The organism is Nocardioides luteus, from assembly GCF_000960475.2.
In the GTDB taxonomy this organism is placed as follows: domain Bacteria; phylum Actinomycetota; class Actinomycetes; order Propionibacteriales; family Nocardioidaceae; genus Nocardioides; species Nocardioides luteus_A.
On record NZ_JZDQ02000010.1, the window covers coordinates 1 to 112,757 of the forward strand.

The 112,757-nt window shown below is 70.7% G+C and carries 112 protein-coding genes, 1 tRNA gene, 1 pseudogene and 1 riboswitch (1 of these 115 running past the window's edge); of the genes and pseudogenes, 78 read left to right on the forward strand and 36 right to left on the reverse strand.

Features of this window, described 5'->3' with window-relative positions:
• The first annotated feature begins 406 nt into the window (after positions 1 to 406).
• Entirely contained in the window at positions 407 to 640 is a 234-nt protein-coding gene (locus UG56_RS28640; RefSeq protein WP_045548072.1) for a LapA family protein, read from the forward strand.
• Between the two features lie 647 nt (positions 641 to 1,287).
• Here UG56_RS28640 and UG56_RS28645 read toward each other — a convergent pair.
• From UG56_RS28645 to UG56_RS08490, 5 genes are all read right to left on the reverse strand, one after another.
• Entirely contained in the window at positions 1,288 to 1,668 is a 381-nt protein-coding gene (locus UG56_RS28645) for a carbonic anhydrase (protein ID WP_218145166.1), read from the reverse strand.
• Between the two features lies 1 nt (position 1,669).
• Entirely contained in the window at positions 1,670 to 1,876 is a 207-nt protein-coding gene (locus UG56_RS28650) for a carbonic anhydrase (RefSeq protein ID WP_218145167.1), read from the reverse strand.
• Between the two features lie 126 nt (positions 1,877 to 2,002).
• Positions 2,003 to 2,359, reverse strand: a complete 357-nt coding sequence (locus UG56_RS08480) for a hypothetical protein (RefSeq protein ID WP_045548071.1) — start codon at positions 2,357 to 2,359, stop codon at positions 2,003 to 2,005.
• 42 nt (positions 2,360 to 2,401) lie between these two features.
• Complete coding sequence (locus tag UG56_RS08485) at positions 2,402 to 2,653, reverse strand: hypothetical protein (protein WP_045548070.1); 252 nt, start codon at positions 2,651 to 2,653, stop codon at positions 2,402 to 2,404.
• Between the two features lie 3 nt (positions 2,654 to 2,656).
• Entirely contained in the window at positions 2,657 to 3,181 is a 525-nt protein-coding gene (locus tag UG56_RS08490) for a DUF5994 family protein (protein ID WP_052693381.1), read from the reverse strand.
• A gap of 519 nt (positions 3,182 to 3,700) precedes the next feature.
• Between UG56_RS08490 and UG56_RS28285 the strand changes: the two genes are divergently transcribed.
• Positions 3,701 to 3,841: a hypothetical protein gene (locus tag UG56_RS28285; RefSeq protein ID WP_177191441.1), complete on the forward strand. Its 141-nt coding sequence runs from the start codon at positions 3,701 to 3,703 to the stop codon at positions 3,839 to 3,841.
• A gap of 334 nt (positions 3,842 to 4,175) precedes the next feature.
• Here the strand turns inward: UG56_RS28285 and UG56_RS08495 are convergent.
• A tRNA-Leu gene (locus tag UG56_RS08495) sits at positions 4,176 to 4,261 on the reverse strand.
• Positions 4,262 to 4,333: 72 nt separating this feature from the next.
• Positions 4,334 to 5,101 carry a glycerophosphodiester phosphodiesterase gene (locus tag UG56_RS08500; RefSeq protein WP_045548069.1) on the reverse strand — a complete coding sequence of 256 codons (768 nt, stop codon included), beginning with the start codon at positions 5,099 to 5,101 and terminating at the stop codon, positions 4,334 to 4,336.
• Between the two features lie 103 nt (positions 5,102 to 5,204).
• On the opposite strand from UG56_RS08500, the gene UG56_RS08505 reads away from it, so the two are divergent.
• Positions 5,205 to 6,512, forward strand: a complete 1,308-nt coding sequence (locus tag UG56_RS08505) for a M20/M25/M40 family metallo-hydrolase (RefSeq protein WP_045548068.1) — start codon at positions 5,205 to 5,207, stop codon at positions 6,510 to 6,512.
• Positions 6,513 to 6,625: 113 nt separating this feature from the next.
• Here the strand turns inward: UG56_RS08505 and UG56_RS08510 are convergent, their stop codons facing one another.
• The 4 genes from UG56_RS08510 to UG56_RS08525 all read right to left on the reverse strand — a co-directional run bounded on the left by UG56_RS08510 (position 6,626) and on the right by UG56_RS08525 (position 9,410).
• A complete protein-coding gene (locus tag UG56_RS08510; protein WP_052693379.1) occupies positions 6,626 to 7,468 on the reverse strand; it encodes a phosphotransferase family protein in 843 nt (280 codons plus the stop codon).
• An 89-nt stretch (positions 7,469 to 7,557) separates the two neighbouring features.
• Positions 7,558 to 8,115, reverse strand: coding sequence for a histidine phosphatase family protein (locus tag UG56_RS08515; protein ID WP_045548067.1), 558 nt, complete (start codon positions 8,113 to 8,115; stop codon positions 7,558 to 7,560).
• Positions 8,116 to 8,171: 56 nt separating this feature from the next.
• The gene (locus UG56_RS08520) at positions 8,172 to 8,351 is read right to left on the reverse strand and encodes a DUF5703 family protein (RefSeq protein WP_040756208.1); all 180 of its coding nucleotides are present in this window, start codon (positions 8,349 to 8,351) and stop codon (positions 8,172 to 8,174) included.
• Positions 8,352 to 8,459: 108 nt separating this feature from the next.
• Entirely contained in the window at positions 8,460 to 9,410 is a 951-nt protein-coding gene (locus UG56_RS08525; protein ID WP_045548066.1) for an aldo/keto reductase, read from the reverse strand.
• 120 nt (positions 9,411 to 9,530) lie between these two features.
• On the opposite strand from UG56_RS08525, the gene UG56_RS08530 reads away from it, so the two are divergent.
• The 3 genes from UG56_RS08530 to UG56_RS08540 are packed head-to-tail and all read left to right on the forward strand — an operon-like array spanning position 9,531 to position 12,830.
• Positions 9,531 to 10,355 (forward strand): undecaprenyl-diphosphate phosphatase, encoded by an 825-nt coding sequence (locus UG56_RS08530; protein ID WP_045548065.1) that lies wholly within the window; start codon positions 9,531 to 9,533, stop codon positions 10,353 to 10,355.
• A 19-nt stretch (positions 10,356 to 10,374) separates the two neighbouring features.
• A complete protein-coding gene (gene ilvA / locus UG56_RS08535; protein WP_045548064.1) occupies positions 10,375 to 11,631 on the forward strand; it encodes a threonine ammonia-lyase IlvA in 1,257 nt (418 codons plus the stop codon).
• 5 nt (positions 11,632 to 11,636) lie between these two features.
• Entirely contained in the window at positions 11,637 to 12,830 is a 1,194-nt protein-coding gene (locus UG56_RS08540) for a hypothetical protein (RefSeq protein WP_177191442.1), read from the forward strand.
• Positions 12,831 to 12,833: 3 nt separating this feature from the next.
• Here UG56_RS08540 and corA read toward each other — a convergent pair whose 3' ends face one another.
• A complete protein-coding gene (corA, locus tag UG56_RS08545) occupies positions 12,834 to 13,814 on the reverse strand; it encodes a magnesium/cobalt transporter CorA (protein WP_045548062.1) in 981 nt (326 codons plus the stop codon).
• 78 nt (positions 13,815 to 13,892) lie between these two features.
• Here corA and UG56_RS08550 point away from each other — a divergent pair, with 78 nt between their 5' ends.
• From UG56_RS08550 to mshC, 4 genes are read left to right on the forward strand one after another with little or no spacing between them, the layout of a single operon-like run.
• The gene (locus UG56_RS08550; RefSeq protein WP_442756961.1) at positions 13,893 to 14,621 is read left to right on the forward strand and encodes a histidine phosphatase family protein; all 729 of its coding nucleotides are present in this window, start codon (positions 13,893 to 13,895) and stop codon (positions 14,619 to 14,621) included.
• A gap of 2 nt (positions 14,622 to 14,623) precedes the next feature.
• Positions 14,624 to 15,229, forward strand: coding sequence for a DUF3090 domain-containing protein (locus UG56_RS08555; RefSeq protein ID WP_045548060.1), 606 nt, complete (start codon positions 14,624 to 14,626; stop codon positions 15,227 to 15,229).
• Between the two features lie 3 nt (positions 15,230 to 15,232).
• On the forward strand, positions 15,233 to 16,006 hold the full coding sequence (locus UG56_RS08560; RefSeq protein WP_045548059.1) for an SCO1664 family protein: 774 nt from the start codon (positions 15,233 to 15,235) through the stop codon (positions 16,004 to 16,006).
• A gap of 32 nt (positions 16,007 to 16,038) precedes the next feature.
• Entirely contained in the window at positions 16,039 to 17,271 is a 1,233-nt protein-coding gene (mshC, locus tag UG56_RS08565) for a cysteine--1-D-myo-inosityl 2-amino-2-deoxy-alpha-D-glucopyranoside ligase (protein WP_071326962.1), read from the forward strand.
• Positions 17,272 to 17,390: 119 nt separating this feature from the next.
• Here mshC and UG56_RS08570 read toward each other — a convergent pair whose 3' ends face one another.
• The gene (locus UG56_RS08570; RefSeq protein WP_045551398.1) at positions 17,391 to 18,239 is read right to left on the reverse strand and encodes a PAC2 family protein; all 849 of its coding nucleotides are present in this window, start codon (positions 18,237 to 18,239) and stop codon (positions 17,391 to 17,393) included.
• A gap of 190 nt (positions 18,240 to 18,429) precedes the next feature.
• Here UG56_RS08570 and metH point away from each other — a divergent pair, with 190 nt between their 5' ends.
• On the forward strand, positions 18,430 to 22,143 hold the full coding sequence (gene metH / locus UG56_RS08575) for a methionine synthase (protein ID WP_084100740.1): 3,714 nt from the start codon (positions 18,430 to 18,432) through the stop codon (positions 22,141 to 22,143).
• A gap of 351 nt (positions 22,144 to 22,494) precedes the next feature.
• Here the strand turns inward: metH and UG56_RS08580 are convergent, their stop codons facing one another.
• On the reverse strand, positions 22,495 to 23,256 hold the full coding sequence (locus tag UG56_RS08580; protein WP_045551400.1) for a hypothetical protein: 762 nt from the start codon (positions 23,254 to 23,256) through the stop codon (positions 22,495 to 22,497).
• Between the two features lie 82 nt (positions 23,257 to 23,338).
• Between UG56_RS08580 and UG56_RS08585 the strand changes: the two genes are divergently transcribed.
• Positions 23,339 to 23,740 carry a TIGR03668 family PPOX class F420-dependent oxidoreductase gene (locus UG56_RS08585; protein ID WP_045551401.1) on the forward strand — a complete coding sequence of 134 codons (402 nt, stop codon included), beginning with the start codon at positions 23,339 to 23,341 and terminating at the stop codon, positions 23,738 to 23,740.
• 10 nt (positions 23,741 to 23,750) lie between these two features.
• Here UG56_RS08585 and UG56_RS08590 read toward each other — a convergent pair whose 3' ends face one another.
• Complete coding sequence (locus UG56_RS08590) at positions 23,751 to 24,692, reverse strand: hypothetical protein (protein WP_045551402.1); 942 nt, start codon at positions 24,690 to 24,692, stop codon at positions 23,751 to 23,753.
• Positions 24,693 to 24,821: 129 nt separating this feature from the next.
• Between UG56_RS08590 and UG56_RS08595 the strand changes: the two genes are divergently transcribed.
• The gene (locus tag UG56_RS08595) at positions 24,822 to 26,084 is read left to right on the forward strand and encodes a PucR family transcriptional regulator (protein ID WP_071326963.1); all 1,263 of its coding nucleotides are present in this window, start codon (positions 24,822 to 24,824) and stop codon (positions 26,082 to 26,084) included.
• Here UG56_RS08595 and UG56_RS08600 read toward each other — a convergent pair.
• Entirely contained in the window at positions 26,053 to 26,703 is a 651-nt protein-coding gene (locus UG56_RS08600; RefSeq protein WP_045551928.1) for a DUF1345 domain-containing protein, read from the reverse strand. The two genes, UG56_RS08595 and UG56_RS08600, sit on opposite strands and share 32 nt — an antisense overlap.
• Positions 26,704 to 26,845: 142 nt before the next feature.
• On the opposite strand from UG56_RS08600, the gene UG56_RS08605 reads away from it, so the two are divergent.
• The 6 genes and pseudogenes from UG56_RS08605 to fdhD all read left to right on the forward strand — a co-directional run bounded on the left by UG56_RS08605 (position 26,846) and on the right by fdhD (position 31,514).
• Entirely contained in the window at positions 26,846 to 27,346 is a 501-nt protein-coding gene (locus UG56_RS08605; protein ID WP_052694241.1) for a CBS domain-containing protein, read from the forward strand.
• An 86-nt stretch (positions 27,347 to 27,432) separates the two neighbouring features.
• Positions 27,433 to 27,483 (forward strand): annotated as a pseudogene (locus UG56_RS28815) (hypothetical protein); the annotation flags it as partial.
• Between the two features lie 115 nt (positions 27,484 to 27,598).
• Complete coding sequence (locus UG56_RS08610; RefSeq protein ID WP_256206515.1) at positions 27,599 to 28,393, forward strand: cation diffusion facilitator family transporter; 795 nt, start codon at positions 27,599 to 27,601, stop codon at positions 28,391 to 28,393.
• An 84-nt stretch (positions 28,394 to 28,477) separates the two neighbouring features.
• Entirely contained in the window at positions 28,478 to 29,455 is a 978-nt protein-coding gene (locus UG56_RS08615) for a Dyp-type peroxidase (RefSeq protein ID WP_045551927.1), read from the forward strand.
• Positions 29,452 to 30,690 (forward strand): MFS transporter, encoded by a 1,239-nt coding sequence (locus tag UG56_RS08620; protein WP_071326964.1) that lies wholly within the window; start codon positions 29,452 to 29,454, stop codon positions 30,688 to 30,690. Before UG56_RS08615 ends, UG56_RS08620 begins: the two co-directional genes overlap by 4 nt.
• Positions 30,678 to 31,514 (forward strand): formate dehydrogenase accessory sulfurtransferase FdhD, encoded by an 837-nt coding sequence (gene fdhD, locus UG56_RS08625; RefSeq protein WP_045551588.1) that lies wholly within the window; start codon positions 30,678 to 30,680, stop codon positions 31,512 to 31,514. Before UG56_RS08620 ends, fdhD begins: the two co-directional genes overlap by 13 nt.
• A gap of 26 nt (positions 31,515 to 31,540) precedes the next feature.
• Here the strand turns inward: fdhD and UG56_RS08630 are convergent, their stop codons facing one another.
• Positions 31,541 to 33,838 (reverse strand): FdhF/YdeP family oxidoreductase, encoded by a 2,298-nt coding sequence (locus UG56_RS08630; RefSeq protein ID WP_045551587.1) that lies wholly within the window; start codon positions 33,836 to 33,838, stop codon positions 31,541 to 31,543.
• Positions 33,839 to 34,065: 227 nt separating this feature from the next.
• Here UG56_RS08630 and UG56_RS08635 point away from each other — a divergent pair, with 227 nt between their 5' ends.
• Complete coding sequence (locus UG56_RS08635) at positions 34,066 to 35,178, forward strand: sterol desaturase family protein (protein ID WP_045551586.1); 1,113 nt, start codon at positions 34,066 to 34,068, stop codon at positions 35,176 to 35,178.
• Between the two features lie 74 nt (positions 35,179 to 35,252).
• Here the strand turns inward: UG56_RS08635 and UG56_RS08640 are convergent, their stop codons facing one another.
• A complete protein-coding gene (locus UG56_RS08640; RefSeq protein ID WP_045551590.1) occupies positions 35,253 to 36,830 on the reverse strand; it encodes a tannase/feruloyl esterase family alpha/beta hydrolase in 1,578 nt (525 codons plus the stop codon).
• Positions 36,831 to 36,957: 127 nt separating this feature from the next.
• The gene (locus tag UG56_RS08645; protein WP_071326984.1) at positions 36,958 to 39,663 is read right to left on the reverse strand and encodes a helix-turn-helix transcriptional regulator; all 2,706 of its coding nucleotides are present in this window, start codon (positions 39,661 to 39,663) and stop codon (positions 36,958 to 36,960) included.
• Positions 39,664 to 39,833: 170 nt separating this feature from the next.
• On the opposite strand from UG56_RS08645, the gene UG56_RS08650 reads away from it, so the two are divergent.
• The 11 genes from UG56_RS08650 (at position 39,834) to ribH (ending at position 47,864) form a co-directional block, all read left to right on the forward strand.
• Positions 39,834 to 40,268 carry an Ohr family peroxiredoxin gene (locus tag UG56_RS08650; RefSeq protein ID WP_045552206.1) on the forward strand — a complete coding sequence of 145 codons (435 nt, stop codon included), beginning with the start codon at positions 39,834 to 39,836 and terminating at the stop codon, positions 40,266 to 40,268.
• Positions 40,234 to 40,380 (forward strand): hypothetical protein, encoded by a 147-nt coding sequence (locus tag UG56_RS28290; RefSeq protein WP_177191443.1) that lies wholly within the window; start codon positions 40,234 to 40,236, stop codon positions 40,378 to 40,380. Before UG56_RS08650 ends, UG56_RS28290 begins: the two co-directional genes overlap by 35 nt.
• A gap of 54 nt (positions 40,381 to 40,434) precedes the next feature.
• Entirely contained in the window at positions 40,435 to 41,472 is a 1,038-nt protein-coding gene (locus UG56_RS08655; protein WP_218145168.1) for an alpha/beta fold hydrolase, read from the forward strand.
• A gap of 7 nt (positions 41,473 to 41,479) precedes the next feature.
• On the forward strand, positions 41,480 to 42,193 hold the full coding sequence (locus UG56_RS08660) for a molybdopterin-dependent oxidoreductase (RefSeq protein WP_084100748.1): 714 nt from the start codon (positions 41,480 to 41,482) through the stop codon (positions 42,191 to 42,193).
• Positions 42,186 to 42,791 carry a cytochrome b/b6 domain-containing protein gene (locus tag UG56_RS08665; protein ID WP_218145169.1) on the forward strand — a complete coding sequence of 202 codons (606 nt, stop codon included), beginning with the start codon at positions 42,186 to 42,188 and terminating at the stop codon, positions 42,789 to 42,791. Before UG56_RS08660 ends, UG56_RS08665 begins: the two co-directional genes overlap by 8 nt.
• A gap of 18 nt (positions 42,792 to 42,809) precedes the next feature.
• Entirely contained in the window at positions 42,810 to 43,466 is a 657-nt protein-coding gene (locus UG56_RS08670; protein ID WP_045551259.1) for an HAD family hydrolase, read from the forward strand.
• A 28-nt stretch (positions 43,467 to 43,494) separates the two neighbouring features.
• Complete coding sequence (gene rpe, locus UG56_RS08675; protein WP_177191444.1) at positions 43,495 to 44,163, forward strand: ribulose-phosphate 3-epimerase; 669 nt, start codon at positions 43,495 to 43,497, stop codon at positions 44,161 to 44,163.
• Positions 44,164 to 44,213: 50 nt separating this feature from the next.
• Positions 44,214 to 44,360, forward strand: a riboswitch (FMN riboswitch).
• 93 nt (positions 44,361 to 44,453) lie between these two features.
• A complete protein-coding gene (gene ribD, locus UG56_RS08680) occupies positions 44,454 to 45,521 on the forward strand; it encodes a bifunctional diaminohydroxyphosphoribosylaminopyrimidine deaminase/5-amino-6-(5-phosphoribosylamino)uracil reductase RibD (RefSeq protein WP_052694097.1) in 1,068 nt (355 codons plus the stop codon).
• On the forward strand, positions 45,521 to 46,117 hold the full coding sequence (locus UG56_RS08685) for a riboflavin synthase (RefSeq protein ID WP_045551258.1): 597 nt from the start codon (positions 45,521 to 45,523) through the stop codon (positions 46,115 to 46,117). Before ribD ends, UG56_RS08685 begins: the two co-directional genes overlap by 1 nt.
• Entirely contained in the window at positions 46,114 to 47,382 is a 1,269-nt protein-coding gene (locus tag UG56_RS08690; protein WP_045551257.1) for a bifunctional 3,4-dihydroxy-2-butanone-4-phosphate synthase/GTP cyclohydrolase II, read from the forward strand. Before UG56_RS08685 ends, UG56_RS08690 begins: the two co-directional genes overlap by 4 nt.
• On the forward strand, positions 47,382 to 47,864 hold the full coding sequence (gene ribH / locus UG56_RS08695; RefSeq protein ID WP_045551256.1) for a 6,7-dimethyl-8-ribityllumazine synthase: 483 nt from the start codon (positions 47,382 to 47,384) through the stop codon (positions 47,862 to 47,864). The genes UG56_RS08690 and ribH overlap by 1 nt, the downstream gene beginning before the upstream one ends.
• A gap of 75 nt (positions 47,865 to 47,939) precedes the next feature.
• Here the strand turns inward: ribH and UG56_RS08700 are convergent, their stop codons facing one another.
• On the reverse strand, positions 47,940 to 48,548 hold the full coding sequence (locus UG56_RS08700) for a class I SAM-dependent methyltransferase (RefSeq protein WP_045551255.1): 609 nt from the start codon (positions 48,546 to 48,548) through the stop codon (positions 47,940 to 47,942).
• Between the two features lie 467 nt (positions 48,549 to 49,015).
• On the opposite strand from UG56_RS08700, the gene UG56_RS08705 reads away from it, so the two are divergent.
• The 4 genes from UG56_RS08705 (at position 49,016) to UG56_RS08720 (ending at position 52,915) form a co-directional block, all read left to right on the forward strand.
• Positions 49,016 to 50,257, forward strand: coding sequence for an HNH endonuclease signature motif containing protein (locus UG56_RS08705; protein ID WP_045551254.1), 1,242 nt, complete (start codon positions 49,016 to 49,018; stop codon positions 50,255 to 50,257).
• A 689-nt stretch (positions 50,258 to 50,946) separates the two neighbouring features.
• Positions 50,947 to 51,303 (forward strand): ArsR/SmtB family transcription factor, encoded by a 357-nt coding sequence (locus tag UG56_RS08710; protein WP_045550253.1) that lies wholly within the window; start codon positions 50,947 to 50,949, stop codon positions 51,301 to 51,303.
• A complete protein-coding gene (locus UG56_RS08715) occupies positions 51,300 to 52,370 on the forward strand; it encodes a cation diffusion facilitator family transporter (RefSeq protein WP_045550252.1) in 1,071 nt (356 codons plus the stop codon). The genes UG56_RS08710 and UG56_RS08715 overlap by 4 nt, the downstream gene beginning before the upstream one ends.
• An 11-nt stretch (positions 52,371 to 52,381) precedes the next feature.
• Positions 52,382 to 52,915 carry a gamma carbonic anhydrase family protein gene (locus tag UG56_RS08720; RefSeq protein WP_045550251.1) on the forward strand — a complete coding sequence of 178 codons (534 nt, stop codon included), beginning with the start codon at positions 52,382 to 52,384 and terminating at the stop codon, positions 52,913 to 52,915.
• Positions 52,916 to 52,930: 15 nt separating this feature from the next.
• Here the strand turns inward: UG56_RS08720 and UG56_RS08725 are convergent, their stop codons facing one another.
• A complete protein-coding gene (locus UG56_RS08725; protein WP_045550250.1) occupies positions 52,931 to 53,551 on the reverse strand; it encodes a hypothetical protein in 621 nt (206 codons plus the stop codon).
• The gene (locus tag UG56_RS08730) at positions 53,548 to 53,802 is read right to left on the reverse strand and encodes a helix-turn-helix domain-containing protein (RefSeq protein WP_045550249.1); all 255 of its coding nucleotides are present in this window, start codon (positions 53,800 to 53,802) and stop codon (positions 53,548 to 53,550) included. Before UG56_RS08730 ends, UG56_RS08725 begins: the two co-directional genes overlap by 4 nt.
• Before the next feature lie 107 nt (positions 53,803 to 53,909).
• Between UG56_RS08730 and UG56_RS08735 the strand changes: the two genes are divergently transcribed.
• The 4 genes from UG56_RS08735 to UG56_RS08750 all read left to right on the forward strand — a co-directional run bounded on the left by UG56_RS08735 (position 53,910) and on the right by UG56_RS08750 (position 56,809).
• Entirely contained in the window at positions 53,910 to 54,173 is a 264-nt protein-coding gene (locus UG56_RS08735) for a phosphoribosyl-ATP diphosphatase (RefSeq protein ID WP_008359350.1), read from the forward strand.
• 33 nt (positions 54,174 to 54,206) lie between these two features.
• A complete protein-coding gene (hisG, locus tag UG56_RS08740; protein WP_045550248.1) occupies positions 54,207 to 55,052 on the forward strand; it encodes an ATP phosphoribosyltransferase in 846 nt (281 codons plus the stop codon).
• Positions 55,036 to 55,503 (forward strand): PH domain-containing protein, encoded by a 468-nt coding sequence (locus UG56_RS08745; protein ID WP_045550247.1) that lies wholly within the window; start codon positions 55,036 to 55,038, stop codon positions 55,501 to 55,503. The genes hisG and UG56_RS08745 overlap by 17 nt, the downstream gene beginning before the upstream one ends.
• A gap of 91 nt (positions 55,504 to 55,594) precedes the next feature.
• Positions 55,595 to 56,809 carry an SGNH/GDSL hydrolase family protein gene (locus UG56_RS08750; protein WP_045550246.1) on the forward strand — a complete coding sequence of 405 codons (1,215 nt, stop codon included), beginning with the start codon at positions 55,595 to 55,597 and terminating at the stop codon, positions 56,807 to 56,809.
• A gap of 24 nt (positions 56,810 to 56,833) precedes the next feature.
• Here the strand turns inward: UG56_RS08750 and UG56_RS08755 are convergent, their stop codons facing one another.
• A complete protein-coding gene (locus UG56_RS08755; protein WP_045550245.1) occupies positions 56,834 to 57,736 on the reverse strand; it encodes an aldose 1-epimerase family protein in 903 nt (300 codons plus the stop codon).
• A 61-nt stretch (positions 57,737 to 57,797) separates the two neighbouring features.
• Here UG56_RS08755 and UG56_RS08760 point away from each other — a divergent pair, with 61 nt between their 5' ends.
• The 5 genes from UG56_RS08760 to UG56_RS08780 all read left to right on the forward strand — a co-directional run bounded on the left by UG56_RS08760 (position 57,798) and on the right by UG56_RS08780 (position 62,873).
• Positions 57,798 to 58,673, forward strand: a complete 876-nt coding sequence (locus tag UG56_RS08760) for a LysR family transcriptional regulator (protein WP_052693881.1) — start codon at positions 57,798 to 57,800, stop codon at positions 58,671 to 58,673.
• 129 nt (positions 58,674 to 58,802) lie between these two features.
• Entirely contained in the window at positions 58,803 to 59,759 is a 957-nt protein-coding gene (locus UG56_RS08765) for an ABC transporter substrate-binding protein (RefSeq protein ID WP_177191445.1), read from the forward strand.
• A complete protein-coding gene (locus UG56_RS08770; RefSeq protein WP_045550244.1) occupies positions 59,759 to 61,000 on the forward strand; it encodes a quaternary amine ABC transporter ATP-binding protein in 1,242 nt (413 codons plus the stop codon). Before UG56_RS08765 ends, UG56_RS08770 begins: the two co-directional genes overlap by 1 nt.
• Entirely contained in the window at positions 60,993 to 61,895 is a 903-nt protein-coding gene (locus UG56_RS08775; protein ID WP_045550243.1) for an ABC transporter permease, read from the forward strand. The genes UG56_RS08770 and UG56_RS08775 overlap by 8 nt, the downstream gene beginning before the upstream one ends.
• A 30-nt stretch (positions 61,896 to 61,925) precedes the next feature.
• Positions 61,926 to 62,873 carry a TauD/TfdA dioxygenase family protein gene (locus tag UG56_RS08780; RefSeq protein WP_084100754.1) on the forward strand — a complete coding sequence of 316 codons (948 nt, stop codon included), beginning with the start codon at positions 61,926 to 61,928 and terminating at the stop codon, positions 62,871 to 62,873.
• Here the strand turns inward: UG56_RS08780 and UG56_RS08785 are convergent.
• Complete coding sequence (locus tag UG56_RS08785; RefSeq protein ID WP_045550242.1) at positions 62,870 to 63,370, reverse strand: uridine kinase family protein; 501 nt, start codon at positions 63,368 to 63,370, stop codon at positions 62,870 to 62,872. The genes UG56_RS08780 and UG56_RS08785 overlap by 4 nt on opposite strands.
• 44 nt (positions 63,371 to 63,414) lie before the next feature.
• Complete coding sequence (locus UG56_RS08790; protein ID WP_071326966.1) at positions 63,415 to 63,876, reverse strand: hypothetical protein; 462 nt, start codon at positions 63,874 to 63,876, stop codon at positions 63,415 to 63,417.
• 88 nt (positions 63,877 to 63,964) lie between these two features.
• Between UG56_RS08790 and UG56_RS08795 the strand changes: the two genes are divergently transcribed.
• From UG56_RS08795 to pheT, 12 genes are all read left to right on the forward strand, one after another.
• On the forward strand, positions 63,965 to 64,459 hold the full coding sequence (locus UG56_RS08795; RefSeq protein ID WP_045550255.1) for an SseB family protein: 495 nt from the start codon (positions 63,965 to 63,967) through the stop codon (positions 64,457 to 64,459).
• A gap of 295 nt (positions 64,460 to 64,754) precedes the next feature.
• Positions 64,755 to 65,498, forward strand: coding sequence for a translation initiation factor IF-3 (gene infC / locus UG56_RS08800; protein WP_084100757.1), 744 nt, complete (start codon positions 64,755 to 64,757; stop codon positions 65,496 to 65,498).
• Between the two features lie 67 nt (positions 65,499 to 65,565).
• A complete protein-coding gene (locus tag UG56_RS08805; protein WP_008359371.1) occupies positions 65,566 to 65,778 on the forward strand; it encodes a large ribosomal subunit protein bL35 in 213 nt (70 codons plus the stop codon).
• A 44-nt stretch (positions 65,779 to 65,822) separates the two neighbouring features.
• Positions 65,823 to 66,206 (forward strand): 50S ribosomal protein L20, encoded by a 384-nt coding sequence (gene rplT, locus UG56_RS08810; protein WP_045550240.1) that lies wholly within the window; start codon positions 65,823 to 65,825, stop codon positions 66,204 to 66,206.
• A gap of 85 nt (positions 66,207 to 66,291) precedes the next feature.
• A complete protein-coding gene (locus UG56_RS08815) occupies positions 66,292 to 67,065 on the forward strand; it encodes a TrmH family RNA methyltransferase (RefSeq protein WP_045550239.1) in 774 nt (257 codons plus the stop codon).
• Positions 67,066 to 67,084: 19 nt separating this feature from the next.
• Positions 67,085 to 67,426 carry an iron chaperone gene (locus UG56_RS08820; protein WP_052693876.1) on the forward strand — a complete coding sequence of 114 codons (342 nt, stop codon included), beginning with the start codon at positions 67,085 to 67,087 and terminating at the stop codon, positions 67,424 to 67,426.
• Positions 67,427 to 67,460: 34 nt separating this feature from the next.
• Positions 67,461 to 68,504, forward strand: coding sequence for a MerR family transcriptional regulator (locus UG56_RS08825; protein WP_071326967.1), 1,044 nt, complete (start codon positions 67,461 to 67,463; stop codon positions 68,502 to 68,504).
• A gap of 13 nt (positions 68,505 to 68,517) precedes the next feature.
• A complete protein-coding gene (locus UG56_RS08830) occupies positions 68,518 to 69,696 on the forward strand; it encodes an MFS transporter (protein ID WP_071326968.1) in 1,179 nt (392 codons plus the stop codon).
• A 33-nt stretch (positions 69,697 to 69,729) separates the two neighbouring features.
• Entirely contained in the window at positions 69,730 to 70,932 is a 1,203-nt protein-coding gene (locus tag UG56_RS08835; RefSeq protein WP_045551145.1) for an oxygenase MpaB family protein, read from the forward strand.
• 37 nt (positions 70,933 to 70,969) lie between these two features.
• The gene (locus tag UG56_RS08840; RefSeq protein ID WP_045551146.1) at positions 70,970 to 72,010 is read left to right on the forward strand and encodes a sensor histidine kinase; all 1,041 of its coding nucleotides are present in this window, start codon (positions 70,970 to 70,972) and stop codon (positions 72,008 to 72,010) included.
• A gap of 85 nt (positions 72,011 to 72,095) precedes the next feature.
• Entirely contained in the window at positions 72,096 to 73,217 is a 1,122-nt protein-coding gene (pheS, locus tag UG56_RS08845; protein WP_045551147.1) for a phenylalanine--tRNA ligase subunit alpha, read from the forward strand.
• The gene (pheT, locus tag UG56_RS08850; protein WP_071326969.1) at positions 73,214 to 75,709 is read left to right on the forward strand and encodes a phenylalanine--tRNA ligase subunit beta; all 2,496 of its coding nucleotides are present in this window, start codon (positions 73,214 to 73,216) and stop codon (positions 75,707 to 75,709) included. Before pheS ends, pheT begins: the two co-directional genes overlap by 4 nt.
• 65 nt (positions 75,710 to 75,774) lie before the next feature.
• On the opposite strand, the gene UG56_RS08855 is transcribed toward pheT, so the two are convergent.
• The 3 genes from UG56_RS08855 to UG56_RS08865 form a co-directional block, all read right to left on the reverse strand.
• Positions 75,775 to 77,958, reverse strand: a complete 2,184-nt coding sequence (locus tag UG56_RS08855) for an acyltransferase family protein (RefSeq protein WP_045551148.1) — start codon at positions 77,956 to 77,958, stop codon at positions 75,775 to 75,777.
• Positions 77,959 to 78,019: 61 nt separating this feature from the next.
• Positions 78,020 to 79,048 (reverse strand): threonine aldolase family protein, encoded by a 1,029-nt coding sequence (locus UG56_RS08860; protein WP_045551149.1) that lies wholly within the window; start codon positions 79,046 to 79,048, stop codon positions 78,020 to 78,022.
• Entirely contained in the window at positions 79,045 to 79,986 is a 942-nt protein-coding gene (locus UG56_RS08865; protein WP_071326970.1) for a GntR family transcriptional regulator, read from the reverse strand. The genes UG56_RS08860 and UG56_RS08865 overlap by 4 nt, the downstream gene beginning before the upstream one ends.
• Before the next feature lie 148 nt (positions 79,987 to 80,134).
• Between UG56_RS08865 and UG56_RS08870 the strand changes: the two genes are divergently transcribed.
• Together UG56_RS08870 and UG56_RS08875 are read left to right on the forward strand one after the other, a co-directional pair.
• Positions 80,135 to 81,253: an FAD-dependent monooxygenase gene (locus UG56_RS08870; RefSeq protein WP_045552118.1), complete on the forward strand. Its 1,119-nt coding sequence runs from the start codon at positions 80,135 to 80,137 to the stop codon at positions 81,251 to 81,253.
• Positions 81,254 to 81,404: 151 nt separating this feature from the next.
• Positions 81,405 to 84,398 carry an ATP-binding protein gene (locus UG56_RS08875; RefSeq protein WP_218145171.1) on the forward strand — a complete coding sequence of 998 codons (2,994 nt, stop codon included), beginning with the start codon at positions 81,405 to 81,407 and terminating at the stop codon, positions 84,396 to 84,398.
• On the opposite strand, the gene UG56_RS08880 is transcribed toward UG56_RS08875, so the two are convergent.
• From UG56_RS08880 to UG56_RS08895, 4 genes are all read right to left on the reverse strand, one after another.
• The gene (locus UG56_RS08880) at positions 84,395 to 85,213 is read right to left on the reverse strand and encodes an ABC transporter permease (RefSeq protein WP_045549928.1); all 819 of its coding nucleotides are present in this window, start codon (positions 85,211 to 85,213) and stop codon (positions 84,395 to 84,397) included. The two genes, UG56_RS08875 and UG56_RS08880, sit on opposite strands and share 4 nt — an antisense overlap.
• Position 85,214: 1 nt before the next feature.
• Positions 85,215 to 86,225, reverse strand: a complete 1,011-nt coding sequence (locus tag UG56_RS08885) for a daunorubicin resistance protein DrrA family ABC transporter ATP-binding protein (protein WP_045549929.1) — start codon at positions 86,223 to 86,225, stop codon at positions 85,215 to 85,217.
• Between the two features lie 67 nt (positions 86,226 to 86,292).
• Complete coding sequence (locus UG56_RS08890) at positions 86,293 to 86,847, reverse strand: TIGR00730 family Rossman fold protein (protein WP_045549930.1); 555 nt, start codon at positions 86,845 to 86,847, stop codon at positions 86,293 to 86,295.
• A gap of 19 nt (positions 86,848 to 86,866) precedes the next feature.
• Positions 86,867 to 87,697, reverse strand: a complete 831-nt coding sequence (locus UG56_RS08895; RefSeq protein ID WP_045549931.1) for a maleylpyruvate isomerase family mycothiol-dependent enzyme — start codon at positions 87,695 to 87,697, stop codon at positions 86,867 to 86,869.
• 114 nt (positions 87,698 to 87,811) lie between these two features.
• Here UG56_RS08895 and argC point away from each other — a divergent pair, with 114 nt between their 5' ends.
• Genes argC through UG56_RS08940 form a run of 9 tightly spaced genes read left to right on the forward strand, consistent with a single transcriptional unit; the run spans position 87,812 to position 96,355 of the window.
• Complete coding sequence (gene argC / locus UG56_RS08900; RefSeq protein WP_045549932.1) at positions 87,812 to 88,843, forward strand: N-acetyl-gamma-glutamyl-phosphate reductase; 1,032 nt, start codon at positions 87,812 to 87,814, stop codon at positions 88,841 to 88,843.
• Positions 88,840 to 89,784, forward strand: coding sequence for an acetylglutamate kinase (gene argB, locus UG56_RS08905; RefSeq protein ID WP_045549933.1), 945 nt, complete (start codon positions 88,840 to 88,842; stop codon positions 89,782 to 89,784). The genes argC and argB overlap by 4 nt, the downstream gene beginning before the upstream one ends.
• The gene (locus UG56_RS08910; protein ID WP_045549934.1) at positions 89,781 to 90,971 is read left to right on the forward strand and encodes an acetylornithine transaminase; all 1,191 of its coding nucleotides are present in this window, start codon (positions 89,781 to 89,783) and stop codon (positions 90,969 to 90,971) included. The genes argB and UG56_RS08910 overlap by 4 nt, the downstream gene beginning before the upstream one ends.
• Positions 90,968 to 91,891 carry an ornithine carbamoyltransferase gene (gene argF / locus UG56_RS08915; protein WP_045549935.1) on the forward strand — a complete coding sequence of 308 codons (924 nt, stop codon included), beginning with the start codon at positions 90,968 to 90,970 and terminating at the stop codon, positions 91,889 to 91,891. Before UG56_RS08910 ends, argF begins: the two co-directional genes overlap by 4 nt.
• Positions 91,888 to 92,415, forward strand: a complete 528-nt coding sequence (locus UG56_RS08920; protein ID WP_045549936.1) for an arginine repressor — start codon at positions 91,888 to 91,890, stop codon at positions 92,413 to 92,415. Before argF ends, UG56_RS08920 begins: the two co-directional genes overlap by 4 nt.
• Before the next feature lie 25 nt (positions 92,416 to 92,440).
• Complete coding sequence (gene argG / locus UG56_RS08925) at positions 92,441 to 93,898, forward strand: argininosuccinate synthase (protein ID WP_045549937.1); 1,458 nt, start codon at positions 92,441 to 92,443, stop codon at positions 93,896 to 93,898.
• Entirely contained in the window at positions 93,898 to 94,368 is a 471-nt protein-coding gene (locus UG56_RS08930; RefSeq protein ID WP_045549938.1) for an NUDIX hydrolase, read from the forward strand. The genes argG and UG56_RS08930 overlap by 1 nt, the downstream gene beginning before the upstream one ends.
• Positions 94,365 to 95,786: an argininosuccinate lyase gene (argH, locus tag UG56_RS08935; protein WP_045549939.1), complete on the forward strand. Its 1,422-nt coding sequence runs from the start codon at positions 94,365 to 94,367 to the stop codon at positions 95,784 to 95,786. The genes UG56_RS08930 and argH overlap by 4 nt, the downstream gene beginning before the upstream one ends.
• Positions 95,786 to 96,355 carry a DNA-3-methyladenine glycosylase gene (locus UG56_RS08940; RefSeq protein ID WP_045549940.1) on the forward strand — a complete coding sequence of 190 codons (570 nt, stop codon included), beginning with the start codon at positions 95,786 to 95,788 and terminating at the stop codon, positions 96,353 to 96,355. The genes argH and UG56_RS08940 overlap by 1 nt, the downstream gene beginning before the upstream one ends.
• A gap of 50 nt (positions 96,356 to 96,405) precedes the next feature.
• Here the strand turns inward: UG56_RS08940 and UG56_RS08945 are convergent, their stop codons facing one another.
• Positions 96,406 to 97,011: a TetR/AcrR family transcriptional regulator gene (locus tag UG56_RS08945; RefSeq protein ID WP_045549941.1), complete on the reverse strand. Its 606-nt coding sequence runs from the start codon at positions 97,009 to 97,011 to the stop codon at positions 96,406 to 96,408.
• 116 nt (positions 97,012 to 97,127) lie between these two features.
• Between UG56_RS08945 and UG56_RS08950 the strand changes: the two genes are divergently transcribed.
• Both UG56_RS08950 and UG56_RS08955 read left to right on the forward strand, forming a co-directional pair.
• Complete coding sequence (locus UG56_RS08950; RefSeq protein WP_045549942.1) at positions 97,128 to 98,306, forward strand: epoxide hydrolase family protein; 1,179 nt, start codon at positions 97,128 to 97,130, stop codon at positions 98,304 to 98,306.
• 102 nt (positions 98,307 to 98,408) lie between these two features.
• Positions 98,409 to 98,828 (forward strand): single-stranded DNA-binding protein, encoded by a 420-nt coding sequence (locus UG56_RS08955; RefSeq protein WP_052693796.1) that lies wholly within the window; start codon positions 98,409 to 98,411, stop codon positions 98,826 to 98,828.
• Here the strand turns inward: UG56_RS08955 and UG56_RS08960 are convergent.
• Positions 98,825 to 99,985: a DUF1015 family protein gene (locus UG56_RS08960; RefSeq protein WP_084100763.1), complete on the reverse strand. Its 1,161-nt coding sequence runs from the start codon at positions 99,983 to 99,985 to the stop codon at positions 98,825 to 98,827. The two genes, UG56_RS08955 and UG56_RS08960, sit on opposite strands and share 4 nt — an antisense overlap.
• Positions 99,986 to 100,050: 65 nt before the next feature.
• Here UG56_RS08960 and UG56_RS08965 point away from each other — a divergent pair, with 65 nt between their 5' ends.
• The 7 genes from UG56_RS08965 (at position 100,051) to UG56_RS08995 (ending at position 108,835) form a co-directional block, all read left to right on the forward strand.
• Positions 100,051 to 101,100 carry an HAD-IIA family hydrolase gene (locus UG56_RS08965; RefSeq protein WP_045549944.1) on the forward strand — a complete coding sequence of 350 codons (1,050 nt, stop codon included), beginning with the start codon at positions 100,051 to 100,053 and terminating at the stop codon, positions 101,098 to 101,100.
• Complete coding sequence (locus tag UG56_RS08970) at positions 101,097 to 101,363, forward strand: hypothetical protein (RefSeq protein ID WP_045549945.1); 267 nt, start codon at positions 101,097 to 101,099, stop codon at positions 101,361 to 101,363. Before UG56_RS08965 ends, UG56_RS08970 begins: the two co-directional genes overlap by 4 nt.
• 11 nt (positions 101,364 to 101,374) lie before the next feature.
• Complete coding sequence (locus tag UG56_RS08975) at positions 101,375 to 102,238, forward strand: TlyA family RNA methyltransferase (RefSeq protein WP_071326972.1); 864 nt, start codon at positions 101,375 to 101,377, stop codon at positions 102,236 to 102,238.
• Between the two features lie 68 nt (positions 102,239 to 102,306).
• Positions 102,307 to 103,248 (forward strand): NAD kinase, encoded by a 942-nt coding sequence (locus UG56_RS08980; RefSeq protein WP_371264381.1) that lies wholly within the window; start codon positions 102,307 to 102,309, stop codon positions 103,246 to 103,248.
• Positions 103,241 to 105,004 carry a DNA repair protein RecN gene (gene recN / locus UG56_RS08985; protein WP_045551461.1) on the forward strand — a complete coding sequence of 588 codons (1,764 nt, stop codon included), beginning with the start codon at positions 103,241 to 103,243 and terminating at the stop codon, positions 105,002 to 105,004. The genes UG56_RS08980 and recN overlap by 8 nt, the downstream gene beginning before the upstream one ends.
• A gap of 163 nt (positions 105,005 to 105,167) precedes the next feature.
• Positions 105,168 to 107,099, forward strand: coding sequence for a putative cytokinetic ring protein SteA (steA, locus tag UG56_RS08990; protein WP_084100766.1), 1,932 nt, complete (start codon positions 105,168 to 105,170; stop codon positions 107,097 to 107,099).
• Between the two features lie 14 nt (positions 107,100 to 107,113).
• On the forward strand, positions 107,114 to 108,835 hold the full coding sequence (locus UG56_RS08995; protein WP_045551462.1) for a CTP synthase: 1,722 nt from the start codon (positions 107,114 to 107,116) through the stop codon (positions 108,833 to 108,835).
• Between the two features lie 73 nt (positions 108,836 to 108,908).
• Here the strand turns inward: UG56_RS08995 and UG56_RS09000 are convergent, their stop codons facing one another.
• On the reverse strand, positions 108,909 to 109,382 hold the full coding sequence (locus UG56_RS09000; protein ID WP_045551463.1) for an SRPBCC family protein: 474 nt from the start codon (positions 109,380 to 109,382) through the stop codon (positions 108,909 to 108,911).
• Between the two features lie 105 nt (positions 109,383 to 109,487).
• Complete coding sequence (gene pepN / locus UG56_RS09005; protein WP_071326973.1) at positions 109,488 to 111,926, reverse strand: aminopeptidase N; 2,439 nt, start codon at positions 111,924 to 111,926, stop codon at positions 109,488 to 109,490.
• 22 nt (positions 111,927 to 111,948) lie between these two features.
• On the opposite strand from pepN, the gene UG56_RS09010 reads away from it, so the two are divergent.
• A complete protein-coding gene (locus UG56_RS09010) occupies positions 111,949 to 112,608 on the forward strand; it encodes an NUDIX domain-containing protein (protein ID WP_052694149.1) in 660 nt (219 codons plus the stop codon).
• Between the two features lie 48 nt (positions 112,609 to 112,656).
• Positions 112,657 to 112,757 carry the 5' portion of an alanine dehydrogenase gene (ald, locus tag UG56_RS09015; RefSeq protein WP_045551482.1) on the forward strand. Its footprint extends 1,015 nt past the window's final position, so only the first 101 of its 1,116 coding nucleotides appear in the window; the start codon lies at positions 112,657 to 112,659; its stop codon lies off the right edge, out of view.

The window sequence follows — 112,757 nt, forward strand, 5'->3', positions numbered from 1 at the left end:
GGACCGCGACCCCGAGCCGTTGCTCGGGGTCGCGGCACCCGACGACTCGGTCGTGGTGTCACTTCGCGGCCTCTTGGCCAGGAAAGTCACCCAGACTGATCCCATCAGGTGAACCCGTCGGTAACCACCCACGCACCCATGCATGCATGTCACGCGACCACTGTCGAAATGGCGGGTGTCTGAGAGATAGCAGCGCCACGACCGCTGATAGAGCGGCCTGAATTGGCCGAATCCAGGCGGATCAAATCCCTTTCGCTGTGGGATGATGGAGGTATCCCGATCCGGCCCTCCCGTGCGCAACGAGGAAGGCGATACGATGGCCACAGAACCTACCCCAGAGCACCACCGTGCAAACGACACTCCCCATCCCGGTGCTTCCCGCTTTACGCGAGCGAGCGCCGCTTGGGTGGCAGTTGCCGCCGCCCTCGTGCTGCTCATCCTGCTCGTCGTGTTCATGCTGCAGAACTCCTCGAAGGTCGAGGTTCAGTTTCTGGGTGCCGATGGCAATATCCCGCTGGGACTTGCTCTGCTGATCGCCGCTGTTGGCGGGGGTGTGCTGGTAGCAATTGCCGGGATCGCCCGCATCACCCAACTGCGGATCAGTGTCCGCCGCAGCAATCGAACAACGCCGAGCCCATGAGTCGAGAAGACCGGGCTGCGGTCGACTGAGTACCGTTGAGGGCGCGCGGCAGGCCAGGAAGAGAGAACCAGGATGGGGAAGTGGCCGAGCCAATCGAGCCGGGTCCAGGCTCTGACACGACGCGCCACCGGCCGGGGCGGGCGGCGCAGATCGGTCGCCGCCACCCTTACCGAGAAGGCGTGCGCACTCGCAGCCGGAGTCAGCCGCCAGGCGCACCTTCTCAGTGACCAGATTGTCCATGGGGCCGGCGAACAAGCAGACGCTCCCGCGGCCAGACGAGAACCTGGGCCAAGAACGCTCCGCAGACAGCGGCACCCGGTTCGGCGAGGGCTCCTCGTTTTCGGGCTGGGAGCGGCGGCCGCCTACTTCCTCGACAGAAAGAATGGGCGTGAACGTCGAGAGCGTGCGCGGGCGCGTACCACCGCGGGCGCGCTGCATCTCGGCAACGGGCTCGAGCATGCATCCCGGGTCGCCCGCAAGACCGCCGAACTTGCCCAGAAGAAGCCCGGCTCGATGACCGAGGAATGAGGAGTTGTCCCGGGCGGCTTGCTCACTGAGGACATGGTCGTAGCCGTGACTCCGTGATGACGCAATGTGCCGGCGCCCCGTCACCATCGCGGGCCGACCGACGAGGGGGCGTCAGACGATCAGTTCGCCGGCAGGCCAAGGCCACGATCGGCGACCCTGCGGGCGCTGCCTGCCGTCCGCGAGGGGGGTAGGACAAGCCCACCACGGCCGTCTGGCCGGAGGCGACCAGGTCGGCCAACACGCGAACGGTCCAGCAGCAGCTCTACGGTGTGCCCGATGTGCTCATCGATGATCTCCTCGGCCTGGGTGTGGCCGGCCATGCGGGCGGTCAGCACGCTCGGTGTCACCCGCTCGACGACGTCACGGACGAATCCGGACGGGGTCGTCCCGCCATCGAGTGCGGTGCATGCTGCCGCGACCGCGCCACCGGAGTCATGGCCCAGGACGACCACCAGCGGCGCCTCGAGCACGCCCGTGCCGTACTCGACGCTGCCCAGCACCTCAGGACCCCGTCACGTGCCCCGCGGTGTGGACGACGAACAGGTGGCTCAGCCCCCGGTCGAAGATGATCTCGGCGGACAGCCGGGAGTCCGAGCACCCGAACAGCACCGCGAACGGCTTCTGGCCCGGGACCACCTCGGCACGGCGGACCGCGTCCTGGTTCGGGTGGTCGGGTGAGTCGGCAACGAACCGCTCGTTGCCGACCATCTACATGGCGAAAGCCTCGTCTGGAGGTGTGCAGATCGCCGGTCCGCCCGCGGTTGAACCGAGGCTCGGGAGTGGCGGGCGACCCAAGACAGGCCGGACGCGCCGTCGAGTACGGAGCCCCTCTTATTAGATCAGGGGAGCGATCTGGTCGTGGGCACCATGGATCCGGCCGTGGAGGTCGACTGCCGTCGCCCGGCCTTGGGCGAGCAGGTCGCAGGCAGCGTCGACGAGTCGTGCCGGCTCCGAAGCATCTGTTTTGTCCTCGACCTGCAGGAACTGTTCGGTGAGGGCTTGCTCGAGGCTCCGGCTGAGCTGTTCGAGTATCTGGGGGAGAGTCGCGGCAAGGGTTGCGATGTTCGCCAGGACGGCTCCGATGGCAGCAGGGGTCAGGTTCTCCGGCGACCACAGGGTGTCCCGGGCAAGACTCTGGGAAGCCTGCTCAAGCACCCGTGAGGTCTCGATCAACTCAGCGGTCGTGGTCATCTGAGAACTCCTCTACGCTATTGGTCCAACGCGGACGTCAACTCAGGGGTACTGGCCGCCGGCTGCGGCCTCGGCCGATCCTGGCATTTCCTCATCGAGCATGACGGCCGCTGCGACCATTGCCCAGGCGACGACGAGGATCACCTCGACGTCGCTTGCCGCGTCACGCACGGGCAGTTGTCCGGTTCGGTCGCTGCCGACCGAGGACAGCATGCTCCGGACCCTGTCTTCTTTGTCGGCGGCCACTCGCCACCGCTGGGTCCAGCCGTTGCCGTAGAGCAGGAGGTAAGCCACGATTCAGTCCCCGGCTCGCGACGAAGAGGGCCAGTCATTTGGTGCGCTCCACGAGCCGCCGTCATCGCTCCAGTGCCCAGTAGCATCGCTCTCGGGCGACTCGGTCAAAGTCTCCAGCGGCGGGGCTTCGTACACGTACCCGGGTGTGGCTGCAGCCAGGACCGCTTCCTCACCCCGTTCTGGTGGGGTGTCGGGCGGCACGACGAGCACGTACAAGACCTTTCGGTCCGAGGTCTTGAGCTGGATGATGTGGGTGTCGTCGCGGGGAAACGACCCGACCTTCACGTACCCGCCGGCCACCGGAATCCGGCGCGCTGGAACCTCCCAGTCGGGCGGGGAGAACAAGGCGCGCACCACCCGACCCGATGCGGTCGGGAAATGATCGACCAGGTCAGCCAGTTCCACGGCCAAGTCGCGGCTCTGGGGCCACCACCCGCCATCGATCGGGCCCCTCCCCGGACGCGGAGACATGCGCAGCCGCAAGGGAACACGGCGGTGGGCCTCGAGGATAGAAACTTGAGTCGTCATGGTGTTGCGCCTCTCGACCGGTTCAGAGGGTCCACGTGGAGGCTCATTAACGATCCGTCAACCCCAAGTCTACACCTGTCCCACGCGGTGTGTGCGAAGGTCTCTACCCTCTCCTACGAAGGCCGCCTGGCCTCGGCGCCGCATGCTGGTGAACGATCGCTGGAAGGCGAAGACCCAGGTGTTGAGATCATCGAGGTGACACACACCGGCAACCGGGTCGACTCGCCGGAAGAGGCCACAAGAGTGGTGGACCTCGTACGCCGCCACGTCGGTCAGATCTGGACGACCGCACACGGCTCACGGTCACTCACAGCAAGTGATGTGCTGGTGGTCGCGCCGTACAACGCCCAGGTCGCCATGATCAAGGAGAGTCTCCAAGCCGTGGCCTGGACGAGGTTCCGGTCGGTACGGTCGACAAGTTCCAGGGCCAGGAGGCCCCTGTGACTATCTTGTCGATGACCCGCGTCCTCGCAGGGCGACGTTCCCCGCGGCATGGGCTACCTGCTTAGCCGAAATCGCATGAATGTTGCGACCTCGCGGGTCCAGTGGAAGGCCTACATCCTGCGATCACCTGCCCTGACGTCGTACATGCCGAGCAGCGCCAAGGAAGTGTTGGATCTCGGTGCGTTCATCGGGCTGGGCTGCGAGGTCAGCGGCTGAGATCGGATCGTGCGGTGGTGAGGTGGTCGCAGACAGCCTCTGTAGAGGGACGGCGGGATATCCGTCGATAGCGGACAACGTCAGTGAAACCGGCGTCATCAAGCACGCCGGCGGTGATCCCACTGTCGATGACTCCGGCACGGTCGGCCCAGAGGTGCCTGCCCGTGCCCGCGGTCGTCGCGGCCTCAAGGCTCCGGGGTCCGGGCGCGCTACGCTTCATAGGACAATTGGAGAGGGGTCGCGACCGTTGGGTGCCCCCATCCTGCCCCCATAGGGCCCGATGACTTCTCGTGAAAATGCGAGAAACCCCAGGTCTCCCTGGGGTTTCTCTCTGTGCGCGAGGGGGGACTTGAACCCCCACCCACTAATACGTGGACTAGCACCTCAAGCTAGCGCGTCTGCCTATTCCGCCACCCGCGCGCAACAAGAAGAACATTATCAGGACCCCGTCCCGGTGCCGAATCGGGATGGCCCTCTGCGCACACCCGCAGGTCAGGCCGGGAGGAGGGCGCGCGCGGGGTGGTTGCTGGTGACCATCCAGACCCGCTTGTCGTAGACGAAACGGCGCAGCCGGCCGGGGTTGTCGACGGTCCAGACGAGGACCTTGATGTTGCGACGGTGGGCCCAGCGCAGCAGCCAGACGTCGGCGAGGCGCTGCTCGACGACGACCAGGTTGGAGCGGCAGCGGCGGATGCGGCCCTCGGGGAAGAACTCCGAGAGCTTGAGGTGGACGAGCTTGAGCGGGTGGTGGCGCCAGTCGACGCCACCGAGCGAGAGACCGACCAGCGTCGAGGGGGAGCGCAGGTCGGCCCAGTCACGCAGGACGCGTACGGACTCGTCGACCATCGTGGTCACGATGAAGCTCTCGTTCATCACCTCGAGGGCGATCTCGGCGGCGTCGACCTCGTGCGGGAGCCCGAGGTGGCGCGACGGCGAGGCGAACTTGAGGTCGATGTGGGCGTGCTTGCCGTGGGCGGCGAGCAGCTCGAGGGCCTCCCGGTAGCGCACCAGCCGGAACGGCGCGAGCCGCGACAGCGCCGCGTACGTCCTGGCCGCGATCTTGACCTTGCGGCCGATCCGGTCACGGATGTGGCCGTCGTGATGGAGGATGAACTCGCCGTCACGGGTGCGGTGCACGTCGAACTCCACGTAGTCGACCTCCATCCGCACGGCTTCCAGAAGCGACTCCCAGGAGTTGTCCCGATGCCCCGACTGGCGCGCGGCGGCGCGGTGCGCGGAGAGGAGGGCACGCTTCTGCATGCACCCATCGAAACCCACGCATCCGACCACCACGAAATCCTTTGCCGTCGCATAGGTGGACGTCAGGCGGCTGTTTGTCGTCACCGGTCGATACGGTGGCGGTATGACCAGCGCCGAGACCGAGGTCGTCGACCTCTGCCGTGACCTGATCCGCATCGACACCAGCAACTACGGCAACGACCCGGGACCGGGGGAGCGGAAGGCGGCCGAGTACGTCGCGGCCCAGCTCGACGAGGTCGGGATCTCCTCCGAGATCTACGAGTCCGAGTCGGGCCGGGCCTCGGTCGTAGCCCAGTGGGGCGGCTCCGCCGGCGACGGCCTGCTGCTCCACGGCCACCTCGACGTCGTCCCGGCGGCTGCCGAGGACTGGCGGGTCGACCCCTTCTCCGGCGAGATCCAGGATGCCCCAGGAGAGGGGCTCAGCGTGTGGGGCCGGGGCGCCGTCGACATGAAGGACTTCGACGCGATGCTGCTCGCCGTCGTCCGCGAGCGCCAGCGCACCGGCCGGATCCCGGAGCGCCCGATCACGCTCGCCTTCACCGCCGACGAGGAGGCCGGCGGGATGAAGGGCGCCCACGTGCTCGTCGAGGACCACCCCGACCTGCTCGCCCACTGCACCGAGGCGGTCGGCGAGGTCGGCGGCTTCTCCACCACGGTGAAGGGCCGGCGTCTCTATCTCATCGAGGCGGCCGAGAAGGGCATGGCCTGGATGAAGCTGACCGCCCGAGGCACCGCCGGCCACGGCTCGATGATCAACCGCGACAACCCGATCACCCGTCTCTCCGGCGCGATCGCGCGCATCGGCGCCCACGAGTGGCCGGTGCAGCTGACCCCGACGATGCAGACGCTGCTCGCCGCGGTCGGCGAGATCGCGGGGGAGGAGCCCACCCCGGAGAACGCCGAGCGCCTGGTCGAGGAGTTCGGCCCGGCCGCCCGGATGATCGGAGCCACCCTGCGCAACGTCACCAACCCGACCATGACCAGCGCCGGCTACAAGGTCAACGTCATCCCGACCGAGGCCACCGCCCACGTCGACGGCCGCTTCCTGCCCGGCTTCGAGGACGACTTCTTCGAGACGCTGCGCAAGCTGTGCGGCGAGGGGATCGACATCGAGTTCGACCAGAACCAGATGCCGTGGGAGACGCCCTACGACGGCGCGCTCGTCGCCGCGATGGAGCGCTCGCTGGTCGCCGAGGACCCCGACGCGCTCGTCGCTCCGTATCTGATGAGTGCCGGCACCGACGCCAAGCACTTCAAGCGGCTCGGGATGAGGACGTACGGCTTCGCGCCCCTGCGCCTGCCCGAGGACCTCGACTTCACCGCGCTGTTCCACGGTGTCGACGAGCGGGTGCCGGTCGACGCGCTCCAGTTCGGGGCGCGTGTCATGGACCGCTTCCTCGACCAGGTCTGACCGCCGACGCCGAGTCGGCTCGTCCTGACCAGAACAAGCGCCGAGTCGGCCCGTCATGACGAGCCGACTCGGCGGGGTTTTCGGTCAGGACGAGCCGACTCGGCTCCGGTGCATCAGGGGACGAGGTCGGTGAGCGTCGCCTCGCTCAGAGCCGCCACCTCGGCGTGGCCGGTGCGGTGGGCCCAGGCGGCGACCGAGATGGCGTCGCGGACCTGGAGCCGGTGCCAGGCCTCGGGTTCGCGCGGGTCGGAGCCGTAGCCCTCGAGGAACGCCTTCTCGAAGGTGTCGTTGCGGGCGAAGTCCTGGGCGGAGAGGCGGGAGAGGTCGTAGAGGGCCGGGCGGAAGCCGAAGCGGCCGGAGTCGATCACGCCCAGGGTGCCGGCGTCGATGACCCAGCTGGTCGGCTGCCAGTCACCGTGCGTGGGGACGAGCACGGTCGTCGGCGTCGGCCACGATTCGATCTCGGCGCGGAGCCGGTCGGCGAGATCGGCACCCAGCCCAGCCTCGTCCAGCGACGCGAGCGCGCGCTCGTCGAGCTCCGGCTCGTAGTCCTCGTCCTCGACGCTCGCCTGGCCGTGGAAGGTCGCCAGCAGCTCGCCCGCCTGGCGGTAGATCTCGGGGTCGTGGATCGCGTCCGAGGTGCTCGCCGGCTCGCCGTCGAGGTGGGTCATCACGATGATGCGGGCATCCAGGTCGGCCTCGACGAGGCTCGGCGCGCGGCCGGCCTCGGTCCAGGGGGTCAGCCAGCTGCGGAAGGCCGCGAGCTCGCGGTCGATGTGGCGTACGCCTTCTGCTGTTGTCTTCACGAGGAAGCGGTCGTCGCCGGCAGCGAGCACGAGGGCGGTGGTGCCGGCGCGGTGCAGGTCGCTGCGGTCGGCGACCAGCTCGGCTCCGGGGAGCCATCGGTCGAGGAGGTCGCGCTGGGCGGGGGTCAGGGGGTCGGGTGCCGAGATCACGGGCGGATCCTGCCAGCGCGGTAGGGGCTCACGACACCGTGTCGCGGGCTGATATCCGTGTTGTTGGCGCCTTGTGGGCGCCGCTTGGCTCAGAGCGGAAGAACGACCTCGGCGTTGAACGTCTCGACCACGGGCTCACCTGCGAGGTTGGGCCCGATGCTGGTCAGGGTCGCGTTGCCGATAGGGCCGATCCGCATCCAGGTCGCGGGCGGGGCGTTGAGGACCTCGCGTACGAACCAGGCGACCACGAAGGCGTGGGTGACGAGCACGACCTCCTCGTCGTGGTGCTCGAACCAGAGCTTGTGCCAGGCGGCCGTGAGGTCGGCGCCGTCGAGGTCGCGCTCGGCCTCGGGTACGTCCTCGAACCACTCCCAGCGGTGCGTCGGGTAGTCACCGCGTCGCTCCACCGACGGCACCGGGGTCCGGTCGGCGAGGAGATCGGAGACCGCCGCGCCTGCGCCGAGGTTCTCGGTGAGGATGGTGGCCGTCTCCGACGAGCGCCGGCTCGGACCGTGCAGGATCCTACGGACCGGACGGAAGGCCAGTCGGTTGGCGAGGGCCCGGACCTGGCGGCGGCCGACGTCGGAGAGGCCGGGGTCGGCCTGGTCCTCACCGGCGGCTTCGCCATGGCGGATGAGATGAATCACGCCAAGGACCTTAGTTCGGTTGAGCGCCCAGGCCGGTCAGGACGCCCCGAGAGCCGTCAGACGGTGAGCCGCTGCCGGATGATCTTGCGCCGGAGCGTCACCCGGCGGGTGCCGTCGGCGGTGATCCGCACCCGGTCGAGCTCCCAGCCGCCGTGCTCGGCACGCTCGACGAGAAGCTTGGTGACGATGTTGCGGGAGAACTCACGCGAGAAGGTCACCTTGTCGTACTCCCACATCACTCCCGGGCGGGGCGGACGGCGTTCGGCTCGGGCCAAGGCAGCACTCCTTCTGATGGACTACTCAGGAGAACCAGTGTGCCGGAAGAGATGTTCCCGTGCGGGCAGTTAGACCGCCGACACGTCGTCGAGGGCGAGCGCGATCTCCGGAGGCAGGGTCAGGTCGGCGACCTGGAGGGCCTCCTTGAGCTGTGCGGCCGTACGCGCCCCCATGATCGGTGCGGTGACGCCCGGCCGGTCGCGCACCCAGGCCAGCGAGACCTGCAGCGGCGTCCACTCCAGGCCCTCGGCCGCCTTGGCGACGGCGGTGACGATGCCGCGCGAGCGCTCGTCGTCGTAGACGTCCACGCGGGACGAGAAGGTCGGGTCGGCGCCCCGGGAGTTCGACGGGATGCCGGTGCGGTACTTCCCGGTCAGCACGCCACCGGCCAGCGGTGACCAGGCCAGCACGCCCATCCCCATCGCCCCGGCGGCCGGCAGGACCTCGTACTCCACGTCGCGGGCCAGCAGGGAGTACTCCACCTGCGTCGAGGCCAGCGTCGCGCGACCCGGCACGGATCGCTGCCAGGTCGCGGCCTGGGCGGTCTGCCAGCCGGTGTAGTTGGAGACCCCGACGTAGGCCGCGCGGCCGCTGCTCAGCGCCATGTCGAGCGCGGTGAGGGTCTCCTCGAGCGGCACCTCGGGGGACCAGACGTGCACCTGCCACAGGTCGACGTGGTCCACGCCGAGCCGCTTCAGGGAGCCGTCGAGGCCGGTGAGCAGGCCCCCACGGGAGGTGTCGACGCCGCGGTTGCCGCCGCGCCAGGTGATCCCGGCCTTGGTTGCCAGGACGATGTCCTCGCGGGCCACCACGTTCTCGGCGAGAAGCGATCCGACGAGCTTCTCGGAGGCTCCGTCGCCGTAGCCGGCGGCGGTGTCGACGAGCGTGCCGCCGGCCTCGGTGAAACCGGCCAGCTGCTCGCGGGCCTCGTGCTCATCGGTCACGCTGCCCCAGGTCATGGTGCCCAGGGCGAGAGACGAGACTCGCAGCCCAGTGGCTCCGAGGAGTCGGCTCTGCATGAGGACAATCTATCGGTGCCCTCCGTGACGCCCCGGCCGGACACGCTGGCGTGACGGCGGACACACCGACAGGGAGGCAGCGGCGTGGTGCTGCGTACATGCCCCTTAGAGTGTGCGCCCGTGGATTATCTGCAGGCGATCGCACTGGGCATCATTCAGGCACTCACCGAGTTCCTGCCGATCTCGTCGAGCGCACATCTGCGCATCTTCCCGGAGCTGCTCGGCTGGGGTGACCCGGGCGCGGCGTTCACCGCCGTGATCCAGATCGGCACCGAGCTGGCGGTGGTCGCCTACATGGGCAGGCACATCGGGAGCATCATCTCCACCTGGGCCCGCAGCCTCTTCAAGCCGGAGCTTCGCAGCCACACCGACGCCCGGATGGGCTGGTTCATCATTGTCGGGTCGATCCCGATCGTGATCCTGGGGCTGCTGCTGCAGGACCTCATCGAGAAGGACCTTCGCAGCCTCTACATCGTCGGCAGCATGCTCGTGGTGATGGGCATCGTGCTCGGCGTCGCCGACAGGATCGGCGAGAACCGCAAGCGCTTCGACGACCTGTCCTGGCGCGACGCGATCCTGATGGGCTTCGCCCAGGCCGGCGCGCTGGTCCCCGGCGTCTCCCGCTCGGGGGCGACGATCTCGATGGGCCGCGCGCTCGGGTACGAGCGGGCGACGGCGACCGAGTACGCGTTCCTGCTGGCGCTCCCGGCGGTCTTCGGGGCCGGTCTGTTCGAGATGAAGGACATCGCCCACGAGGACAACCTCTACGGCTGGGGCCCCACGATCGTGGCCACGATCGTCTCGTTCGTCCTGGGCTACGCGGTGATCGCGTGGCTGCTGAAGTACCTCTCGCGCAACACCTACACGCCGTTCGTGATCTACCGCGTCGTCCTCGGTGTCGCGGTTCTCGTCCTCGTCGGCGTGGGTGTGCTCACCGAGTGGTGATCGTGACAAACTCGACCATGTGTCTGAGTCTGGCAAGAAGCCTGCCGTAACACCCGCTGCGATCGAGGAAGCCGCCGCGCGCACGATCGCCACGCGCACGGCCGTCGAGCGCTCGGTCAGACTCTCGGAGAGGTACGCCGCCGAGGTCCTGCTCAAGCGGGAGGACCTGCAGCTGGGGCGCTCCTACAAGGTCCGCGGCGCCTACAACCTGATGAGCTCGCTGACGCCCGAGGAGCTCGAGCGCGGCGTCGTGTGTGCGTCGGCCGGCAACCACGCGCAGGGCGTCGCGATCTCCTGTGCCCGTCTCGGGGTGCCCGGCCACATCGTGGTGCCGACCAACACGCCCAAGCAGAAGCGCGACCGGATCACCGCGCTCGGCGGGTCGCACGTCACTCTGACCCTGCACGGCTCGACCTACGACGAAGCCTCCGCCTACGCCTATGAGCTCGGCCGCGGGCTCGGCGCCACCTACGTCTCCGCGTTCGACGACCCGCGCACGATCGCCGGGCAGGGCACCGTCGGCTACGAGCTGACCTCGCAGATCTCCTCGCCGCTGGACGTGCTGCTGCTGCCGGTCGGTGGCGGTGGGCTGGCCTCCGGGGTGGCGACCTGGGTGCGCGAGGTCTGGCCGCAGACGCGGATCATCGGGGTCGAGCCGGCCGGTGCCGCCTCGATGGCCGCCGCGATCGAGGCCGGTGGGCCGGTGCGGCTGGACACGCTCGACACCTTCGTGGACGGGGCCGCGGTCGCGACCGCGGGGACGGTGACGTACCCGATCGTCAAGGAGTACGTCGACGAGCTGGTCGCCGTGCCGGTCGGTGCGGTCTGCGTGGAGATGCTTGAGCTCTACCAGACCGAGGGGATCATCGCCGAGCCCGCCGGTGCGCTCGCGGTGGCCGCCCTGGGGCAGATCGACCTGCGCGGCGCGACGCGCATCGGGGCCGTCCTCTCCGGTGGCAACAACGACGTCTCCCGCTACGCCGACGTGCTCGAGCGGGCGCTGATCCACCAGGGGCTGCGCCACTACTTCCTGGTCTCGTTCCCACAGGCGCCCGGCGCGCTGCGTGGCTTCCTCGACGACGTCCTGGCCGACGGTGAGGACATCGTCGTCTTCGAGTACGTCAAGAAGTCCAACCGCGAGCACGGCCCCGCGCTGATCGGCATCGACCTCGACTCGGCCGACGGGCTCGACGGGCTGCTGGAGCGGATGGGCGCCAGCGACCTGCTCATCGAGCGGATCGAGCCGGACTCTCCGCTCTTCACCTTCCTGCACTGATGCGGGTGTCCAAGGCCGCCCTGATCGGCGTCGTGGTCGGCGTCGTGGTGGGCGTCGGGCTCGTCTCGGGGTGCTCCGGCAAGGCGGTCGACGCCGGTGGAGACCCCGGCCGGATCACCCACCGCGCCGTCGCGGCGGTCGCGCTCGAGCACCTGCCGACCGACACCTCCAGCCGGGCCGCCTCCTACACCTCCGAGTCGACGCCTCCCGAGCAGGTCTCGGTCGACCTCCGCTACGGCGCCGACGGGGAGTCTGACGGCGACCTGGTGAGCGTCGTCGTCTCGGCCCGGCCGCCCGAGGGGGACGGCGCCTGCCGGCGCGAGCTCGGGCAGCACTGCGTGGACCTGCCGACCGAGGTGAAGGGCGCCGAGCTGCAGCTGCGCTGGACCGACGAGGAGCCCGAGGAGGACCCCGGCGGCGTCGGGGTGGTGCTGTTGCGCGACGACGGCGAGACGGCCACGATCGGCTACTCCGGGCCGGTGATCACCGGCGACCCGCGCGAGCTCGACCTGCCGATCGATGTCGAGAAGCTGGTCGCCGTCGTCGAGGACCCGCGTCTGCGCTACCAGGCGACCGCCTCGACCCTCGCCCTCGGTGAGGAGCTCGACGACTGGAAGGGCGGCGAGCCCGACCCCGACGCCTACCAGCTCGTGCACAACACCGACCACGGCATCGCCCAGGCCTACGTCGGCGGCCGAGGTGGCTACGGCTACTACCAGGGCGTCATCCGCTCGCCGCTGCGCGAGCGGTTCGGGCCCGACGCCATCGGCGGGCGGCTGCTGCAGCGCTCCTCGCCCGGCTTCACGGGCATGCCGGACGCCGACATCGACGTCCTCGCCGCGCCGTCCCCGCCCGCCTGGATGACCCGGGAGCCCTGCTCGGCGCCCGCGCTGCGTGCGCACTGTGTCACCACGAAGGGCGAACGCGGCTCGCTGGTCTTCTCGTGGAAGCCCGCCAAGGGCGATGACGTGGGCTGGGCGTGGATGATCTCGATGCGCCAGGACGAGGTCGTCGCGGTCCGCTACCGGGGCCCGCGGATGCCGGCCGGCTACGACGAGGCCGCCGCGCTCACCGAGTGGTATCAGGGCGAGCAGCTCGACGCCCAGGGCGGTGAGGCCGAGTCGGAGTTCGCCGACGACCTGTCGCTGTGGTGCGACCGCGAGCACCTCGACGCCCGGCCGGTCAAGCAGCTCGACTGAAGGTCAGAACCAGCCCGACTTCCGGAAGAAGATCCACAGCCCGGCCACGACGGCGACCATGAGCAGCAGCGCGAACGGGTAGCCGAAGGTCCACGACAGCTCGGGCATGTGGGTGAAGTTCATCCCGTAGATCCCGGCGATCAGGGTCGGCACCACGACCAGGGCGGCGCCGGCGGAGATGCGGCGCATGTCCTCGTTCTGCTGCAGCGAGAGCTGGGCCAGGTGGGCCTCGAAGGCGGAGGAGAGCAGCGTCTCGAGGTTCTCGATCGACTCCACGATGGAGGAGAGATGGTCGAGCACGTCGCGGAAGTAGGGGCGCAGGTCGGGGTCGATGTCACCCTCGCCGTTGGCGAAGCGGCGCACCGGCTCCCGCAGCGGCATCACCGCGCGGCGTACCTCTGCCAGCTCGCGACGAAGACGGTAGATCCTGGCCGAGTCCTGGGTGCGCTCGTCGGAGAAGACCGAGGTCTCGACCTCGTCGACGTCCTTGGTGAGCTCGTTGGCGACATCCACGTAGCCGTCGACGATGTAGTCGACGACGGCGTAGACCGCCGAGTAGGAGCCCTCGGTGAGAAGCTGCTCGTCACTGGTCTCCAGCAGCTCGCGGGCGGGCGCGAGCCGCGAGCCACGACCGTGGCGGACCGTGATCACGTAGTCGGTGCCGATGAAGAAGGCGACCTCGCCGGTCTCGACGGCGTCCTCGGCGTCGACGTACCAGAGCGTCTTGACGACCAGGAACATGCCGCCCTCGTAGCGCTCCAGCTTGGGCCGCTGGTGCGCGGTGAGCGCGTCCTCGACGGCGAGGGGGTGCAGTCCGAAGGCCTCGGCGACCTCGTCGAGCTCGTACTGGCTGGGCTGGTAGAGCCCGAGCCAGACGAAGTCGCCTTCGTCCTTCACGCCGCCGCGCAGCGTCGCGTAGTCGTGAGGCGCGCAGTCGGTCCTGTCGCGCTCACCGGCGCGGTAGAGAGCGCTGTCGACGATCACGTTGTCAGGTTAGGCCATGCCGCCCGGCATTGTGGGACGGCTTCGCCGGGATGGATAGGGTCGCCAACCGTGGCGACGATGATCCTGGTGAGACACGGCCGTACGACGGCGAACGCATCCGGCACCCTGGCCGGCCGGCTTCCCGGCGTGCGGCTGGACGAGCGCGGCCTGGAGCAGGCTGCCCGGGCGGCCGAGCGGATCGCTCCGGTGCCGCTCGCGCTGGCGGTCACCAGCCCGATGGAACGTTGCCAGCAGACGCTGTCGGTGATCCTCGAGGGGCGGGCCGACCTGCCGTCCGTGGTCGTCGAGGAGGGTGTCTCCGAGTGCGACTACGGCGAGTGGCAGGGGGAGAAGATCACCACGCTGGCGCGCCGCAAGCTGTGGAAGACCGTCCAGACCCAACCCTCGGCGGTCACCTTCCCCGGCGGCGAGTCGATGGCGGCGATGCAGGCGCGAGCGGTCGAGGCCGTACGCCGCCACGACGCCGCCGTCACCGCGGCGCACGGTGACGCGGCGGTCTGGCTGTGCGTGAGCCACGGCGACCTGATCAAGTCGGTCCTGGCCGACGCCCTCGGCATGCACCTGGACCTCTTCCAGCGGCTGCACGTCGACCCGGCCTCCGTCTCCGTAGTCCGCTACGGCGAGGGGCGTCCCTCGGTGCTGGCCACCAACACCCACGCCGGGGACCTCTCCTGGCTGGCTCCGAAGGCCCCTGCCAAGAAGGGACGCAAGTCGTCGCGGCGGCGCAACGACGACGCCGTCGTGGGCGGTGGCTCGGGTCCTGAGGACGGTCTGGATAAGGTTTGACCATGCCTGTGATGCACGCCTTCGACCCGCCCGAGCGATTCGTCGTCGGGACCGTCGGCGAGCCCGGTGCGCGTACGTTCTTCCTCCAGGCGCGTGAAGGAGCCCGGGTCGTCTCCGTGGCCCTGGAGAAGCAGCAGGTCACGGTGCTGGCCGAACGGCTCGACGAGCTCCTCGACGAGGTGATGAAGTCGGCTCCCGCCGTGGTGCCTGCGATGGCGCCCTACGAGCTCGACGACAACGGCCCGCTGGAGCAGCCGATCGAGGAGGAGTTCCGGGCGGGCACGATGACGCTGGCCTGGGATCCCGACGAGGACAAGGTCGTCCTCGAGGTCTTCCCGATCAGCGAGGCCGAGATCGTCGCCGAGGTCGACGAGACCGGCCAGCTGGTCGACGAGGACGCCGTCGCGGCCATCGAGCTGGAGGAGCCGGAGCCCGACGAGGTGCTCCTGGTGCGGATCGCCCCGCGCAACGCCCGTGCCTTCGTCAAACGGGCCGAGGCGGTGCTGGGCGCGGGACGCCCCAACTGTCCGTTCTGCGGCAACCCGATCGACCCCGAGGGGCACCTGTGCGTCCGGGCGAACGGGTTCAAGCGGCGCGACCCGGTCTGACCCATGTCGGTGACCGAGTCGCTCATCGGGTCCGATGATGAGCTGGTTCTCGTCGGGCGGCTGACCACGGCCTCGAACGCGACCTTCCTGGCGACCATCGGCGGGACCGAGGTCGTCTACAAGCCGATCGCGGGGGAGCGGCCGCTGTGGGACTTCCCCGACGGACGGCTGGCGCACCGCGAGGTCGCCGCCTACGTCGTCTCCGAGGCCCTGGGCTGGTCCGTCGTGCCCGAGACCTGGCTGCGCGAGGGCCCGCACGGCCTCGGGATGGTGCAGCGCTGGGTCACCACCGACGAGAGCGTCGAGCCGGTGACGATCGTGCCCGAGGGCTCGGTGCCGCCGGGCTACCGGCACGTCTTCGACGGCTACGACGCGCTCGACCGGGCCGTCTCGCTCGCCCACGAGGACACACCGGCGCTGCGCAGGATGGCGGTCTTCGACGCGATCACCAACAACGCCGACCGCAAGGGCGGTCACGTGCTGCCGGTGGCCTCCGGCCACCGCTACGGCTGTGACCACGGACTGACCTTCCACGACGAGCCGAAGCTGCGCACCATCCTGTGGGGATGGCAGGGGCTGGGCTTCACCGAGGAGGAGCTCGCCGGTGTCCGGACGGTGCTCGAGGGGCTCTCCGGTCCGCTGGGGCGGGGGCTGGCTGCGTACCTCTCCGGGCGGGATCTCGAGGCGCTCGGTCTGCGCTGCGAAGAGCTCCTCGCCGAGGGGGCCTTCCCCGAGCCCGAGTACGACCGACATGTCATCCCGTGGCCGCCCTTCTGAGACACGTGGGTCGCGCCAAGTAGGCTGCACCCATGCGCGCATGGTCTGCACCCGAAGTCCCAGAACTGTCCGTCAAAGGGCCCGAGGTGCGCCTCTATGACCATCAGCGGGACGCGGTCGTCTCGACGCAGGGTCAGGGACGCCGTTCGCTGTACGTGTGTGGCATCACGCCCTACGACGCGACCCACATGGGCCACGCCAACACCTACGTCGCCTTCGACCTGCTCCACCGGGCGTGGCTGAACGCCGGCTACGAGGTCGGCTACACCCAGAACGTCACCGACGTCGACGACCCGCTGCTCGAGCGGGCCGACAAGGTCGGGATCGAGTGGGAAGCGCTCGCCGAGCGCGAGACCGAGCTCTTCCGCCAGGACATGGAGGCGCTGCGGGTCGTACCTCCGCAGAACTACATCGGCGCGGTCGAGTCGATCCCGTTGGTGATCTCGCTGATCGGCGAGCTCGAGGAGGCGGGCGCGATCTACAAGGTCGACGAGGACGTCTACGCCTCGGTGGCCGTCGACGACGCCTTCGGCGAGGAGTCGCGGATGTCTCGCGAGGAGATGCTCGCGCTCTTCGGTGAGCGCGGTGGCGACCCCGAACGGGCCGGCAAGAAGGACCCGCTCGACCCGCTGCTGTGGCGCGCCGAGCGTCCCGGCGAGCCGTCCTGGCCCTCGCCCTACGGCCCCGGTCGTCCCGGCTGGCACATCGAGTGCACCGCGATCGCCCTGGAGCACCTCGGTGCCGGGTTCACCGTCCAGGCCGGCGGCTCCGACCTGGTCTTCCCGCACCACGAGATGTCCGGCTCGCACGCCCGCTCCGCGGGCCAGCGGTTCGCCGAGATCTACACCCACGGCGGGATGGTGGCCTACGACGGCCACAAGATGTCCAAGTCGCGCGGCAACCTCGTCTTCGTCTCCGCCCTGCGCAACTCCGAGATCGACCCGATGGCGATCCGCCTGGTCCTCCTGGGCCACCACTACCGCGACGACTGGGAGTGGACCGACGCCAAGCTCTTCGACGCGGTCGACAAGATCGCCGAGTGGCGCAAGGCCGTCGCCCTCGGTCGCGGCGCCCCCGCGGCCCCGGTCGTCGAGACCGTCCTGGGCGCCCTCGCCGACAACCTCGACGCCCCGCGCGCCGTCCAGGCCGTCGACGCCTGGGTCGCCGCCACGCTCGGCGAGGGCGGTCTCGCCGAGACCTCCGACGCGCTCGCCGGCGAGACCATCTCGAAGCTTGTCGACGCGGCGCTGGGCATCAAGCTTTAATCGCGGGCCCCAGGGGTCACATCCGTCACACCGCTCAGGGTGTTCCTGCACTTCTCGGGTGTTGCATTGCCTGAGAAGTGCAGGAATACCCGGTTAACCGGGTATTCCAACCCGACCGCCTATGACTCGTCGGTGCGGCGCTTGAGGTAGCGCTCGAACTCCCGGGCGATCGCGTCGCCGGAGGCCTCGGGGAGGTCGGCGGTGTCGCGGGCCTCCTCCAGGGAACGTACGTAGTCGGAGACGTCCTCGTCCTCCTCGGCGAGGTCGTTGACGCCGCGCTCCCAGGCGCGGGCGTCCTCGGGGAGGTCGCCGAGCGGGATGGAGCACTGCAGCAGGTCCTCGAGCTTGTTGATGATCGCGAGGGTGGCCTTGGGGCAGGGCGGGGCGGCGACGTAGTGGGGGACCGCGGCCCAGTAGGAGACCGCGGGGATGTCGGACTGGACGCAGGCCTCCTGGATCACGCCGACGATGCCGGTTGGGCCCTCGTAGGACGGCGAGTCCAGCTTGAGCCGGTCGACGATGTCGGGCTCGGTCGCGGTGCCGGAGACGGGGATGGGGCGGGTGTGGGGTGCGTCGGCGAGGAGCGCGCCGAGGGTCACCACGAGCTGGCCGCCGAGGTCGTCGACGCACTCCAGGATCTCGCTGACGAACTGCTTCCAGCGCATGTTGGGCTCGATGCCGCGCACCAGGATGACGTCGCGGTCCAGGTCCGGCGGGGAGCAGACCGCGACCTGGGTGGTGGGCCAGGTGATCGTACGGAAGCCGTTCTCGTCCGTGCCGGTGACCGGCCGGTTGACCTGGTAGTCGTAGAAGTCCTCGGGGTCGATCTCGGCCACGACCCGCGCGCCCCAGACGTCCATCAGATGGTCAACGGTGCCGGAGGCGGCATCGGCCGCGTCGTTCCATCCCTCGAACGCGGCGATCACCACAGGATCGACCAGGTCGCGGGTCTCTTCGATCTCGATCACGTCTCCACCCTAGTCATGTGGACCAGCCCGACGGTGTCGTTCACCCGGCGTACACCTTATGAATTCCCACCTGGTGGACTGCCGGTGTCAGGATTCGGAATGAAATGGCATTGCCCACACACCTACGCCGTAGCGTGTTTCAGGCAAAGCCGAGCACACCAGTCTGACCCTGCCGGGAGAGGAAACAAGAGTGAGTCTGCGCCCTGATGTCACCGAGACCCTGACCGCCACCCTCAAGGAGCGGATCATGGTGCTCGACGGTGCGATGGGCACTGCGATCCAGCGTGACCGTCCCGACGAGGCGGGTTATCGCGGTGAGCGGTTCAAGGACTGGCACACCGACCTGATCGGCAACAACGATCTGCTCAACCTGACCCAGCCGCAGATCATCGAGGGGATCCACCGCGAATACCTCGAGGCCGGTGCCGACATCATCGAGACCAACACGTTCAACGCCAACGCGGTCTCGCTGATCGACTATGACATGGTCGACCTCGCCTACGAGATCAACTTCGAGGCCGCCCGCCTGGCCCGCGCGGCCGCGGACATCTACTCGACGCCCGAGAAGCCGCGCTACGTCGCCGGCGCGCTCGGCCCCACGTCGCGTACGGCCTCCATCAGCCCGGACGTGAACGACCCCGGTGCGCGCAACATCACCTACGAGCAGCTCCGCGACGCCTACGCCGAGGCGACCCGCGCGCTCCTCGAGGGCGGCTCGGACCTGATCTTCATCGAGACCATCTTCGACACGCTCAACGCCAAGGCGGCGATCTTCGGCGTCCAGCAGGTCTTCGAGGAGTACGGCCGCCGCTGGCCCGTCGTCATCTCCGGGACGATCACCGACGCCAGCGGCCGGACGCTGTCCGGGCAGGTCACGGAGGCGTTCTGGGATTCCGTACGCCACGCCGACCCGCTCCTCGTCGGCCTCAACTGCGCGCTCGGCGCGCAGGAGATGCGCCCCTACATCGCCGAGCTCTCCCGGGTCTCGGACGCATTCGTGTCCTGCTACCCCAACGCGGGGCTGCCGAACGCCTTCGGCGAGTACGACGAGGGTCCCTCCGACACGGCCGGCCACATCCACGAGTTCGCCACCGCCGGGTTCGTGAACCTGGTCGGCGGCTGCTGCGGCACCACGCCGGCCCACATCGCCGAGATCGCCAAGCAGGTCGAGGGGGTCGAGCCGCGCAACGTCCCGACCGTCGAGCCCGCGCTGCGGCTCTCCGGCCTGGAGCCGTTCACCGTGACCGAGGAGAGCCTCTTCGTCAACGTGGGGGAGCGGACCAACATCACCGGGTCCGCGAAGTTCCGCAACCTGATCAAGGCCGGCGACTACGACACCGCTCTCTCGGTGGCCGCGCAGCAGGTCGAGAACGGCGCCCAGGTCATCGATGTCAACATGGACGAGGGCATGATCGACGGGGTCGCCGCGATGACCCGGTTCCTGACCCTGATCGCCTCCGAGCCCGACATCAGCCGGGTCCCGATCATGATCGACTCCTCCAAGTGGGAGGTCATCGAGGCCGGTCTGAAGCTGGTCCAGGGCAAGCCGATCGTCAACTCGATCTCGCTCAAGGAGGGGGTCGAGTCCTTCGTCGAGCACGCCGAGCTGTGCAAACGATACGGTGCCGCCGCGGTCGTGATGGCCTTCGACGAGGACGGCCAGGCCGACTCCTACGAGCGCCGGATCGCGGTCTGCGAGCGGGCCTATCGCATCCTCGTCGACGAGGTCGGCTTCGACCCCGAGGACATCATCTTCGACCCCAACGTGTTCGCGGTGGCGACCGGGATCGAGGAGCACGCGACCTACGGCGTGGACTTCATCGAGGCCGTCCGCTGGATCAAGCAGAACCTCCCGGGGGCCAAGGTCTCCGGCGGCATCTCGAACGTGAGCTTCTCCTTCCGCGGCAACAACCCCGTGCGCGAGGCGATCCATGCGGTCTTCCTCTACCACGCGATCGAGGCGGGCCTGGACATGGGCATCGTCAACGCCGGCGCGCTGGTGCCCTACTCCGAGGTCGACCCCGAGCTGCGCGAACGGATCGAGGACGTTGTGCTCAACCGGCGAGCCGACGCCGCCGAGCGGCTGCTGGAGATCGCCTCGAAGTACAACAAGGACTCACCCGAGGCGGAGGCCAAGGCCGAGGCCTGGCGCGAGCTGCCGGTCGGCGAGCGGATCACGCACGCGCTGGTCAAGGGCCTGGACGCCTACGTCGAGGCCGACACCGAGGAGCTGCGCGCCGAGATCTCGGCTCGCGGCGGCCGCCCGATCGAGGTCATCGAGGGACCGCTGATGGACGGCATGAACGTCGTCGGTGACCTGTTCGGCGCCGGCAAGATGTTCCTGCCGCAGGTGGTCAAGAGCGCCCGGGTGATGAAGAAGGCGGTCGCCTACCTGATCCCGTTCATCGAGGCCGAGAAGCAGCCCGGCGACGCCGAGACCAAGAACGGCACCATCGTGATGGCCACGGTCAAGGGCGACGTCCACGACATCGGCAAGAACATCGTCGGCGTGGTGCTGCAGTGCAACAACTACGAGGTGATCGACCTCGGCGTGATGGTGCCGGCGCAGAAGATCCTCGACGCCGCCAAGGAGCACGACGCCGACATCATCGGCCTCTCCGGGCTGATCACGCCGTCGCTGGACGAGATGGTCGGCTTCGCCACCGAGATGCAGCGCGTCGGGCTCGACCTGCCGCTCCTCATCGGCGGTGCCACCACCTCGCGGGCCCACACCGCGGTCAAGATCGACAAGGCCTACGACGGCCCCGTCGTCTGGGTCAAGGACGCCTCCCGGTCGGTACCGACCGCGGCCGCCCTCCTCGACGCCGGCCGGCGCGAGAAGCTGATGGCCGAGGTCAAGGTCGACTACGACTCGCTGCGCGCGCGGCATGCCGAGCGGAGCGAGCGGGCGTCCCTGACGTACGCCCAGGCCAGGGCCAACAAGCCCGAGATCGACTTCGCGACCCTGCCGGCGACTCCGGCCCAGCCCGGCGTGCACACGCTCGCCGACTACTCCATCGCCGAGCTGCGCGACTACATCGACTGGCAGCCGTTCTTCAACGCCTGGGAGATGAAGGGGCGCTTCCCCGACATCCTCAACAACCCGGCCACCGGCGAGGCCGCGCGCAAGCTCTTCGAGGACGCGCAGCAGATGCTCGACACGATCATCGAGGAGAACTGGCTCGAGGCGCGTGGCGTCTACGGTCTCTTCCCGGCCAACTCGACCGGGGAGGACGTGGTCGTCTACACCGACGACTCCCGCACCGAGGAGCGGGCCACGCTGTTCCAGCTGCGCCAGCAGGGTCAGCACCGTGAGGGCGTCGCCAACAAGTCGATGGCCGACTTCGTCGCCCCGGTGGGTGCGGGCGCGGATCACGTCGGGGCCTTCGCGGTGACCGCCGGTATCGGGCTTCCCGAGCGGGTCAAGGCGTTCAAGGACGACCTCGACGACTACTCCGCGATCATGCTGGAGGCCCTCGCCGACCGCCTCGCCGAGGCGTTCGCGGAGCGGCTCCACCAGCGTGTACGCACCGAGTTCTGGGGCTACGCCGCCGACGAGGGCGGCGACGGCAATCTGCCCAACGAGGACCTGATCGCGGAGAAGTACTCCGGCATCCGCCCCGCTCCGGGTTACCCGGCCTGTCCCGACCACACCGAGAAGAAGACCATCTGGTCGCTCCTCGACGTCGAGAAGAACACCGGCATCGAGCTCACCGAGTCGATGGCGATGTGGCCCGGCGCGTCGGTCTCCGGCCTCTACTACGCCCACCCCGACTCGCAGTACTTCGTCGTCGGCCGTCTCGGCCAGGACCAGGTCGCCGACTACGCCCGCCGCAAGGGCTGGACGATGGCCGAGGCCGAGCGCTGGCTCTCGCCGAACCTGGGCTACGACCCGGAGGACTGACCGTCGGAGCCAGGCGAACGAAAATTCATTCGGCGATATGGAGGCGAATGAACTTTCATTCGGGCGCTACGGGTGAATGAACTTTCATTCGGGCTCCGCGAGTGAACGAACTTTCACTCGGCCCAGATGTGTGAACGAACTTTCATTCGCCCCTGTGTGACGAATGAAAGTTCGTTCGCCCTGGTGAGCGCACTGTTCGATCGGGTCCCATGGGAGCGAATGAAACTTCCTTCGACCTCGTCGGGTGAATGAAGTTCACTCGGCCGCGACGCGCGAACGAAGATTCATTCGCTCCCATGGGACGAACGAAGATTCGTTCACCCGAGGGATGGCACCGCTCGATCTGTGGCATCATGGAGCGGTCGGCGGGCTGTCGACAGGGCTGTCGACAGGGCTGTCGACAGGGCTGCCGTCGAGCCAGGACGGGGGAACCCGGCCGACGCTGGCGACGTTCCAGAAGGCCGTACGCCGCGTCAGGATGGTGACCAGGTGGTAGCCGTCCGGGTGGCGGATGAGCACGCCCGCCACCGGGCCGCGGTCGGGATCCAGCGCGAGCGGGATCACGTAGGCCCAGGTCTCGGTGGCGGGATACCAGTAGACGCCCACGGTCGAGTCGTCCCAGGAGCCGAGCGCGGCGTTGGCCCGCGCGACGGCGGGCCGGAGCCGGGCCAGGAGCTCCTGAGGCTCCATGCCGGCACGGTCGGCGTGGTCGTAGGCGATGTGGAGCCCGCCGACCGACGTGATCCGAGCGCCACGGTCGAAGGCCGGCGGCACCCAGCTCTCCAGCGCCGTGCGGCAGCGCTGACAGTCGTCGTCGCGGCTCCAGTCCTCGAACTCGACGTCGTCGACCGCCAGATCCTCGCCGCGGCTGGTGACGAGGACCAGCCGCAGCCCGTCGTGGTCGCGCAGGGGCAGCGGGTTGTGCTCGAGCCCGTCACGGAAGTGCAGCAGCGCCGAAGCCTCGTTGACCCCGACCCGGTGGACGACCGCGCTGCGCAGTCCCTGCAGCTGCGCCTTCGGCGACTCCTGGCGGAGCAGTGCCGGATCGACCAGGTCGGCGAGCCACTCGACCAGGTCGGCGGTGAGCAGCCGCTCGGCCTCAGCCGGCAGCACGAGCGAGGAGGTCGATGCGCATGCGGGACACCGTAGCCGCCTGACACCGGCTCGCCCGCCTCGACGCGGCTAGGCTCGAGCCGTGCGACACGACGAGCGGTGGGCCAAGGAGCGGTTCGCGGACGCCCGGGTGGCGCGGCTGGCGACGGTCTCGGCCGACGGCGCACCGCGGATCGTGCCGATCGTGTTCGCCCTGGCAGGTGCGGAGATCCTCACCGCCGTCGACCACAAGCCCAAGTCGACCACCCGGCTGAGTCGGCTGGAGGACATCGGCGCGAACCCGGCGGTGTCGCTCCTGGTCGACGCCTACGACGACGACTGGTCGCAGCTGTGGTGGGCCCGTGCCGACGGCGTCGCGCGGGTGCACGCGACGTACGACCTCGATCCGCTGGTCGCGAAATACGACGACTACCGCGAGCGACCTCCGGGCGGGCCGGTGATCGTCATCGAGGTGACGCGGTGGTCGGGCTGGTCGGCGACCTGAGCCCGAAGAGTCAGCGGGACTGGCGCCGGAAGGGGCGCAGAATCTCCCCGCTGGGGGACGCACCGCGAGACCGCATCGCCGGGGGCAGCGGCGGGGGCATCTGGGGAGGCATCCCCGGCGCGGCCCCGGCCCACGGCGTGCGTACGTCCAGGACGGTGGCCCACTGCGACGCGGTCGGGCGGAGCCCGGGAGGACCGGCCGCCTGGTCCATCAACCGGGTGAGCGGGCCGACCAGGATGCCGGCCTGGCCGGCGAAGGTCAGGTCGGGGCGTATCCCCGGGGCGGCGTTGCGGTCGCCGGTGAGGACGCGGGCGATGGTCAGGGCCAGCTTGAAGCGGTCGCTGTCGGCGGTCGGCGGGCAGCCGACGTTGCTGGGGTCCTCCCAGCCGCGCGTGTCGGCGGGCGGCAGCACGCCGTCCTCGCCGGCCGGCCGGATCCCGTCGCAGTCGAGCAGCATCACCCGGGGTACGGGGGAGACCGACCAGGCGATGTTGCGCGGCGAGAGGTCACCGAGGACGAGGCCCTGACGGTGCAGCGCGTCCATCACCGCGGCCAGGGCTCGCATCAGCAGCACCCGCTCGTAGACACCGGGACTCGCGACGTCGCCGGCGTCCACCAGCAACCCGAGCTCCGCCAGCGACGTCGTCGGACCGAACCCGGCCAGGAACGGCTCGTGCACGCGCTGCATCAGGAAGCCCGCCGTGCGCAGGCCGTCGAGCACGACGGTGTGCGGCCAGGCCGCGAAGTGGTCCACCAGCAGACCTTCGCTCTCGATGAACCCGCGAATGCGCACCAGCTCCGCGAGGGCACGGCCGTCGACGAGGCCCAGCTCGCGGGTGCGGTAGAGCTTCGCGACCGTCCCGGGGTGGTCGGCCAGCTCGATGATGCGGCCCTGTGAGCCCTCGGCGATATGGCGTCCAAGACTCAGGTCGCTGAGCTGGATTTCGTTCACGGAACCTCCGGCACCAGTCGTGGGTAGGCAGATCGTACGTGGCTGAGCGATCCGGTGCCGAGTCGACGGCTCAACTGGTGGCACCGTTCTGATGACAAGATGGGCGCCGGAACTCACCAAGGAGAGCGTGTGACACGACCGGACGGGCGGCTTCAGCTCGCGGCCTGGGCGGAGAAGAACATCGCCCGGCTCGCCGACGACGCGTGCGCGCAGGTCGCCGACCGGATCGCGACCTACTACCGCGACCGGGAGAGCGGGCTGGTCTCGCTCGACGAGCTGCGGCAGTCCTTCGCCCACAACCTCCGCTCCGTGGTCGCCGCGATCGGTGACCCGCACGCCGAGCTCGACCTGGACGCCTCGGACCGCACCGGCAGACGCCGGGCGAAGCAGGGGGTGCCGCTGCCGGAGGTGCTGCGGGCGTACCGGATCTGCTTCGCCGCGCTCTGGGAGGCACTGGTCGAGCATGTTCAGCAGACCCGGCAGCCGGCGCTGACCGATGCCCTGATCGCCACCGCGGGTGTCATCTGGCGCTTCACCGACGAGCACGCCGTCGTGCTGACCGAGGCCTACCGGGCGGCCACGGCCGAGCTCATGCTGGCCGAGCAGCGACGGCGATCCGCGGTCGTCGAGGCCGTACTGACCGGGCGGCCGGGCCCCGAGTCGGGCCCCTGGGAGGCCGCGGCCCTGCTCGGCTTCCCTGCCGACGCGCTGCTGATCGTGGTCGCCGCCGAGACCCACGGGCTCGCCAAGGAGAGCCTGGCCAACGTCGAGCAGCGGCTCGCCGAGAAGGGGTTCGTCTCCGGGTGGCGGCTGACCCCGGCCCAGCAGCTCGGCATCGTCTCCTTCCCCGCCGAGCGCGAGGAGGAGGTCCTGGAGACCCTGCGCGGCTTCGCCGACGCCCGCACCGGGGTGAGCCCGCCCTACGCCTCGCTGCCCGAGACCCCACGCGCGCTCCGGCTGGCCCGGGCCGCGCTGGCCGGGCTGGAGCCGGGCACGGCCGGGCTGCGTACGTTCGACCACAGCCCGCTCGCGGCCCTTGTCGTCTACGAGCCCGCCGAGCGACGCCGGCTCGCCGAGAACGTGCTCGGCGAGGTGCTGCGCCAGCCGGCCGAGGATCGCGACCTGCTGCTGGAGACGCTCGACATGTACCTGGAGCAGTCCGGGTCCGCCGAGCGCGCAGCCACGCTGCTCTACTGCCACCCCAACACCGTGCGCAACCGGCTGCGCCGGATCCAGGAGCTGACCGGGCGGTCCCTGACCGAGCCGATGGACGTCGCCGAGCTGGCCGCTGCCGCCTACGCGCTCCGGGTGGCCTCGGCCACCGAGCTGTGGGCGCCCAACGCGCGGAAGCGGCCAGGCGTCAGCCCACAGCGATCCCGGCCACCAGGTTGATCGTGCTCGCCAGCACCACCGCACCGAAGACGTACGAGAGCAGAGTGTGCCTCAGCACGACGGCACGGATCACGGAGCTGGTCACCGCGGTGTCGGAGACCTGGTAGGTCATCCCGAGGTTGTAGCTGAAGTAGAAGAAGTCGCGGTAGGCCGGTGCCTCGTCGGCGTTGAAGTCGATGCCGCCGGCGGTGCCGGAGTAGTAGAGGTGCGCGTAGCGCGCGGCGTACATCAGGTGCAGGCTCGCCCAGGCCAGGAAGACGCCGACCAGGGCGATCGCGGCGGCGACGCGGCCCTGGGCCGAGTCGCCGACGACCAGGAGCATCACGATCCCGAGCAGCCCGCACAGCGAGATGGCGACCACGACGAGCTCCTCGGCCGCCGGCCGGAAGTCCTCGCGCTGGGTGTTGGCGCGGGTCGCGTCCGCATCCAGCGACCACAGCGAGACCCAGCCGGAGGCGACGAACACCCCATGGGTGACGGCGACACCGAGGAGGGTGCCGATCTGCGCGTCGAGGAGGAGTACGCCGACCGCGGCTGCCACCGCCCCGGCCAGCAGCGAGCCGGCCAGCCGCACCCCGGCGGCCGAGGGAAGACGCGTCTGGGAGCTCGTCCGACTCACGCCTGCAGGCTACCTGTCGTCGTCGCCCGCCACAGTGACCGGTGTGGAGGCTGACACGGAGTGGCGCGAGCCGCGACGTGGACGGCGGGTGCGGCGTACCGTGGTGTCCACCAGGACGGCAGCGAGAACGAGAAGAGGACAGGTGCCCCTCACCCACATCGAGGAGTCGGCCACCCGCCAGGAGGGCGGGGTCGAGTTCGGCGGCGGGCGGTTGGCCCACGCGCCGGGCGAGGCGACCGTGGCCGACGCCATGGTCCACCGGCCCAAGCTGCTCCCGCCGACCGCGACCGCTCGCGATGCACGCACACTCCTCCTCGACGACCACGTCCACGCCGTGCTGGTCTGCGACGGGGAGCGGCTGCTGACCGTCATCGAACGGCAGGATCTCGCCGAGGCAGGCGACGACGAGCCGGCGACGGCGCTCGGGACGCTGTCGGGAAGGACCGTCGGCCCGGGCGCGGACCTGTGGTCGACCTGGACCTGGATGAGGGGTGCCGATGTCCGTCGGCTGGCGGTGGTCGAGGACGGTCGCTGTGTCGGCCTGCTCTGCCTGAAGCGCAGCGGCCGAGGATTCTGCTGCGACGCCGGCGTCTGGGCGCGGGCGCAGGAGCTGTCCGGCAGAGGCTGCGTCCCCCGGTCGTGACGGAGCCCGCCGCGAGCCGCAATGAGAGCGCGCTGACGCTGATCATCGCGTTCAGCGCGAATCTCCTCATCGCCGTCGCCAAGACCGTGGCGGCCGCGCTGACCGGCTCGGCCTCGATGGCCGCCGAGGCGGCGCACTCCTGGGCAGACACCGGCAACGAGGTCTTCCTCCTCGTCGGCGCGCACCGCGCCGAGGTCGAGCCGGACGAGCAGCATCCGCTGGGGTACGGGCGGGTTGGCGTACGTCTGGTCGATGTTCGCCGCGTTCGGGCTCTTCACCGTCGGGGCCGCGGTCTCGGTCTGGCACGGCATCCAGTCGCTCGGCGAGACGGGGGAGGAGGCCGTCGACTACCGCTGGGCCTACGCCGTGCTGGCGATCTCGCTGGTCCTGGAAGGCACCTCGTTCCTGCAGGCCTGGCGCGAGACCCGCGCCGGCGCCCGGGCCCGGCGGGTGCACCCGCTGCGCTACGTACGCCTGACGTCGAACCCCATGCTGCGCGCCGTCTTCGCCGAGGACCTCGCCGCGATCATCGGCATCCTCATCGCCACAGCCGGCGTTGGCCTGCACCAGCTCACCGGCGACCCGGTCTGGGACGCGCTCGGCTCGATCCTCGTCGGCATCCTGCTGGGCGTGGTCGCGCTCTTCCTGATCAGCCGCAACATGGACTTCCTCACCGGCGAGGAGATCACCCCGCTGGCGCGCAACCGGGTGCTGCGGGGGCTGCGGGACCATCCGGACGTGCAGAGCGTGAGCTATCTGCGCACCGAGTGGGTCGGCGCCGACCTGATCTACCTGGTCGCCGCGATCGATCTGGTCGGAGACGCTCCCGAGTCGCAGGTCGCGACGCGCCTGTCCGCCATCGCCGACGCGCTCGAGGAACGTCCCGAGATCCAGCGGGCGGTGCTGACGCTGAGCCGCCCGGGGGACTCCACCGACCTGCGACCCGACGAGCTGCCGGACTGGTATCGCCAGGAGACGGAGGACGGTTCCTTGGGTGGCCGGACAACCGGCGCTATCGCCCCGAACACGGAACGCCCGCAGGGCTGACCCGGCGGCCGTCGTTCTGGATATCGTCGGCTCATCGCCGCTGCTGAAGCCGCGACCCGTGACCCGAGAAGGCAGGAGACCCAGGTGACGCCGCAGGACCGGGCACAGGACGTGCTGGCACCACCCGCGAAGGCGGCCATCTTCCTCACCGTGACCATCCGTCCCGGGAAGGAGCGAGAGGCCCGCGACGCGCTCGCCGACGTCGCCGGGATCACCCGGGCGATCGGCTTCCGCATCCCGGAGGCGGCACTCAGCTGTGTGGTCGGCATCGGCGCGGAGGCCTGGGACCGGCTCTACGCCGCACCGCGTCCCGACGGACTGCACCCGTTCCGCCCGCTCGCGGGCGAGAAGCATGTCGCCGTCTCCACGCCGGGAGACCTGCTGTTCCACCTGCGCGCCGGCAGGCCCGACCTGTGCTTCGAGCTCGGCCGCCAGCTGATGGTGCGCCTCGAGGGGCTGGTCGACGCCGTCGACGAGGTCCACGGCTTCCGCTACTGGGACGAGCGCGACCTGCTGGGCTTCGTCGACGGCACCGAGAGCCCGACCCTGGCCGCCGAGTCCGGCCTGGCCGCGCTGGTCGGCTTCGACGGAGCCGACCCCGACGAGACGTACGTCGGGGCCAGCTATGTCATCGTCCAGAAATACCTCCACGACCTCGATGCCTGGGAGAGGCTCTCGGTCGAGGAACAGGAGCTGGTCGTCGGCCGCAGGAAGCTGAGCGACATCGAGCTGCCGGACTCGGTCAAACCCGACGACTCCCACGTCGCGCTCAACACCATCACCGACCCGGACGGCACCGAGCGCGCGATCGTGCGCGACAACATGCCGTTCGGTGCTGTCGGGACCGGCGAGTTCGGGACGTACTTCATCGGCTACGCCGCCGACCCCGGCGTGACCGAGGAGATGCTGCGCAACATGTTCCTGGGGCGTACGCCCGGCCGGCACGACCGGATCCTCGACTTCTCCACGGCCGTCACCGGATGTCTCTTCTTCGTCCCGCCGGCTGCCTTCCTCGAGGACCCGGACCCGTTCCTCGCCCGCACCCCGGGCCTGAGTGGATGACGACCTCGGCTTCGCCGGCGGCGGGCAGCGACCGCGTCCTCGTCGCGGCGGCCCTGGTGGCGGCGGGCTGGGGCGCCAACCAGTTCACGCCGCTGTCGGTGGTCTACCGGCTCGAGGCGGGCTGGTCGACGATGGCCGTGGTCCTGGTGTTCACCACCTACCTGGCTGGCCTGGTCCCGGCGCTGCTCCTCGGCTGCCGGGCCGCCGACCGGTTCGGCCATCGCCGGGTCATACGTCTCGCCCTGGCCGTCACCACCGCTGGCAGCCTCCTCCTCGTACTGGCCGAGACGTCCCACGCAGCGGTCTTCGTGAGCCGCCTGGTGACCGGGATCGCGGCCGGGCTGATCGTCTCCGCCGGTGCCGCCTGGCTGCGCGCGCTCTCGCCCGGCGACGACCGCGGCGCCCGCTTCGCGGTGTACGCGACCGGCGCCGGCTTCGCCTGCGGCCCGCTGGTCGCCGGCACCCTGGCCGCGTGGCTCCCGGCGCCCTCGGTGGTGCCGTGCCTGGTCCACGGCGGCTTCGCGCTGCTCGTGCTCGCGCTCACCGCGCGCATCCCGGAGATGTGCGCGATCCCCGGGCCGCCGCCCGCGGCGCCGCCCCGCGACCGCTGGTCGGCCATCACCCATCCGCGCTTCGTCGGGATCGTGCTGCCGGCCAGCCCGGCGATCTTCGCGGCGGTGACGGTCTCCTACGTCGTCCTGCCGCCGTTCGTGCTCGACCGCGTCCGTGGCCACGCCCCGCTGTTCAGTGGCCTGGTCGCGGCGGTCACGCTGCTGGTCGGGCTGGCGGTTCAGCCGCTGGCGGCCCGGATCGACCGGCCCGGAAGCGCCCGCGCGACCCTGGTCGCGATGGCCACCGTCGTCGTCGGGCTGCTGCTCGGTGCCCTCGCGATCGAGGAGGTCTCGCCGCTCCTGGTGCTGGCCGCGGCGGTCTTCCTCGGTGCCGGCTACGGCCTGACCCTGGAGTCCGGGCTGGCCGAGATCGGCCGGCTGGCCCCTCCCGGCGCGCTGCCGACGGTGTCGGCGCTGTTCCAGGGGGTGGCCCACAGCGGCTTCCTGGCCCCGCTGCTGCTGGCGGTCATGGCCAGGTCCGCGTCCTATCCTGAACTCCTGGGCGGCCTTGCCCTGATCGGCTCCGTCCTGCTCATCTGGGCAGCCGTGCACGCGGCCCGGCACGCCCACCACGAACCCTTCCGACCCGACCCCACACCACAGGAGCTGACATGGGACGAGTGACAGTTGGACGACCCGTGCTGCGGGTCCGCGACGGCGTCATCTCGCGGCGGCCGGACAAGCTGGCCGCCGAGGAGCCGATGGAGATCAGGGTCAACGGCCGGCCCCTGACCGTCACGATGCGCACTCCGGGTGGCGACTTCGACCTGGCCGTCGGGTTCCTGGTCAGCGAGGGCGTCGTGCACTCCGCCGACGACATCGCCGGCGTCCGCTACTGCGCCGGCGCCACCGCCGACGGCGGCAACACCTACAACGTGGTCGACGTCGGCCTGGCCGCGCACGTCCCACCGCCCGACGCCTCGCTGGAGCGCAGCTTCTACACGACCTCCTCGTGCGGACTGTGTGGCAAGGCGTCCCTCGAGGCGGTGCGTACGTCCTCGGCCTGGTCGGTCGCCGAGGACACCCTGCGGGTCACCCCCGAGCTCCTCGCCCTCCTGCCGGAGCGGCTGCGGGAGGCGCAGCGCGTCTTCGACAGCACCGGCGGCCTGCACGCCGCCGGGCTCTTCGGCGCCGAGGGCACCCTGCTCTGCGTACGCGAGGACGTCGGCCGCCACAACGCCGTCGACAAGGTCATCGGGCACGCGCTGCGCGAGGGGCTGGTGCCGCTGCGCAACAGCATGCTGATGGTCAGCGGCCGGGCCTCCTTCGAGCTCGTCCAGAAGGCCGTGATGGCCGGCATCCCGCTGCTCGCCGCGGTCTCGGCCCCCTCCTCGCTCGCCGTCGACCTGGCCGACGACAACGGCCTCACCCTGGTCGGCTTCCTGCGCGGTGCCTCGATGAACATCTACTCCGGCACCGACCGCATCGAGCCCGTCCCCGTCGGCTGAGCGACGGGAACGGGCTTGCGAGGGGGTCAGCTGCTCGGGATGACCCGGACCTTGACGTTCTTCATCAGCGGCTGGTCGCTCTGGACGCTGTAGTCGGCGGCCCCGATCAGCACGTTCATCTCCGGCATGTAGCCCGCGGCGCTGCCGCGCGGCAGGTCGTAGCGCAGCGCGCGGTAGCCACGGAGCTCGCGGACGCTGCCGTCCTTGGAGGTGGCGACGATGTCGACCAACGAGCCCTCGGCGATCCCGCGCGAGCGCATGTCGTCCTCGTGCATCAGGATCAACGTACGCAGGTTCTTGATGCCCCGGTAGCGGTCGTCGTCGGAGTAGATCGTGGTGTTCCACTGGTCGTGGGAGCGCATCGTCTGGAGCACGAGCACGTCGTCGTCGGCCGGGATCACGTCGGGCAGCGGTGTCGCGGCGAACTCCGCGAGGCCCGTCGGCGTGTTGAAGACCAGCTCACGGGCAGGCTGCTTGAGCCGGAAGCCCAGCGGGAGCCGGACCCGGCGGTTGAAGTCCTCGAAGCCGATCAGGGCCTTGGCCATCACGTCGCGGATCCGGTCGTAGTCCTCGACCCATGACTCCCACGGGGTGGCGCTGTCGGGAAGCGTCGCCCGCGCCATCCCGGCGATGATCGCGGGCTCGGAGAGCAGGTGGGGCGAGGCGGGCCGCTTCATCCCGCGGGAGAGGTGGACCATGCTCATCGAGTCCTCGACCGAGGTCTCCTGCAGGCCGCCGGCCTGGTGGTCCTTCTCGGTGCGGCCCAGGCAGGGGAGGATCAGGGCCGTGCGGCCGTGGACCAGGTGGCTGCGGTTGAGCTTGGTGCTGACCTGGACGGTGAGGTCGCAGTTGCGCAGGCCGCTGGCGGTGTAGGGCGTGTCGGGGGCGGCCATGACGAAGTTGCCGCCCATGCCGACGAACACCTTGACCCGGCCCTCGTTCATGGCCCTGATGACGCCGACCGTGTCCAGCCCGTGCTCGCGCGGGGGAGTGATGCCGCAGACCTCGCCGAGCCGGTCGAGGAACTCGTCGGTCGGCTTGTGGTCGATGCCGCAGGTGCGGTTGCCCTGGACGTTGCTGTGGCCGCGTACGGGCGAAGGACCGGCGCCCTCGCGGCCGAGGTTGCCGCGCAGGAGGAGGACGTTGACGATCTCGCGCACGGTGTCGACGCCGTGCTCGTGCTGGGTGACGCCGAGGCACCAGCTGATCAACGTACGGTCGGAGGCGGAGTAGACCGCCGCGGCCTTGCGGATGTCGGCCTCGCTGAGCCCGGCTTGGCGGGTGAGGTCGTCCCAGGAGGTCGACTCGACCAGATCTCGGTATGCCGAGAAGCCCGAGGTGTAGCGCTCGATGAACTCGACGTCGAGGGCCTTCGGATCCGTGCGGTGCTCCTCGAGCAGCGCCTTGGCCATCCCGCGCAGCAGCGCGAGGTCCCCGCCCGGGCGGACCTGCAGGTTGAGGGTGCTGGTGCGGGTCGCCTTGAAGAGCGCCATGTCGACGAACTCGTGCGGGATGATCGCCTTGCGGGCGCCCGCCTCGACCAGCGGGTTGATGTGCACGATCTGGGCGCCGCGGTCGTACGCCTCGGTCAGCGCGGTGAGCATCCGGGGCGCGTTGGAGGCCGCGTTGACGCCGAGGATGAAGAGCGCCTCGGCGGTCTCCCAGTCCTTGAGGTCCGCGGTGCCCTTGCCGGTGCCGAGGGATGCCTTGAGCGCTCGGCCTGAGGCCTCGTGACACATGTTGGAGCAGTCGGGCAGGTTGTTGGTGCCGAACTCGCGGGCCCACAGCTGGTAGAGGAACGTCGCCTCGTTGCCGAGCCGGCCGGAGGTGTAGAACGCCGCCTCGTCGGGGGAGTCAAGAGCCTGCAGCGCCGAGCCGACCAGCGCGAACGCGTCGCTCCACGAGATCGGCACATAGCGGTCGCTCGCCTCGTCGTAGACCATCGGCTCGGTGAGCCGGCCCTGGTCCTCGAGCTCGTAGTCGGACCAGCTCTCCAGCTCGGTGACCGTGTGGGCGGCGAAGAAGTCGCGGTCCACACGCTTGCCCGTCATCTCCCAGACGACGTGCTTCATCCCGTTCTCGCACAGGTCGAGCTTGAGACCCTTCAGGTCGTCGGGCCAGGCGCAGCCCGGACAGTCGAAGCCGTCGTTCTCGTGGTTCATCTTGAACATCGCCCGGGTCCCCGAGGCGATCGCGTGCTCGCGGGAGAGCACCTTCATGACGGAGGTCGCCGCGCCCCAGCCGGCTGCTGGATGGTGGTAGTCGCGCTGCTCCCACTCACCTGTGGGGGCAGGGCCTTGGCCGGAGGTCTCCTGGTCGACCATCTCGCGCTCCTGTGCATGTCGTGACCGCGGGCGCGCCGGGCGGCCTCGCCTCGTTGTCGACGTTAACCCCGCCGGGCCGCCGTCGCGAGCGGCGACAGGCCCGGCGACGGGATCGTGTCGGCGCCGACAGCCCGGGTGGTGGTCGGCGACAATCCACGCCTCCCCGGGGCTCGAATTGAGTACGCCGGCTCAGGCGTCGCCCCTCGGCCCGCGGCCAGACTGCTGTCATGTCCCTGCTGCGCCACCACCTGCTCGCTCCCGCCACCTCGTGCTTCCTGGGTGTGCTGAGCCTGGCCACGGTCCTCTGCTTCCACTTTCCCGAGCTGCTGACCAGCCGCGAGTTCCGCGCGATCTACACCGAGGACTTCGCCCGTACGCTCCTGCTGATCGGCCTGGCCACCGCCTTCTTCGCCGGGACGGTCGCGGTGCTGCGCGACCAGCACAAGCGGCTGGCGTTCACCGGTGTCGGCACCGCGACCGTCGCCGTGCTCCTCGGCGGCACCGAGGTCCCGTTCGACGGGCCCGTGAAGGACACGCCCTTCTCGCTCGGCCTGGACTGGTTCGTGCTCGCGCTGTTCTTCTCCGCGCTGGTCTTCATCCCGCTCGAGCACGCCTTCGCCCGCCGCCCGGTGCCGGTCTTCCGGCCGGGCTGGCGCACCGACGCGTGCTACTTCTTCATGAGCCACGTCCTCGTCCAGCTCATCCTCATCCTGGTCACCACCTCGACCTCGCTGGTGGTTTCGACGGTGAAGGTCCCCGGCGTCCAAGGATGGATCCAGGAGCTGCCGTTCGTGGTGGCCTTCCTGCTCGCGGTCTTCCTCGCCGACCTCGCCCAGGCGGTGCTGCACCGCTGCTACCACCGGATCATGGTGCTGTGGCGCTTCCACGCGGTCCACCATTCCAGCCCCGAGCTCGACTGGCTGGCCGGCTCGCGCGTCCACTTCGTCGAGACCGTGCTGACCCGCAGCATCGTCCTGCTGCCGCTGCTGTTCCTCGGCTTCTCGACCTCGGTCGTCAACGCGTACGCCGTGCTGGTCGGCATCCAGGCGGTCGTCGCCCACGCCAACATCGGCGTCCGGTTCGGCGTCCTCGAGTATCTGGTGGTGCTGCCGCGCTACCACCACTGGCACCACGCCCGGCACCTCGACTACTGGGACCGCAACTACGCGATCCACCTGCCGGTGATCGACATGCTGATGGGCTCCTTCAAGCTGCCCCGTGACGGCAGCTGGCCCGAGGAGTACGGCGTCCTCAAGCGCGAGACCGTCCCGGTCGGGATCCTCGCCCAGCACGTCGCCCCGTTCCGCGGCCACCGGACCTACGACGAGTACGTCCACTGAGGCTGACGCGCGCGAACCGCCCGCAGACCGCCCGCGGACGGAGCAGAGCGCTCCGTCCGCGGGCGGACTCGGGTTCAGCGGCAGCTGACGGTGCCACCGCTGAGGTGAGCGGTCCTCGGGTAGAGGCAGATGTCACGCTCGACCCTCGTCCCGTCGGCGGCCACCGAGGTCGCGGCCAGGGTCTCCGGGGCGTCGTCCTTCTCGACCCACCTGACCAGAGCGCCCAGCGGGTCCGTCGGCGCCGGGCCGGTCCCGGCCTGGCAGTGCGAGGCGCCGGGAGCGACGAAGACGCGGTAGAAGTCGTCGATGTCGCCGAAGCGGTGTGCGACCTTCTCGCGGTAGCTCAGGGTGCCCCGCAGCGGGACGAGCTGGTCGTCGCCACCGTGCCAGGTCAGCAGCTTGGCGCCGGCGCGGCGAAGGCCCGACAGATCGGGGTCGTCGCTGCCGATGACCTGGTGGTACTCGTCGACCGACTGCGCGAACAGCCTCTCGTAGTCGGCGTAGGTGATGGTCGAGACGTCGAAGGAGGGGTCCTTCTCGAGCAGGTTCTGCACCCAGGACGACGCCACCGGGAACGGTGCCGGGCCGGCGAGGTAGCCGAGATCGGCGGTGGGGGTCAGCCCGAACCACAGCCGCTTGCCGTCGGAGGTCCGAGGACCGTCCCAGATCTTCTCGATCACGGCCGCGTCCCGCGCCGAGATGGTCAGCTCCTCGCCGTCGCACAGCACCTTCTCGCCGATCAGCGACGCCGGGTCGAAGTCGCAGGCGATGGGGTTGCCGACGATCCCGTCGACGGCCCCATCGTCGCCGTCGCAGGCGGCCCTGGCAGCGGTGGTGAACGCATTGAGCTCACAGGGCGCGAGGTGGTCGTCCTCCGCGTTCATCACGACGTACGGCCACAGGTCACCGATCGCGAAGCGGTCCCAGGAGATCGCCGGAGCGTCGGCGAGGATGCCGTCGAAGTCGCCCGGGTGCCGCTGGGCCTCCATGTAGCCCTGGCGCCCGCCGGTCGAGCAGCCGTTCCAGTACGCGTGGTGCGCCGCGCGGCCGTAGTGGTCCTTCGTGATCGCCTTGCCGAGGACGGCCAGCTCGTGCGGCCCGCGCTCGGCGAAGTTCTTCAGCACCGTCGTGTTGACCTGGCCGTCCTCGGTGAGGGCCCAGTCGGCGGTGAAGCCGGTGGTCGGGGTCGCGCCGGCGTCGGTCGTGCCCACGGCGTACCCGGCCTTGACGGCGTTCGGCAGGCTCGGACCGAAGTCGCCGCCGAGGTAGCCGCTGCCGCCGAGCGCCTGGAACCGGCCGTTCCAGCCGGTCGCGGGGAGCCAGACCTGGATCAGCTCCCGGTCGCCGGCCGACCCGTGGGTGAGGGTCACGTCCACCTGACAGTAGGCCGGGACGTCGGTGACGGGCGGGGGCGGCTCGGAGGCTCCGGGCTGGGCCGGGTAGGTCAGGGTGCCGCCCGGTTTCGCGGTGGCGCTGACCGACACGATCCGTGCATCCGCCGGGGGCATCAGGCTCGGTCTCTCACAGCCGTCGGTGCTCCGGGACATCGCGCTGTCGGACACGGCCGGGGATGTCTGGGCAGCGGCGGGGTGCACGGCCGTCAGGGCGGCGGCCAGGGGCAGCCCGGCGGCTACCAGCAGCAGTCTCTTCATCATCTCTCCTCGTGATGGGCCCGCTCGGTTCGGGCACATGAGGAGACTCGCGGAACAGGCGCCCGGCCGGCGCCAGGGTGATGCCCTGGGGTGCACCCTGGCCCGGGCCACCCTGGCCCGGGCCAGCTCACTGGTCGCGCAGCGCCGTGGCCAGCGCCCGCCTCGAGGTGATGCCGAGCTTGGTGAAGATCTTGCGCAGGTGCCACTCGACCGTACGCGGGCTGAGGAACAGCACCGCGCCGATCTCCGGATTCGTACGTCCCGCGGCGGCCAGCCGCGCGATCTGGGCCTCCTGCGCGGTGAGGTCGACCTCGGCCCCACGCGTACGTGTCCGGGCCACACCGCCCGTCGCGGCGAGCTCCCGGGCCGCTCGTTCGGCGAACGCCTCGGCGCCGATGCCCGCGAAGAGCTCGTGTGCCGCCTGGAGCTGCTGACGCCCCTCGTTGCGACGGTTCTGCCGCCGCAGCCACTCGCCCAGGAGGAGCTGTGCCCGAGCCGCGTGCAGCGTCATGCCGGCCGCGGTGAGCTCGTCGATCGCCGTACGGTAGTGCTTCTCGGCCTCGCCGGAGGTGTCGGTCAGCGCGTCGGCGTAGGCCGAGGTGCCGCGTGCCCAGGGGGTGTCGACGACGGAGGTGCGCGCGACGAGCCGGTCGCGCGCCGCCGACGCGACGTCATCGGCACCGCTGCGCGCCGCCGCCTCGACGAGCTCCGCCAGCGCCCACTGCGTCACCGCGAGGTCCTCGAACGCGACGGCTTCCTGCGCCGCCGTGAGCGCTTCGGCGTAGCGACCGAGGCCGTTGCACAGCACCGCCCGGCAGTACGCCGCCACCCCGAGGTTCCAGCCGACCCCCGACGCTCGCGCGTAGCCGACGCAGGCGTCGATGGCGGCCGTCGCCTCCTCCTCGCGACCGCGGTAGGCAGCCAGGATCACCGCACTGGCAGGGTGAGGAGAGACGCCCACGGTGGCGCCGAGAGCGTCGGCCTCGGCGAGGATCGTGGCGGCCTCCGCGAAGCGGCCGGCGTGGACGAGGGCCGTGGCGCGGAAGCTCAACGTGGCTCCGAGCAACGAGAGCCGGCCGCTGGCACGGGCATAGCCCAGCAGGTCCGCGGAGCGATCGAAGTAGGCCCCGGCGTCCCAGATCTCGTGGGTCACCGCGCTGGACAGCCAGGCCAGCTCGAGATCGTTCTCGGTGCCGATGTCCTCGACGACGCCGGTGAGCAACGACACGGCGGCGGCGTGACCGTCGAGCACCCAGGTGCTCAGCCCGGTCAGGAGGCGCCCGGTCACGTCCTCGCCGCGCGGGGCCTCCCGGCCCGCGAGGGCGGTCCGGCGCAGGTCGTCGCCTCCCAGCCGGCCCGCGTTGATCGCGGCGGCGATCGCCGCGACGTACGTCTCGCGGGAGAGTCCGGCGTCGAGCTGCTCGAGCCGACCCGCCGCCTCGAGCAGCGGTGGCACCACGGACCGCCCGGTGTTGAGCGCGAACGCCAGCCGGGCGCGCAGACGCTGCACCTGGGCGAGCTGAGCGAGGTCGAGAGGGCCGATCTCGGCGGTGTCGAGCAGCTGCGCGGCCTCGGCGATCGCACCGGCCGCGAACCGTGCCTCGGCCGCGGCCAGGGCTCGCCCGGCCCGTCTCGCCGGGTCGGTGGTGAGCTCGACCGCCCGCTCCAGGAACGCCGCTGCGGCGGCTCGTCCGCCACGGGCCAGCGCCCGGTCGGCGGACTCCTCCAGCTCGGCGGCCACGGTCTCGTCGGGGCCGATCGCCGCGTGCGCGCGGTGCCAGGCTCGGCGGTCGGGGTCCTGGGCGGGATCGGTCACCTCCGCGAGCGCGTGGTGGACCGCCCGGAGGGCGGCGGGCCCGGCCGAGCGCCGGCTGGCGGAGCGGACCAGCGGGTGGCGGAACCGGACGCGGGTGCCGATCGAGATCAGGTCGGCGGCCTCGGCGGGCGCGGCGGCGTCCAGGTCGAGCCCGAGCCGCTCGGCCGCACGCCACAGCAGGGTGACGTCGCCGACCGGCTCGACCGCCGCGGTGAGCAGCAGCCTCCGGGTCGGCTCGGGAAGCTCGGCGATGCGCCGCTGGAAGCCCTGCTCGACGCGGCTGGCCAGCGGCTTGGCGCTCTGGCCGTCGAAGCCGAACGCCAGCTCCGCGGGGGTGAGCCCGCGGGGCAGCTCGAGCAGCGCGAGCGGGTTGCCGCGGGTCTCCGCGACGATCTGGTCACGGACCCGGGCGTCGACCGGTCCAGGCAGCGCGGACTCGAGCAGGAGCCGGGCATCGGCGTCGGCCAGGCCCCCGATCCGCAGCTCCGGAAGGTCGGGCAGCAGCTGTTCGTCGTCAGGACTGCGGACGCCGAAGACGAGTGCGACCGACTCCGCATCGAGTCGGCGAGCGACGAAGGTGAGGATCACCTCGGACATCCGGTCGAGCCACTGGGCGTCGTCCACGACGCACACCAGCGGCTGGTCGGTCGCGGCCTCGGCGAGCAGCCCGAGCACCGCGAGCCCGACCACGAGCGCTTCCGGCGGGTCGCCGGCGCTGAGCCCGAACGCGGTGGAGAGCGCCTGGCGCTGGGGCTCGGCGAGCCGGTCGAGATGGTCCAGCAGGGGAGCGCAGACCTGCTGCAGGCCGGCGTAGGCGATCTCCGACTCGGGCTCGACGCCCGCCGCGCGGATCACCCGGCCCGCGCCGGGCCGCTCGGCGAGATAGTCCAGCAGCGCCGTCTTGCCGGTGCCTGCCTCACCCCGCAGGACGAGCACGCGGCTCTCTCCGGCCCGCACCCCGCGGATCAGCCGATCCAGGGTCTCCTGCTCGGCCTGCCGCCCCGTGAGGGCGGGCATCCCCATCTTCAATCGACACCTCGAGTCGGTCATCACCAGTGGAGCGCCTTCATTCTCCCGGGTCGCCCAGGGAGTCGACCAGTGGGTCTCCCTGGCGCCAGGCCCGTGAGTCCCGGGCGAAAGTCGTCATCACCGAGCAACACCCACCCAGAACCACAAGGAGAACTGACATGGCGAGCTACACCGGCACCGTGACCGCGACCGGCGAGGGACGCAACGGCGGCCACCTCGCGTCCCCCGACGGCCTCATCGACCTGGGCCTGGCCATCCCGAAGGAGCTCGGCGGCGCCGGCGGCGCCACCAACCCCGAGCAGCTCTTCGCCGCCGGCTGGTCGGCCTGCTTCATGGGCGCGTTCCGCCGGGCGGCCGCCGAGGAGCGGATCCGGTTCGACAGCATCGAGGTGACCGCGAACGTCACCCTCAACCACGCCGAGACGACCGACCCCACCGAGGAGTTCTTCCTCAGCGCCGAGCTCGAGATCGTCGTCGGCGGCCTCGACGAGGAGACCATCGGCACGCTGGCCAAGCGCGCCCACCAGATCTGCCCCTACTCCAAGGCGATCACCGGCAATGTCGACGTGGACTTCTTCGCCCGCGCCGCGTGAGGCCGAGCGGCGGCCCGAGGCGAGCGACGTGCTCGCCCGGGCCGCCGAGGCACTCATGCGCGATGCGTACGCGGCCCTGGGCTGGTTCGAGGGCCCGAACCCCTTCCACTGACCACATCCCCGACCTGAGCGACCCGGACCTGAGACGAAAGACGAGATGACCATGATGGACCGCAGGACCTTTGCCAAGGCGGTGGGCCTGGCCGCGACGACGACAGCCGGGCTGGCGGCGACGACAGCCGGCCCCGCGGCGGCGGAGGGAGCGTACGCCCGGGCCGCTCGCCCCGGACGAGCGAGCGCGTCGTTCGACGACGTCCTCCAGATCGACGCCGGCGAGCTCGACGTGGGGTACGTCGACCTCGGGCCGCGCGACGGCCGGCCGGTGATCCTGCTGCACGGCTGGCCCTACGACATCCACAGCTACGCCGAGGTCGCGCCGATCCTGGCTCGCCAGGGCTATCGAGCCTTGGTGCCGTACTTCCGCGGCTTCGGCTCGACGACCTTCCGCTCGCCCGACACCTTCCGTAACGCGCAGCAGTCCCGGATCGCCCTCGACGTCACGGAGTTCATGGACGCGCTGGGGATCGACCGGGCGGTGATCGCGGGCTACGACTGGGGCTCGCGGACCGGCGACATCATCGCCGCGATCTGGCCCCACCGGGTCAAGGCGCTGGTGTCGGTGACCGGCTACCTGATCACCAACCGCGAGGCCCAGCGCACCCCGATCGCGGCGGCATCGGAGTGGGCCTGGTGGTACCAGTACTACTTCTCCACCGAGCGCGGCGCGAAGGGCCTCGCCGACCCGAAGATCGGCACCGACCTCGCCAGGCTCGTGTGGCGGTTCAACTCCCCGACCTGGTCGTTCGACGAGGCCACCTTCGCCCGCACGGCCGCGGCGTTCAGCAACCCCGACTACGTGGACATCGTGCTCCACAACTACCGCTGGCGCCTCGGCCTGGCCGACGGCGCGCGCCGCTACGACGCCCTGGAGCGCAAGCTCGCCGCGGCGCCACCGATCGCGGTCCCGACGATCACCATCGACCCGGCTGCCGATCCCTTCACACCGGCCGGCGACGGAGCGGGCTACCGCGCTCACTTCACCGGCCCGTACGAGCACCGCACCTTCGCCGGCATCGGGCACAACGTGCCCCAGGAGGCCCCGGCCGACTTCGCCCGCGCGGTCCTCGACGCGGACAGGCTGTGAGGTCGACATGACCGATGGTCTCGACCGCGGCGCCGGGAAACCGGTCGGCCGACGGGTGTTCCTGGCGACGATCGGGCTGGGTGCGGCGGCGGTCGCGGCCGCACCGGCCCTGCGCCGGGGATGGGACGCCGGCCTGAGCGCGGTCGCCGAGCACGACCCGACCAGCCTCTCCGGCCTGGTCCCCAGCTCCGGCGGGTTCCGCTACTTCAGCGTCGTCGGGTCGGTGCCCCACAAGGACGCCGTCAGCTATCGGCTCGACATCGGCGGGCTGGTGGACCGCCCCGCCACGTACACGCTGGACATGCTCGCCGCGCTCCCGCAGACGACCGTGACCCACGACGTCGTCTGCACCGACGGATGGCAGGTCGAGCAGGTGCCGTTCGAGGGAGTCCTGCTCTCCGACCTGCTCGACGCCGCCGGCGTCCAGGAGAAAGGCACGGCCGTACGGTTCACCTGCTTCGACGGGGCCTACTCGGAGAGTCTGACCCTCGAGCAGGCCCGGCGCCGGGACGTTCTCGTCGCCACCCGGATGCAGGGCGAGCCGATCGCTCATGTCAGCGGCGGCCCGGTCCGGCTGTACGTGGCACCGATGTACTTCTACAAGTCCGCCAAGTGGCTCTCCGGCATCGAGGTCACCAGCACCGTACGGCCGGGCTACTGGGAGGAGTACGGCTATCCCGTCGACGGCTGGCTGCCGGGGGAGGAGCCGGTCGATGGATGAGCGCATGGACCGGTTCGCGCTCTCCGTACGCGTGGTCCACCAGGTGACCGCGGCGCTGTTCGTGGTGTGCATCGTCGCGGCAGCATGCCTCTACGTCGGGCCGCTGGCCGAGGCCGTCGGGCGCCGCCCGCTGGTGGCGGCGGTGCACGAGTGGGCGGGCGTCCTGCTCCCGGTGCCGCTTCTCGTGGGGCTGTTCTCGCGCGCGCTGCGCGCGGACCTGCGCCGCATCGACCGCTTCACCGACGCCGACCGCCGGTGGTTCCGAGGCGCTCCGCGGCGCGGCCGTCAGGCCGGCAAGTTCAACGCGGGACAGAAGCTGTACGCCGCCTGGATCGCTGGTGCCGTGGTCGTCATGGTCGGCACCGGGCTGCTGCTCTGGTTCAGGTTCGCGCTGCCGTGGATCCCGCGTGCGAGCGTGCTCTTCGTCCACGATCTCGGCGCCTTCTCCATCGTCCTGGCTGTCGCCGGACATGTGCGCCACGCCTATGCCGATCCCGAGGCGTGGCGGGGCATGCGTACGGGAAAGGTGTCGCCGGCCTGGGCACGTGAGGAGCACGGCGCGTGGTTCTCCGAGGTCGCCCGGGGACCGCGGCCGTGACCATGGAATAGTCGACGTATGAACTCGAGTCAGAGCCTGCCGAAGGCCGTCCTGATGGACATGGACGGCACCCTGGTCGACACCGAGCCCTACTGGGTCGCGGCCGAGTACGCGATCGCGGAGCGCTTCGGGGCGACCTGGTCCGAGGAGCAGGCGATGGAGCTGGTCGGCAACGCGCTGATCGAGTCGGCGCGGCTGGTCAAGGAGGGGATGGGCCTTCCGCACGAGCCGGAGGAGATCGTCGAGATGCTTCTCGACGGCGTGGTCGAGCAGGTCGAGCAGGAGGTCCCGTGGCGCCCGGGAGCGCGCGAGCTGCTCACCGACCTGGTCGAGCACGGTGTGCCCTGTGCGCTGGTGACGATGTCGTACGCCCGCTTCGTCGGCCCCATCCTCAAAGAGCTCCCCGAGGGCACCTTCAAGGTGATCGTGACCGGTGACATGGTCGCCAACGGCAAGCCCCACCCCGAGCCCTACCTGACCGCGGCCGCCGCCCTCGGTGTCGCGGCGGAGGACACCATCGCGGTGGAGGACTCCAACACCGGCGCCCGCTCCGCCGAGGCCGCCGGCTGCACCGTCCTGGTCATCGAGAACCACGTCCCCGTCGCTCCTGGTGAGCGCCGGGTCTTCCGCGACACGCTCGAGGGAATGACGTACGCCGACCTGGCTGCCCTCTGAGCCCTCGGGGTCATCTAGGGTGCCTGTCGTGGGCCACATCCAGATCACTCCGTCCATCCTCAACGCCGACTTCGCCGCCCTCGGGGCCGAGGTCGCCCGGATCCCCAGCGCCGACTGGATCCATGTCGACGTGATGGACAACCACTTCGTGCCCAACCTGACCTTCGGGCCGACGATGGTGGAGGCGATCTCGCGGTCAACGTCGGTGCCCCTCGACGCGCACCTGATGATCGAGAACGCCGACCGCGAGGCGCCCGCCTACGTCGAGGCCGGCTGCGGCTCGGTGACGTTCCACGTCGAGGCGACCAAGGCTCCGGTGCGGCTGGCCCGCGAGATCCGTGCCAAGGGCGCCCGCGCCTCGATGGCGCTCAAGCCGGCGACCCCGATCGAGCCCTACGAGGACATGCTGGCCGAGCTCGACATGGTGCTGCTGATGACCGTCGAGCCCGGGTTCGGCGGACAGAAGTTCCTCGACCTGGTGCTGCCGAAGATCCGCCGTGCGCGTTCGATGATGGACAAGCATGGTGTCGAGACATGGCTGCAGGTCGACGGCGGGGTCTCCCTGGAGACGATCGAGCGCTGCGCCGAGGCGGGCGCGGACGTCTTCGTCGCCGGCTCCGCGGTCTACTCGGCCGACGACCCCGACGCGATGGTCAACGCACTGCGCGACAAGGCCGTCTCAGCCTCTGACGCCTGATCGGGCCTCGTGCCACCCGTGTGGCACACTGGTCTCCGACGAGCTTGTGCTCGCGTGCTCTGGGGTCGGTGAAATTCCGAGCCGGCGGTGACTGGATCAACGTCCAGAAGTCCGCGACCCGATGGCAGCCAGTCATCGGTTGACCAGGTGAGAATCCTGGACCGACGGTTAAAGTCCGGATGGGAAGACGCACGCAGCCCGATTCGTCGTGACCGCCCTGGATCCACAGCGCGCGCCGCGATGTCTCGGCCTGAACCCCGGAGTCCGTGAGACGGACCAGAGGGGATCAGATGAAGTGCTTGGACCAGCGTGACCCGGAGCCGGGGGCGATGCGTCGCGCCCTGGACCTGGCCGCTGCGATCGGTGCCCCGGGCCCTGCCACCTACCCGAACCCACGGGTGGGCTGCGTACTCCTGGGGGCGGACGGGTCGATGATCGCCGAGGGGTTCCACCGTGGGCCCGGCACCCCGCACGCCGAGGTCGACGCGCTGTCGAAGGCCGGCGAGGCCGCCCGCGGAGCGACTGCCGTGGTCACCCTCGAGCCGTGCAACCACACCGGCCGCACCGGGCCCTGCTCGCAGGCGCTGATCGAGGCAGGGGTGGCCCGCGTCGTCTACGCCCAGGCCGATCCCAACCCGGTCGCCGCCGGGGGAGCCGAGCGGCTGAAGGACGCGGGGATCGAGGTCGAGCAGGGCCTGTACGCCGCGGAGTCCCGCGAGCTCAACCGCGTGTGGACCCGGGCGGCCGAGCTCCAGCGCCCCTACGTCACCTGGAAGTTCGCCACCACCCTCGACGGGCGCAGCGCCGCCGCCGACGGCACCTCGCGCTGGGTCTCCTCGCGCGCCGCGCGGCTCGACACCCACAAGCTGCGGGCGCTGAGCGACACCATGCTCGTCGGGACCAACACGGTCGCCGTCGACGACCCCGCGCTGACGGTCCGTGACCTGGAGGACCGGCCGGTCGGGGTACAGCCGCTGCGGGTCGTCATGGGGTCGCGCGACCTCTCTGACGACCGCCGGATCTTCGACGACCAGGCGCCGTCCCTGCACCTGCGCACCCGCGACCCGCGCTCCGCTCTGGCAGAGCTGTGGGAGCGCGAGCGTCGCCATGTCTTCCTCGAGGGCGGGCCGACGCTGGCCGCGGCCTTCCTGGAGGTGGGACTCGTGGACGAGATCGTCGTCTACGTCGCCCCGTTCCTGCTCGGCGCCGGCCGCTCGGCCGTCGCCGACCTCGGGATCACCACCATCTCCGAAGCCTTCCGGCCGCGCGTACGTTCCGTCGACGTGCTCGAACCGGCCGCGCCCGGCGAGGAGCCGAACGTGCGCTTCATCTTGGAACCACAGAAAGGGGAGCAGTGATGTTCACCGGGATTGTTGAGGAGCTCGGCACCGTCGCCGGGATCGAGGACCAGGGCGACGCCGTACGCCTGACCATCTCCGCGGCGACCGTGCTGTCGGACGCCGAGCTCGGCGCCTCGATCGCGGTCAACGGCTGCTGCCTGACAGTCGCCACGCTGGGGGAGAACGAGTGGACGGCCGACGTGATGCTGGAGACGCTCAAGCGGACCAGCCTGCACGCGGTCTCGGTCGGCGACCAGGTCAACCTCGAGCGCGCGGTCACCCCGGCCACCCGCCTCGGCGGCCACATCGTCCAGGGGCACGTCGACGGCGTCGGACGCATCGTCTCCCGCGAGCCCAGCGAGCACTGGGAGGTCGTCACGATCTCGCTGCCCGAGGAGCTCGTCCGCTACGTCGTGGAGAAGGGCTCGATCGCGGTGGACGGGATCAGCCTCACCGTCGTCTCGGTGACCGACGACTCGTTCACGGTGAGCCTCATCCCCGAGACCCTGGCGCGTACGTCGCTGGGGTTCCGGGCCGTCGGCGACGAGGTCAACCTCGAGACCGACATCATCGCCAAGCACGTCGAGAAGCTTCTGGGAGGGGTTCGGTCATGACGGAGCAGTATGTGGGGGTCCGGCTCGATCCGGTCGAGAACGCGATCGCCGACCTCGCGGCCGGGAAGCCGGTCGTGGTCGTCGACGACGAGGACCGGGAGAACGAGGGCGACCTGATCTTCTCCGCCGAGCTGGCGACCCCGGAGGTGATGGCGTTCGCGATCCGCTGGTCCTCCGGCGTGATCTGCGTGGCGCTGCCCGGCGACCGGCTCGACGAGCTCGACCTGCCCCCGATGACTCGTGTCAACGAGGACCGCAAGCAGACCGCGTACGCGGTCTCGGTCGACGCCCGCGAGGGCGTCTCGACCGGCATCTCGGCCGCCGACCGGGCGCTCACGACCCGGCTCCTCGCCGGCCCGTCGTCGGTGGCCGGCGATCTGACCCGTCCCGGCCACGTCTTCCCGCTGCGTGCCCGCGACGGGGGAGTGCTGGTGCGGGTCGGCCACACCGAGGCCGCCGTCGACCTCACCCGGCTGGCCGGGCTGGAGCCCGCCGGTGCGCTGGTCGAGCTGGTCAACGACGACGGCACCATGCAGCGCGCCCCGCAGTTGCGGGAGTTCGCCGACGAGCACGGTCTCGCGATGATCTCGATCGCCGACCTGGTCACCTACCGGCGGCGTACGGAGGTGCTGGTCGAACGACGCGCCGTGACGCGGTTGCCCACCGAGTTCGGTGACTTCACCGCCTACGGCTACCGCACCATCGACGACGGGGTCGAGCACGTCGCGCTCGTCCACGGCGACGTCTCCGGGTGCGACCCGGTCCTCGCCCGGGTGCACTCGGAGTGCCTGACCGGTGACGTGTTCGGGTCCCAGCGCTGCGACTGCGGACCGCAGCTTCGTGAGGCGCTCGACAGGATCGCGAAGGCCGGCTGCGGCGTGGTGGTCTACCTGCGCGGGCACGAGGGCCGCGGGATCGGGCTGCTCGCCAAGCTGCAGGCCTACCAGCTGCAGGACGGCGGCCGCGACACGGTCGACGCCAACCTCGACCTCGGCCTGCCGGCCGACGCCCGCCACTACGGCGCCGCCTCGCAGATCCTGCGCGACCTCAAGATCGACTCGGTACGCCTGCTGACCAACAACCCCGAGAAGGTCAGCCACCTGGAGGCGTACGGCGTCGAGGTCGCCGAGCGGGTCCCGCTCACCCCGCGGCCCAACGAGCACAATCTCGCCTACCTGCTGACCAAGCGTGACCGCATGGGTCACGCGCTGCCCGATCTGTCCGAGCCGAACAAGTCCGAGTCCAACGGAGCCGAGGAGAACTGATGAGTGGCAAGGGAGCCCCGACCCCCGAGGTCGTCGACGCGAGCGACCTGCGGGTCGCCGTGGTGGCCGCGCGCTGGCACGACGAGGTCATGAACGGCCTGCTGAACGGTGCGGAGCGGGCCCTGAAGGACGCCTCCGTCGGCGGCCTGACCGTCGTCCGGGTGCCGGGCGCCTTCGAGCTCCCGGTCGCCGCGGCCGCGCTGGCCAAGTCGGGCTACGACGCCATCGTCGCGCTCGGTGTCGTCATCCGTGGCGGCACCCCGCACTTCGACTACGTCTGCTCGGCCGCCACCGACGGCCTCAACCGGGTAGCGATCGACCACGTGGTGCCGGTCGGTTTCGGCCTGCTGACCTGCGACAACGAGGAGCAGGCGCTCGACCGTGCCGGCCTCGAGGGGTCCCACGAGGACAAGGGCTACGAGGCCGCCGCGGCGGCCATGGAGACCGCGCTCACCCTGCGCGACTGCGTACGTCACTACTGATCACCCACCGCCGAGTCGGCTCGTCATGACGAGCCGACTCGGTGGGCTTTTCGGTCAGGATGCGCCGACTCGGGCTCAGCTGATCAAGGTCGCGACCAGGTCACCCTGGCGGCGACGCGCGCCCGGGTCCTGTCGGGCTGATGCCTGTCCGACCGTGAACCCGTGCGGCGCGAGCTGCTCTGCGAGTGCCTCGGCGGACCAGTAGTAGGCGGTGTGCACGGCGTGATCGAACGCCTCGCCGGGCTCGCCGTCGAAGAAGCCGATCAGCGCCGAGCCGCCGGGCGCGAGCACCCGCGCGAACTCGCTCAGGATCGCGGGGAGTTGGGTGGGTGGGGTGTGGATGATCGAGTACCACGCCAGGATGCCGCCGATCGACCGGTCGGCCAGGGGGAGTGCGGCGAGGTCCGCTCGTTGGAAGCTGGGTCCTGGATACTGCGCTCGTGCGGCGGCGACGAACTCGGCCGAGGCGTCGATCCCGACGACCTCGCGTACGCCGCCTGCGGTGAGCTCCTGGCTCCAGAGGCCGGGGCCGCAGCCGGCGTCCAGGAGAGGGCCGGTCGTGCTGTCACGCCACCTGGTGATCGTGTCGCGGTCCTGCTCGGCGAGCTTGTCGATCGTGCCGAAGAGGTCGATGTACTCGCTGGCGCGGCCGTCGTAGGCGGCGCCGATCTCGGTCATGGTCATCGGGGGTCGAGGGTAGTGGGTTCGGCTGCTCGCTGGCCGCGGATCGGGCGGGGATCTGGATGTGTGTCCGTTGGTCTCGGGTCTGGGTTCCAGCGCGGGTGGGGCCAATACGTTGTCTGGGTTGGGAGATTTACAGGCCAGGGTGTCTGGGTTGGGTGCCATTCGGGTGTCTTGTCTGGGTTCCAGCAGCGGTCTGGGTTTTGGTGGGGATACCTGTCCCTGATTGGGTTGGGTTCATTTTGCTTGGTGTGGTAGGCTCGGCGCAGGCGTGAACGTGATGGCCGACCACCTCGAAAGAGGCGTGCCCACCATTCGAAAGGTGTGGGTATTCCAGGGGAACCAGGGGCGTGAACGCTGAGCTGCGAGGGTAAGTAATAGCCCGTATTGCCGGGCCTCCGAGACCAGCGAACCAGACGGATCTGCGTGGGCAGATCCTTGAGTTCGTACGTCGGGAGGTGACCGTTTCGATGACCACGCTGCACCAGCCCCAACACCCCGTGCTGGGGGCCGTGGTCGCGGTCACCGGCGCGCTGGATCGGGTTGCGGAGGCGAACCCGGCGTTCATGGGCACCGACCAGAAGGCCACCACCCTGCTCGAGATCGCCCGCGCGAAGGCCCAGCTGGCCGAGCTCGAACTGCGCGTGCTCGCCGTTGCTGACGACGTCGCAGCGGAGAGCGCCGCCCGGGATGTGGCGGCCTGGCTGCACCACCACACCCACCAGCGCCCCGAGACCCTGCGGGCCGACCTCCGGTTGGCTACCGCACTGGACCGGTCCTATGGCCTGGTCGCCGCGGCGATGCGGACGGGTGCCTGCAACCCGGCACAGGCTCAGGTGATCACCCAGGCTCTCGACGAACTCCCCGCCGACCTCGATGTCGAGGTCAAGACCAAGGCCGAAGAGACCCTCCTCGCCTACGCCACCCAGTTCGACCCCACCCAGCTGCGCCGCCTCGGCCGCCGCATCCTCGATGTGATCGCCCCCGAGATCGCCGAGGCCGAAGAAGCGAAACGCCTCGCCGCCGAAGAGGCCCACGCCCGGAAGAAGACCCGACTGAGCATGCGGCGCCTCGGGGACGGCACCACCCGCATCACGGCCGTGGTCCCGGACGCATGCGCGGACCGGCTCGCGACCAACCTGGAGGCCTTCGCCTCACCCCGGCGCGAGGACGGCACCCGCACCGAGACCGGCGACTACCTGCCCTACGACCGCCGCATGGGATCGGCCTTCTGTCAGCTGCTGGAGACCCTCGACCCGGCCCGGCTGCCGATCCATGGCGGGGACGCCACCACCGTGATCGTGACCATCGCCCTCGATCAGCTCCGTACCGAGGCCGGCATCGCCCAGGTGCTGGGTGGGACCCCGATCACCGCCGCCGAGGCGCGGCGGCTGGCCTGCACCGCTGGCATCATCCCCGCCGTCCTCGGTGGTGACTCCGAGGTCCTCGACCTTGGCCGCAAGGAACGCCTCTTCACCGCCGCCCAACGCCGCGCGCTCCTCCTCAGATCCGCCACCTGCGAGGCCGAGGGCTGCGACATCCCCGGCACCTGGGCCGAGGCCCACCACTGGATCGAATGGGCCAACGGAGGTGCGACCGACCTGGCCAACGCGGCACTCCTCTGCAGCCATCACCACCACCGCGCCCACGACCCCACCTACCTCCACGAACGCCTCCCCAACGGCCAGATCCGCTTCACCAGACGCACCTAGGCCGACCGGTCAGAGCAATTACCCCTCACCGTCGACCGCGCACGCCGGCCAGGCGATGCCGGGTCGGCGCGTCTCCCGCGCCACGGTGCCGGGTCGGCGCGTCTCCCGCGCCACGGTGCCGGGTCGGCGTGTGTGTTCCGTGCGGTGGTGCCGGGTCGGCGTGTGTGTTCCGTGCGGTGGTGCCGGGCCGGCGTGTGTGTCCCGGGCGGTGGCGCCGAGCCGATGCATGTCTCTGTCCGGTGATGCTGGGCTGGTGCGTCCGGTGGCGCGGGATGCGGGCAAGGCGCTTGATGGACGATCGCCGGTGCGGCGAGGGTCGTTGAAAGATTGACGTCTACGCGGCCGGCGCCCGCGTCCAGGCGCCGCTGACACGCGGTCTACTAGCGGCATGCTGGGGGGTAGCTCATGCTGGCCTGGCCGACGGATCACCAGCTCGACCCCGGTCTCGGCACCGCCTCTGCTGCAGTCACTGCCGCGCATTCCGGCTTCAGGCGTTCGGCCTTATGAACGGCTTTTGTTCGGCTGCGAATCCTCGCGATCCACTCCCCGTACGCGGAGCAGGCATGCCGACTCGGCGGTGTGGGGCGAGGCAGATGCGCCGACTCGGGCGTGTGGTCTGGGGCAGATGCGCCGGCTCGGCGTTGTTGGGGCGGGGTGCTTTAGGGGAGTCGTGGCGCTATAATTTGCGCATGCATGCAAATACGCAACCTCCGGTGTGGGGCGACGACGTCGTGACCCTTGCCGTCGAGGTGCTGCGGATGTTGGCCGATCCCACACGTCTGCAGCTCGCGGGGCTGTTGCTGGACGAGGAACGGTCCGTCTCTGAGCTGGCCGGGATGCTCGAGAAGCCGGTGCCGGGGGTCTCGCAGCATCTGGCGAAGATGCGGATGGCGCGGCTGGTGACGACGCGGAAGGAGGGGACCTCGGTGCTCTACCGCGTCGAGAACGGGCATGTACGCCAGCTGGTCCTCGACACGATCGGTCACGTCGAGCATCTCCTCGACCAGGTCCCGGCTCACCACCGAACGGGGGAGGAGTCGGCATGACTCACGCGCTGCACCACCGCCACGACCACCACGCGGGCGCGCACGACCACGCCGATGAGCATGGCCACGGCCATGGCCATGGCCACGGGCACGGCCACGGACATGCCCACGACGGCCGGTGGGCCCGGGTCCGGCATGCGGTCTCCGACGTCTTCGGGGCGCACTCCCACGATGCCGCAGACCAGGTCGACGAGGCGCTGGAGGCAGACGTACGCGGCCGCCGGGCGTTGTGGATCAGCCTCGGTGTCCTGGCGCTGACGGCGGCACTCCAGGCGGTCGTCGTCACCCTGACCGGGTCGGTGGCGCTGCTGGGGGACACGCTCCACAACGTCGCGGACGCGCTGACGGCGGTGCCGCTGCTCGTCGCGTTCTGGCTGGCCCGGCGTCCGGCCAACGACCGGTTCACCTACGGGTACGGGCGGGCCGAGGATCTCGCCGGGCTCTTCGTGGTCGCCATGATCGCCCTGTCCAGCATCCTGGCCGGCTGGGAGGCGCTCGACCGGCTCTTCCATCCGCGCGAGGTCGAGTACGTCTGGGCGGTCGCGGCCGCGGGCGTGGTCGGGTTCCTCGGCAACGAGATCGTCGCGCGCTACCGGATCCGGGTCGGTCGTCAGATCGGCTCGGCGGCGCTGGTCGCCGACGGTCTGCACGCGCGTACGGACGGCTTCACCTCGCTGGCGGTGGTCCTCGGCGCCGGCGGGGTCGCGGTCGGGATGCCGTGGGCCGACCCGCTGATCGGACTGCTGATCGCGGTCGCGATCCTCGGTGTGCTGCGCTCGGCGCTCGAGCAGGTGGGCGCGCGGCTGATGGACGCGGTCACCCCCGAGGACGTACGCCGGGCGCGGGAGGCCGTCGGCACCGTGGACGGCGTGCTCGAGGTCCGCAGCCTGCGGCTGCGGTGGATCGGGCACACGCTCCACGCCGACGGTGACATCACCGTCTCGGCCGACCTTCCCGTCTCCGCCGGCCACGACATCGCCCACCACGCCGAGGAGCACCTCCTGGAGGCGCTGCCGCGCCTGGCCAGTGTGGTCCTCCACATCAGCCCCGACGGAGCGCACCCCTAGGCTCTGCTCCGATGAACATCTTCGAATTCGACGGCAAGAGTCCGCAGATCCATCCCGACGCCTGGGTGGCGCCGACGGCGACGCTGATCGGTGATGTACGCCTCGGCCCGAACGCCAGCGTCTGGTACGGCGCCGTGCTCCGCGCCGACGTCGGGCCGATCGTCATCGGCGAAGGCTCCAACGTTCAGGACAACTCGGTGCTGCACGTACGTCCCGGCTCCTCCCTCGAGATGGGTCCGCACAGCACCATCGCCCACGGCTGCGTGGTGCACGGGGACCGGATCGGGACCGGTTCGCTGATCGGCAACGGCGCCGTGGTCTCCGACTCGGTCGTCATCGGCGACGGCTGCCTGATCGCTGCCGGCGCGATGGTGGTCGAGGGGACCGAGGTGCCCGACCACAGCCTGGTGATGGGCGTGCCCGCGAAGATCCGCGGCACCATCGAGCCCGGCACCAACCCGGCGGCGATCCTGGAGCTCAACGCGCCTGGCTATGTCGAGTTCATGAAGCTGCACCGCGCGACCGTACGCCCGGTTCAACCCTGACCCTGAACCTGAGGGTTACTCCGCTCCGCAGGCGACGCAGTACAACGAGCCGACCCGGCGGTCGGCCCCGCAGGTGGTGCACGGGGCGATGGTCTCGCGGCCGCAGCCCTCGCAGTGCTTGCCGCGGACCGGGTAGCCGCAGTAGGGGCAGTCGCCCTTGCGTACGCGCATGGCCGGGATCCGCTTGGCCAGCAGCCGCTGGACCGCGACGAACACGCCGACGGTCGCCGCCGCGCCGATCAGGGACAGGATGAGCGGCCCGAAGTCGGCGTACTCGAAGGTGTAGTGCAGCGCGAAGACCAGCGCCATGATCACCCCGGTCGCGGCGAGCGCGAAGCCGAGCGGGAGGAAGCGCGAGCCGCCGCGGCGCAGCCGGTAGAGCGCCCAGAAGCCGACCAGGCAGAGGATCGCGATGAAGCCGAGTCGTACGCCGATCTGGATCGCCTCGTGGCCGGGGATCTCGCACGGCGTCTCGCCGTTGTTGCACTGGTCCCAGTCGAGGTAGCGCGGCCACCAGTCCTCGACCTTGACGTAGAACCAGACGGTGCCGACGAGCAGGAAGGCGGTCAGTGCGACGGCCAGGAACCGCTCGGTGCGGGTCGACTCGACCTCATCGGCCGCGATCGGTGTCTTCATGGCGTTCTCCCAGGGAGGCTGGTGCGCGCGTGGAAGGCGACCTCGAGCCGGCAGTCGAGGGCGGCTGCCACGCGCAGCAGGGTGTCGATCTTGGGTGGGCGGGACCCGGACTCCAGCCGTGCGATCGCCGACTGGGTCGTGCCGCAGAGCTCGGCGAGCTCGCGCTGGGACAGCCCTCGCGCGACCCGGTGCTCGGTGACCTGCGCGGCGATCCCGGCGTAGAACGTGGCGTCCTCGTCGTCGGTGCTCACGAGATCGACGCTATCGCAGTCCTGCTATGCCTGTCGATAGCAGGACTGCTATCGCCCAGGTGAGACGATTCGGGCGCGAGGTCGCGTACGGCCTAGGCTTGACGCTCGTGAAGACGTTCGACGAGCTCTGGGCCGAGCTGAGTGAGAAGGCCCGGACCCGACCTGAAGGATCCGGCACCGTGGCACAGCTCGACGCCGGGGTCCATGCGATCGGGAAGAAGCTGGTCGAGGAGGCCGCCGAGTCCTGGATGGCGGCCGAGTACGAGGGCAAGGAAGCCACTGCGGAGGAGATCTCCCAGCTGCTCTACCACGCCCAGGTGCTCATGCTCGCCAGCGGCATCTCGATCGACGACGTCTACTCACACCTGTAGGGATCACCCATGACTGAAACATCTGCCGAGGGCATGCTCCGGATCGCCGTTCCCAACAAGGGGTCGCTGTCCGTCGCGGCCTCCGAGCTGCTGCGCGAGGCGGGCTACCGCCAGCGTGACGACTCCAAGCGCCTGACCCTCATCGACGAGGAGAACGGCGTCGAGTTCTTCTACCTGCGCCCGCGCGACATCGCGCTCTACGTCGGCGAGGGCACCCTCGACATCGGCATCACCGGCCGCGACCTGCTCCTCGACTCCGGCGCCAAGGCCGACGAGGTCATCGGGCTCGGCTTCGGCCGCTCGCGGTTCCACTTCGCCGGCCGCGCCGGCGCGTTCACCTCGGTCGAGGAGCTGCGCGGCAAGCGGATCGCGACCTCCTACGTCGGGGTCGTCTCCGCCTTCCTGGAGCGCGAGGGGATCGACGCGAGCGTGACCCGCCTCGACGGCGCCGTGGAGACCTCGATCCAGCTCGGTGTCGCCGATGCGATCGCCGACGTGGTCGAGACCGGCTCCACGATGCGGCAGGCCGGGCTGGAGATCTTCGGCGAGCCGATCATGCACTCCGAGGCCGTGGTGATCACCCGCTCCGGCGCGCAGCTGCCGTCGGCCTACGAGACCTTCCGGCGCCGTCTCGACGGCGTCCTGATCGCGCGCAGTTACGTGATGATGGACTACGACATCCGCGCCGAGGACCTCGCCCAGGCCTCCGCGATGACGCCCGGGCTCGAGGGTCCGACGGTCAGCCCGCTGCACCGTGAGGGCTGGGTGGCCGTCCGCGCGATGGTGCCGCGCAAGGGCTCGCAGAAGCTGATGGACGACCTCTACGCCGTGGGCGCCCGGGCCATCCTGCTGACGGAGATCAATGCCTGCCGGATCTGAGCCTTCCGGAACCGAGCTGCCGGTGAAGCTTCCGCACACCTGGCGCCCGCTCGGGGCTCGCGTGATGGGCTGGTTCCTGGTGGCCGCGCTGGCAGTGATGTGCACGATGGTCTGGGTCGGGTTCACGCCCGAGATCAAGGCCCAGGTCACGCTCTTCGAGCGGCTCACCTTCGGAGCCCTGGGCCTCGGCATCGTGGCCTGCGTGCACGCGCTGACCCGGTCCCGGGTCGTCGCCCGCGAGGACGGCCTGACCGTGGTCAACGGCTACAAGCGCCGCGATCTGGAGTGGGCCGAGGTGCTCGCGATCAACTTCCCGCGCGGTGCTCCCTGGCCCAACATCGATCTGTCCTCGGGCCACAACATCTCCGCGCTCGGCATCCAGGCCGCCGACGGGCTCTCGTCGCGCAAGGCCGTGCGCACGCTGCGTACGCTGGTCGAGGAGCTGTCCTAGCAGCGACCGTCCGGCCACCCGATTACTACGCTTCGGGGAATCCTTTCGTAAACCGCTGATCGTGGCGGCCATCGCGACTTAGCGTGTCGGCGTGATCTTCTGGACTCGTGGCTTCGCCGTGCTGGCCACCGTGCTCGCCGTGGTCGCGACCGTCCCGGCCCAGGCCGCGCCGGTGCACCCGGTCGGCACCTGGGGTGCCTCGGCCGACGAGGTGGGTGGTGCCACCGGCGCCGCCGGGCTCACCGACCGGTCGGTGCGCAACCTGGTGCACACCTCGCTGGGTGGCTCCGGCGTACGGATCACGCTGTCCAACGTCTTCGGCGACCGTCCGGTCACCTTCACCTCGGCGCACCTCGGCCTGGCCGGGGACGGAGCCGCGGTCGTGCGCGGCACGAACCGGCCGATGACCTTCGCCGGTGCCGACCAGGTCACCGTCGCCCCCGGCACCGAGGTGCTCAGCGATCCCGTCGACGCGACGGTGCCGGCCGACACCACCCTCGCGGTCAGCTTCCACGTCGTCGGCGAGAGCGGCCCGATCACCGGGCACGACGTGGCCGTGCAGACCTCCTACGTCTCCGGGACACCCGGCGCGGACGTCGCCGGCCAGGAGTCCGGCGCGGCGTTCACGACGCAGATCTCCAGCTGGTACTGGGTCGAGAGCGTCGTCATCGAGAAGCCGCGCCGAGTGCGGACCGCGGTGCTCTTCGGCGACTCGATCACCGACGGGAGCGGCTCCACCGTCGGCGCGAACCGGCGCTGGCCGGACGTACTGGCCGACCGGATCGCGGGCAGCCGGTTCGCCGGCCGGTTCGGCGTCATGAACGAGGGCATCTCCGCCAACCGCCTCCTCGCCGACGGGACCGGCGGCCAGCGCGGTCTGGACCGCTTCCGGCGTGACGCCCTCGACCAGCCCGGCGTCTCCACGGTCGTGCTGCTGGAGGGGATCAACGACATCCGCTGGGATCTCGCCGACGAGGCCGCCGACCTGATCGCCGCCTACCGCGAGCTGATCGCGCAGGCGCACGCCGAGGACGTGTGCGTCGTCGGCGCCACCCTGACGCCGTACGAGGGCGGCAGCCGCTACACCCCCGAGCGCGACCGGGTGCGGACCGCGGTCAACGAGTGGATCCGCACGTCGGGCGAGTTCGACGGCACCGTCGACTTCGACGCCGCCACCCGCGACCCCGACCGGCCGGCGCGGTTCCTGCCTGCGTACGACTCCGGGGACCACCTCCACCCCGGCGACGCCGGCTATGCGGCGATGGCCGAGGCGTTCGACCTCTCGCTGCTGGAGTGCGACCGCTAGGCCGCGGCGCTCAGATCTGCACGGTCAGAGCGCCGTGATGCCCCAGGTGACCTCGAGCCGCTCGCCGGGCGCGAGCGAGACCAGGTCGGTGCCGGAGTTGAAGGCGTCCGGGGGAGCGGTCATCGGCTCGACGGCGAGACCGCCGCGCGTGGGCGTCTGGTCGTCGGCGCTGTAGACCATCAGCCACGGGTGGCGCTCGTCGACCCAGAGCGCGACCCCGCCGTCCGGCCCCTGGATGGTGACCGTCGCCCGGCCGTCCTCGGCACGGTCGAGATCGGTGAAGGCATGGTCGAGGACGACGTCGCCGATGAGCTTGGCCGAGGTGAAGTCGTGGGCGGTCCCGGCGGTCGGCTCGCTCCCGGTCGGCAGCTTGCGCTCCGGGTCGGAGAGCAGGCGGGTCCGCGCGGGAAGGGTGAGGGTCCAGCCGTCGACGGGTCCCTCGCCCGCGGTGAGATAGGGGTGGGCGCCGGCCGCGTAGGGCGCGGGGGAGTCGGCGTGGTTGGTCGCCGACTGGGTCACGGTGAGCCCGTCGGGCCCGATCGCGTACGTCACCTCGAGGTCGAGCGTCCAGGGGTAGCCGCTCTGCGCCATCAGCCGGGTGGCCAGGGTGATCGAGTCCTTGGCCTCGTCGATGGGCAGCCACTGTGCCCACCGCACCAGCCCGTGGGAGGCGTTGTTGCGGGAAACCTCGGTGAGCCCGAGCTGGTAGCTCTTCCCACCGAACTCGTAGCGGCCGTCGCGGATCCGGTTGGGCCACGGCGCCAGCAGCTGACCCTTGCCGCCTTTGGACTGCTCGTCGTCGCCGAACCCGGCGATGAGGTCGCGCCCCTGGTAGGACAGCAGCCGCAGCGACCCACCACTCTCCGTCACCGTGGCGGAGTAGCCGCCGCCGTCGATCGTGAACTGCTCTCCACTCGGTCTCAGCACGCGCCCAAGGCTATCCAGGTGCCCGGAGGGACGCGGTGACCGGTCGGGTTAGCCTCGGGCCATGGAGCGACGACAGCTGGAGTTCTTCCTCGCGATCGCCGAGGCCGGCAGCTTCACCAGCGCCGCGGCACGGCTCCACGTGGCCCAGCCGTCGCTGTCGTACGCCGTGCGCGGGCTCGAGCGCGAGCTCGGCGGCCCGCTCTTCGAACGCCACGGCAGGGGAGTGCGGCTCACCCCGGCGGGCTCGGCGCTGCTCGGCCCGGCCCGTCGGGTCGTACGCGGCTTCGAGCTCGCCGCGGGCGCGGTCCGCTCGGTCTCCGACGAGGGGTTCGGCCGGCTCACGATCACCTCCAGCACGGTGTGGGCGGTCGAGCCGCTGGTGCCGGTGCTCGCCGAGTTCCGGCGGATCCAGCCCGCCGCGCAGGTGGTCGTCACCGACCCGCAGCACCGCTCCGACGTGCTCGACCAGGTGCGCAAGGGGGAGGCGGACGTGGGGCTGATCGACGGCGCGCCTCCGCACGGCCCGTTCGGCTCGCACCGGCTCGCCGAGCACGAGCTGGTGGCGGTCCTGCCACCCTCCGCCGAGGCGCCGGAGGAGGTCGGGATCGAGGAGCTCGCCGAGATCGGGCTGATCGCGACGCCGGCGGGCACGGCGCTGCGTACGTTCCTGGACGCCCGCCTCGAGGCCGCGGGCCTGCCCACGGAGGTCGCCATCGAGACGGCTCACGTCGCCTCGATCATCCCGCTGGTGCTGGCCCGTGCCGGGGTGGCCGTGCTCACCGAGGGCATGGCCGGCGCGGCGTCGCGGGCCGGGGCACAGGTCGTCGCGCTGACCCCGGCGACGCGGGTGAGCGTGTCGCTCGTATGGCTGGAGGAGCGCGGTGGTGCGCTGGTCGAGCAGTTCGTCGCGCTGGCACAGGAGCTGACCGACGCGTGACCGAGGTATAGAGAGGATTTATCGCAGCATCTCGATCCTGGTCTTGCTCGCTGCCCGGACGTGCTGGAACACCCACAAGGTCAATGTCTAGTGTGTTAGACATATATGAACCGATTGGATGGAGCACGCATGCGCCGCCCCCCACGCCTTGCCGTGGCCGTACTCGCCCTTGCGGCGACGGCAGGCACCCTGACCGCCTGCACGACCGCGAGCGAGCGTGACGGCTTCGCCCAGAGCGACTCCGGTGGAGCCGCGGACTCCGTCGTCCTCGCCGAGCAGCCCTGGGTCGACCTCCAGGTCGAGAACGAGATCGCGGTCCAGATCCTCCAGGAGCTCGGCTACGACGCGAGCATCAAGAAGAACCTCTCCGTCGAGAACGCGGCGACCGCGGTCTCCTCGGGTCAGATCGACGCCTACCTCGGCAACTGGTGGCCCTCCCAGGAGCCCAGCTTCGGCGACCCGATCGACTCCGGCGACGTCGAGGTGCTCTCCACGATCGTGAAGGGCACCGAGTACGCCCCGGCCGTCCCCGGCGACGTCGCCGAGAAGCTCGGGATCGAGTCGCTCGCCGACCTCGACGCCAACGCCGCGAAGTTCGGCAGGAAGATCTACGGCATCGAGGCCGGCTCCCCGGGCAACGAGACGATCCAGAAGGCGATCGACGAGGACGCGTACGGCCTGGGCGACTGGAAGCTCGTCGCCAGCGGCACCCCGGCGATGCTCGCCCAGGTCGAGAAGTCGCAGAAGGCGGGGCAGCCGATCGTGTTCCTCGGCTGGAGCCCGCACTGGATGACGGTGCAGTTCGACGCCGTCTTCCTCGAGGACCCCGACAAGGTCTGGGGCGGCGCCGGCGAGATCCGCACCGTCACCCGCAAGGGGTTCGAGGACGACAACCCCGAGATCGCCGAGTTCCTCTCCAACCTGAGCTTCAGCACCGACGAGGCCGGGCAGTTCTACTACGACCACGACAAGTCCGGGAAGGAGCTCGCCGACATCGCCTCGGCGTGGATCGACGACAACCCCGAGAAGGTCGCGCGGTTCCTCGACGGGGTCGAGGACGCCGACGGCGAGAAGGCGGAGATCTGATGAGCCAGACCGACACAGAGACGAACGAGACCCGGCCCGCGATCGTCGGGCGAGGCCTGAGCAAGGTCTACGGCCTCGGCCGTAGACAGACCGAGAAGGCACTGGCCGCCGACGACCCGCGCGCGGCGGCAGCGGCCGCGGGCGGCTACCTCGGCGCCCACGACATCGACTTCGAGATCGCCAAGGGCGAGATGTTCGTCGTCATGGGGCTCTCCGGGTCGGGCAAGTCGACCGTGCTACGGATGATCAACCGCCTCAACGAGCCCAGTGCCGGCGAGCTGCTCATCGACGGCGAGGACATCACCCAGGTCTCCGACCAGCGACTGCGCCAGCTGCGCAACAACGGCATCGGGATGGTCTTCCAGCACTTCTCGCTGTTCCCCCACCGGACGGTGCGGGAGAACGCGGCGTACGGCCTGAAGGTACGCGGCACCACGAGGTCCGAGCGTCTGGAGAAGGCCGACGCCGCCCTCGAGCGGGTCGGCCTGGGCGGGCGCGGCGACAAGCTGCCGCACGAGCTCTCGGGCGGCATGCGGCAGCGGGTCGGCCTGGCCCGCGCGCTGGCCGTGGACCCGCCGATCCTGCTGATGGACGAGCCGTTCTCGGCGCTGGACCCGCTGATCCGCCGGGACATGCAGGACCTGCTCGTCGAGCTCCAGGCCCAGGACCAGCGCACCACCGTCTTCGTCACCCACGACCTCAACGAGGCGATGCGGATCGGCGACCGGGTGATGGTGATGCGCGACGGCCGGTCCGTCCAGGTCGCCCCGGGACCCGAGATCGTGGCCCACCCGGCCGACGAGTACGTCAGCGAGTTCGTCGCCGACGTCGACCGGGCCCGGGTGCTCAGCGCCGGCGACCTGGTGCGGCCGCCGCGCCTCGTCCTCGACGAGGAGACCAGTCGCGCGGACGCGCTCACCAGGCTCGGCGAGAACGAGGTCACCGGTGCCTTCGTGACCGACGCCGAGGACCGGCTGCTCGGTGTCGTGACCGCCGACAGGGTCGCCGACCTCAGCAGCGGCGAGAGCCTGCGCGAGGCGCTCGGCGAGCCCTATGAGCAGGTGGGGCCCGACGACGTCGTCGGTGACTTCATGCAGCTCGCCGGACGCCAGGTGGTGCCGGTGACCGTGCTCGACGACGACGGCCGGATCGTCGGGGTCGTGCCGCGGGCCGCGATCCTCTCCGCCCTGTCCACCGCCAACGGCGCGAGCGCCGAGACCAAGGAGGTGGCCCATGCCTGATCTTCACATAGGCGACCTCGGTGAGGACGTCATCACCTTCCTCACCGACAACCTCGGTCCGCTCTTCGACGGCATCAAGGAGGCGCTCAACTTCCTGCTCCGGATGGTCTACAACGTGCTCGGCGGCCTGCCGCCGATCGCGATGATCATCGTGCTCGCCGTGATCGCGCTCCTGGTGACCCGCCAGGTCGTCCTCACCCTGGTGCTGACCGTCGGGCTGCTCCTGATCGAGTCGATGGACCTGTGGTACGAGACGATGCAGACCACCACCTCGGTGCTCGTCGCGACGCTCGTGGCGCTGGTGATCGGCATCCCGCTCGGCATCTGGTCGGCCTTCTCGCCACCCCTCCGGGCGGCCCTGCGGCCGGTGCTGGACCTGATGCAGACGCTGCCCGTCTTCGTCTACCTGCTGCCGACGATCCTCTTCTTCGGCGTCGGGGACGCGCCAGGCCTGGTCGCGACGATCGTCTTCGCGCTGCCACCCGCGGTCCGGCTCACCCAGCTGGGGATCAACCAGGTCGACGCCGAGACCGTCGAGGCCGCCGCCGCCTTCGGCGCGGGCCGCTGGGAGATCCTGCGCGAGGTGCAGCTCCCGCTGGCCAGGGAGTCGATCATGACCGGCGTCAACCAGGTCATCATGCTGGCGCTCTCGATGGTCGTGGTGGCCGGCCTGGTCGGCGGCTCCGGCCTCGGCGGCGTCGTCGTCAACGCCGTCCAGGGGCTGCAGATCGGAGCCTCGATCGAAGGCGGTCTCGCGGTCGTCGTGATCGCGATCTACCTCGACCGGGTCTCGGCCGCGCTCGGTGGCCAGCGTGGCCTGGTGCCGTCCTGGTGGCCGAAGCGGGGCCGCGGCGCCCACGTCGCGACCCCCGAGCCCGAGCTCACCCCCGCCTGACCCCGCACCCCTGATCGGAGGAGAACGAACGTGACCATCACCGAGCTGCACCGCCCCGCGGACGTCGTCGAGACGCCCTCGGGTCTCCGGATCCGCCGCGCCGGCGCCCGGATCGGCGCCGTCATCGAGGGCCTGCGCCTGGCCGAGGCCGACGACACCCAGATCCAGGACGTACGCACCGCCCTGCTGCGCCACAAGGTGCTCTTTTTCCGGGCCCAGGACGGGCTCACCGACGAGGAGCAGAGCGCCTTCGCGGCCCGGTTCGGTGAGCTGACGACCGCGCACCCGACGGTCGACACCGGCTCGGGCCGCGTGCTGCGGGTCACCGCCAACGCCGGCATGGCGGCCAACGCCTGGCACACCGACGTCACCTTCGTCGACCGGGTGCCGGCGATCTCGGTGCTGCGCGCGGTGACCCTGCCGCCCTACGGCGGCACCACGATCTGGGCCAACACCGCGGCCGCCTACGACCGGCTCCCGGCGCCGCTGAAGGCGCTGGCCGACGCGCTGTGGGCGGTCCACACCAACTCCTACGACTACGCCCAGCGGGACGAGGAGCACGAGCAGCCCGACGCCAACTACACCCGCGACGACTTCGCCTCGATCCACTTCGAGACCCGGCACCCGGTCGTCCGCGTCCACCCCGAGACGGGGGAGCGGTCGCTGGTCCTCGGGTCGTTCGTGAAGGAGTTCGACGGGCTCACCTCGACCGAGTCGATCCAGCTCTTCAACCTGCTCCAGGACCGGGTCACCAAGCTCGAGAACACCATCCGCTGGGCCTGGCAGCCGGGCGACGTGGCGATGTGGGACAACCGCGCCACCCAGCACTACGCGGTCGCCGACTTCGACCACCACCCCCGCGAGATGCGCCGGGTCACGGTCGCGGGTGACGTACCGGTCTCGGTCGACGGGCGGCGTTCGGAGGTCCTCCAGGGCGACGCGCGCGCCTACAGCCGGCTGGACGAGCTGATCTCCTAGGTCGCCACCACGATGTCGGCGCGGGCCGCGGTGAGGTTCGCGGCGAAGTGCTCGGCCTCGGCGGCCGCCCACGCGTCCCAGTGGGGCGCGAAGGTGTCGCCGTCGCGGTCGAGGCCGCGCTGCTTGCGCAGCTCCTCCGGGGCATCGACCCAGGCCAGCGCGGTGCGGAAGCCGTCGTACGCCGCAGCCCCGCTGCCCACGCCCTCGATCACCAGCAGCGGGCTCGGCGGGACCAGGACGGTCTCGGCGAACGTACGCAGGTGCCAGTCGTAGCGGCGGTAGGAGCCCGCGGCGCCTTCGACGAGCGGGAGCAGGACCGTCTCGAGCTGGGCGATGCCGGCGGCGAGGCCGTCCCAGCCGGCGTACAGGTCGTCCATGTGGATCACCGGTGCCTGGGTCATCTCGGCCAGGGCGGTGGCCAGCGTCGTCTTCCCGGAGCCGGCGGGGCCGTCGATGCAGATCAGCCGCCCGGGGCCGAGGGTGGCCGGGCGGCTCATCGCGATCGTGAGGAGATCGGCGGCAGCGGGAGAGTCGGTCGAGGTCAGGAGATGCCGTACTTCTTCAAGATGTCGTTGACGTCGGCCATGTCGTCGTCATCGTCGTCGATCACCGGGCCCTTGGCCGTCCTCGGAGCCGCGACCGAGGCCGGTCCGGCAGCGCCTGCAGGTGCGGCGCCGGCCGCCTTCCGCGCGGCGCGGCGCGGCCGCTCCTTGGTGGGCAGGACCCGGGCCAGGAAGATCAGCACGATCGCGAGCGCGGCGATGCCGAAACCGACCCATACGGTCGGGCTGAAGACGAGGCGCGCGGCCCAGTCGGCGATGGCGTCGACGATCCGCCCGCCGGCCCGCAGCAGCCCGGTGAGATAGGCCGCCGGGGCGAGCAGCGTCCATCCGAGCGCCTTCACACCGGCGCCGAGACCGCGCCGTCGGAACGCGACCCAGGTCCAGATCGCGCCCAGCACGGTGAGCGCGGCGGCAAGTGCGAGGTAGGCGCCTTGGTCCATGCCTCCAGACTCCCACAGCGGCGGTGACTCGGCACCCGGACTGTCCCCGATATCGGCCCTGATCTTCGGCTGGGGTTCAATGGTGTCGATGAACGACAAGCGACTCCTCGGCTCGGCCTTTCCCGGCGACACCGGCGAGACCAGCCCCGAGGTCGCGTCCGTGATGAGGTCGTACGCCACCGGCCAGGCCACCCACGCCGACGTGCTCAGCACGCTCGCCTCCGCCCGGGTGCTCGTCCCGGTCGTCGCGGTGCTGGGAGAGGTCGAGGTCGACGAGGCCGGCCTGGCCCACGACAAGACCTCCGACATGGCCACCGTGCTGCTCACCGGTGCCGACGGCCGGCAGGCGCTGCTCGGGTTCACCGGCACCGCGCCGCTGCAGGCGTGGCAGGCCGACGCCCGCCCGGTGCCGGTCTCGCTGCGCGACGCCGCCCAGGCCGCGGTCCATGACGGCGCCGACGCGCTGGTGCTCGATCTGGCCGGCCCGGTGCCGTTCGCCATCGAGGGCGACGACCTGCACAAGGTCGCCGAGGGCTGGCAGCTGGCGACCGTCGGGCCGCGTACGGCCTGGGTGCGCCCCTGAGGCTGTGCGCGACCGGGATTGGGCACACCGGGGAATGTTGCAGTAGTGTTCCGTGTTGACCGATCAGCCGACGTACGCCGTCGGTTCGATCCAACAAGCGGAGTTCACGACAGCGTTCTCCCACCCGCATCGACCGCGAGCATCAAAGGTCGTCGGGTCCGGTCCCGAAGACAGTGTTCCAGGAATTCTCTGGGGCAGTGGACTCGGTGGTGCGAGCCCCTGTGGGGGTGAGCGTTATGACTGGCTTCCGCTTGTGACATTGCAGCGGAAGCCTTTTTCGATTTCCGGACCGCCCGTGCACGCGGCCCGGACAACGAGATCTGAGCCTCCGCAAGCCACAACAACTGGAGGACACATCAGCACTGAGCTTCGTATCAACGACCGGATCCGGGTTCCCGAGGTCCGCCTCGTTGGTCCCAACGGAGAGACGGTCGGCATCGTGCCGACCCCTGACGCGCTGCGCCTGGCCCAGGAGGCCGACCTCGACCTCGTCGAGATCGCCCCGCAGGGCAAGCCGCCGGTCTGCAAGCTCATGGACTACGGGAAGTTCAAGTACGAGAACGCCCAGAAGGCCCGTGAAGCCCGTCGAAACCAGACGAACGTGATCATCAAGGAGATGAAGCTTCGTCCGAAGATCGACAAGCACGACTACGAGACCAAGAAGGGTCACGTCGTGCGGTTCCTCAACGCTGGGGACAAGGTCAAGATCACGATCATGTTCCGTGGTCGTGAGCAGCACCGTCCCGAGCTCGGCTTCCGCCTGCTGCAGCAGCTGGCCGACGACGTCGCGGAGCTGGGCTTCGTCGAGTCCTCGCCGAAGCAGGACGGCCGCAACATGATCATGGTGCTCGGCCCTCACAAGAAGAAGGCCGACGCCAAGGTGGAGGCGAAGACGGCCAAGGAGGAGAAGGCCGCCGAGCGTGCCGCCGACGAGGCCGCCGAGAAGGCGGAGCGTACGGCCGCGAACGCCGCCCGTCCGACCTCGACCCCCAAGGTCAAGCGTCGCTCGGAGAACCTCGACCCCGACATCGACCTCTGAGTCGATCCACTGACTTCCGCCGCCGCGGCGCCCCGTGACCGGCCGGACGACGAGAGAAGGAAGAACTATGCCGAAGAACAAGACCCACTCCGGTTCCAAGAAGCGCTTCAAGGTGACCGGTTCCGGGAAGATCCAGCGCCTGCAGGCCGGCCGCAAGTCCGGCGCTGCGTTCGCCTCTGCGCCGACCACCGGCTCGCGCAAGAAGCACCGTCGCAACGCTGGTCTGGTGGAGCTCGCCCCCGCCGACGTCAAGCGCGCGAAGAAGCTGCTCGGTCGCTGAGCGATCAACCCGAAACTTTCCCCTAGCATTCAAGGAGCACTGAAATGGCACGCGTCAAGCGCGCAGTGAACGCTGCGAAGAAGCGTCGCACCACCCTCGAGCGGGCCTCCGGTTACCGGGGCCAGCGCTCGCGCCTCTACCGCAAGGCGAAGGAGCAGGTCACCCACTCGCTGGTCTACTCCTACAACGACCGCCGCAAGAACAAGGGCAACTTCCGTCGTCTGTGGATCCAGCGGATCAACGCCGCGGCGCGCGCCGAGGGCATGACCTACAACCGCTTCATCCAGGGTCTCAACCTGGCCGGCATCGAGGTCGACCGCAAGATCCTCGCCGAGCTCGCCGTCAACGACGTGGCCGCGTTCAACGCGCTCGTCGCCCAGGCCAAGGCTGCGCTGCCGGAGGACGTCAACGCCCCGGCGAACGCCTGAGTCCGACTCCGATCGTGGGAGTCTTGGTGTCACCTGGTGACACTGGGACTCCCACGTTCTGTTTGTCCACCTACTTGATCACGGGGTGAGTGTGATTCTCTCTGCTGCCAACGCCCGCCTCAAGGAGATCCGGAAGCTCGCCCGCCGAGCCGTCCGGGCCGAGCGCCGGCAGTTCCTCGCCGACGGGCCCAAGGCCGTCGAGGGTGCCCTCGGCGTCGAGGGCTGCGTGCAGGAGATCTTCGCGACGGAGGCCGGGGCCGAGACGTACGCCTCGCTGCTGGCCGATCAGCAGGTGACGCTCGTCGACGACCGGGCCATGGCAGGCCTGTCCGACTCCGTGACTCCCGCCGGCGTGGTGGCGCTGTGCCGGTTCCTCGACGTCCCGCTCGCCGACATCGCCGGCCCGCTCGTGGTGATCTGTGCGGACGTACGCGATCCCGGCAACGCCGGCACGGTCATCCGCTGCGCCGACGCCGCCGGTGCGTCCGGGGTGATCCTGGCCGGCGACTCGGTCGACCTCTACAACCCCAAGACCGTCCGCGCCTCGGTCGGCTCCGCCTTCCACCTCCCGGTCGCCATCGAGCGCGACCCGCTGGTCGCGGTGAAGGCCGCGAAGGCAGCCGGGCTGACCGTCCTCGCCGCCGACATGCACGGCACCGCGGACCTGTTCGCCGCCGACGCGCTCCTGGCCCGGCCGACGGCCTGGCTGATGGGCAACGAGGCCTGGGGACTTCCGCCGCAGCTGGCCGCCGAGGCCGACGAGATCGTGAGCATCCCGATCTTCGGCAGGGCCGAGTCGCTCAACCTCTCCACCGCCGCGGCGCTCTGCCTCTACGCGAGCGCCCGCGCCCAGCGCTGAACCCGCCTAGAGTGGGATCGTGAGTGACCCCGTGATGGACTATCTCGCCGGCGTCGAGCCGGCGAAGCGGGCCTTGATCGAGCACTACTACGACCTCGTGCTCGAGCTGTTCCCGGAGGCCGTCCCCGGCAGGAAGTACGCGATGGCGTGCTACACGCTGCGTGGCAAGGGGCTGGTCTCGGTGATGGCGACCAGGGCCGGCCTGTCGGTGATCCCGTTCAGCGGCAGCCTGAACGCCCAGGTCGCCGGCGACTTCGAGGTCTCCGAGGGCGGTGGCTCGCTCTACTGCACCGTCGAGCGTCCGCTGCCCGACGACGCCTTCCTCGAGCTCGTCCGCCTGCGTGCGGCTCAGATCGCTTGACCTTCATCTCACCTGAAGGCCGATGGTTGCGGGCATGGACGAGCCACTGCTGACGATCGGCGCGTTCGCGCGTGCCGTGGGCCTGACCGCGAGCGCCCTGCGCCACTACGACGAGTGCGGGCTGCTGGTGCCGGCCGAGGTCGACGCCGGGACTGGATACCGCTACTACACGCCCGAGCTCGCCGAGCGGGCCCGGCTGATCGTCGGGATGCGCGAGGCCGGGGTGCCGATCGAGACCATGCGCGTGGTGCTCGACTCGCCGGCCGGAGAGGCACGGACGGCGCTGGCCGGGTTCCTCGAGGACCAGAGCGCCCGCACGGCGCGGGCCTCCGAGGCCGTACGCGGCGTGCTGGCCGCCGTCGACGCGGGCCCGGCCGCGAGGCCGGCGGTCGCCGAGCTCCCCGGTCCCGTGCTGGCCGCGGCGATCCGGCAGGTGCGGCACGCGGCCGAGTCCGATCCCGCCTCCGAGCTCGCCTCCGTCCTGGTCGACGTCGATGGCGCCGGGGTGGACGTGGTCGCCACCAACCGCTACTGGATGGCGGTGCGGGAGCTGCCCGCTGCCGCCGAGGGCGACGGCGGGCGGGCTGTGCTGTCCCTGCCCGATGCGGCCGCGCTGGCCGACCGTCTCGACGCGATCAGGACCGCCGAGCTGCGCATCTCCGACGGCACCCTGACCCTCGCGGGCCAGTCGCTGGGTCGCGATGCCACCTACCCGGCTCATCGCCTCGTGCTGGCCGGGCTGGAGCCGGCCGGCACCCACGCGGTGCTCGCCAAGGCAGACCTGCTCGCCGGCCTCGACGCGGCCGGCTACGCCGAGGTCGACCTCTTCCTCGGCGACCAGGCGCGGCTCCGCTCGCCGCACACCGCCGAGCAGAGCGACGTACGCGGCGTGGTGACCGGCCCGCCGGTCCGGCTCCGGCTGGGCACGGCCCTCTTCGGCCGCGCCCTGGCAGCGTGCCTGGGCGAGGAGGTGCAGCTGGGCGTGACCGCGCCGGACCGGCCGGTGGTGATCACCTCGCCCTACCAGCCCGGGTTCACCGCGCTGGTCATGCCCGTGCGCCAGCACCCCGAGGGCTGAGCGCGTGGCAGCGATGACAGGCCGGGGGTTCCGCCCCTGGCTGGCAGCGTCGACCGCCTCGGTCTTCGGCGACTCGGTGACCTTCTTCGCGCTCGGCTGGGCGGCAGCGGGCTTCGGCGCCGACGCGGCGAGTCTGGTGCTGACCATCGAGGGCATCCCGCTCGCGGTGCTGGTGCTCGCCGGGGGAGTGCTGGCCGACCGGGTCGGGATCCGCCGGACGATGGCCGCGTGCGACGCCGCGATGGTGCTGGTCATGGCCGCCTTCGCGCTCGGCGCGATCGGCGGTGCCGATCTGTGGATGCTGGTCGCCGTCGGTGCCCTCTCGGGCACCATCCAGGCGCTGCGCCGACCGGCAGAGGGGGTCTTCCCGCGGCTGTTCGGAGCCGAGGACCTCGACCGGCGGATGGCGCTGGTCGGCTCGGCCCATCAGATCGCCCGCACCGCCGGCCCCGCGGCCGGCGGCTTCCTGCTCGGCCACGGCGGCCTGCCGCTGACCGCCGGTCTGGACGCGGCCACCTACGCCGCGGTGCTGGGTGCGCTGCTACTGGTCCGCCCACCGCACGAGCCGGTCCCGGAGCCCGGCCAGGGCTCGGTCTGGCGCAGCCTGGTCGATGGCGCGAAGGCAGCCCGGCGCACCCCCGGGGTCGTCCCGGTCCTGGTCGCCATCACCGGCCTCGCCGCGTCGGTCCTGCCGCTGGTCATGCTCGCCCTGCCGCTCGCCGGCCGCGAGCGCGGCTGGAGCGCGGCCGAGACCGGCCTGGTCTCCGGCGCCTGGGTGGCCGGGGGACTGGTGATGACCCTCCTCGTCGCCCGCCGGGGCGCGCCGCGTGCGCCGGTCGCGGTCGCCGGGCCGGTGCTGGCGGTCGCCGGCGTGGTGCTGCTGGCGCTGCGTACGGAGGTCTGGGTGGGGGTCGTCGCGATCGGCCTGGTCGGCGTGGGCACCACCATGCTGACCAGCTACCTCATCCCGGCCTACGTCGCCCGTACGCCGCCGGAGATGCTCGCCCGGTTCTCGAGCCTGACCCAGCTGGCCCAGACCGGCCCGGTCCTGGTCGCGACACCGCTGCTGGGTGCGGCTGCCGGGGTCGACGTACGGCTGGCTCTTGCCGCGGTCGGTGCGCTCCTGCTGACCACCGTGCCGGCGGCCGCCCGGGTCGCCCGGCTGCCGGAGTCGATACCCCAGAGGGTCTGATACAGAGAAGGTAAATCTGTTTCACTCGTGGGTATGACCAACGTGAGCAGACGACGGCTGCTGGCCTCGGGCGGCGCGGCGGCGGCCGCGGGCGCGACCTTCCCGCTGTGGACGTGGGCGCCGAGCGCGTCGATCGCGGGCACCGGCGACGGGCTCGATCCCGAGTACGTCTGGGACGTGCGGGCCGACCCGGTGATCGAGCGCCTCTACGGCGAGGGCCTCGACAGGGTCGCCGAGGTGAACGAGATCCTGAAGGGCTGGACCACCAACGACCAGCCGGTGCCAGCGGGCCTGCCCGGCTACCTCGAGGACTTCATCGAGGAGGCGAGGCGCCTCCCGGCCTGGGCCGACCAGGGGAAGCTGAAGCTGGCCGGAACGTTCAACGAGGAGGAGTACGGCTTCTTCCTCGCGCTCCTCTACACCCTCGGCAGCGGCCTGATCAGCTGCGCGATCAAGCGTGAGGCGTGGGCGGTCTACTACTCCTACGGCGGCGCGAACATGCGCGAGCGGATCGCCAAGACGACGGTGCTCGGCTACGACGTGATGGACGCCCAGGGCTGGACCGCGACCGGCCGCCTGATGGTCGACTCGGTCAAGACCCGGATGGTCCACGCCGCCGTGCGCCACCTGCTGCCGCAGTCGCCCCACTGGTCGAGCGTCGGCGCCGGCCAGAAGGTCCCGATCAGCCAGGCCGACATCCTGGTCACCTTCCACAGTCTCGGCACCTGGGTGATGAAGAAGTTCACCGAGTGGGACATCGCGCCGAGCAAGGAGCTCGCCGACGCGTTCCTGCACGCCTGGAACGTCGACCTGCACCTGCTCGGCGTTCAGGAGCAGTACCTGCCGAAGGACTGGGAGGCGGCGTACGCGCAGTACGACCAGGTGATGGGGCCCGCCACCGGAGGCACCCGCGAGGGCGTCGAGCTCGCCCAAGCCCTGCTCGATGCGGTGATCGGGGAGGGCAACCCGCTGCTGCGCCACGAGCTGGAGTCGCTGGGGCGCTACGTGATCGGGGACAGGTACGCCGACATGATCGCCTTCGACAAGGACCCGGTGCTCGCGCCGGTGTGGGCCAACGCCGTGCCGCTGCTGGTCCGGTCCTATCAGAGCACGGTCCCCGACATCCCGCTCGTCTCCAACCTGCTTCCCGAGGCGGTGCACACCTTCATCAAGATCTACTTCTCGCCCGGCGACCCGGCACCGATCACGCTGCCGTTGAGCAATCGGCCCGAGTAGCGGCTCCAGACCGGCACGGTCGGTCTAGGGTGTCGGCGTGGACGCCCGTGAACTCGCCGATGCCCTGCCCGACGGTGTCGTCGTCGCCGACGCGGACGGCGAGGTCGTCCTCGTCTCGGCCCTGGCCGGGCGGATGCTCGGCGTGGACCCCGACGCGAGCCTGGGGCGGCCGCTGGGCGACGTACTCACGCTGAGCAACACCGAAGGGCAGACCTGGGCCGAGGCCAACCGGCCCTACGACACCCTGCGGACCGTCACCGGTACGCCGGAGCAGGCCTGGCTGCTGCCCGACGGCACCGAGGTGCTGGTCGTCTCCACCATCCGGCGCCCGTCGCCGGACGCCGCGGTCGACCAGGTCTCGATCTCGCTGCGCTCGGGCCGTGGCCGCAAGCGCCTGGACCGGGAGCGCTCCGACCTGGTCGCGACCGTCGCCCACGAGCTGCGCTCGCCGCTGACCGGGGTCAAGGGGTTCGTGCAGGCGCTCCTGAACCGGTGGGACAGGCTCAACGACGACCAGAAGAAGCTGATGCTGCGGACCGTCGCCTCCGACTCCGACCGGCTCTCCCGGCTGATCGCCGAGCTCCTCGACGTCGCCCGGATCGACACCGGTCGGCTGCAGCTCTACCCCCGTGCCAGCGACGCGACGGTGCTGGTCACCCGCGTGGTGGAGTCGGTGCGCTCGGCGACCTCCCGGCCGATCGAGCTGGAGATCTCCGCCGGCGAGGACGAGCTGGAGATCCACGCCGACCCGGACAAGTTCACCCAGGTCGTCACCAACCTCGTCGAGAACGCCGTACGCCACGGCGACGGTGTCGTCACGGTCAGCCTGGGTGCGTGGCCGGACGACCCCGACCAGGTCCTGCTCGTCGTCGAGGACCGCGGCGAGGGCATCCCCGCCGAGCTGCGCCAGCGGGTCTTCACGAAGTTCTGGAAGCACGGCGCCCGCGGCGGCTCCGGCCTCGGGCTCTACATCGTCGGCGGCCTCACCAAGGCCCACGGCGGGTCGGTCGTGATCGCCGACGCCGACGGGGGCGGGGCCCGGATCGAGGTCGGCTGGCCGAGGAACCCACCCGTCTGACCCGCTGATGGGCGTTCCGGTTCGCGCGAGAGGGTGAGGGATTCCTAGACTGTCGCTCACACACTCGATGCGACGAAAGCCAGTGATGTCCGGTCCCAACACCGACTATGACCCGGTAGAGGTCACCCCCTTGAAGGCTGAGGAGGTCGAGGCCGCGCGCGATGCAGCGCTGACGGCCATCGCCGCCGCGAACAGTCTCGAGGAGCTCAAGCAGACACGGCTCGACCACGCCGGCGACCGTTCGCCGCTGGCCCTGGCCAACCGCGAGATCGGCGCCCTGCCTCCGGCCGCGCGCAAGGAGGCCGGCCAGCGGGTCGGCAAGGCGCGTGGCGCGGTCAACCAGGCGCTCGCGGCGCGGCAGAAGGTGCTTGAGGCCGAGCACGAGGCCCGGATGCTGGTCGAGGAGACCGTCGACGTGACGCTCCCGACCGACCGGGTCCCGGCCGGTGGGCGGCACCCGCTCACCACCGGCGCCGAATACATCGCCGACATCTTCGTGGCGATGGGCTGGGAGGTCGCCGAAGGCCCGCTCATCGAGGCCGAGTGGCTCAACTTCGACGCCCTCAACCTGGGCCCCGACCACCCTGCTCGCACCATGCAGGACACGTTCTGGACCGAGCCCGCCGAGAACCACGTCGTGCTGCGGACCCACACTTCGCCCGTCCAGGCGCGGACGATGCTCACCCGCGAGGCGCCGATCTACGTGGTGTGCCCGGGGCGGGTCTTCCGCACCGACGAGTACGACGCGACCCACTCGCCGATGTTCCACCAGGTCGAGGGGCTGGCCATCGACGAGGGCATCTCGATGGCCAACCTGAAGGGCACCCTGGACCACTTCGCCACCCAGATGTTCGGTGAGGGCATCGTGACCCGGTTCCGGCCGTCCTACTTCCCCTTCACCGAGCCGTCGGCCGAGGTCGACCTGACCTGCTTCGTCTGCCGTGGCGCACAGGTGGTCGACGCCGGCGACGGTCAGCTCGTCACCTGCCGCACCTGCAAGGGCGAGGGCTGGATCGAGTGGGGTGGCTGCGGGATCGTGAACCCGCGCGTCCTGATCGCCTGCGGCGTCGACCCGGAGCGCTACTCCGGCTTCGCCTTCGGGATGGGCATCGACCGCACCCTGATGTTCCGCACCGGTCTCTCCGACCTGCGCACCCTGTTCGAGGGTGACGTCCGGCTCACTACTGCATTCGGGAGCGAACTGTGAAGGCCCCCCTCTCCTGGATCAAGGAGTACGTCTCGCTGCCGGAGGATCTCGGCGTCGAGGAGATCACCGACCGGCTGACCGCGCTCGGCCTCAAGCTGGAGGCGATCGAGACCTCCGGTGCCGGCATCGACGGCCCGCTCGTGGTGGGCCAGGTGCTCACCGCCGAGAAGGAGCCGCAGAAGAACGGCAAGACGATCAACTGGTGCTCGGTCGACGTCGGTGACGCCAACGGCACCGGCGAGCCGCAGGGGATCGTCTGCGGAGCGCACAACTTCGTCCCCGGTGACAAGGTCGTCGTGATCCTGCCCGGTGGCGTGCTGCCCGGCAACTTCCAGATCTCGGCACGGAAGACCTATGGCCACATGAGCGCCGGAATGATCTGTTCCGCCCGTGAGCTCGGGCTGGGGGAGGAGGCCGACGGCATCATCGTGCTGCCGCCCGACGCCCCCGCGCCCGGCACCGACGCCCGTGAGGTGCTCGGGCTCGGCGAGGAGGTCATCGAGTTCGAGATCAACCCGGACCGTGCCTACGCGCTCTCGATGCGGGGCATCGCGCGGGACGCGGCGCTGGGCTTCGACGTACCGTTCCACGACCCGGCGCAGCGGGACGTTCCGCTCGCCAACGCCGACGGTTACCCGGTGCGGATCGAGGACGAGTCCGGCTGCGACTACTTCGTCGCCCGCACGGTCACCGGGTTCGACCCGACCGCGCCGACGCCCGAGTTCATCAAGAAGCGCCTCGAGCAGGTCGGCGTGCGCTCCATCTCGCTCGGCGTCGACATCACCAACTACGTGATGTTCGAGCTCGGTCACCCGATCCATGCCTACGACCGGGCCAAGCTGACCGGCCCGATCGTGGTCCGCCGGGCACACGAGGGCGAGAAGCTCACCACCCTCGACGACACCGTGCGCGAGCTCGACCCCGAGGACCTCGTCGTCTGCGACGACACCGGCCCGATCGGGCTCGGTGGCGTGATGGGTGGCGCCTCGACCGAGATCTCCGAGACGACCACCGACGTGCTCGTCGAGGTCGCCCACTGGGACCCGCGCTCGATGTTCCGCACCGGCCGCCGGCACAAGCTCACCAGCGAGGCCGGCAAGCGCAACGAACGCGGCGTCGACCCGCTGCTGCCGCCGATCGCCGCCGACCGCGTCGTGGAGCTGCTGGTGGAGTACGGCGGCGGCGTCGCCGAGCCGGGCGTGACCGAGGTCGGCCCGGGTGCCTCGCCCGAGACCCGCAAGCCGCTCACCACGATCACCATCCCGACGTCGCTGCCGGCGAGGATCATCGGCATCGACCTCGGTGACGACACCGTGGTCAAGTGCCTGGAGCTGATCGGCGCCCAGGTGGAGGTCGAGGGCGACACGCTCACCGCGACCGTCCCGACCTACCGCACCGACCTCAACGACCCCTACGACCTGGTCGAGGAGGTCGCCCGGATCGTCGGCTACGACCAGGTCCCCTCGGTGCTGCCGCGCCGGGCGACCGGTCGAGGCCTGACCCGCGCCCAGCAGCTGCGCCGCCGGATCGGGCGCACGCTCGCCGGTGCCGGGCTGGTGGAGGTCGTCGACTTCCCGTTCGTGGGCGAGGCCGACTTCGATCGCCTCGGGCTGCCGGCCGACGACGTGCTGCGGCACACCGTCAAGCTGGCCAACCCGCTCAGCAGCGAGGAGCCGGGCTACACCACGACGCTGCTGCCGGGGTTGCTGAAGGTCGCTGCCCGCAACGTCTCCCGGGGCCAGGACGGGGTCGCTCTCTTCGAGACCGCGACCGTAGCCTTCCCGGTGGACCAGGCCGCGCCGATCTACGGCGTCGACCGGCGTCCGACCGAGGAGGAGCTCGAGAAGCTTCTCGCCGCGATCCCGCGGCAGCCGCTGCACCTCGCCGTCGTGCTCGCCGGGGAGCGTACGCGGGGTGGCTGGTGGGGCTCCGCCGAGACCGCCTCGTGGGCCGATGCCATCGACGTCGTCCGCCGCCTGGGCACCGAGCTCGGGGTCGCGGTCGAGGTCGCCTCGGCGTCGCGGGCGCCGTGGCACCCGGGCCGCTGCGCGGTCGTCTCCGTCGACGGCGTCGAGTTCGGTCACGCCGGCGAGCTGCACCCCAACGTGTGTAAGGCGTTCGGGCTGCCCGCCCGCTCCGCGGCGGTCGAGATCGACCTCGACTTCCTGATCTCGAAGGTGCCCGCCACCGCTGCCGGCCCGGTCTTCTCGACCATGCCGGTCGCGAAGGAGGACGTCGCGCTGATCGTGTCGAGCGACGTCACCGTGGCGGCCGTCGAGGCCGCCCTGCGCGAGGGCGCCGGCCCGCTGCTGGAGACCGTGCGGCTCTTCGACGTCTACGAGGGCGATCAGGTCGGCGAGGGCAACAAGTCGCTCGCCTTCGCGCTGCGCTTCCGCGCTCCCGACCGCACCTTGACGGCCGAGGAGACCGCGGCCGCACGCGACGCCGCGGTCGCCAGGGCGGCCGAGCTCACCGGCGCCGTCCAGCGCTGAGGATCGTCTGAACCCAGGAGGGCCGCTCGCGTCGTCGCGAGCGGCCCTCCTGGCGTACGACGCTCCTATCCTCGGCCGCTGAGACCCATCCGGCGGGCCAGCGGCCGAGCGAGCTGGGGTGCGTACTGGTGCGACATGTGGGTGTCGTCGTAGTGGGTGATCGTGTCGCCGACGACGGCGGGGCAGGAGCCGTCCCAGCAGAAGTAGGAGCTCATGTCGACGACGTCGACACCGACCTTCTTCGCTGCCCGGACCTGCACGTCGATCGATCTCTCCCGTTCCTCGTCCGTGCCCAGCAGGCAGTCACCCAGCGTGGCGCCGGGCCGGGACAGGCAGGTGCCGGCGTTGGAGTCGAAGGCCTGGATGTCGCGGATCAGCACCGTACGGCCGGTGTGCTTCTCCACCTTGCGCAGGAAGCGGGTGTAGGCCGGGCGCATCAGCTCGTCGACGCGGCGGGTGTCGCCGACCCAGGTGCCGTCCTTGTCGAACACGCCCTGGATGGGTGGTGCGGTGGAGACGACGGTCAGGTCGGGGTCGATGCGCTTGAACTGCTTGAAGGCCCACCGGTTGAAGTCGTCGCACTCGGTGTAGGGGTCCTTCTCCTCGCCGCGGTCGGTCGTGATCGAGGCGGAGACGCAGCGGTTCTTGACGAGGAAGTAGACGCGGAAGCCGTGCTTCTTCGCGACCCGGTTCAGCGTCGGCACCCAGTGCAGGGCGTGGGAGTTGCCGAAGACCACCATCGTCTTCTCGCCGTCGGGGTCGCCGTCGACGCACAGGTCGCGCTCGGTGTCGTCGGTGTAGTCGCAGCGGGTCCGGTGCGGTTTGAGCGAGTCGAGCTCGGTGAGCGCCGGCCGCAGCTTCGTCGGGATCGGGGTGTCATCGCGCGCGGCGAGCACGGAGGCCCGTACCAGCGCCTCGCGCCTGTCCAGCGACGGATCGGCCGCGGGCGCGTCGGCGAGGGTGACCGCCGGCTGGTAGGAGCCGCGGGTGGCCTCGAAGTCGGCGTAGGCGGTGCCGCCGAACGCGATGGCCGCCACCAGCGCGATGCTGACCGGGTAGAAGGTCAGGGCACGCCGGGTCGGCCGCCAGAGCGTCCCTTCGCGGAACGGCGCCTCGACGAGCCGGAAGGAGACGTACGCCAGGACGAACGCACCCGCGACGGCCAGACCGCGCTCGGGCCAGGTGAGCTCACGCTGGAGGGCGATCTCGGGAACCACCAGGAGCGGCCAGTGCCACAGGTAGAGCGAGAAGGACCAGTCGCCGATCGCCCGCATCGGCGGCACCGACAGCAGGCGGGCACCGAGCGTCGTCTCGCCCGACGGCAGGGCGCCGGCGAGGATGACGGCCGCGGAGCCGAGGACCGGAAGGGCGGCGTGGTAGCCGGGGAACGGAGTGGAGTCGTCGTAGGCGAGGCAGGCGAGGAGGATCGCGGCCAGACCGGCCAGGACGAGCACCTCGCGTGCCCAGCGGGCAGCGGCGAGCCGCTGCATCACCCGGCCGCTGGTGACCAGGATCGCCAGCGCCGCGCCGATCCCGAGCTCCCAGGCACGGGTGAGCGAGGAGAAGTAGGCCGCGGTGGCCTCCCCGGGGGTGTGCACGACCGACCAGGCCAGGCTCGCGACGGTGATGAGCGCGATCGCGGCGAGCAGCAGACGGCGAGCTCGGGCCGATCCTGGCTCGCCACGTCGTGTCGCGCCGATCCTGGTCGCCAGGACGACGCAGATCAGTGCGACGAGCGGCCAGACCAGGTAGAACTGCTCCTCGACGGCCAGCGACCAGAAGTGCTGGACCGGTGAGGGCGGCAGCTCGGCCTGGAAGTAGTCGGTGCCGGAGATGGTCATCCGGATGTTGGCGGCGAACGCGGAGGCCCACACGGCGTCGACGGCGAGCGGGGCGACCTGGGCCGGGCCCAGCAGGAGCACCGCGGCGACCACGGTGGCCGCGAGGGTGAGGGTGGCGGCCGGGAGGATGCGCCGGGCCCTGCGCGCGTAGAACCGTCTCAGGGATACCCGCCCCGTGCGGCCGAGCTCACCGACGAGCTGCTGGGTGATGAGGAAGCCGGAGATGACGAAGAAGACGTCGACCCCGACGAAACCTCCGGCGAACCAGGAGACGCCCGCGTGGGCGGCCAGGACGGTCAGGATGGCGATGGCGCGTAAGCCCTGGAGGTCGCCACGCAGTCGCTTCGCCGGAGGTTTCGAATCGGTCGTGTGGTGGGCCGGACGGGGGACCTGGAGGTCATGAGACATAGGCGGACGAGGCTACCGAGTCCACCGCCGCGTATCCCAGATTTCGACGGTGGGTCACGTCTCAGCTCTGGTCGGGGGCGAGGAGGCCCAGGACGGTCCGGATCTCCTCGGCCGTGGTCTGCCACGACGTCACGAACCGGACCTGGCCGTCGAGGGTGTGGAAGAGCACCCCGGCGGCCTCCAGGCGGTCGGCCGTCTCCTCGGGGAGGTCGACCCAGGCGAGGTTGGCGTCGACCGAGTTGGTGATGCGTACGCCTGCCGCCCGGAGGCCGGCGGCGAGCTCGGCCATCCGCTCGTTGGCGTTGCGGGCGTTGCGGAGCCAGAGGCCGTCGGTGAGGTAGGCCAGCAGCTGGGCCGACTGGTAGCGCATCTTCGAGGTGACGTGCCCGCTGCGCTTGGTGCGGTAGACGAGCTCGTCGGCGGGGGCATCGGTGAAGCAGACGATCGCCTCGGCCGAGAGGGCGCCGTTCTTCGTCGCGCCCAGCGAGAGTACGTCGACGCCGGCCCGCCAGCTGAGGTCGGCCGGGGTGGCGCCGGTGGCCACGACGGCGTTCGCGAAGCGGGCCCCGTCCAGGTGCACCCGCAGGTCGCGGGTCTTGGCGATCGCGGTGAGTTCGGCGATCTCCGCGACGGAGTAGACCGTGCCGTAGTCGGACGGTGAGGTCAGCGAGAGGACGGCCGGCTGGGAGTGGTGCGGGTCGCCCCAACGTACGCCGTCGAGGTGGGCCTGCAGCGCCTCGGGCGCCATCTTGTAGTCGTCGCCCGCGATGCCCGTCATCACCGCGCCGCCGCTGAGGAAGGAGGTGGCACCGCCCTCGCTGCCCATGATGTGCGCGGTCTCGTGGCACACCACCGAGCCCCAGGGCGGGGTCATCGCGGAGAGGGAGAGGGCGTTGGCCGCGGTGCCGCTGAGCACCGGGAAGACGCGGGCGGAGGGGTGCTCGAAGACCTCGCGCACGCGGTCCTGGAGCGCGGCGGTCACCTCGTCGCCTCCGTAGGCGAGCGCGGAGCCGGAGTTGACGGCGGCCATCGCCTCCAGGATCGCGGGGGAGACGGCGGCGGCGTTGTCAGAGCGTAGTTCGACGGTCACGGCCCCATTCTGGCGTGCCGCTGGGCGTACGCCTCGATGCCGTCGAGCAGGAGGCCGAAGCCGAGCTCGAAGAGCTCGTCGATGTCCATGTCGTAGCCGTCGGCGAGCAGGGCGGTCGGGCCGAAGAGGCGGGCCATGTGCGGGAAGGCGCTCCGGAAGGAGTCGTTGCCGAAGTGGGGCACGTACTGGCGGTCGGTCCACTCCTCGGCCGAGACACCGGTCAGCGACATGGCCTCGTCCTCGCGCTCGATGTTCGCCGCCAGCCCGGCGACGTGGTTGTAGAGCAGCACGTGCATGTCGAACTGGGTCTTCGGTGGCAGCCCGAGGCCCTCGAGGGCGCCGAGCAGGCGGTCGCCGAAGCGGAGCAGGTTGGGCAGCAGCATCGGGCGGGTCAGCGGCTGCGTGCGGCCCAGCCACGGGTGGTCGCGGTGGAGCCGCCACAGCTCGCGGCCGAGCGACTCGGCCCGCTCGCGCCACGGCGCGTCGGGGTCCAGGGCGAACGGCGAAGCCGCGTAGACCGAGTCGGCCATCGCCGCGACCAGCTCGTCCTTGCCCTCCACGAAGCGGTAGAGCGACATCGGCGCGACGCCGCAGCGTCCGGCCACCGCACGCATGGAGACCGCGTCGAGTCCCTCGGCATCGGCGATCGCCACGGCCTCGGCGAGGATCTGACGGCGGGTGAGCGCCGTGGCCGCGGGGCCGCGTGCGGTGTCGGCGCGCGGCGCGACCACGGTGCCGGAGCGGGGGCGGGTGATCACCAGGCCGCCGGCCCGGAGCACGTCGAGCGCCTTCGTCGCGGTCGCGAGCGCGACGCCGAACTCCTGGGCGATCTGGCGGGTCGAGGGCACCTTGTCGCCAGGCGCGATCTCGGCCTGGTCGATGCGCCGGGTCAGCTCGGCGGCGATGCGGACGTACGTCGGTTCGGTCGAGCCGGCCACGGTGGCCTCCTTCGTCTCTGTGCTAGGACAGATTCTAACTGGACGTTCACTGTGCTAGTCCAGATGCATATGTGTATTGCCAGGTCAGAGCCACATTCGCTACGGTCTTGACCGACACAGATATACACCGTATCGGAAGGCTTACCTCATGACCACCGTTCTCATCTCCGGCGCCAGTGTCGCCGGCACCGCTCTCGCCTTCTGGCTCCGCGAGCAGGGCCTGACCCCTGTCGTCGTCGAGCGGGCGCCCGCGCTACGACGGGGCGGCCAGGCCGTCGACGTACGCGGCGCCGCGCTCACCGTCCTGCGCCGGATGGGGCTCGAAGCGCAGGCCCGGGCGTTGAGGAACGAGTCCCTCGGCATGAACATGCTCGACGCCGACGGCAACGAGCTGATGCGCTCGGAGGAGTTCGCGCTCTCCTCGGGGCAGCTCGACTCCGAGGACATCGAGATCCTCCGTGAGGACCTCGTCGACCTCGTCCATGCGCGTCTCGACGGGGTCGAGCACCTCTTCGGCGACTCGATCACCGCGATCCGTGAGGACGCCGACGGCGTGCTGGTCGAGTTCGAGCACGCCGGCCCGCGCCGCTTCGACCTCGTCGTCGGCGCCGACGGTCTCCACTCCAACACCCGCCGCCTCGTCTTCGGCCCCGAGGCCGACTACATCCACCACCTCGGCACCTACCTGTCGGTGTTCAGCCAGCCCAACTTCCTCGGCATGGACCGCTGGCAGACCTGGATCAACAACGGTCGCGACGGTGGTGCGGTGATGACCGTGCGCGACAACCAGGAGCTGCGGATCTTCCTGGGCTTCGCGGCTGACCCCATCGACTACGACCATCGCGACATCGAGGCGCAGAAGCGGCTCGTGGCCGAGCACCTGACCGGCTTCGGGTGGGAGGTGCCCCAGCTCGTCGAGCGGATGTGGACCGCCGAGGACTTCTACTTCGACTCGATGGCCCAGATCACGATGGACGCCTGGTCCCGCGGCCGCACCGTCCTCCTCGGCGACGCCGCCCACTGCGCCGCCCCGCTCTCGGGTCAGGGCACCAGCCTCGCGCTCGTCGGCGCCTACGTGCTCGCCCTCGAGCTCGGGCGTGCCGGTGACCATGCCGAGGCGTACCTTCGCTACGAGAAGCGGATGCGGCCCTTCGTCGAGGCCAACCAGGAGCTCGCCCTCATCGACCGCCAGACGGTCGACCCCGAGGAGTCGACGCGTCGGCTGGATGCCGTCAAGAGTTTGATCGAGCTGGATGCGGTCGGCTAGAAGGCGGGTAACACGTTGTTCGTAGGACTGCTCGCCCTATCTAATGGGGCGAGCAGTCCTACGAACGACGTGTTACAGGCCGGGCGGCGCGTCGGAAGGCTGAGATTTATCCCGTACGTACGCGATATATCGCTATGACAGAATGGCGGCTGTGACGACGCTGAGTGTGCTGGACGAGGTGACCTGGGCGGGGCTGCCGGTGGCCGGCGAGCGGACCCGGGCGCTGTTGCGCGCCCTCGTCGAGGCCGGTCCGCGGGGTGCGTCCGAGGAGGCCCTGGTCGAGGAGATCTGGGGTCTCGACGACGTTCCCGCCAACCCGTCCAAGGCGCTCCAGGTGGTCGTCTCCCGAGCCCGGACGGCCACCGCGGCCGACGCGATCGAACGTACGCCACGGGGCTACCGCCTCGGCCTCGGCCCCGGCGAGGTCGACGCCTGGTCGCTGCGCCCGGAGGCACTGAGGCTGGCCGCGGAGAAGCGCTATGCCGAGGCGCTCCCGCTGCTCGAGCGGCTGGACCGCCTCGACCCCGGCGAGGAGGTCACCGAGGCGCTGCTCCGGGCGGTCGCGGCGGTGCACGGCGTGCCGGCGGCGCTGGAGCGCTTCGAGAGCTACCGGTCCGGGCTGGCCGAGGGGCTCGGTGTCGACCCGAGCCCGCGGCTGCGGGCGGTCCACGCCGAGCTGCTCGCCCGCGACCGGCCGGTGCGCTCGGGGCTGCGCCACGACACCGACGTGCTGATCGGGCGCGAGCAGGACACCGCCGAGGTCTCCGCCCTGCTGAAGAGCTCGCGGGTGGTCACGATCCTCGGCCCCGGCGGGCTCGGCAAGACCAGCCTCGCCCAGGTGATCGCCCACGACGCCGAGCAGCCGGTCGTCCACTTCGTCGAGCTGGTCGGCGTGACCGCCCCCGACGACCTGGTCAGCGAGGTCGGCTCGGCGCTCGGCGTCCGCGACTCGATCGCCGGGCGCGACCGGCTCACCCCCGAGCAGCGGGCCGACGTGCGCTCGCGGATCGCGCAGCAGCTCGACGGTGTGCCCACCCTGCTCGTGCTCGACAACTGCGAGCACATCGTGGCCGCCGTCGCCGACCTGGTCGCCTTCCTGGTCGCGACCGTCCGCGACCTGACCGTGCTGACCACCTCCCGCAGCCCGCTCGCCGTCGGGGCGGAGCGGGTCTACCCGCTCGGCCGGCTCGGGACGTACGACGGCAGCGAGCTGTTCCGCCGCCGCGCGGTCGCGGCGCGACCGGGTGTCCACCTCGACGAGGGGCGGGTCGACGAGATCGTGACCCGGCTCGACGGTCTGCCGCTGGCGATCGAGCTGGCCGCGGTCAAGGTGCGGGCGATGTCGGTCGAGGACATCGCCCGGCGGCTGGAGAACCGGTTCGAGCTGCTGCGCGGCGGTGACCGCAACGCGCCCGACCGTCATCAGACCCTGGTCGCGGTCATCGACTGGTCCTGGAACCTCCTCGCCGAGCGCGAGCGGCGGGCGATGCGCTGGCTCTCGGTCTTCCACGACGGGTTCACCCTCGCGGCCGCCGAGGCGATGCTCGGCGCCGACACGTTCGCCGCGATCGAGGAGCTCGTCGACCAGTCCCTGCTGACGGTCGTCGATGCACCGCTGGGCTTCCGCTACCGCATGCTCGAGACCGTCCGCGAGTTCGGCCGGATGCAGCTGATCGCCGCCGGGGAGGAGGTCGCGGCCCGCGCGGCGCAGCGGACCTGGGCCGCCGACTACGCCGACACGAGCGCCGGTCGGATCTACTCCTCGGAGCAGTTCGACGCCATGGACGAGCTGCGCGCGGAGGAGAGCAACCTCGCCGACATCCTGCGCCAGGTCCTGGCCGACGACGACGCCGAGTCGGTCATCCGGCTCTTCTGTGCGCTGGGGGTCTTCTGGACCATCGCGGGCGAGCACCAGCGGGTGATCATGCTCGCCGGACCGGTCGGCGATCTGCTCGCCGAGTGGGAGCCGCCGGCGGAGATGCTGGAGAAGACCCGGCTCGTGCTGGCACTGCTTCTCTTCGGTGTCGCCGTCACCGGCGGCTCGGGCCTGCAGCGGCTGATGACGACCCTCGACCGGATCGGCGCGGAGGCCGCCGACCCGCAGCTGCGGGTGATGCTCAAGGTGATGCGGGCGATGGCAGCCAGCGTCGCCCGGACGGGTGTGGGCGAGCCCGGCCGGCGGCTCGAGGACGAGCTGACGGACCTGATCACCGACCCCGATCCCGAGGTGCGCGCTCGTGCCTACACCTTCCTCAGCCACGAACGGGAGAACCTCGGTGACCCCGAGGGCGCGCTGGCCGCGGGGCAGGAGGCGCTGCGCCTCACCGGCACCGGCGGCGGACTCTGGCCGCGCGCGATGCTGCACGCCCAGCTCAGTGGCCTCTACGCCCAGGTCGGCCGTCTCGGCGAGGCCGCGGACCATGCCCGCGAGGCCGTCCCGGTCCTGCGCCGCCTCGGTGCCGACGACGACCTCGTCCAGACCCACGCGATCCTGGTGGCGTACGCCGTGGAGCGGGGCCGCCTCGAGGAGGCCGCCGAGATCCTCGCCGAGCTCTCCGAGGAGCAGCCCCGCGGCGGCTTCGGCTCCCGGGGCGCGGTCCACGGCGCCCGTGCCCAGCTCCTCCTCGCCCAGGGGAGGACCGGGGAAGGCCTGGCGCTGCTGCGTGACGTGGTGGCGACGATGGGTGAGCTGCCGTTCCCCGGGTTCACCGACGACCCCGACCTGGTGCCGTGGCGGGTCGCGGCGGAGGCGGTCGCCGTGGTCAGCTGCGCCCGGCACGGCGAGGGCACCGACGGTGCCGACCTCTTCGCCGTCCTGATCGACAAGGCCCCGCGCCTGGTCGCCGAGGAGCGCAGATCCCAGGACTATCCCGTCACCGGCATGCTGCTGCTCGCGCTCGGCGTCTGGGGTCTGCTGCGCGAGGCGCTGCCGCGGGAGGAGTCGGTGCGGCTGATGGTGCTGGGCGACCGGTTCGGCTACTCCCGCTCCTTCCTCGACATGCGCTGGGAGCTCGCGGTCGCCGATGCGGAGCGGCTCGCGCCCGGCGTACTCGAACGCGTCTCGCAGGAGTACGGCGAACGCCGCGGGCTCGCCCTGCTGGACGAGGCCCGCGGCGTCATCGCGCGCGTGGCTCCTGGCAGCTAGAGCTTCTTGCTGTAGCTCCACACCGAGATCGGCGCGAAGATCGCGACGACCACGACGCACCCGACCAGCGCCCACACGACACTCAGGGTGAGGTCGCCGGCGTTCATCAGGTCGCGGGTGGCGTTGATTACCAGCGTGACCGGATTGACGTCGACGAAGTGCTGCAGCCAGCTCGGCATGGTCTCCTTCGGCACGAACGCGGGGGAGAGGAAGGTCAGCGGGAACATGATCATCATGCCCAGCCCCTGCACTCCGCCCGCGGTCTTCAGGACCGTGCCGAGCCAGGTGAAGATCCAGCTCAGCGACCAGCCGGCGAAGATGGTCAGCGCCCAGCCGGCGAGCACGCCGCCGACGCCGCCACCGGGGCGGTAGCCCATCAGCAGGCCGACCAGGATCGTCAGCGTCGCCGCGATCCCGTAGCGGAGCAGGTCGGCGACGGCCGGCCCGGCCAGCGGCGCGATCCGGGCGATCGGGAGCGCCTTGAACCGGTCGAAGACGCCCTTGTCCATGTCCTCGCGCAGCTGGGTGCCGCGGGCCATCGAGGCGGTCAGCGCGGTCTGGGCGAGGATGCCGGTGATGATGGTGGGCAGGTACGCCTTCACGTCACCGGAGATCGCGCCGCCGAAGATGTAGGCGAACATCGCCGTGAACAGCAGCGGCTGGATCGTGACGTCGAAGAACTGCTCGGGGTTGCGCATCATCTTGATCAGTGCGCGCCGGGCCATGGTGAACGTCTGGGCGATCGTCTCGCCGACGCCGGGGTGGGTCTTGAGCGGGCGGTCGGCGACGGCGTACGTCGAGATCAGTGCAGCCATCTCAGGCCACCTCCTCGGTGCGGATGTCGGTGCGGATGTCGGTGCGGTCGGGGTTCTCCGGGTTCTCGGTGCCGTGGCCGGTCAGGGCGAGGAAGACCTCGTCCAGGGTCGGCTGCTGCACGTTGGCGGTGGTGATCGAGATGCCGGCGTGGCGCAGGCCGATCAGCACGTCGGCGGCCCGGTCGGCATCGGCCAGCGGTACGTTGACGCCGCCCGCCTCGGGAGTGAGCACGGGGCGCTCGCCGGTGACCTTCTCGACCACGGCCGCGGCGGTGGCGACCTGCGCCTTGTCGCTCAGGCGCAGGTGCAGGGTGGAGTTGCCCACGGAGGTCTTGAGCTCCTCCGAGGTGCCCTCGGCGACCTTGACGCCGCGGTCGATGACCGCGATCCGGTCGGCGAGTTGGTCGGCCTCGTCGAGGTACTGCGTGGTCAGCAGGACGGTGGAGCCGCCGGCCACGAGCGTACGGATGGTGTCCCACATCTGGCCGCGGGTGCGCGGGTCCAGGCCGGTGGTCGGCTCGTCCAGGAAGATCAGCGGCGGGCGGGACAGCAGCGAGGCGGCCAGATCGAGGCGCCGGCGCATGCCGCCGGAGAACTTCGAGATCTGCCGCTTGGCGGCCTCCTGGAGCCCGAAGGACTCCAGCAGCTCCTCCGAGGCGGCCCGGGCATCCTTGCCGGACATGCCCAGCAGGCGGCCGAAGAGGACCAGGTTCTCGGTGGCGGTGAGGTTCTCGTCGACGGAGGCGTACTGCCCCGTCACGCCGACGAGCTGACGCACCTGGTGGGGGTGCGCCTTGACGTCGACCCCGAAGATCTCCGCCTTGCCGGCGTCGATCGGGAGCAGGGTCGCGAGCATCTTGAGGGTCGTGGTCTTGCCGGCGCCGTTGGGGCCCAGCACGCCGAAGACCTCGCCGCGGCGGATCTCGAGGTCGATCCCGTCGACCGCGGTGAAGTCGCCGAAGGTCTTGACCAGACCTGAGGCCGATACGGCCAGTTCGGTGGTGGTTGTCATGCTTCCACGGTGAGGGGTGCCGGTTTCACGGCGCCTTCACGACGGTTTCACGATCGACGAGCGGGTGTCAGCGGGCGGCGTCGAGCCGGGCGAGGACGTCGTCGAGGTCGTCGCCGACCACCAGCGTCTCGGCGGGGGAGCCGTGCAGGAACCCCGCCTCGGCGATACGCTCCATCATCTCCACGAGCGGGTCCCAGAACCCGTTGATGTTGAGGAGACCGACCGGCTTGCCGTGCAGCGACAGGGTCTGCCAGGTCCACACCTCGAAGAGCTCCTCGAGGGTGCCGATCCCGCCGGGAAGGGCGAGGAACGCCTCGGCGCGCTCGGCCATCATGGCCTTGCGCTCGTGCATGGTGTCGACCACGACCGTCTGCATCCCCGGCGCGCCTTCGACGCGACCCCATTCACGCTCGACCATGAATCGCGGGATCACGCCGAAGACCCTGCCGTTGGCGTCGATGGCACCCTGGGAGATCTGGCCCATGAGGCCGCCGCCACCGGCGCCGTAGACCAGCTCGATGCCGCGCTCGGCCAATCCCGCGCCGACCTCGTAGGCCGACTCCCCGAGCGCCGGGTCGTTGCCGTCGCGGGAGCCGAGAAAGACCGCCAGGTGCTTGATCATGCGGCGAAGGTTAGCCCTCTCAGGAGATCTCCTGGTCGGTCAACGCGCGGAACTGCCGATAGACGTCGTCATCGCCGGTGACGGTGATGCCGGCGTCGTCACGCCGGCGCCAGAGCCAGGCGTCGAGGTCGTCCGCCGTGCCCTCGACCACCGCGTCCGGCTCGGTGCCCGGCGGGATGGAGCCGGCTGCCGCCACCTTGATGTCGGGCTCGTTCTCGAGCCTGTCGCCGTCGGGCCTGGTGCCGCTGAACAGGCCGATCTCGACCCAGGTCCGGGTGTCGGTGTCGGTGTCGGTGGCGTCGATGCGTACGAACTGGTTCTTGCCCTCGAAGCTGCCCCAGGTCGGCTTGCCGCCGTAGAAGAGGTCGAGGATCTCGTCGACGCCATCGGCGGCGAGGGCCGGGTCCAGCGGCGTCACGGTGCCGGCGGTGAGCTCGGCGTCGAGACGGTGGATGAGGATCTCGTGGGCCTGGCGCCGGTAGGTGAATCCGGCGGTCTGGTCCTGCGACCAGGACCAGGCGGGCTCCTCGGGCGCGATCTGCTCCAGGGTCTTGATGAAGCGGGCGTTGACCTCGTCGAAGTAGGCGAGAAGTTCCTCGTACGTCGCGTCCGCGGGCTTTTCCCGCTCGGTGTAGGTCTCGTCGGTCGGCTCGGCCGGCCTGGTCTCGAGGACGAAGGTCCAGAAGTGCTGCACCACGCCGGCGACGTGCCACAGCAGGTCGGCGGCGGTCCACTCCGGAGCGCTGGGCACCGTGGCGGTGGGATCCGTGTCCGCGAGCACGGCACGGAAACGCGCCGACTCGGACCGGATGTGGTCGAGGTAGGCGGTGGGGGTGAGGCGAGTCGTCATGGAGCGAACACTAGGCGTCGGCGCCGGAAGCTTTCCTCCGGGTTTCTCCTGGCGCCGTCTCAGCGGGCGAACACGCTTTGCGACATACATGCAGGGTGACGTATGTTCATACACATGACGAAGAAGCGCGTCGCCGTCGCCGGTGCCAGTGGATATGCCGGAGGTGAGCTGCTCAGGCTGCTGCTGGCCCACCCCGAGGTGGAGATCGGCGCCCTGACCGCCGCCTCCAGCGCGGGCAAGACCCTGGGGAGCCTCCAGCCCCACCTGCTCCCGCTCGCCGACCGAGTCCTCGAGCCGACCAACGCCAAGACCCTGGCCGGTCACGACGTCGTCTTCCTGGCGCTGCCGCACGGCGAGTCCGGGGCGATCGCGGCCGGGCTTCCCGACGACGTCGTGGTGATCGACTGCGGCGCCGACTACCGGCTCGCCGACGCCGAGACGTGGACGAAGTTCTACGGCACCGACCACGCCGGCACCTGGCCCTACGGCCTTCCCGAGCTGCCCGGGCAGCGGGCCGCCCTCTCCGCGGCCAACCGGATCGCGGTGCCGGGCTGCTTCCCGACCGTCTCCACCCTGGCGCTGGCCCCGGCCGTGGAGGAAGGCATCGTCGAGCCCGAGGTCGTCGTGGTCGCGGCCACCGGCGCCAGCGGCGCCGGGAAGTCGTCCAAGCCGCACCTGATCGGTGCCGAGCTCATGGGCAACGTGAGCGCCTACGGCGTCGGCGGCGTCCACCGGCACACCCCCGAGATCATCCAGAACCTCTCCGCGCTGGTCGACGGCGAGGTGTCGGTCTCCTTCACCCCGGTCCTGGTGCCGATGCCGCGCGGCATCCTGGCCACCTGCTCGGCCAAGCTCACCGGCGACGTGACGGCTGCCGACGCGCGCGCCGTCTACGAGAAGGCGTACGCGGACGAGCCCTTCGTCCACCTGCTTCCCGAGGGCCAGTGGCCGCAGACGCAGGCGGTGCTCGGCTCCAACGCGGTCCTCCTCCAGGTGGCCGTCGACGAGGCCGCCGGGCGGCTGGTGGTCGTCGGTGCCGAGGACAACCTCGCCAAGGGCACCGCCGGGGGAGCGATCCAGTGCATGAACCTCGCGCTCGGTCTCGAGGAGACCGCCGGGCTGACCACGGTCGGAGTGGCGCCGTGAACCTCGACCTGGAGACCGTCTCGCACGAGCCGGGTCGCCCCGACCCCGCCAAGGCACGCACCCTCGCCGGCGCCCTGCCGTGGCTGAAGGAGTACCACGGCAAGATCGTCGTGGTGAAGTACGGCGGCAACGCCATGACCGACGACAAGCTCAAGCGCGCCTTCGCCGAGGACATCGCGTTCATGCGGTTCGCCGGCTTCAAGCCGGTCGTCGTCCACGGTGGCGGCCCGCAGATCTCCAGCATGCTCGACCGGCTCGGCATCGAGTCCGAGTTCCGCGGCGGGCTGCGGGTGACCACCCCTGAGGCCATGGACGTCGTCCGGATGGTCCTGGTCGGCCAGGTCCAGCGCGAGCTCGTCGGGCTGATCAACGAGCACGGCCCGCTCGCGGTCGGGCTCTCCGGCGAGGACGCCGGGCTCTTCACCGCCGAGCCGGCCAGCACCGTCATCGACGGCGAGGAGATCGACCTCGGCCAGGTCGGCGAGGTCGTCGACGTACTGCCCGCAGCTGTCCTCGACATCATCGAGGCCGGCCGGATCCCGGTGGTCTCCAGCGTCGCCCCGGACGCCGACGGCGTGATCTACAACGTCAACGCCGACCGCGCCGCCTCGGCCCTCGCGATCGCGCTGGAGGCCGAGAAGTTGCTGGTCCTGACCGACGTCGAGGGTCTCTACCTCGACTGGCCCGACCCCGAGGAGGTCATCGGCGAGATCAGCCCGGAGGCCCTCGAAGGCATCCTGCCCGACCTCGCCAGCGGGATGATCCCGAAGATGAGCGCCTGTCTCGAGGCGGTCAAGGGCGGCGTCAAGCGCGCCACCGTCGTCGACGGCCGCGAGCAGCACGCCGTGCTGCTCGAGCTGTTCACCGCCGAGGGAGTCGGCACCCAGGTGCTCCCCGGCGTCTCCACCAAGACCCGCAAGGCAAGGGAGCTGGACCGATGAGCACGACTGTGCCCGATTCTTGGGAGAAGCGCTACGCCGCCTCCCTGATGAACACCTTCGGCGCCCCCAAGCTGGTCCTCACCCGAGGCGAGGGCGCCCACGTGTGGGACGAGAACGGCAAGGAGTACGTCGACCTGCTGGCCGGCATCGCGGTGAACGCCCTGGGCCACGCCCACCCGGCGCTGGTCTCCGCGGTGACCTCCCAGATGGAGACCCTCGGGCACGTCTCCAACTTCTTCACCTCCCACCCGCAGGTCGAGCTGGCCGAGGCGCTGCTCGCCCGGGTCCCCGGGGGCGAGAGCGGCCGGGTCTTCTTCACCAACTCCGGCACGGAGGCCAACGAGGCCGGCTTCAAGCTGACCCGGCGCACCGGCCGCACCCACATCGTGGCCGCCCAGGGCGCGTTCCACGGCCGCTCGATGGGTGCCCTGGCGCTGACCGCCAAGGAGGCCTACCGGGCGCCGTTCGAGCCGCTGCCGGGCGAGGTCACCTTCGTGCCCTACGGCGACGCCTCGGCGCTGGCGGCTGCTGTCACCGACGAGACCGCGGCGATCATCCTCGAGCCGACCCAGGGCGAGGCCGGCGTCATCGTCCCGCCCGCCGACTACCTGGCCGCCGCGCGGGCCGTGGCCGACGAGCACGGCGCGCTGCTGTGGCTCGACGAGATCCAGTCCGGCCTCGGCCGCACCGGCCGCTGGTTCGCCCACGAGACCTCCGGCATCACCGCCGACATCGTCACCCTCGCCAAGGGCCTCGGCGGCGGCTTCCCGATCGGCGCCTGCATCGGTCTGGGCCGGGCGGCGTCGCTCTTCGAGCCCGGCAACCACGGCACCACCTTCGGCGGCAACCCGGTCGCCTGCGCCGCGGGCCTCGCCGTCATCGAGACCATCGAGTCCGAGGGCCTGCTCGAGCACGTCACCGTGCTCGGCCAGAAGCTGCGCGACGGGCTCGCCGCCGACCCGCGGGTCGCCCGTGTCGACGGCGATGGCCTCTTCATCGGCGTGGTCCTGTCCGACCTCGACTCGGGCGCGGTCGCCGCGGCCGCTCTCGAGGCGGGCTTCATCCTCAACAACGCCACCCCCGAGCGGATCCGGATCGTCCCGCCGCTCGTCCTCACCGAGGACGACGCCGAGGCGCTGCTGGCCGCGTGGCCGGCCATCCTCAACCAAGCGGAGGGGACGAGATGACCAGACACTTCCTGCGCGACGATGACCTCAACCCTGCCGAGCAGGCCGAGGTGCTGGCGCTCGCGGCGGCGATGAAGCAGGACCCCTACGCGGCCAAGCCGCTCGCCGGTCCGGTGACCGTGGCCACGATCTACGACAAGCCGACCCTGCGCACGCAGGCGTCGTTCTCCTCCGGGATCGCCGAGCTCGGCGGCCACTCGATGCTCGTCGACGGCCGCCTGGCCGGGATCGGCGAGCGGGAGTCGGTCGCCGACGTCGCCCGGGTGCTCGGCCGGCAGGCGGGCGAGATCGTGTGGCGTACGTTCGCACAGGCCGACCTCGAGGAGATGGCCGCCCACGCCGGCGTCCCGGTCGTCAACGCGCTCACCGACGAGTTCCACCCCTGCCAGCTGCTCGCCGACCTGCAGACGCTGAGGGAGCACAAGGGAACGCTGGCCGGTCTGACCGCGGCGTTCCTCGGCGACGCGGCCTGCAACATGGGCAACTCCTGGGCGCTGGCCGGCGCGATCGCCGGGATGCACGTCCGGTTCGGCGCCCCGGAGGGCTACGCCCCCGACGCGGAGGTGCTGGTCAGGGCGAAGGAGATCGCCGAGGAGACCGGCGGCTCGGTCACCGTGACCTCGGACCCGGTCGCGGCGGCAGCCGGGGCCGACGTACTCATCACCGACACCTGGGTCTCGATGGGCAAGGAGAGCGAGGCGGCCGCCCGGGTCGAGGTGTTCTCGCCCTACGCGCTCACCACCGACCTGCTCGGCCACGCCGACGCCGACGCGGTCGTGCTGCACTGCCTGCCCGCCTACCGCGGCAAGGAGATCGAGGTCGAGGTGCTCGACGGTCCGCGGAGCCTGGTGTGGGACGAGGCCGAGAACCGGCGCCACGCCCAGAAGGCGATCCTGGCGTTCCTGTGGGAGCGACGATGACGGCCAACGAGACTCACCGGCCCGCGACCAAGGGAGCGCGGCAGTCCCTGATCGTCGACATCATCTGGAACACCGAGATCCGGTCGCAGACCGAGCTCTCCGAGGCGCTGCTGGCCCACGGGGTCAACGTCACCCAGGCGACGCTGTCGCGCGATCTGGACGAGCTCGACGCGGTGAAGGTGCGCGCGCCGTCCGGTGCGCTGGTCTACGCGGTTCCCGGCGAGGGCGGTGACCGCACCGCGGTGGCCCCGGGGGAGTCGGCCAGCGGACGCAGCAAGCTCGGCCGACTCGCCCGAGAGCTGTTGGTGAGCGCCGACGGGAGTGCGAACCTGGTGGTGCTGCGTACGCCTGCGGGCGGAGCCCAGTACTTCGCCTCCGCGATCGACCGGGCCGAATATCCCGACATCCTCGGCACCATCGCCGGCGACGACACCGTGCTCGTCATCGGCCGCGAGCCCAAGGGCGGAGCGGCGCTCGTCAGCCGCTTCCTCGACCTCGCCGGCAAGACCACAGACATTCCGTAAGTTTCAGAGCAAGGAGCAACATCTCGTGAGCAAGGTCCTGACCTCCCTTCCCAAGGGTGAGCGCGTCGGCATCGCCTTCTCCGGAGGTCTCGACACCTCCGTGGCGGTCGCCTGGATGCGCGACAAGGGTGCGGTTCCGTGCACCTACACCGCCGACATCGGGCAGTACGACGAGCCCGACATCTCCGGCGTACCGGACCGTGCGATGGCCTACGGCGCGGAGATCGCCCGCGCCATCGACATCAAGCCCCAGCTCGTCGAGGAGGGTCTGGCCGCGCTCGCCTGCGGCGCCTTCCACATCCGCTCCGGCGGCCGTGCCTACTTCAACACGACGCCCTTGGGCCGGGCCGTCACCGGCACGATGCTCGTACGCGCCATGCAGGCCGACAACGTCAACATCTGGGGCGACGGGTCGACCTTCAAGGGCAACGACATCGAGCGGTTCTACCGCTACGGCCTGATGGCCAACCCCGAGCTGCGCATCTACAAGCCCTGGCTCGACGCCGACTTCGTCCACGAGCTCGGTGGCCGCCACGAGATGTCGGAGTGGCTGGTCGCCCACAACCTGCCCTATCGCGACTCCACCGAGAAGGCCTACTCCACCGACGCCAACATCTGGGGCGCCACCCACGAGGCCAAGACCCTCGAGCACCTCGACGTCTCGCTGGAGACCGTCGAGCCGATCATGGGCGTGAAGTTCTGGGACCCCTCGGTCGCCATCGAGACCGAGGACGTCTCCATCTCGTTCGTCGAGGGTCGTCCGGTGGCCATCAACGGCAAGTCCTTCGCCTCTGCCGTCGAGCTGGTCTACGAGGCCAACGCGATCGGCGGCCGCCACGGCCTGGGCATGTCCGACCAGATCGAGAACCGGATCATCGAGGCCAAGTCCCGTGGCATCTACGAGGCGCCCGGCATGGCGCTGCTGTGGGCGGCCTACGAGCGGCTGCTCAACGCGGTGCACAACGAGGACACCATGTCCAACTACTACAACGAGGGCCGCAAGCTCGGCCGGCTGCTCTACGAGGGCCGCTGGCTCGACCCGCAGGCGCTCATGCTGCGCGAGTCGATCCAGCGCTGGATCGCCTCGCTGGTCTCCGGCACCGTCACCCTGCGGCTGCGCCGCGGCGAGGACTACACGATCCTCAACACCGAGGGCTCCCACTTCTCCTACCACCCGGAGAAGCTCTCCATGGAGCGTGTCGAGAACGCCGCCTTCGGCCCCGTCGACCGCATCGGCCAGCTCACCATGCGCAACCTCGACATCGCCGACTCGCGCTCCAAGCTCGAGATCTACGCCGGCCACCCGCTCGACCAGGGCACCGTCCTGGTCGAGAACGGCACCCTCTTCGGTGAGCTGCCCGCGGGCGGCTTCGACCGCATCGCGACCGCCGACGGCAAGCCCGCCGACTCTCTTCCCGCCCAGCCGGCGGTCCTGGACGAGTCGATCCTCGACGAGGCAGCGCTGGAGGCTGGGAACGACTGATGGCGCGCGTCCATCGCAAGTCCGCGCGGGTTCTCCCGGTCAGTGCCGACGGTGAGGTGCTGCTCCTCCAGGACACCGATCCGGGCAACCCCGCGCGTGGCGCCTACTGGACGAGCATCGGTGGCGCCATCGATCCGGGCGAAGACCCACTAGGCGCAGCCGTGCGGGAGCTGTGGGAGGAGGCCGGTGTCCGGGTGTCGCCCGAGACGCTGATCGGCCCAGTCCAGACCCACGAGGACGAGTTCACCTGGAACGGCGTCGACTACAGCGGGTACAACGTCTACTACAGCCTTGCCCTCGATCGTGAGGTCGAGATCAGCTTCGCCAACCTGGAGCCGATCGAGGTCGAGTCGGTGGTCCAAGCTGGCTGGTGGACGCCAGACAAGCTCCGCGCCGAGGGCACCGGAGCTCCCGGTGCACTTCCTGACATCATGGAGATCGCTATCAAAGCCGTACGAGGAGAGTCGTGACCACGCCCGCCAACACCACCAACGAGGGCAAGCTCTGGGGCGGCCGGTTCGCCGGTGGCCCCTCGCCCGAGCTCGAGGCGCTCTCGCGCTCGACGCAGTTCGACTGGCGGCTGGCGCTCTACGACATCGCCGGGTCGCACGCCCACGCCAAGGCGCTGGGGGCGGCCGGGCTGCTCACCGGTGACGAGGAGAACGAGATCCACCGGGGTCTGGACGTCCTCGCCGACCGGTTCACCGCCGGCCGGCTGCTCCCGGCCGAGTCTGACGAGGACGTGCACGGCGCGCTGGAGCGGCTTTTGATCGAGGAGATCGGGCCGGAGATCGGCGGCAAGCTGCGCGCCGGGCGCTCCCGCAACGACCAGATCGCGACCCTCTTCCGCAGCTACCTGCTCGACCACGAGCGGGTGCTGCGAGGACTCGTGCTCGACCTGATCGAGGCGCTCGCCACGCAGGCGGACGAGAACATGGGCGCGATCATGCCGGGACGTACGCATCTTCAGCACGCCCAGCCGGTGCTGCTCTCGCATCACCTGATGGCCCACGCCTGGTCGCTGCTGCGCGACGTCGACCGGCTCAGCGACTGGCAGGCGCGGGTCGTGTGCGACTCGCCCTACGGGTCCGGGGCGCTCGCCGGGCAGTCGCTCGGACTCGACCCCGAGCTGGTGGCCGCCGAGCTCGGCTTCACCGGTTCCAGCGCCAACTCGATCGACGGGACCGCCTCGCGCGACTTCGTCGCTGAGTTCGCCTACGTGTGCGCCCAGATCGGTGTCGACATCAGCCGGATCGCCGAGGAGATCATCCTGTGGGCGACCAAGGAGTTCGACTTCGTCACGCTGCACGACTCCTGGTCGACCGGGTCGTCGATCATGCCGCAGAAGAAGAACCCGGACATCTCCGAGCTCGCCCGCGGCAAGGCCGGACGCCTGGTCGGCAACCTGACCGGGCTGCTGACGACGCTGAAGGCGCTCCCGCTGGCCTACAACCGTGACCTGCAGGAGGACAAGGAGCCGGTCTTCGACTCCCTGGACACCCTCGAGGTGCTGCTCCCGGCCTTCACCGGGCAGGTCGCCACGCTGGTCTACAACACCGAGCGGATGGCCGAGCTCGCCCCGCAGGGCTTCTCGCTGGCCACCGACATCGCCGAGTGGCTGGTCCGGCAGGGCACCCCGTTCCGGATCGCCCACGAGCTCGCCGGTGCCTGCGTCCAGGCGGCGGAGAAGCGAGGCGTGGAGCTGGACGCGCTCACCGACGAGGAGTTCGCGACGATCTCGCCGGCGCTGACTCCGGACGTACGCCTGGTGTTGACGATCGAGGGATCGGTCTCCTCGCGCGACGGTCGTGGCGGCACGGCTCCCGACCGGGTCGCCGAGCAGCTCGTCGAGCTCCGCGCCAAGGCAGCCGGGTTCCGTCCGTCGTAGTGCTGCTCACGGACCTGTTGCACCAGCGCCCCGAGGTGACCGCTCCGCGGCTCCTCGGGGCGACGCTGTCGTTCGACGGGGTCAAGGTGCGGCTCACCGAGGTGGAGGCGTACGCGGCCGACGACCCCGGCTCGCACGCCTTCCGGGGCGAGACGAACCGCAACCGGGTGATGTTCGGGCCGCCGGGACGGCTCTACGTCTACTTCACCTACGGCATGCACTACTGCGCCAACCTCGTCTGCCACCCGGAGGGCGAGCCCGGCGGGATCCTGCTGCGTGCCGGCGAGATCGTCGACGGGATCGAGATCGTGCGGGAACGTCGTGGATCCGTACGCGACGTGGATCTCGCCCGGGGCCCGGCAAGGCTCGCCTCGGCGCTGGGGATCGACCTCAGCATGAACGGGACCAGCGACTTCGAGCTCGATCTGGCTCCGGCCGAGACCTGGGCGGGGATCGAGGTGGCCGCCGGGCCGCGGGTCGGGCTGCGCCTCGCCCCGGAGCGGCCGTGGCGGTTCTGGGTCTCGGGCGACCCGACGGTCTCGCGCTACCGGCCGGCGAAGGCTCTCTGATCCCGTTCCACCGATGAGGACCACCGGGGTGCGTGGCGCCGCTTGTGTGCTCAGTCGGAGAGGGATGTGTCGGCCAGGCTGTGGGCGCGCTCGGCCGACACGCCGAGCACGAGGAGGCTCGTGATGGCGGCTGCACGGACGTCGAGTGCGGGATCGCCGTGCCGATCGTCGGCGATCGCGAACACCGCCGAATAGCCGATCCGCCCAAGAGCGTCCGGAGGCAGATGGGTTCCGAACGCGCCGGCGTTCTGCCCTCGCCGGATCAGGGTCGCGAGCATCGCGTCGACGGAGCCCAGCAGCTCATGGATCTCGTCGCCGTACTCGCCCCGGCGCAGCGCGAGCAGCACCCGGTATCGGTGCGCCAAGGGCCACAACCGATGAACGAACCGCGCCCAGGCCTCGTCCGCCGGCGTCTCGGCCACGTCGACGTCTTCCAGCACGGCAGCGATCTCGCCCGCCGCCTGCTCGGCGAGCGTTCGCACCAGGTCGTTTCGCGCGGGAAAGTGTCCGTACACCGTCCGTCGCACCACGCCCGCGGCAGCCGCGACGTCCCCCATCCCCGCGTCCGGACGCTGCCCCAGCAGCTCGCGGGCGACGTCGATGATGCGCGCTCGAGTCTCCTCCATCGCCAGCTCGCGGGCCGTCTGAGTCGCCATGCCTTGAATCATTGCACAGTCATGTGCAGCGGAGTACGGTCATCGGTGAATGTCATTGCACACCGGTGTGCATCGGAAGAGCTGTGCGGTGGAAGCCGCCACCGAGGAGACGCATCGTGACCGAAACACCCGCTGTCGCATCCGACGCCATCCGGCCCTTCGCCGCGGCGATCCCCGATGCCGACATCGACGACCTGAAGTCCCGGCTCGCCCGGACCCGCTGGCCGGATCGGGAGACCGTCGCCGACTGGTCGCAGGGAGTGCGGCTGGAGCACGCCAGGAGACTGATCCGCTACTGGGAGCACGACTACGACTGGCGTCGGTTGGAGGCCGCGCTGAACCGTTATCCGCAGTTCCTGACGCGGATCGACGGTCTCGACATCCATTTCATCCACGTCGCATCGAGCCACCCGAACGCGATGCCGCTGATCCTGACCCACGGCTGGCCCGGCTCGGTCCTGGACTTCCTGCGGCTGATCGGCCCGCTCACCGACCCGGTGGCGCACGGAGGCCGTGCCGCCGACGCCTTCGATGTCGTGATCCCGTCCTTGCCCGGGTTCGCGTGGTCCGGCAAGCCGACGAGCACCGGTTGGAACGTCGAGCGCATCGCTCGGGCGTGGGCGGAGCTCATGCGTCGGCTCGGATACACCCGCTGGGCTGCTCAGGGCGGGGACTGGGGCTCCGTCGTGACGACCGCGCTCGCGAACCTTCGGCCCGACGGACTGCTCGGCATCCATCTCAACACCCCGTACGCGTTCCCCGAGACGATCCCCGAGAACCTCTCGCCGGAGGAGCAGCACGCCGTGGACACCCTCGCCCTCTACGGTGGCCCTCTCGGCGGGTCGAACCACCTCCAGGGAACGAGGCCCCAGACCCCTGGATTCGCCCTCGCCGACTCGCCCGCCGGCCAGGCGGCGTGGATCTACGAGAAGTTCCAGTCCAAGACCGACAACCGAGGCCTCGCCGAGGACGCGATCGATCTCGACACCATCCTCGACACCATCTCGTTGTACTGGTTCACCAACACCGCCGCGTCCTCGGCACGCATCTACTGGGAGAACCGTGCTGCGACCATGGCCGGTCCCACCCTCACGCTGCCGGTCGCGGTGACGGTGTTCCCCAAGGACATCCCCGTGTTGCCGCGCACCTGGATCGAAGACAAGTACACCGACCTGATCCACTACGCCGAGGCCGACGAGGGCGGTCACTTCGCCGCCCTCGAGCAGCCGGACATCCTGGTCGACGAGATCCGCGCCGGCCTGCGGCCGCTCAGAGCTCCTCGAACGGGCCGATGACCATCCACAGGCCCTGTTCGGACCGAGGTTCTCCACAGGCCCAGCGGGCTCGGGCAGAACTGTCGGCGCCCCCGAACAGGATGGTGGTCGGAGGTGATCGAGATGACGGTCGCACGGGTAGAGAAGGAGCCATCGCCGGACGATGGTGAACGGATGGGACCGGCCGGCGGGCTGGCGACGGTCAACGAGGTGCGGCTGATCGGCCGGCTCTCGCTGGCCGCGGAGGAGAGGGAGCTGCCGAGCGGCGACCAGCTCACCGCGTTCCGGGTGGTCGTGAACAGGCCACGCGACAAACGCCGGGGGAGCCGGGTGCAGATCGACGCGCTCGAGTGTCACACCTGGGTGGCCCGAGTTCGCCGGGCGGCGATGACCTGGCAGGTCGGAGACGTGATCGAGGTCAACGGCGCGCTGCGCCGCCGGTTCTTCAAGACCGGCGGTCGGCTGCAGTCGATGACCGAGGTGGAGGTGCTGTCGGCGAGGCGGGTGAGCCGTGCCGCCGCCGCAGCCAGGCAGGCCAGCTAATGACGCGACTTCTCCAGGCGCGCGGCATCGAGAAGCCGGATGAGCACTCCGGGGTGGGGCTTCGGCTGGAAGGAGGTGGCCTTCTCCGGGAGCAGCTGCCCGATCGAGGCGGAGGAGAGGATGGTGTCGAACGTCGGCGCCGACAGCAGGACCGCGACGTCGCGACCCGGGCGGGCCCGCTTGAGGGCGGCATCGACCTGGTGCGCGTGCAGCACCCGCGACGGCTGCCGGCTCAGCGCCGGAAGGACCCGGTCGTGCAGATAGCCGACGTCGCCGGTGATCGGACCCGCGGAGGTGTCGAAGTCGAGCGTGGCCCAGCCACGGCCGTCACTGAGCACGATCACACCGGGCCCGAGCCTGCCCAGCGCGGCGTCGCGACTGCCCGCGGTCCACTCGGCGCCGACGGATTCTGCCGCGGCCCGTAGGTCGCGCAGGTTCACCCCGGGGAGCACCCGGTGGATCGCGCCGAGCTGCAACGGCGTGTCGTCCTGGTCGATGAGCATCGCCAGGCCGAAGTCCGTCGCAGCCGCGTCCCCGGGCTCGGCGAGCCCCTGGAGCTCGGCGTACGCCGCGTAGCGGTGGTGTCCGTCGGCGATCAGCGCCTGCTGGGACGACCATGCCTCACGCAACTGCGCGATCAGCGCCTCGTCCGTGATCGTCCAGACACGATGGTGCTGGCCGCCGTGGTCGTCGTACTGCTCCTCGGGAGGGCCGCTCTGCACCCGGTCGAGCAGCGCGGAGACGCCGTCGGGCGCATGGTAGGTGAGCAGGATCGGCGCCGGGTGCACCCGCATCTGGCGCATCCGGGAGGCGAGCTGCTCGGCCTGCGCGGTGCGTACGCCCTCGTGGGGGAGGACCGCGGCCTCACCAGGGTCGTCGGTGCGGTGGGAGACGTCGAGGATCCCGACGACGCCACGCACGACGATCCCGGCAGCGGTGTACTCGTGGAGGTAGAGCGCGAGGTCCCGGTGCTCACGAAGATCGCCGCGCGCCAGCCAGGAGCTGATCCGGGAGGCGACCCCGCGATAGGGGCGGGAGTAGAGCCGCGCCGAGGTCGGGTCCCCGATCCGCGACGGCGCCAACGAGAGCGCTCGAAATGGCTCCAGGCGCAGCGGACGCCCGAGGTACGGCGCCCTGACCACACCCGTATCGTCCATCCGCACATCGTAGGGTCACACTGGTGCCATTCGCCGAACCCCCGACTCAGAGTAAGGAACTCCGTGTGCTGACCGGCCATCAGTTGAAGGGCTCAGAACAGCCGCTCACCTCCGTCTACGACGTGGCGATGCTCGACCTCGACGGAGTGGTCTACATCGGTGGCGCCGCGGTCCCGCGCGCGCCCGAGTCGCTCGCCGCCGCACGCGAGGCCGGCCTGCACGTGGCGTTCATCACCAACAACGCGGCCAGGACTCCGGCCAAGGTCGCCGCGAACATCCGCGACCTGGGGATCGAGGCGACTGCCGAGGACGTGGTCACCTCGGCCCAGGCCGCCGCTCACGTCCTCGCCGAGCGGCTGGCTCCGGGTGCGAAGGTGGTCAACCTGGGCGCCGCCGGCCTGCGCGAGCCGCTCGAGGCCGCCGGTCTGGTGCCGGTGGCCGTCGACGAGGACGCCGAGGCGATCGTGACGGGCTACAACCCGGAGCTGCTGTGGAAGGACATCCTCCGCGCGGCCGTCCGGATCAAGGACGGGCTCTTCTGGGTCGCCAGCAACACCGACATGACCTTCCCCGCGGCCTACGGGATCGCGCCGGGCCACGGTGTCCTGGTCGACACCCTGCGCCGCTTCTCCGGCGTCGAGCCGGTCGTGGCCGGCAAGCCGTCGCGGCCCTTGCTCGAGGAGACCATCCGGCGCACCGGGGCCGAGCACCCGCTTATGGTCGGCGACCGGCTCGACACCGACATCGAGGGCGGCCACAACACCGGCATCGACACGCTGCTGGTGCTCACCGGCGTCACGCATCTCGTGGACCTGGTGGCGGCCGAGCCGCAGCGACGACCGTCCTACATCTCCTCCGACCTCGGCGGGCTGCTCGAGACCCACTCCGCCCCGGAGACCGACGACACCACCGCGCGACTCGGCGGCTGGACGGCAGAGGTACGCGACGGGGAGCTGTACGTCACCGGCGAGGGGCACACCGACGACTGGTGGCGGGTCGCCGCGGCCAGTGCCTGGGCCCACCTCGACGCCTCCGGGTCGGTGGTCACGATCGGCGCACAGGCCGTGCCGCCTCGCCCGGATGCCGGCGGCGGGACGGTAGTCTCGGCCTCATGAGCGAGCAGCATTTCGACGAGACCCCGGCCCCGGCCGGGCTGGGTGGCGCGGGCAGCGCGCCGCACACCGGTGTCGCGCGCGTCGACGCGGTCCTCGAGACGCTCGACCGGCTCGACGAGCTGCCGCTGACCGAGCACGTCGGCGTCTTCGAGGCCGCCCACACCGAGCTGCGCCGCGCCCTGGACCCCGACACCGGGGCCCACGACGCGATGGCCCGGATCGCCGCGGCGTCCGGCGAGCCGCAGCCGACCGACCAGCCCTGAGAGGCGAGCGCATGCCTCCTCGCCGCCTGCGTCTCGACGCCGAGCTGGTCCGGCGCAAGCTGGCCCGATCCCGCGAGCACGCCAGCGAGCTGATCGCCGCCGGCCGGGTCACGGTCTCGGGAAACAGGGCCACCAAGCCGGCCACCGGCGTCACCACCGACGTCGCCATCGTGGTGACCGAGGACCCCGACCGTCCCGACTTCGTCTCCCGGGGCGGCCACAAGCTCGCCGGAGCACTCGCCGCCTTCAAGCCGCTCGGACTCTCGGTCGCGGGCCGCCGCTGCCTGGACGCCGGCGCGTCGACGGGCGGGTTCACGGACGTACTGCTGCGCAATGAGGCCCGACAGGTCGTCGCCGTCGACGTGGGCTACGGCCAGCTCGCCTGGCGGCTGCAGCAGGACGAGCGGGTGATCGTCCACGACCGCACCAACATCCGCGACCTCTCCCTCGACCTGGTCGGCGAGCCCGTCGACGTCGTCGTCGGCGACCTCTCCTTCATCTCCCTCGAGCTCGTCCTGGACGCGCTGATCCGGGTCACCAGCCCCGACGGCGACCTCGCGCTGATGGTCAAGCCCCAGTTCGAGGTCGGCAAGGACCGCGTCGGCAAGGGCGGCGTCGTCCGTGACCCGGCGCTGCGCGCCGAGGCCGTCAACGCCGTCGCCGCGGCCGCCGCACGCCGTGGCTGGGGTGCCCGTGCGGTCACGACCAGCCCGCTCCCGGGCCCGTCGGGCAACGTCGAGTTCTTCCTGTGGCTCCGTCGCGGCGAGGCGACCGTCACCGAGGACGAGATCGAGCAGGCCGTGCGCGAGCAGCGCGGCCTGGAGAGCCCCGCCACCGGGGTTGTGTCGGTGCCGTCTGAGAAGGTTGATCCGTGACCGACGCCGCCGACACCTCCGCCGTGGACCCAGCGCCCGTGGAATCAGCGCCTGTGGACCCAGCCGAGGTGCGGCGCGTCCTCATGCTCATCCACACCGGGCGCGAGGAGGCCCGCGAGGTCGGCCTCGCCTGCGCGAAGTCGCTGGCGGTGCACGGCATCGTGGTCAGGGTGCTGGCCAGCGAGGCCGCCGACCTGGGCATCGACCCGGCGGCGTACGAACCGAAGCTCGAGCTGGCCGCCGACGAGGACGACGCCAGCCGCGACTGCGAGCTGGCGCTGGTCATCGGCGGTGACGGCACGATCCTGCGCGCCGCCGAGATCGTCCAGCCCCACCGCACCCCCGTGCTCGGGGTCAACCTGGGCCACGTCGGGTTCCTGGCCGAGGCGGAGTACGACGATGTCGAGTCGACCATCGAGGCGATCGTGCAGCGCCGCTACACCTCCGAGGACCGCCTCGCGCTCGAGGTCAGCGTCTTCCAGGACGGCCAGAAGGTCTTCCGCACCTTCGCGGTCAACGAGGCAAGCGTCGAGAAGGCGGCCCGCGAGCGGATGCTCGAGGTGGTCGTCGAGATCGACGGCCGGCCGTTGTCGAGGTGGGGCTGCGACGGCGTCGTCTGCGCGACCCCGACCGGTTCGACGGCCTACAACTTCTCCGCCGGCGGCCCGGTCGTGTGGCCGGGCGTCGAGGCGTTGCTGCTGACCCCGATCAGCGCCCACGCGCTGTTCGCGCGACCGATGGTGGTCGCGCCGACCTCGGTGCTGGCGGTCGAGGTGATCACCCGGGCCGACGGCGCCGGGGTGCTCTGGTGCGACGGCAGGCGCTCCTACGAGCTCGGCCCGGGCGCCCGGATCGAGGTCACCCGGGGGGTGGAGCCTGTCAGACTCGTCCGCCTGCACCAGGCGCCGTTCACGGATCGTCTGGTGCGGAAGTTCGGACTGTCCGTGGAGGGATGGCGAGGCGCCGCTGAACGGCGTCCGTTCAGGATGAACGGAGGCGAGAATGCTTGAGGAGATCAGGATCTCCGGGCTCGGGATCATCGAGTCCTCGACCCTGGAGCTCGGACCGGGGCTGACCGTGGTGACCGGTGAGACCGGCGCGGGCAAGACGATGATCGTGACGGCGCTCGGGCTGCTCCTGGGCGGCCGCGGCGACGCCGGCTCGGTCCGCAAGGGCAAGAAGGCGGCCCGGGTGGAGGGTGTCATCGACGCCCGCTCGCTGCCCGGCGTCGTCGACGCGACCGAGGAGGCCGGGGGAGAGGTCGAGGAGGGCCGGGTCCTGGTGGCCCGCACGGTCGCCGCCGAAGGGCGAGCGCGGGCCTACGTCGGCGGAGCGACCGTCCCGGTCGCGACCCTCGGCGCGGTGACCTCACCGCTGGTCGCCGTCCACGGCCAGTCCGACCAGCACCGGCTGCTGCAGCCGCGTGCCCAGCGCGACTCGCTGGACCGCTTCGGCGGAGACGCCGTCGCCAAGCTGATCGCCGCCTACGGCGACATCTACACCGAGCTCCAGAAGGTGGAGCGCGAGCTCGACGAGGTGACCACGCACGCCCGCGAGCGGGCGCAGGAGGCCGACCTGCTCCGCTTCGGCCTCGGTGAGGTCGAGGCGGTCTCGCCCGAGTCCGGCGAGGACGTCACCCTCGCTCAGGAGGAGGAGAAGCTCGGCTACGCCGACACCCTGCGCACGGCCGCCGAGCAGGCCCGCGAGGCGCTCTCCTCGGAGGTCGACGCCCCCGACGCCCTGGGCGCGATCTCCGCCGCGCGCCAGGCCCTGGACGGCGTGCGCGACCACGATCCCGACGCCGCCTCCCTGGCCGACCGCCTGGCGGAGGTCTCCTACCTGCTCTCCGACCTGGCCGCAGACGTGGCCTCCTACGCGACCGGGATCGAGACCGACCCGGCGCGGCTGTCCGTCGTCTCCGAGCGCCGCGCGGCCCTGACCGCGCTGACCAGGAAGTACGGCGAGACCATCGACGAGGTGCTCGCCTGGGCCGAGACCGGCGCCAAGCGTCTGCTCGAGCTCGACTCCGACGACGACCGGATCGAGGAGCTCCGTGGGGAGCGCACCCGGCTGCGTGCCGCCCTCGCCGAGGCCGGTCTCGCGCTCTCGGCGGCGCGCACCGAGGCCGCCGGTGCGCTGGCCGAGGCCGTCAGCGACGAGCTCACCGGACTGGCCATGCCTCATGCGCGACTGGTGGTCGACGTACGCCAGAAGGAGACCGACCCGCCGGCCTCCGACGACGAGCCGCACGCCCCGCTGAAGGTCGGATCCGGCAAGAACCAGCGCTGGCTGCGCTACGGCTCCAACGGCCTCGACGAGGTCGAGCTGCTGCTGGCCGCCAACACCGGCTCCGAGCCCCGCCCGCTCCACAAGGGCGCCTCCGGCGGTGAGCTCTCCCGGGTGATGCTCGCCATCGAGGTGGTCCTGGCCGCCACCAGCCCGGTCCCGACCTTCGTCTTCGATGAGGTCGACGCCGGCGTCGGCGGCACCGCAGCGGTCGAAATCGGTCGCCGCCTCGCCCACCTCGCCCGCACCGCCCAGGTCCTGGTCGTCACCCACCTGCCGCAGGTCGCCGCCTTCGCCGACCACCACGTCGCGGTCGAGAAGACCAGCGACGGCGTGGTGACCAGCTCCGGCCTCACCGTCCTCGACGACGAGTCCCGCGAGCGCGAGCTCTCCCGCATGCTCGCCGGGCTGACTGCCTCCGACACCGCCATCGCGCACGCCCGCGAGCTCCTCGAGGTGGCCCGCTCGGCCAAGGCCTGACGAGACCTCAGTTCCGGCGGCCGAGTCCGCAGTTGTGGCGAACGACACACGCCACAACTGCTGATTCGGACGCCAAACGTACGCATTCGGCCGCCACGACGACCGACTCGCCGGATGAGAGATCCGGGGACGTGCCGCGATACCGGGGGAGGATTGGCGGGACATGAGACTGCCTACTCGCCAGATTCCTTCCGTACTTCCGGGCATCCGCGGCACCCTCCGCTCGGGACGGCCCACCAGGGCGCTGATCCCGCGGCTCAAAGAGGGTGACATCGCGGTGATCGACCATGTCGACCTCGACCGGAGCACCGCCCTGGCGATCGCGGCCAAGGGCGTGATCGCCGTCGTCAACGCGCAGCCGATGGTGTCGGGTCGCTACCCGAACCGGGGTCCGCAGACGTTGGCCGATGCCGGCATCGTGCTGATCGACAAGGTCGGCGAGGCCGGGATGGAGAAGCTGGTCGACGGGAAGAAGGCACGGCTCCTCGACGGCGAGGTCTTCGACGGTGAGCAGCTGCTGACCTCGGGCCGGGCGCTCGACCAGGAGTCGCTCGAGGACGACCTCGAGAACGCCAAGCGGGGGATGAGCTCCCACCTGGACCTCTTCACCCACAACAGCAGCGAGCTGCTCAAGCGTGAGGAGGAGGTGCTGCTGCACGGCAGCGGCGTACCTCCGCTCGACACACCGCTGGCCGGCCGCCCCGTCGTGGTGGTCGCCGACCATCCCGACCTGGACCGGCTCCTGGGCGACCTCGCCGGATTCCTGCGCGAGCGGCGCCCGGCGATCATCGCCGTGGGTCCCGCGGCCAAGCGGCTCACCAAGAAGCAGCTACGCCACGCCGTGCTCGTCCTGGGCCCGGAGACCGACACCTACCCCGAGCCGAAGGTGCTCACCAGCGCCGCCGAGGTCGTCCTCGCGCCCGGTGCCGCCGCGAGCGACAGCGCCACCGAGCTCCTCGACCGGATCGGGGTGCAGCCGAAGCGGTTCGAGTCAGCCCTCGCCCCCGAGGACGCGGCCCTCCTGGTCGCCTACGCCCAGCACCCCTCGCTGGTCATCGGGGCTGGCCTGAGCACCACCCTGACCGACTTCCTCGAGGACCAGCGTCCCGGCCTCGCCGGCACCTACCTGACCCGGCTCGCGCTCGGCCCGACGCTGATCGACGCCTCGGCGGTCCCGGCGGTGCGCCGCAAGGAGTCACGTGGCCGGCGGCTCGTCCTCCCGGTCCTGGCCGCGGTGACGGCTCTGGCCATCGGCGTACCCGCCGGCTTCTGGGCCGCCGACCACGACCTGACCTCGATCGGCGCCGGCCTCAGGAGCGGCGCCGGCGAGGGAGCCGCGGCGAGCACCACCTCGGGCGAGAGCTCCGCAGGCGCCGGGAAGGGCCCGCAACAGAGCACCGAGTCACAGTTCGTGGAGGAGGCCGGAGCCGCGCTCCTGCCCGGCAGGCTCACCGGCCAGAAGGTCGCCGTCCTGACCTTCCCGGGGGCCGACCGGAAGACGGTGGAGGCGCTCACCGCCAACATCAAGACGGCCGGTGGTGCGACGACGGGAGTGCTCGACGTACGACCGAACCTGCTGGACCCCGACCGCCGGCAGTACGTCGACAGCCTAGCCACCCAGCTGGTCAAGCAGCTCGGTCGTGGCGATGCCGGACAGGCCACCTATCAGCGGATGGGCCAGGTGATCGGCGAGACCTACGCCGGGACGAAGCCGCCCGCCGAGTTCGACCAGCCCGCCAAGACCGCGGCTGTGGCGTTGCTCACCGGCGACCTGGTCAAGGCCCGGGGGCGACCCACCGGGCCGGCCGACCTCGTCTTGCTCGTCCTCGGCGACGACAGCCGGGACACGACCGCCGTCGAGGGCCTGACGGAGGGGCTCGGAGCGACCACGAAAGGGCTGGTCGTGACGGCTCCGACGGATTCCGAGGACCTCGAGAAGCTCCGCGCCAACGACTGGCCGGGCTGGTTCGCGTCGGTCGACGGGATCGAGACCACCACCGGCCAGGTGGCCGCACCGCTCGTGCTGGCTCGCCAGAGGAGTCAACAAGGTGGCGATTTCGGTGCGTCAGGTTTCGGTGGCCTGCTCAACGATTGATAGGATTGAGGCCCATGAAGTCGGCGAGCTTGACCAAGCACATTTTTGTCACCGGGGGCGTCGCCTCCTCATTGGGAAAGGGCCTGAGCGCCTCGAGCCTCGGCCGCCTTCTCCGTTCGCGTGGGCTGAGCGTGACCATGCAGAAGCTGGACCCGTACCTCAACGTGGACCCCGGCACGATGAACCCGTTCCAGCACGGTGAGGTCTTCGTGACCAACGACGGGGCCGAGACCGATCTCGACATCGGTCACTACGAGCGGTTCCTCGACACCGACCTGGTCGGCCACGCCAACGTGACCACCGGACAGGTCTACTCCAACGTGATCGCCAAGGAGCGCCGCGGCGACTACCTGGGCGAGACCGTCCAGGTGATCCCGCACATCACCGACGAGATCTCCGAGCGGATCCTCGCGATGCACGGTCCCGAGGTCGACGTGGTGATCACCGAGATCGGTGGCACCGTCGGCGACATCGAGTCGCTGCCGTTCCTCGAGGCCGCCCGCCAGGTGCGCCAGCGCCTCGGCCGCGACAACGTCTTCTTCGTGCACGTCTCCCTGGTGCCCTACATCGGGCCGTCCAAGGAGCTCAAGACGAAGCCGACCCAGCACTCGGTGATGGCCCTGCGCCAGATCGGCATCCAGCCCGACGCGATCGTGTGCCGGGCCGACCGTGAGCTGCCCGAGGGCATCAAGCGCAAGATCGCGCTCATGTGCGACGTCGACGAGGACGCCGTGGTGACCGCCGCCGACGCGCCGAGCATCTACGACATCCCGAAGGTGCTCCACCGCGAGGGCCTCGACGCCTACGTCGTCCGCAAGCTCGACCTGCCCTTCCGCGACGTCGACTGGGCGCTGTGGGAGGACCTGCTCCGCCGGGTCCACCACCCCAAGGAGGAGCTCACCGTCGGCCTGGTCGGCAAGTACATCGACCTCCCCGACGCCTACCTGAGCGTCGGCGAGGCGCTGCGCGCCGGCGGCTTCGCCAACGAGGCCAAGGTCAACATCCGCTGGATCCCCTCCGACGAGTGCGAGACCCCCGAGGGCGCCGCCAAGAACCTCCACGACGTCGACGCCGTCTGCGTCCCCGGCGGCTTCGGCATCCGCGGCCTGGAGGGCAAGCTCGGCGCGCTGACCTACACCCGCACCCACCAGATCCCGACGCTGGGCCTGTGCCTGGGCCTGCAGTGCATGGTCATCGAGTACGCCCGCAACGTGCTCGGCCTGGAGAAGGCCGACTCCACCGAGTTCGACGCCGAGACCCCCGAGCCGGTCATCGCCACGATGGAGGAGCAGAAGGCGTACGTCGAGGGCGCGGGCGACCTCGGTGGCACCATGCGCCTGGGGCTCTACCCGGCCGAGCTCAAGAAGGGCTCGATCGCGGCCGAGGTCTACGGCGAGACCTCCATCGAGGAGCGTCACCGCCACCGCTACGAGGTCAACAACGCCTACCGCGACCAGCTCGAGGACGCCGGCCTGGTCTTCTCCGGCCTCTCGCCGGACAACCAGCTCGTCGAGTTCGTCGAGCTGCCCCGTGACGTACATCCCTACTACGTATCCACCCAGGCCCACCCCGAGCTCCGCTCGCGGCCGACCCGCCCCCACCCGCTCTTCGCCGGGCTGGTGAAGGCGGCCCTGGACCGGCAGAAGGAGCAGCGGTTCCCGATCGACGAGACCAACCTGCGCCGCGAGGTCAGCGACATCGACGACGTCGAGCTTCCCGAGCCCGCCGAGGCCTGAGCAGCAGACTGACGAGCCCTGGGGACCGGCGTGTGCCGGTCCCCAGGGCTCTTCGTTCGTGCCGCTCGGTGCCCTACGGGTTCACCTCGCCGCTCGGCTTCACCTCGCCACGCCAGGCGCCGGTCGCGGTGCCACGGTGCTCGATGAAGTCCTTGAACCGCTCGAGGTCACCCTTCGCCCTCATGTCGACGATCTTGAGGACGTCGCCGGTCTTCTCGACCGCGCCCTCGGGCTCGTACTCCAGGTGCAGGGTCACCTGCGTCGTCTTGCTCATCGGGTCCTCGGTGAACGACACCGTGCCCTGGTTCTTGGTGCCCTCGACGGCACGCCAGGTGATGCGCTCATCGGGAACCTGGTCGACGATCTCGGCGTCCCACTCGCGGGTCACGCCGCCGATCTCGGCCTTCCAGTGCAGACGCTTGTCGTCGAACTGCTTGACCGACTCGACCCCTTCCATGAACTGCGGGAAGGACTCGAACTGGGTCCACTGGTCATACGCGGTGTGGATCGGAACTCCGACCTCGACGCTCTTCTCGATGGTGCTCATGTCCTCGCGTCTCCTCTCGGTTGCGTACGCCACACGTGTACCCGGCGGCCTGGGAGGCCATACCTTCTCGAGCACCTTCTCGATGCGAGCGCGTACGCCGACCGGTCACCGGGCGCGGGCCGCGACCTGTCGTGAGTGCACGTCGGCCAGCCGGATGATCGTCTGACGCACGAAGGGGACCAGCGTGTCGCCCTCACAGGCGGCGCGCGCCGCAGCGGCGACGTCCTCGCCGGCCTGGGCCGGGTAGAACCGGAGCTGGAGCCCGTAGGCGAGCAGCCCACCACCCCGGATCTCGCGCACGGCGTCGAGATAGCGCTGGGCGTACGGCGCCAGGATCTCGTCCTGGCCGGGGCGCCAGAACGCCGAGCTGAGGGCGTAGGCGCTGTCGGTGCGCGGCAGCCGGCGCTCGACCATGGTCACCTGCCAGGCCTCCTCCTTGGCCTCGGCGAGGGGCTGCGCGGTGCGTACGGCCAGGGCGCTGACCCAGGACTCGGGGTCGGGGTCGCGGGCCTCCAGGGCGGCGACCGCCTCGGCGTCGTAGTCGCCCAGCTCGGCGCGTCGGCCGAGCAGCCGCCAGGCCACCTGTACGTCCTCGGCGGCTCCGGCCTCGGCCAGTGCGAGCTGCTCGGGCGTGGTGGCGTGCGAGGCGAGGACGCGCATCGCGGTGTCGCGGTTGGCCGGGTCCTCGGCGAGCGCCGCGGCGGCTCCGGCGACCAGGGCGCGCTGCTCGGCCACCCGCCCGGGCGCCGTCCAGAGCTCCGCCGCGGCCACGGCCATGCCCAGGAACTCACCGGTGACCTGCGGGTTCTTCTCGCGCTCCAGGACCGACAGGACCCGCGAGACGACCTCCGGACCCCCGATCTCACCGCGGAAGAGCGCCGACCAGGCGCTGTTGACCGCGACCGCCCGGGCCACTGCGTCGGGCAGGAGCCCGGCGTGCCGGCCGAGCCAGGCCTCACTGGCCTCGTCGGAGCGCACCGCCGCGAAGGTCACGTCGGTGGCGTTGACCAGGTGGGCGGCCGCCTGCGGCAGCGAGACCGCAACCGGTTCGCCCTCCACGGTGACCGGGGTGGTCGCGAGCAGGGCACCGGAGTCGTCGTAGGAGGCGATGTCGAGCCGGTGCGGACGTACGGTGCCGTCGGGGCTGGTGACCGACACCTTGCCGTCGGCGAGGGTGATCACGTCGGTGCCGGCGTGGTCGAGCCACGCCCTCGTCCAGCCGGAGAGGTCCTTGCCGGCGGCTGCTCCGAAGGCGCCCATCAGGTCGTCGAGGACGGTGTTGCCGTAGGCGTGCTCGGCGAAGTAGGCCTGCAGGCCGGCGAGATAGGCCTCCTCGCCGATGTAGGCGTGCAGCTGCTGGAGCACCGCCTGGCCCTTCATGTAGGTGATCGCGTCGAAGTTGGCCATCGCGACGTCGACGCTGGGCACGACCCCGCGGATCGGGTGGGTGGCGGGCGTGGCGTCGGTGTCGTAGCCCGCCTTCTTCTCGGTCAGCGCGATCGAGGCCCACACGTCGGCGTAGTCGGGGAGCGCCGCCGAGGCCCACACGGCCGCCCACGAGGCGAACGCCTCGTTGAGCCACAGGTCGTCCCACCAGCGCATCGTGACCAGGTCGCCGAACCACATGTGCGCCATCTCGTGCAGGATCACGTTCGTACGTTCGGTGCGGTCGGCGTGGGTCGGGGCCGTGCGGTAGAGGAACATGTCGCTGTGGGTGACCGCGCCCCAGTTCTCCATCGCGCCGCCCATGTCGGGCACGAAGATCTGGTCGTAGCGCCGCTGCGGGAAGGGCATCGCGAACTTGCTCCCGAACCAGGCCAGCCCGTGCTCGGTGACGTCGAGGATCTCCTCGCGGTCCCGCTCCAGCTGGCTCGCCAGCGACCGGCGGGCGTAGAGGCCCAGGTCGTAGCCACCGCGCTCGGCGCGGACCTCGACGAACGGACCGGCGTTGACCACCACGACGTACGTCGAGAGCGGGGGAGTGTCCTCGAAGACCCACGTCCGGGCACCGGCTGCCGGGTCCGAGACGTCCGCGGGCGCCGAGTTGGACAGCACCGTCCACTGCTCGGGCGCGGTCACGGTGAACGCGTGCACCGCCTTGAGGTCCGGCTGGTCGAAGCAGGCCCACAGCCGGCGGGCGTCATCGGGCTCGAAGGAGGTCCACACGTAGACGTTGCCGTCGGAGGGGTCGACGGTGCGCAGCACGCCCTCGGAGGAGGCGGTGTTGGACTGGCTGGCGGAGACGACGAGGGTGTTGGTCTCGGCGAGGTCCTCGAGCGGGATCCGCCCGGCGCTGATCGTGGCCAGGTCGAGGTCCGTGCCGTTGAGCGTGGCGGCCGAGACCTCGGCCACGCAGTCGACGAACGTGCTCGACCCCGGGGTCGCGGAGAAGGTGATCGTGGAGACGCTGGAGAGCGTCTCGCCCTCGAGGAGACCGGTCATGTCGAGGGCGATGTCGTAGCGATCGACGGTGACCGTGGCGGCCCGTGTGACCGCCTCCTCCTGAGTCAGCGAGGCAGGGGCGGCGGGGGAGATCTCAGACATGAGCCGAGGGTAGCCTCGGGCCATGACATCGGACGCACGAATTTCCGACCCGACCGTGCCGCTCACCGAGTGGGACACCCCCGAGAGCTGGCCGGTCGCCTCGAGCCAAGACCTCCACCGCGACGCGTGGGTGGTCGCTCTGCGTGCCGACCGGATCAACCGCCCCGGCCACGAGGACGAGGAGCCGTTCCGCCGCATCGTCCTCGAGCACCCCGGAGCCGCGGTGGTCCTGGCGCTCGACGACGAGGAGCGGGCGCTGGTGATCACCCAGTACCGCCACCCCGCCGAGCGGCGCTTCGTCGAGCTGCCCGCCGGCCTGATCGACTATCCGGGCGAGGACCCGCTCGACGTCGCCGTGCGCGAGCTGCGCGAGGAGGTCGCCCACGAGGCGGCCGAGTGGACACCGCTGCTCTCGACCTACACCTCGCCCGGGATCTCCGAGGAGATCCACCACTTCTTCCTCGCCCGCGGCCTGACCGCCACCGACCGCGACGGCTTCGAGCTCGAGCACGAGGAGGCCGAGATGAGCGTCCACTGGGTGCCCTTCGAGGAGCTCCTCGACGCCGTGCTCACCGGCAAGGCGACCGACGCGCCGCTCGTCCAGGCCGTGCTTGCCTACGCCACCCTCAAGGCGCGTGGCAGAGTGCCGCATCAGGCGGCGAACATCCGGCTGAACCCGTAACAACCCACGGACCACCACATTCTGGGGCCATGACATGAAGGCAGAGCAATGAAGATCGGCGTTCCCAAGGAAGTCAAGAACCACGAGTACCGGGTGGCGATCACCCCGTCTGGTGTTCACGAGCTGGTGGCCAACGGCCATGAGGTCTT

Coding starts and splice junctions, on each gene's coding strand:
- UG56_RS08970 (WP_045549945.1), top strand. CDS start 101,097: ATGAGCGAGCAGCATTTCGACGAGACCCCGGCCCCGGCCGGGCTGGGT.
- pepN (WP_071326973.1), bottom strand. CDS start 111,926: ATGTCTGAGATCTCCCCCGCCGCCCCTGCCTCGCTGACTCAGGAGGAG.
- UG56_RS08770 (WP_045550244.1), top strand. CDS start 59,759: ATGAGCCAGACCGACACAGAGACGAACGAGACCCGGCCCGCGATCGTC.
- argF (WP_045549935.1), top strand. CDS start 90,968: ATGACCAGACACTTCCTGCGCGACGATGACCTCAACCCTGCCGAGCAG.
- steA (WP_084100766.1), top strand. CDS start 105,168: ATGAGACTGCCTACTCGCCAGATTCCTTCCGTACTTCCGGGCATCCGC.
- UG56_RS08525 (WP_045548066.1), bottom strand. CDS start 9,410: ATGCAGAGCCGACTCCTCGGAGCCACTGGGCTGCGAGTCTCGTCTCTC.
- UG56_RS08655 (WP_218145168.1), top strand. CDS start 40,435: ATGGACCGCAGGACCTTTGCCAAGGCGGTGGGCCTGGCCGCGACGACG.
- UG56_RS28290 (WP_177191443.1), top strand. CDS start 40,234: ATGTCGACGTGGACTTCTTCGCCCGCGCCGCGTGAGGCCGAGCGGCGG.
- UG56_RS08825 (WP_071326967.1), top strand. CDS start 67,461: ATGGACGAGCCACTGCTGACGATCGGCGCGTTCGCGCGTGCCGTGGGC.
- UG56_RS28650 (WP_218145167.1), bottom strand. CDS start 1,876: ATGGTCGGCAACGAGCGGTTCGTTGCCGACTCACCCGACCACCCGAAC.
- UG56_RS08550 (WP_442756961.1), top strand. CDS start 13,893: ATGATCCTGGTGAGACACGGCCGTACGACGGCGAACGCATCCGGCACC.
- UG56_RS28285 (WP_177191441.1), top strand. CDS start 3,701: ATGAATGTTGCGACCTCGCGGGTCCAGTGGAAGGCCTACATCCTGCGA.
- recN (WP_045551461.1), top strand. CDS start 103,241: ATGCTTGAGGAGATCAGGATCTCCGGGCTCGGGATCATCGAGTCCTCG.
- UG56_RS09010 (WP_052694149.1), top strand. CDS start 111,949: ATGACATCGGACGCACGAATTTCCGACCCGACCGTGCCGCTCACCGAG.
- UG56_RS08490 (WP_052693381.1), bottom strand. CDS start 3,181: ATGACGACTCAAGTTTCTATCCTCGAGGCCCACCGCCGTGTTCCCTTG.
- pheS (WP_045551147.1), top strand. CDS start 72,096: ATGTCCGGTCCCAACACCGACTATGACCCGGTAGAGGTCACCCCCTTG.
- UG56_RS08670 (WP_045551259.1), top strand. CDS start 42,810: ATGAACTCGAGTCAGAGCCTGCCGAAGGCCGTCCTGATGGACATGGAC.
- UG56_RS08650 (WP_045552206.1), top strand. CDS start 39,834: ATGGCGAGCTACACCGGCACCGTGACCGCGACCGGCGAGGGACGCAAC.
- UG56_RS08480 (WP_045548071.1), bottom strand. CDS start 2,359: ATGACCACGACCGCTGAGTTGATCGAGACCTCACGGGTGCTTGAGCAG.
- rplT (WP_045550240.1), top strand. CDS start 65,823: ATGGCACGCGTCAAGCGCGCAGTGAACGCTGCGAAGAAGCGTCGCACC.
- UG56_RS08870 (WP_045552118.1), top strand. CDS start 80,135: ATGACCACCGTTCTCATCTCCGGCGCCAGTGTCGCCGGCACCGCTCTC.
- ribD (WP_052694097.1), top strand. CDS start 44,454: ATGAAGTGCTTGGACCAGCGTGACCCGGAGCCGGGGGCGATGCGTCGC.
- UG56_RS08945 (WP_045549941.1), bottom strand. CDS start 97,011: ATGGCGACTCAGACGGCCCGCGAGCTGGCGATGGAGGAGACTCGAGCG.
- UG56_RS08795 (WP_045550255.1), top strand. CDS start 63,965: ATGAACGACAAGCGACTCCTCGGCTCGGCCTTTCCCGGCGACACCGGC.
- UG56_RS08560 (WP_045548059.1), top strand. CDS start 15,233: ATGTCGGTGACCGAGTCGCTCATCGGGTCCGATGATGAGCTGGTTCTC.
- UG56_RS08880 (WP_045549928.1), bottom strand. CDS start 85,213: ATGGCTGCACTGATCTCGACGTACGCCGTCGCCGACCGCCCGCTCAAG.
- UG56_RS08785 (WP_045550242.1), bottom strand. CDS start 63,370: ATGAGCCGCCCGGCCACCCTCGGCCCCGGGCGGCTGATCTGCATCGAC.
- UG56_RS08975 (WP_071326972.1), top strand. CDS start 101,375: ATGCCTCCTCGCCGCCTGCGTCTCGACGCCGAGCTGGTCCGGCGCAAG.
- UG56_RS08765 (WP_177191445.1), top strand. CDS start 58,803: ATGCGCCGCCCCCCACGCCTTGCCGTGGCCGTACTCGCCCTTGCGGCG.
- UG56_RS08995 (WP_045551462.1), top strand. CDS start 107,114: ATGAAGTCGGCGAGCTTGACCAAGCACATTTTTGTCACCGGGGGCGTC.
- mshC (WP_071326962.1), top strand. CDS start 16,039: ATGCGCGCATGGTCTGCACCCGAAGTCCCAGAACTGTCCGTCAAAGGG.
- UG56_RS08555 (WP_045548060.1), top strand. CDS start 14,624: ATGCCTGTGATGCACGCCTTCGACCCGCCCGAGCGATTCGTCGTCGGG.
- UG56_RS08835 (WP_045551145.1), top strand. CDS start 69,730: ATGACCAACGTGAGCAGACGACGGCTGCTGGCCTCGGGCGGCGCGGCG.
- UG56_RS08640 (WP_045551590.1), bottom strand. CDS start 36,830: ATGAAGAGACTGCTGCTGGTAGCCGCCGGGCTGCCCCTGGCCGCCGCC.
- UG56_RS08500 (WP_045548069.1), bottom strand. CDS start 5,101: ATGCAGAAGCGTGCCCTCCTCTCCGCGCACCGCGCCGCCGCGCGCCAG.
- UG56_RS08960 (WP_084100763.1), bottom strand. CDS start 99,985: ATGGACGATACGGGTGTGGTCAGGGCGCCGTACCTCGGGCGTCCGCTG.
- UG56_RS08855 (WP_045551148.1), bottom strand. CDS start 77,958: ATGTCTCATGACCTCCAGGTCCCCCGTCCGGCCCACCACACGACCGAT.
- UG56_RS08805 (WP_008359371.1), top strand. CDS start 65,566: ATGCCGAAGAACAAGACCCACTCCGGTTCCAAGAAGCGCTTCAAGGTG.
- UG56_RS08630 (WP_045551587.1), bottom strand. CDS start 33,838: ATGGTCGACCAGGAGACCTCCGGCCAAGGCCCTGCCCCCACAGGTGAG.
- UG56_RS08775 (WP_045550243.1), top strand. CDS start 60,993: ATGCCTGATCTTCACATAGGCGACCTCGGTGAGGACGTCATCACCTTC.
- UG56_RS08715 (WP_045550252.1), top strand. CDS start 51,300: ATGACTCACGCGCTGCACCACCGCCACGACCACCACGCGGGCGCGCAC.
- UG56_RS08705 (WP_045551254.1), top strand. CDS start 49,016: ATGACCACGCTGCACCAGCCCCAACACCCCGTGCTGGGGGCCGTGGTC.
- UG56_RS08710 (WP_045550253.1), top strand. CDS start 50,947: ATGCATGCAAATACGCAACCTCCGGTGTGGGGCGACGACGTCGTGACC.
- UG56_RS08890 (WP_045549930.1), bottom strand. CDS start 86,847: ATGATCAAGCACCTGGCGGTCTTTCTCGGCTCCCGCGACGGCAACGAC.
- UG56_RS08760 (WP_052693881.1), top strand. CDS start 57,798: ATGGAGCGACGACAGCTGGAGTTCTTCCTCGCGATCGCCGAGGCCGGC.
- UG56_RS08700 (WP_045551255.1), bottom strand. CDS start 48,548: ATGACCATGACCGAGATCGGCGCCGCCTACGACGGCCGCGCCAGCGAG.
- UG56_RS08665 (WP_218145169.1), top strand. CDS start 42,186: ATGGATGAGCGCATGGACCGGTTCGCGCTCTCCGTACGCGTGGTCCAC.
- UG56_RS08720 (WP_045550251.1), top strand. CDS start 52,382: ATGAACATCTTCGAATTCGACGGCAAGAGTCCGCAGATCCATCCCGAC.
- UG56_RS08930 (WP_045549938.1), top strand. CDS start 93,898: ATGGCGCGCGTCCATCGCAAGTCCGCGCGGGTTCTCCCGGTCAGTGCC.
- ribH (WP_045551256.1), top strand. CDS start 47,382: ATGAGTGGCAAGGGAGCCCCGACCCCCGAGGTCGTCGACGCGAGCGAC.
- UG56_RS08660 (WP_084100748.1), top strand. CDS start 41,480: ATGACCGATGGTCTCGACCGCGGCGCCGGGAAACCGGTCGGCCGACGG.
- UG56_RS08610 (WP_256206515.1), top strand. CDS start 27,599: ATGTTCGCCGCGTTCGGGCTCTTCACCGTCGGGGCCGCGGTCTCGGTC.
- UG56_RS08745 (WP_045550247.1), top strand. CDS start 55,036: ATGCCTGCCGGATCTGAGCCTTCCGGAACCGAGCTGCCGGTGAAGCTT.
- UG56_RS08830 (WP_071326968.1), top strand. CDS start 68,518: ATGACAGGCCGGGGGTTCCGCCCCTGGCTGGCAGCGTCGACCGCCTCG.
- argC (WP_045549932.1), top strand. CDS start 87,812: ATGACGAAGAAGCGCGTCGCCGTCGCCGGTGCCAGTGGATATGCCGGA.
- UG56_RS08520 (WP_040756208.1), bottom strand. CDS start 8,351: ATGTGGGAGTACGACAAGGTGACCTTCTCGCGTGAGTTCTCCCGCAAC.
- UG56_RS08955 (WP_052693796.1), top strand. CDS start 98,409: ATGACGGTCGCACGGGTAGAGAAGGAGCCATCGCCGGACGATGGTGAA.
- UG56_RS08505 (WP_045548068.1), top strand. CDS start 5,205: ATGACCAGCGCCGAGACCGAGGTCGTCGACCTCTGCCGTGACCTGATC.
- UG56_RS08885 (WP_045549929.1), bottom strand. CDS start 86,225: ATGACAACCACCACCGAACTGGCCGTATCGGCCTCAGGTCTGGTCAAG.
- UG56_RS08920 (WP_045549936.1), top strand. CDS start 91,888: ATGACGGCCAACGAGACTCACCGGCCCGCGACCAAGGGAGCGCGGCAG.
- UG56_RS08685 (WP_045551258.1), top strand. CDS start 45,521: ATGTTCACCGGGATTGTTGAGGAGCTCGGCACCGTCGCCGGGATCGAG.
- fdhD (WP_045551588.1), top strand. CDS start 30,678: ATGGGACGAGTGACAGTTGGACGACCCGTGCTGCGGGTCCGCGACGGC.
- UG56_RS08725 (WP_045550250.1), bottom strand. CDS start 53,551: ATGAAGACACCGATCGCGGCCGATGAGGTCGAGTCGACCCGCACCGAG.
- UG56_RS08635 (WP_045551586.1), top strand. CDS start 34,066: ATGTCCCTGCTGCGCCACCACCTGCTCGCTCCCGCCACCTCGTGCTTC.
- UG56_RS08690 (WP_045551257.1), top strand. CDS start 46,114: ATGACGGAGCAGTATGTGGGGGTCCGGCTCGATCCGGTCGAGAACGCG.
- UG56_RS08790 (WP_071326966.1), bottom strand. CDS start 63,876: ATGGACCAAGGCGCCTACCTCGCACTTGCCGCCGCGCTCACCGTGCTG.
- UG56_RS09000 (WP_045551463.1), bottom strand. CDS start 109,382: ATGAGCACCATCGAGAAGAGCGTCGAGGTCGGAGTTCCGATCCACACC.
- UG56_RS08645 (WP_071326984.1), bottom strand. CDS start 39,663: ATGCCCGCCCTCACGGGGCGGCAGGCCGAGCAGGAGACCCTGGATCGG.
- UG56_RS08910 (WP_045549934.1), top strand. CDS start 89,781: ATGAGCACGACTGTGCCCGATTCTTGGGAGAAGCGCTACGCCGCCTCC.
- UG56_RS08620 (WP_071326964.1), top strand. CDS start 29,452: ATGACGACCTCGGCTTCGCCGGCGGCGGGCAGCGACCGCGTCCTCGTC.
- hisG (WP_045550248.1), top strand. CDS start 54,207: ATGCTCCGGATCGCCGTTCCCAACAAGGGGTCGCTGTCCGTCGCGGCC.
- UG56_RS08895 (WP_045549931.1), bottom strand. CDS start 87,697: ATGACGACTCGCCTCACCCCCACCGCCTACCTCGACCACATCCGGTCC.